Origin of the sequence: Kaistia defluvii (genome assembly GCF_040548815.1) — a bacterium.
GTDB classification, from domain to species: Bacteria; Pseudomonadota; Alphaproteobacteria; order Rhizobiales; family Kaistiaceae; genus Kaistia; species Kaistia defluvii_A.
The window spans coordinates 111434-224954 of record NZ_JBEPSM010000001.1 but is presented as its reverse complement, the minus strand read 5'-3'; the positions used below and the strand labels follow the sequence as shown (position 1 = coordinate 224954).

Sequence of the window (113521 nt, the reverse complement as noted above, 5' to 3'; positions counted from 1 at the left end):
AGCCATCTGCTGGCTGCGGCCGGCGGTGACGTCGCGCATCACGGCCACGACCGAGCGCGCGCCGGTGGCGGCATCCAGCGCCGGTCGGCAGCGCATCTCGACCCAGATGAAGCTGGCCGCCCCCGCGCCTTCCCGGCGAAGGCGGAATTCAACGTCGCGCGGCTCGCCCGTGCGGTCGGTTTCCGACAGGGCGTGCAGATAGGCAGGCCGGTCCGCGACATGAACACGGTCGAACAGGCCATGGCCGATCAGCTCGCTCGAGGCGCAGCCCAGCATGGCGCGGGTGGCGGGCGAGGCAAACTCGACCGCGCCGACGCTGCTGTGGCGGGTAACGAGATCGATCGTGTTGTCGGCGAGCATCCGGTAGCGCGCCTCGCCGTCGCGGGCGGCCCCCTCGGCAACGCGCTGGACCAGCTCGATACGCAGCGCCAGCCCCGCGCCATAGAGGATGGCGGCGGCGATCAGGATCGGCGCAAAGGAGACGGGACCGGCCATCGGCGCGGGCATCCAGCCGGCAAGCGCCACCAGCGCGAGGCCCGCCAACGCAGCCGCCGACATTCCGATGGAAGCCAGCGTGATCCGGCGCGAGCCGGACAGAGCCGCTTCAGCCGGGACGATGGCGAGCAGCACCAGAGCCGGCGAAGCGAGACCGCCGGTCAGTGCCCCGATCCAGACGACAAGCCCGGCCAGCGCTAGGGCGGAAAGAAGATGCGCCTCGCCATAGCGGCCGGTGCGCGACAGGAAGCCGGCGATCGGCAACGGTGCGGCGAGCCAGGCAAAGGCGACAGCCGAGGTGAAGCTCGGCCGGCCGGAAAGGGCCAGCCAGATCGGGAACAGCATCAGCACGCCCAGCCCGACGGCGAGATGCGCCGCGATGAAGGCGCGGTGGCGCGCGGCGAGGAGCGAATCGTCAACGACCGAGCCGTGCACCAGCCCGTCGATGATTCGCCGCAAGGGCTCGAATGAAACCGTCATACACAACACACCAATGACGCTCGTTTCGGCCTTCCGGCCTGGCTGCGGAGGCCCCGCGCAGGACCATCCGGCAATGAGCGCATCATGCCAGCCCCCGCTTAAGGGAACCCTAAAGGGGGCGGTGCCGGCGGCGGTCGACAGCCCCTCCATGGTTAACCGATCCTGACCAACCTCTTTCAAATACAGCGTTTTCTCTGCACCTCGCCTTCAGTTGCACCGCCTAGGATGACAATCAGCACCACGCGATGGCCGTGGCGAAGCGGCGCGCAAGAGAAGGCGGAAGGGCAGATCGATGTTTATCCTCCGGGCAGCATTCTGGTTTTCGGTCGTCGTCCTGCTGATTCCCGGCGATCCCAGCCACGGCGTCCAGGCGCCGCGCGTCGATGCGATCGACGCCCTCCTCGCCGCACGGGGCGCCGTCGCGGATCTCTCCGGCATGTGCGAGCGCCAGCCGGACGTCTGCAGCCATGGCGGCGCGGCGCTGGCCGCCTTCGGCGCCAAGGCGCGCTATGGCGCACAGCTGCTCTACAGCACGATCGACGGATCGCTCGCCGGCGCGACGCTGCCGGGTGCCCAGCCGGGCGGCAGCACGCTGACGCCGGCCGATGTCGAGCCGAACTGGCGCGCCCCGGCGCAGCAGGCGCGAAAGGCCTGAGCCGCCAACTTTTTGCTGCCCCGCCGTTTCACAGCGAACCGCAAAACGCTATATGCGGGGGGCCATGAACACCACCACCACGCTTTCGCCCATCGACCAGATCCTGGACGACTTCGCCTTTCTCGACGATTGGGATGATCGGTATCGCTATCTGATCGAGCTCGGCCGCGCGCTCGAGCCGCTTTCGCCCGAAGCGCACAACGAAGCCAATCGCGTGCAGGGCTGCGCCAGTCAGGTCTGGCTGCAGAAGGAAGTGCGGCAGGAAGCCGACGGGCCGCATCTCGACTTCAAGGGCGACAGCGACGCGCTGATCGTCAGCGGCCTCGTGGCCATCGTGATCGCGCTCTTCTCCGGCCGCCCGGCGGCGGAGATCGTGCAGACCGACGCCGAGGCCGTGTTCGAGAAGATCGGCCTGCGCGAGCATCTGACCGCGCAGCGCTCGAACGGCCTGCGCTCGATGGTCAATCGCATCAAGACCGAAGCAGCCGCCGAAGCCGCCGCCCGCTGATCATCCGGCCTTCGGCTTGAAGTCCTCGGCGCCCCAATGGCGTACCGGGCTCGAGGCGCGGCCCCGCGCTCCCGAGGCGAGGCCGTAGTGGCGCGCGAGCGCCGATAGCGCCAGCTGGAGCACCAGCTTTGCGGAGCGCTTGGGCCAGTCGCGTTCACGCTCGATTTCCTCGATCCCCTTCAGGAAGCAGCAGAAATCGACCAGGAGGCCGGAGAATTCCGGCCCCGCCGCCACCAGCGCCCGCTCGACCCGCAGCCGCGCTGAAAGCGCCGCGTCGGTCAGTTCCGCCATGCCGCCGGCGCCGCCCCGCCGTCCGCTCGCCACTGCGGCCGACCAGTTGGCGGTCACGCGCGGCATCAACTGGCCGCGCGTGAAATCCGAGCGCAGGCGTTCGCCGGCCTGGAACGCCGCGTCATCGATCAGCGGCCTGCCGTCGCGGCCCTTGCGGCTGCGCAGCCAAGCGAGTGGGCTCTCGCTTTGGTCGACGAGCACGGAGGCGCGACCGCCCTCCTCCTCCATCGTCCGGCGCTCGCGGGGCTGGTGCTGGGCGGCGAAATCATCGCCGCCGGCCAGCAGCCGCCGGACCATCGCCCGTCCCGCCTGCGACAGCACATAATCCGCCCCTTCGGCGTCCAGTGCGCCATCGGCCAGCAAAGCCTTGACGGCAGCCGCGTCCACCGCGCCGCGTCGTGCCGTGAGCGGCGAGACCAGGAAATATCCTTCCGGGTCACGCATGATCCGGGCTCCGGCGGTGGCGAGACGCCTTGCCAGCCGCGCGGCTTCGCGATTCGCCATCACGCCCTCCCCGATCCCAAGGAGGCCTGGCAGGCCGCCCGCTCCAGGCGATCGACGAACTGGTCCACCCGCTCGATCTCGCGCTGCTCCTCGACCCGCCGGCAGGCATGCGCCGCCGTCGTCCGGTCGCGACCGAACAGCCGCCCGGCCTCGGTGTAGGAGAGCCCCAGCGTGGTGTGGGCGATATAGAGCGCGACCTGGCGCGCATAGGCCTCCTCCGCGGTGCCGCGCCCCGAGGCGCACAGCCGCTCTCCATCGACGGCGAGCGCCGAGCCGACCAGCGAAACCAGCATGCGCTTCGTCGCATCCTCCCGGGCGTGCTGCCGCCGGCGCTCCTGGCTCGAGGCCGACAATTCTGTCCGAACCTGCATCCGAACCTCCCGTTTTACGCATCATAGGATTGTTTTCCTATGACACCATAGAACAGCGGATCACGGACGGGGATAGATTTTTTGGATGCGACTGGGAAAGGCTCGCTGCCGGGCCCTCCGGGGATAGAGGCCGGGCTTATCCCCGGCCTCTGGCGCGGCGCGAAAATGACGGCTTCGAAACCTGGAGCCAACCATGACCGAAGCTGCCGCATGCCACGATAGCCCCGCCTTGAAGGCGAGCCTCCGCCACCGCGCGCGACACGCGGTCGACACGACGATCCGCAGCGGCATCGCCCTCTACCGCCGCCAGACCTGCCTGCCACGCCTGCTGACGCTATTGCCTGCGGAACTGGCGGACGAGAGCGAGACCGCTCGGCGGCGGATCATCGCCAGGCTTGCCCGCGCGCTGCGGGCGGAGCGCATGCGCGGCCGCGCCGGACACTGGAGCTACGACCTCAACCGACACATCGCCCTGCACCAGGCCTATGAAGGCGAGCGGCAGCGGCTGAGACCCTGAGCCATGCCGGCAACAAAAAAGGCCCGGCAGATGCCGGGCCTTTTGAGATCCTGGGAAGGAACGACTAACGGACGCGCTTGCGCTGCTGACCGAGGCCCATCTTCTTGGCCAGCTCGGAACGGGCCGCAGCATAGCTGGGGGCGACCATCGGATAGTCGGCCGGCAGGCCCCACTTCTCGCGATATTCTTCCGGCGACAGGTCGTAATGCGTGCGCAGGTGGCGCTTCAGCGACTTGAACTTCTTGCCGTCTTCGAGGCAGACAATAAAGTCCGGGAACACCGACTTCTTCGGGTTCACGGCGGGCTTCAGGGGCTCGGGCTCGGGCTCGACAACACCGCCATGGGTGCGGTTCAGCGCCTGATAGACTTCGGTGATCAGCCCGGGGAGGTCGTGGGCCGAAACCGAATTGTTGCTGACGTAAGCGGAGACGATATCGGCGGTCAGATCTATAAGGTCGCTTCCTGCCGTTTTTTCAATCATGGTCTACCCTAACTTCGGTTGTGTCGTCGTAATTCTGTAGCGAGTAAATTGAGAGCTTGCGGCTTCGATGGCGCCACACCGGACTTATCCAAGCATCGGCAGTGGCCATCGGAGCTCTAAATCCGTTACTTCGTGGCACCTATATAAGTGCGCTCCCGCGAAGACAAGCACTAAGTCGGTGCATTGATAGGCGATGGCACATCTTTGTGGTCGCGGCGATTCGTCTCGGCCAATCTTCAGGTGATCACACGGTCGGGCGGGAAACCCCACTCACAATGCCGCGATCAATACGTAAATCGCCAAAAGCGCCGTCGCCCAGAAGGCAATTTGGCCCGTGGGCCAGTTTCCAGCCAAGCTGAGCCGCAAGATCGACCGCTTCGAAAAGCCCGACCATCCCTCGCCCAGCGCATCCCTTGCGACCGAGAGGGACGGGCGAAGCTTATCCAAGTTGCGGCGCCAGAGCGGCGCTACCAGGCGTGGCAGTTCGCGCCAGATCCAGTCCACGTCCAGCGTAGATCCGGCTTTCGGCTGAAGTAACGGCCATGCGCCGATAAATATGCAACTTGCCGCGATTAACATCAGGAGCTGGAACAGGATGTGATCGGGCGTGAGGATCGAAACCCCGGCTATCTCGGGCGCCAATTGCACGAGGAAGCCCGGGAGGCACCCCAGTGCCAGAATGAGGACGCAGAGCAATCCCATCGCCGCTTTCATCGATAGAGTGGGCTCGACCGCCACGGTCGCCCGCTGCGCCCCGAACAGGGCAAACCAGGGCAGCTTCAGCCCGATATACAGGAAGGAACCGGCAGAGACGGCCGTCAGCGCGAACCAATAGAAGCGCGCATGATCTTCCGCGAGAGACGCCATTATAGCCGATTTACTGACGAATCCGGCCGTCAGCGGCATGGCGGACAGCGAAAGTCCGCCAATCAGCATCGCCAAAGCGGTAAACGGCATCGAACGGGCGAGGCCGCCCAGCGCGCTCAAGCGGGTCTCGCCGGTGGCCCGCAGGATCGATCCCGCCGCCATCATCAGAAGCGACTTGTAGAGAATATGCGCCAGCGCATGCAGGGCGGCGGCGGCGAGTGCCAGTGGCGTTCCGATGCCGACCGCCACGACCATGAAGCCGACTTGGCCGACGATCGAATAGGAAAGCAGCTTGCGGATGTCGTCCTCGAGCAAGGCATAGATCAGCCCGTACACGGCCATGGCGAGACCGATCCAGAGCAGCGCCGGCTCGCCCGGAAACAGGCGGATCAGAACCAGCACGGCCGCCTTGGTGGTAAAGGCCGAGAGGAAAACCGCGCCGGACCACGACGCCTTCGGATAGGCATCCGCCACCCAGGCCGAAAGCGGCAGCGCGCCGGCATTGACGAGAATGCCGGAAAGCATCAGCCAGCGGCCGATGCTGTCGGCGCGCATCGGGTGCAGCGCGACGCTGCCGGTTCCCGAGATTTCGGCGGAGATGCCGGCGAAGAGGAGCACGCCGCCCAGCACGTGGATCAGCGCGTAGCGCAGGCCGGCACGCGCATTTCCGTTCGACCAGATCACCAGCGTCGAGCCGATCGCCAGGATCTCCCAGAACACGAACAGCGTGACGAGATCGCCGGCGAAGGCGATGCCCTGCGCGGCGCCGGCATAGACCAGCGCCGCCGCCTTTTCGGTGACGCTCGACTGGCTCACGCCATAAAGCGCTCCCGCCACTGCGGCGATGCCGAAGGCGGTACCGAAGATGCGGGCCATATTGTCCGGCGCCAGCGGCACGAGGTGCAGGCCGAGCCAATCGATGACGAGGCCCGGCCCAAGCGGCAGCGCCCAGACGAGCGCGAGGGCCGCGACCGGCGCGGCGAGGAACAGTGCGTTGCGCAGCGCTCCCTTCAGGAGGGGCAGGAGCAGGCCGGCGAGGATCAGGATGAGGGCGGGCGACAGCAGCCCGAAGGTCTCAGTCATCCGCCCGCTCCCCGGGACGCCGCATCAGTCGTCCCCAGCCATAGGCGACAACGACCGCGCCGGCGGCGCTGACGAGGCCGAACCAGGCGGCGAAGCCCGGCGTGCCGTCAATGCCGAAGCTGGCGTGATGGGTAACGAAGGTGTCTGCCACGACCAGCAAGGCCAGGAGGACGACCAGGGCGAGAAGGATCTTGCGGCGGGTAGCGGTCATGACTGCCTCCCGGCACGAATTTGGAGAAAGACCCTCACCCCAACCCTCTCCCGCGCGCGGGAGAGGGAGCGCGACGGCGTGTGTTCGATCGACGGAGTTGCCCCGGAGGCGCGCCGGCGCAAAAGCCCTCGCCCGCTTGCGGGAGAGGGCTGGGTGAGGGTCTTGCTGAAATCGTTCATCTCACCCTCCCATGATCATCGAGGCGAGGCCGAACGGCACGCCGGGGAAGAGGAAGAGCAGGACCGTGCCGGCCGCCGTCGCGGTCAGCGCGACCACCATGGGCCAAGGCGCTTCCTGGCGGGGCCCATTGGCCGGGCGCAGGAAGGCGCGGGTCAGGATCGGCAGGAAGTAGGCGGCATTGAGCACGGTCGAGACGACGATGACGCCGACGGCGAACCAGTCCCTGGCGCCGGTCGCCGCGTCGAGGATGAACCATTTGCCGAGGAAGCCGGCCGTCGGCGGCAGGCCGATCATCGACAGGGCGCCGATGGCAAAGGCGCCCATCGTCCAGGGCATGCGGCGGCCGATCCCGTCCATCTGGCTCACCTTCGTCACATGCTCGGCCGTGTAGACCGAGCCGGCGGCGAAGAAGAGCGTGATCTTCGAGACGGCGTGGGCCGCGATATGCAGGCCCGCGCCGATGACGGCGACGGGGGATGCGAGCGCTGCCGCCAGCACGATGTAGGAGAGCTGGCCGATGGTGGAATAGGCGAGCCGGCGCTTCAGATCATCGGCGCGCAGCGCGACGATCGAGGCGGCCACGATGGTGAAGCCCGCGACATAGACCAGCCATTCGCTGGCGCCGCTTGTCTGCAAGGTCTCGATGCCGAACACCGAGACGCTGACCTTGAGGATGGTGAAGACGCCCGCCTTGACCACGGCGACCGCATGCAGAAGCGCCGAGACCGGCGTCGGCGCCACCATGGCGGCGGGCAGCCAGCGATGCAGCGGCATGACGGCGGCCTTGGCCGCGCCAAACACGAACAGCGCGAAAAGCAGCGCCATGGCGCCATTCCCGAGCTTTCCGGAGAGAATGCCGCCAGTGTGGAAATCGAGCGTGCCGGCGACGAGGCCGGTCCAGACGATTGCCGGCAGCAGCAGAACCATCGACGCGCCGATCAGCGTCAGCAGATAGACCCGCCCTGCCCGCATCGCGGCCGGCGTCTGCTTGTGCGTAACCAGCGGATAGGTCGAGAGCGACAGGATCTCGTAGAAGACGAACAGCGTGAACAGGTTGCCGGAAAAGGCGAGCCCCATGGTGGCTGAGATCGCGATGGCGAAGCAGGCATAGAAGATCGTCTGGCGCGGCTCGTCATTGCCGCGCATGTAGCCGATAGAATAGAGCGAGTTGACGATCCAGAGCGTCGCGGCGACGGCGGCGAACAACATGCCGAGCGGGTCGACCTTCAGCGCCAGTGTCAGCCCGGGGGCGACCGTCGCCAGATGCAATTCGGGCCGCGCGCCGCCCAGCACATGCGCCAGCAGCGTCATGACGACGCCGAAGAGCAGCACCGCCCCCAACAGCGTCGATGCCTCGCGGAGATCGGGCCAGCGGCCGACACCCGCAATGGCCAGTGTCACCAGGGCCGGGATGCCCAGCGCCAAGGCGAGCAAGATCGGATCGCCCAGCCAGGTCATGGCGCCACCCGGAGCAGCGCGTCGGCCGCGGCGCGCGCGAGACCCGCGGGTCCCTCGGCGCTGACACCGAGCCAGATCGTGGCGCCGGCGAGGGCCCACATTGGGAGCAGCATTTCGAGCGGTGCCTCGCTGGCTTCGCGAGCGGCCAGCGCCGGCTCGCGGAACCAGACGACCTCGACGATGCGGCCGACATAGAGCACGGCGATGAAGGAACTCGCGACGATCAGGATCGCCAGCCAGCCATGGCCTGCCTCCAGCGCGCCGAGAAGGAGATAGTATTTCGAGACGAAGCCGCTGGTGCCGGGAACCCCGATCAGCGCGAGACCGGCTATCGTCAGCGCCGCGGCGGTCCAGGGCATGGCGCGGCCGATGCCCGCGAGTTCGTCCAGCTTGGCGGTGCCGGTGCGCAGCACGATCGCGCCCATGGCCATGAAGGCGGCGCCCTTCATCAGCGCGTGGTTGAAGAGATGCAGCAGGCCGCCGGTAAGCCCGGTCGGATTGGCCAGCGCCAGGCCGAGCGTGATGTAGCCGATCTGGCCGACAGACGAGAAGGCAAGCAGGCGCTTGATATCGTTCTGGACGACGGCGGCCGCCGAGGCGAGGAACATCGCGGCCAGCGACAGCCCGATCAGGATCGATCCAAGCGGGACCGAACCGACATCGACATGGCCGCCGAACACGGTGAACAGGAAGCGCGCCAGCAGATAGATCGCGACCTTGGTCGCCGTCGAGGCCAGCAGCACGGCGGCGCTGGAAGGCGCATAGGCATAGGCGTTGGGAAGCCACGCATGCAGCGGGAACAGCGCCAGCTTCAGCCCGATGCCGACGACGATGAAGGCTTCGGCGACGATCAGCGCGCGGGAGCTTTCGATATCCGCAAGGCGCTCGACGATCAGGCCGAGATTGAGCGTGCCGGTGGTCAGGTAGATCAGACCGACGCCGATCACATAGAAGGTCGCGCCGATCGTGCCGACGATCAGATATTGGTAGGCGGCAACCAGCGCCCGGCGGTCGCGGCCGAGCGCGATCAGCGTATAGGTCGAGAGCGACGATATCTCGAGGAAGACGAAGGCGTTGAAGGCGTCGCCCGTCACCGCGATGCCGAGCAGGCCGGTGATGCAGAGCAGCATCATCGTGTAGAACCACGCGACGCGCTCCGGGATGATCTCGGCCAGCACGCTGCGACGGGCGAAGATCATCGTCAGCACGGCGATGATGCCGACCAGCAGGACGATGAAGGCGTTGACCGCATCGATGCGATATTCGATGCCGAGTTCCGGCGCCCAGCCGCCGATGCGGTAGGAAATGACGCCTTCAGCCTGCACGCGCCAGAGCAGCGCGAGGGCGACGGCCGCCGCCAGCGCCGAAGCGACCAGTGCGATCAGCCAGGCGGCGAAGCCGTTGCGCGACAGCGCCGCAAGGATCGCACCGATCAGGGGCGCGAGGATCAGGAGGACCGGCAGGTTATGGGCGATCATGCCGCGTTCCTGCCCGTGCCCGGTGTCTTGCCGCGCTTGACCCGAAGTTTCGAGGCCTCTTCCGGTCCGTCGCGGAGCAGGATCTCGTCCTCCTCGATCGTGCCGTAGGCTTCCTTGATGCGCACCACCAGCGTCAGGCCGAGCGCCAGCGTGGCGATGCCGACGACGATCGCCGTCAGGATCAGCACATGCGGCAGCGGGTTGGCGTAGACGGTGTGCGCCGGATCCAGGATCGGCGCGGTGCCGCCCAGCACCTTTCCGGGCAGGATGTAGAGCAGGTAGACCGAGGTCTGGAACAGCGACAGGCCGATCAGCTTCTTGACCATGTTGCCGCGCGCGATGACCACATAGAGCCCGGCGACCATCAGGAAGACAGTGGCGATCTGGCTGAAATGTACGATCACGAACGCCTCCGGCCGGCAAAGGCGTAGTAGATCGCGATCATGGTCGAGAAGACGGTCAGGAACACGCCGACCTCGACGAGGAAGACGCCCCATTCCTGGCCATGAATGCTGTCATGGGCGAGATGGTTGTAGTCGAGGAAATTGTCGCCCAGCAGCATGCCGGCAACGCCGACCGCGACATAGATCAGCACGCCGCCCGGGATCAGCACTTCCAGCAACCCGACCGGCACGATCTTCTGCGCCGGGCCGAGCCCATTGATCAGGCCGTAGAGGATGATCGCCGCCGCCGCGATGACGCCGGCCTGGAAGCCGCCGCCCGGACCGTAGTCGCCATGGAACTGGACGTAGAGCGCGAACAGCAGCAGCGGCGCCAGCATAAACTTGGTCGCGACGCGAAGGACGACATCGAGCCGCATCAGCTTTTCCCCTCGCCGCGCCGGCGCCGCAGCAACGCTAGGATGCCGATGCCGGCCGTGAAGACGACGGTGGTTTCGCCCAGCGTATCAAAGCCGCGATAGCTGGCGAGCACCGCGCTGACCACGTTGGCGATGCCGGTTTCCGGCATGGAGCGGGCGAGATAATCCGCGCCGTCGCGATGGATTGGCTGTTCGGGCGAGCCGAATTGCGGCAGGTCACTCAGGCCCCAGAGCAAGGCGCCGGCGGTCACCACGGCCACGAAGAGCGGCATGATCTGGCGGCGCTTGCGGGGCGCCTCGACGGTATCGGTCAGCGACAGCGCGCCCAGGAAGAAGACCGTCGAAACACCCGCGCCCACCGCCGCCTCGGTCATGGCAACATCGACCGCATCGAGCACCACGAACAGCGTGGCCATCAGGAAGCTGTAGACGCCGAGCAGCACGACGGCGGCGAACAGCCCGCGCACCCGGACGATGCCGATCGTGACGGCGCCCAGCATCAACAGGAGAAGGATGGTGACAGTCGTCTCGATCATGGCTTGCGGCCCTTCGAAACCGGCTTGCCGCGCTTGGCGGACTGCTTCCTCTCGCTATCGCCGGCCAGCAGCGGCTTGACGCCGGCCTGCAGCGCGGCGGCGGCCAGGGCGTGCGAGGCGACCGGTCCCATGAACAGAAGGAAGCCCAGCAGGAATACGAGCTTCAGGGTCACCAGCGTGAAGCCGGCGAGGAACACCATGCCGATCAGCATCAGGCTGACGCCCAGCGTGTCGCCGACCGAGGCCGCATGCATGCGCGTGAACAGATCCGGCATGCGGTTCATGCCGATCGCGCCGGCGATCAGGAAGAAGGCGCCCGCGAACAGGAACAGGCCGGCCAGGATGTCGCGTGCGAGGTCGATCACGTCCGGTCCGCCTCCGCTTCGGCGCCGAGCGAGCCGTGCCGGAAGAATTTCAGCACGGCGAAGATGCCGACATAGTTGAGCAGCGCATAGGTGAGGCCGAGATCGAGGAATTCCGGCCGTCCGGTCAGGAAGCCGAATAAGGCGAGCACGAGGATCGCGCCATTGCCGATCGAGTTGGCGGCGAGCAGCCGGTCGAAGGTGCTGGGCCCGCGCAGCGCGCGCACCACGACCAGCGCCATGGCGACGAGCACGGCAAGAAGCGCCGCGGCGATCATTCCGCGCCTCCCTCGAACCGTCGCACGCGGCGGTCCATCTCGCCCGCCTCGACATCGTCCGCACCCGCCTTGGTCAGGGCGTGGACGAGGAAGCGTCCCTGTTCGCGATCGACCCCGGCCGTGATCGTGCCGGGCGTCAGCGTGATCGAATTGGCGTAGGTCGCGATCCCGACCGGCGTGCGCGTCGACACCTTGGTGTGGAAAAGCTGCGGCGAGATCGGCAATTTCGGATCGAGGATGATCCGGGTCACCGACAGCGAGGACTTGACGATCTCGCGCGCCAACCATGGCCAATACAGCAATCCGGCAAGCAACCGGCCGACTGGATGGCCCTCCTCGTCGGCAAAGCCGAGCCGCCGCCCTGCCAAGGCCAGCAGGATCGATATGACGAGCCCTGCCCCCACCAGCCAAGGCGTGTAATGCCCGGACAAAAGCAGCCAGAAGGCGAACAGAAATAGAGCAAGACTAGCGGTACGCAGCATGTAATCGGCTCCTTCTGCTCAGGACATCTCCGTCCGGTGGCGTGTGATTCGATGGATGGCCATAGACTAATCACGATGAGCCGCCCAACCCAAGGCAAGTCGGACCGTAAAGCGACAAGCGCGACAACGTGAACGGAACCGATTGTGAATTGGCGCCGATTGCCTATCTAGAGGGCTCAGCTTTGTGTTTCACCGATTGCCATCTGCCGGCCGCCCCGACCGCAGATCGAAAGGAGCGTGCATGTCCACCACCGATCGCCCCGACACCGCCATCAGGAAGATCGAAAAGACGGATGCCGAGTGGCGGGCAGAACTGACGCCCGAGCAATATGCCGTCACCCGCCAGCAGGCGACCGAGCGCCCCGGCACGGGTCCGTACCTGCATGAGAAGCGCGCCGGAACCTATACCTGCGTTGCCTGCGGCGCGCCGCTGTTCCGCTCCGAGACGAAGTATGAATCGGGCAGCGGCTGGCCGAGCTTCTTCGCCGCCGTCGACGATACGGCGGTGGGCGAGGTCACGGATCGCTCGCATGGCATGGTGCGGACCGAGATCGTCTGCGCCAGTTGCGAGTCGCATCTCGGCCATCTGTTTCCCGATGGCCCCAACCCGACCGGCCTGCGCTATTGCACCAACGGCACGGCGCTGAAGCTGAAGCCGGACGACGGCCAGGAATAGCCGCAGCCCCCGCCTCCAGGAATTCGGGGAACCCGCCCGGCGGGCGCCTCACTCTGGCGGAGCGTTTGTGCCATAATTGGCACCCATCATGCCGAGACGGCCGCCGGCCGTCTCCCGGCCGTCTCGAAGAACGCAAGACCCCAGGGCAGGCCGAGGCTTGTCTGAACCACCCCTTCCCGGAGCACCCTCCCTCGTGAACCCGCCGCTCGCCGCCAAGAAGCCTGTGACCTCCGCCGTCCACGGCGTCGCCATCTCCGATGACTATGCCTGGCTTCGCGCCGACAACTGGCAGGAGGTGATGCGCGATCCGAGCGTGCTCGCGCCCGATATCCGCGCCTATCTGGAGCAGGAGAACGCCTACACCGCCAGCCAGATGGAAGACACCGCCGGCCTGCAGGCTGAGCTGTTCGCCGAGATGCGCGCCCGCATCAAGGAAGACGATTCCTCCGTCCCCTCGCCCGATGGCGACTTCGCCTATGCGATGCGCTTTACCGAAGGCGCCGAACAGCCGCTCGTCGTGCGGACCGCGCGGGACGGCAGCGGGCCGGAAACGATCCTGCTCGACGGCAACCAGATGGCGTCCGGCCGCGCCTATTTCCGGCTCGGCAGCGCCGATCACAGCCCCAACCACAAGCGCCTCGCCTTTGCCTATGACGACAAGGGCTCGGAATATTACACGCTGCATGTGCGCGACATCGAAAGCGGCGCGGATCTCTCCGACGCCATCGAGGCGACGACCGGCGGCGGCGTGTGGGCCGCCGACAGCAACACGCTGTTCTACACCGTGCTCGACGACAACCATCGCCCCTGCCGGATCTATCGCCACATCGTCGGCACGCCGCAGTCCGAGGACGTGCTGGTGTTCGAGGAAAAGGATCCGGGCTTCTTCCTGGGCGTCGGCCAGACCCAGTCGTCGCGCTACATCCTGATCGACAGCCATGACCACGAGACGTCGGAAGTCCATCTGCTCGACGCGGAAGATCCGACCGGCGCCCACCGGCTGGTCGCCGAGCGGGTCACGGCGGAGGAATATTCCGTCGATCACAATGGCGACACGCTCTACATCCTGACCAATGCCGGCGGCGCCGAGGACTACAAGATCGTCACTGCGCCGGTCGCCTCGCCCGGCCGCGAGAACTGGGTCGATCTCGTTCCGCATAATCCCGGCACGCTGATCCTCGGCATGACGGTCTACCAAGACTACATGGTCCGGCTGGAGCGGGCTGGCGGCCTGCCGCGCATCGTCGTCCGGGCGCTCGCCAGCGGCGAAGAGCATGCGATCGCCTTCGACGAGGAAGCCTATTCGCTCGGCATGGGCGACGGCTACGAGTTCGATACCTCGATCCTGCGCTTCACCTATTCGTCGATGACGACGCCGTCGCGCGTCTATGACTACGACATGGCAACCCGCGAGCGGACGCTGCGCAAGGAGGAGGAGATCCCCTCCGGCCACAACCCGGCCGACTATGTGACGCGCCGGGTCTTCGCCAAGGCGGCCGATGGCGAGACCGTGCCGGTGTCGCTGCTCTACCATAAGAACACGCCGCTCGACGGCAGCGCGCCCTGCCTGCTCTACGGCTATGGCGCCTATGGCATCACCATTCCCGCCTCCTTCTCGATCTCGCGGCTGTCGCTGGTCGATCGCGGCTTCGTCTACGCCATCGCCCATATCCGCGGCGGCAAGGACAAGGGCTTCCGCTGGTATGCGGATGGCCGGCGCGAGAAGAAGATGAACACGTTCACCGATTTCATCACCGCCGGCGAGTATCTGGCGCAGCAGGGCTTTACCGCGCGCGGCAAGATCGTCGCGTGGGGTGGCTCGGCCGGCGGCATGCTGATGGGCGCCGTCGCCAACATGCAGCCGGACCTATTCGGCGGCATCATCGCCGAAGTCCCCTTCGTCGACGTGCTCAACACCATGCTGGACGACACGCTGCCGCTCACCCCGCCGGAATGGCCGGAATGGGGCAATCCAATCGAGAGCGCCGAGGATTTCGCCGTGATCGCCGCCTATTCGCCCTATGACAATGTCGGCGCCCACGCCTATCCGCCGATTCTGGCGATCGGCGGGCTGACCGACCCGCGCGTCACCTATTGGGAACCGGCGAAGTGGGTCGCCAGGCTGCGCGAGACCAAGGCCGGCGACGATCTGCTGCTGCTCAAGACCAACATGGATGCGGGCCATGGCGGCGCCTCCGGCCGGTTCGACCGGCTGAAGGAGACGGCCTTCTCGACCGCCTTCGCCATCAAGGTCGTCGCCAGCAAGATCATCGGCAACGGCTGATCCTTCGCAAGACTAGCGGCGGCGCTTGACTTCAGCGGGCGCTGCCGCACCTTAATCCCAAGGGATCCATCGAGGGCACGGCGATGAAACGATTGGCCGCCACGGTTCTGGCTGCATCGGCACTGGCGGGCGCGCTGACGGCGCCCCTGCCGGCCAGCGCGCAGGTGTTTTTCGGCCTCAGCTACGGGCAGAACGTCTCACAGGGCGACTGCAAGGGCCTGGCCGCTTCGCTAGGGCCGCGAAAAGTCTGGTTCTCGCGCTTCTCCGGCTCGAAGCCGGATGTCTGGGATCGGGGCCTGGAGCCGGCCTGGGGCGTCGGCTGCTTCCGCACCCAGCAGGAATGCAAGCGTTGGCTCTACAACACCCAGACGGAATGGCCGCGCCTGATGAACTTCACCCGCTGCGCCCAGGGCCTTCCGGCGCGTTTCTGAGACCGAGAGCAGCCACTCCCACAAACGAAAAACCCCGGCGCAAGGCCGGGGTTTCCGTATTCGACGTCGATCCGTGGGATCAGACGGCCTTCTCGTACTGCTCCAGGACGTAGTCCCAGTTGATCAGGCTGTCGACGAACGCCTCGAGATACTTCGGGCGGGCGTTGCGGTAGTCGATGTAATAGGAATGCTCCCAGACGTCGACGCCGAGGATCGGCTTCGCGCCGTGGATAAGCGGGTTCTCGCCGTTCGGGGTCTTGGAGATGGCGAGCTTGCCGTCCTTGACTTCAACCCAGGCCCAGCCGGAGCCGAACTGCGTCGTGCCGGCGGCGATGAAATCGGTACGGAACTTGTCGTAGCCGCCAAGGTCGGAATCGAATGCCGCCTGCAGCTTGCCCGGGAGCTTCTTGCCGCCGCCGTCCTTCTTCATCCAGTTCCAGAAATGGAGATGGTTGTAGTGCTGGCCGGCATTGTTGAAGAGGCCGGCGTTCTTGCCGTAGCTCTCCTTGACGATCTCTTCCAGGCTCTTGCCCTCGAGACCCGAGTCCTTCAGCAGGTTGTTGCCGTTGGTCACATAAGCCTGGTGATGCTTGTCGTGATGGTACTCGAGAGTTTCCTTCGACATGAAGGGACCGAGCGCCTCGTAATCATAAGGCAGCGGCGGAAGTTCGAAAGCCATGGGAGACTCCTATCGACCATGTCGGTGGGTTTGGGGCTCGTCCGAAAACGGCGCCCCGGCGGGAAAGGTTCCGAACGCAACATAGGCAGCGCCGGGTCGTCCGGCAACTCGTCTCCGTCCGGATGCACAATCAAAGGTATGCGGTTTCCGATCCGCGCTCCGGGCCGCATTGCGCGAGGCGCGGCCGGGCGGGAAAGGCGATCATATTTGCGTGACCGCGACCGCTTCCGACTTGCCCCTGTCATCGTTCATCGTGACAGTTAGAACGATTCCGAACACCACAACGGAGGATTGTCGATGCGATTCAAGATCATACTGGCCGGACTGGCCCTGACGCTGGGAGCCGCGGGCCTCGCCCATGGCGCCGACGACGTCATCGCCCAGCGCCAGGCGCTGATGAAGGACAATGCCGGCGCCGCCAAGACGATCTTCCAGATGGTGCAGGGAAAGACCCCCTACGACGCGGCGGCCGCCAAGGCGGCGTTCGAGAAGATCGCCGCCGACATCAAGACCTTCCCGACCCTGTTCCCCGAAGGTTCGGACCAGGGCAAGACGACGGCCTCGCCCGCCATCTGGCAGGACAAGGCAGGGTTTGAAGCCCTCGCCGCCAAGATGGGCGCCGCCGCCACCGCGGGCGCCGCCGCCGCATCAGGCGGTCTCGACGCCATCAAGGCCTCGGCCGGAGAAGTCGGCGCCAGCTGCCAGAGCTGCCACGAGAAGTTCCGCATCAAGAAATCCTGACCGTGCGGATCCGCACCGCCACCCTTGCCGTCGTCGCCGTCGCAGCCCTGGCTGCGGCGGTTTTCTGGTTCCTGACGGCGCCGCAGCCGCTCGACGCCGCCGTGCTGCCCGACAAGCCGGGCGACGCGGCCAAGGGCGAAAGGCTGTTCTGGGCCGGCGGTTGCGCCTCCTGCCATGCCGCCCCGGGCGCCAGCGGCGACAACCTGCTAAAGCTCACCGGCGGCGTGGCGATCGCCTCCCCCTTCGGCACCTTCCATGCGCCCAACATCTCGCCGGACAAGACGCATGGCATTGGCAACTGGAGCGCGCTTGACTTCGTCAACGCCATGAAGCGCGGCATGGCGCCGGATGGCTCGCACCTCTACCCGGCCTTCCCCTACACCTCCTATCAGCGGATGACGGTGCCGGATCTCCTGGATCTCAAGGCCTATCTCGACACGCTGCCGGCGGACGCGACGGCCAACCAGCCGCACGACCTGCCCTTCCCCTTCTCGATCCGCCGCGGCATCGGGCTGTGGAAGCTGCTTTATCTCGACGGCAAGACCTTCACGCCGGACCCGGCCAAGAGCGAGGCCGTCAATCACGGCGCCTATCTCGTCGAGGGACCGGGCCATTGCAACGAATGCCACACGCCGCGCACGGCGCTGGGCGGGCTGGACATGAGCCGCGCGCTCGCCGGGGCGCCCGACCCTTCCGGCAAGGGCAAAGTGCCCGATATCACCTCGGGCCCCGGCGGCCTTTCCGACTGGAGCGTCGATGACATCGCCAACGCGCTCGACACGGGCTTCACGCCGGACTTCGATTCCCTCGGCGGCACGATGGCCGAGGTCGTTCGCAACATGGCGAAGCTGACGGCCGAAGACCGCCAGGCGATCGGCGAATATCTGAAGCAGGTCCCGCCGGCGGCGGTTGCAGCGTCCGCCGCGCCCACGCCCTGAGGACCTTCGCCTTGACGTGGCCGCCGTCGCCCTGCGAGATCGCGGAAGTTTATTTTCCCGGCCCTGTCCGAATGGCGGGGCGCGCCGCGACATGGTCGTGAAGGCCGGGAATGGTCCCGCCTCTCGAACCGCAGCCGAGATTTCCATGCAATACGCCCTGCTCTTCTACGAAAACAGCCAGCAGTTCACGACCCGCGAACACGACCCCGAGACCATCGCCTATTGGGGCGCGTGGAAGGCCTATGTCGAGGACATCAGCGCTTCCGGCATCGTTCGCGGCGGCGAGGGCCTGCTCGGCCCGGATACGGCGACATCCCTGCGCATCCGCGACGGGCAGCACCAGGTCCAGGACGGGCCGTTTGCCGACGCCAAGGAGCAGTTGGGCGGATTCTTCATCATCGAAGTCGACGATCTGGACGCGGCCATCGCCTGGGCCGCGAAGGCGCCCTGCGCGCCATATGGCGGCGTGGAGATCCGCCCGACGCTGACCACGATGTAACGAACCACTCGCGTCGGAGGGCGTATCGATGGCGGGAGGTCGCGTCGAGCAGGCGGTTCGCGAGAGCTATGGCCGGCTCGTCGCCATCCTCTCTGCGCGGGGTCGCGATATCGGGGCGGCCGAGGACGCGCTTGCTGATGCGATCCTCGCCGCCTTGGAGCAATGGCCGGATCGGGGCATCCCGGATCGTCCCGAGGCGTGGCTGCTTGCCGTTGCACGGCGCCGGTGGATCGACCGCGCGCGACGCGCAACGACCGATGAAGCGTTGTCGCGCTCGCTCGCGCTGCTGACCGATATCGCCGGCGAGATCGATCTGGCGGCGCCGAACTTTCCCGACGAGCGGCTGAAGCTGCTTTTCGTCTGCGCCCATCCGGCGATCGATCCCTCCATCCACGCCGCGCTCATGCTGCAGAGCGTGCTCGGGCTCAACGCGGCGCGCATCGCCGCCGCCTTCGTCGTGTCGCCGGACGCGATGGGGCGCCGGCTGACGCGCGCCAAGATCAAGATCCGCGACGCCGGTATTGGCTTCGAATTGCCAGACCGGCGCGAACTCGCCGGCCGGCTGGAGCCCGTGCTCGACGCCATCTATGCCGCCTATGGCCATGGCTGGGACAGCCCGGCGGATGACAGCCAGCGGCATGACCTCGCGGCCGAGGCAGTCTGGCTGGGTCGGACCCTGGTCGAGCTAATGCCGCAGGAGCCGGAGGCGCTGGGCCTGCTCGCCCTGATGCTGCATCTGGAGGCGCGCTCGCCGGCGCGGCGGGGGACGGACGGCGCCTATGTGCCCCTTTCAGAGCAGGATCCGTCGCTCTGGTCGCACGCCAGGCTGGCCGAGGCAGAGGCAACGCTGGCGCGCGCCGGAGCGCTCGGACGGCCGGGGCGATACCAGCTGGAAGCGGCGATCCAGTCCGCCCATGCCGGCCGCAGACTGACCGGCGAGCCGGATCGCTCCACCATCGCAGGCCTCTATGACCGGCTCCATCGCACGTCGCCGCGACTGGGGGTGGCCGTTGGCCGGGCCGCGGCGATGGCGGAGGCGCATGGTGTCGAGGCCGGGCTTCGATGCCTGGCAGAACTCGACAGCGGCAGGGTTGAAGCCTACCAGCCCTTCTGGGCGGTTCGCGCCGACCTGCTGGCCCGGGCGAATGCGCGCGGCGGGGCGATCGAGGCCTATGACCGTGCCATCGCGCTCGCGACGGATGCCGCCGTTCGATCCTATCTGACCGAACGGCGCGCCCGGCTTCTGTCCTGAAGCCGGGGCCTTACCGCTCGGTTGGGCCGATCCACTTGGCGAGCGCCACGGGCTGGTAGTTCTCGTAGCGATCGAGCAGCGTGACCGGATTGTCGTCGACGATCAGCATGTCGCGGTGTTCGGCACGCACGAAACCGGCCTCGACCGTGTGGTCGAGGAAGGCGTCGAGCTTCTCGTAGAAGTTCGCGACATCCAGCAGGCCGACCGGCTTCTTGTGATAGCCGAGCTGGGCCCAGGTCCAGATCTCGAACAGCTCCTCCAGCGTGCCGAGCCCGCCCGGCAGCGCCACGAAGCCGGTCGAGAGATCGGCCATCATCTGCTTGCGCTCATGCATCGAGCCGACGACATGCAGCTTGGTGAGATGCGGGTGGGCGATTTCCTTGTCGCGCAGCGCCTCGGGAATGACGCCGATCACCTCGCCGCCCGCCGCCAGCGCGGCATCGGCGACCGCGCCCATCAGGCCGACTTTTGAGCCGCCATAAACAAGCGAGGCGCCGCGATCGGCTATGGCGCGTCCAAGCGCCACCGCCGCGTCGCGATAATCGGGCCGGAAACCGGAGCTCGAACCGCAGAAAACGCAGATCTTCACTGCGCGCCCTCCTCGGACAGCGCCGACAGGATCCGCGCCCAGGAGCGGATGCCGCCATGGAAGCTGGTGAGGTCGTATTTCTCGTTCGGCGAATGGATGCGGTCGTTCTCCTGCGCGAAGCCGACCATCAGCGCATCGAGGCCGAGCACGGTCTTGAAGTCGCCCGCGACCGGGATCGAGCCGCCCGAGCCGACCACAACGCAATCATGGCCCCATTCGTCCGTCAGGGCGGCACGGGTCTTCACCAGCGCCGGATTCTCGGACGAGAGCCGGATGCCGGGCGAGCCACCATGCCGGGTGAACTCGACCGTGCAATCGGCCGGCAGCTGCGACTCGACATAGGCGCGGAAGGCGGCACGGATCTTTTCCGGATCCTGCTTGTCGACCAGGCGGAACGACACCTTGGCGAAGGCCTGCGAGGGGATCACCGTCTTGAAGCCCTTGCCGGTATAGCCTCCGGAAATGCCGTTGACCTCGCAGGTAGGCCGCGCCCAGATCTTCTCCAGCACGCTGCGATCTTCCTCGCCGGCCGGGATCGACAGGCCGACCTCGCCCAGGAACTGATCGGGATCGAAGCCGAGCGACTGCCACTGCTGGCGGATGCTGTCGGGGATCTCGCCGACGCCGTCATAGAAGCCCGGTAGGGTGACCCGGCCGGTCTCGTCGCGCAGGCCGTCGAGGATCGAGACGAGGACGTGGATCGGGTTGCGCGCGGCGCCGCCATACATGCCCGAATGGAGGTCGCGCGAGGCGGCGGTGATGGTGATTTCCTCGCCAACGAGGCCACGCAGCATGGTCGTCACGGCCGGCGTCTGGCGGTCCCACATGTTCGTGTCGCAGATGAACGCGAAATCGGCGGCGAACTCGTCCTTGTTGGCCTGCATGAACGGCACGAGGCTGGGCCCGCCCGATTCTTCCTCGCCTTCCAGCAGGATCGAGACGGGAATCGGCAGCGAGCCGGTGACGGCTTTCCATGCGCGGAACGCCTCGATGAAGGTCATCAGCTGGCCCTTGTCGTCCGAGCTGCCGCGGGCGACGATCTGCTTGGTGCCGTCAGCGGCGGTGACGATCTTCGGTTCGAACGGGGCGGTATCCCAAAGCTCGACTGGATCGACCGGCTGCACGTCGTAATGGCCGTAGAACAGCGCGCGGGGCCCCTTGGCGCCGTCCTGATGCGCGACAACCATCGGGTGGCCGGGGGTCGCACGCGTGCTGGCGTCGAAGCCGATCGAGGCGAGATCGGCGGCGATCATCTCGGCCGCCTCGCGGCAGGCGCCCGCATAGGCCGGATCGGTCGAGATGCTCTCGACGCGGATCAGCTTGAACAGCCGCTCGAGGCTGTTTTCGATATCGGCATCGATATGGGCGAGAACGTCGGCGAGGCGATCGGACACGGGCGGGCTCCAGGGCAATGAGCGCGCGCAGGCACGCGCTGTAAGCGGCTCTGATACGCTCGCGGCCGGAAAAAGAAAAGGCAAGCGCTTGTCGCCCCTCCCACCACAATTCGCCGCATTGTAAGGCATTGGTAGAATGCCCACCTTACAAACCAACCACTGACGCCAAACCATTCCCCGGCCGTCTGTTCCGGTCTCAATCTAGGATGTGATGAATGAAGCTCTTCTACGCTCCGGGCGCCTGCTCGCTGTCGCCCCATATCGCCCTGCGCGAAGCCGGCCTGCCCTTCACGATGGAGAAGGTCGACCTGCGCGCCAAGGCGACCGAGAGCGGCGCGGACTTCAAGGCAATCAATCCCAAGGGCTATGTGCCCGCCCTGGAGCTCGACAACGGCCACGTCGTCACCGAGGGCCCGGTGATCGTGCAGATGATCGCCGACATGGCGCCCGAAAGCGGCCTCGCTCCGGCCTTCGGCTCGGCCGAGCGCTATCAGCTGATGGATTGGCTCGCCTTCATCTCGACCGAGTTGCACAAGGGCTTCAGCCCGCTGTTCAATCCGTCGCTCAAGGATGACGCCAAGCAGAGCTTCAAGGACCGCCTGTCGCTGCGCTTCGCCTTCCTGACCGACGCGCTCGGCGACAAGCCGTATCTCATGGGCGACAAGTTCAGCGTCGCCGATGGCTACCTGTTCACGGTGCTGCGCTGGGCCAAGGGCTTCAAGTTCGACGTCGGCTCCAAGCTCGACGCCTATTTCGACCGCGTCGCCGCCCGTCCGGCGGTCAAGGAAGCGCTCCAGGCCGAAGGCCTGCTCGCCGCCGCCTGATCCGGCCTATCGGTCTGGAAATGAAAAATCCCCGGCGTTTCAGCGCCGGGGATTTTTTGTGCCTACCTTCCGGGACGCGCCTCAGCGCGTGCGCAGGATGCTGCCCAGGACGCCGCGCACGATGGAGCGGCCAACCGAGCCGCCGATCGAGCCGGCAACGCTCTTGCCGATATTGGCCGCGACGTCGCCCGCCACCCGGTTGGTGACGGTGCGCGTCACTTCGCGCGCCACGCGCTGGGTCGCCGTGAAGCGCTCGCCGCGCTTCTTGTCGGTGCCGAGCAGCGACCCAAGAATGCCGCCAATGTCGAAGCCGCTGGCCGACGCCGGCGCCGCGGCCGCATCGGATTCCGCCGGTGCGTTGGCGGCGGCCTGGCGGCCCAGGATCTCATAGGCCGACTCGCGATCCACCGTCCTGTCATAGGCGATGCCGATCGGGCTGGTGGCGATGATCTGGCGGCGCTCGGCCTCCGTCACCGGGCCGATGCGCGACGACGGCGGGCGGATGAAGGTGCGCGCGACGATGCTGGGGACGCCCTTCGGCTCCAGCGTCGAGACCAGCGCCTCACCAACGCCGAGCTGGGTGATGACGTCCATCGTCTTGAAGGCGGGATTGGGCCGGAAGGTGTCGGCGGCGACCTTCACCGCCTTCTGATCGCGCGGGGTGTAGGCGCGCAGCGCATGCTGGACGCGATTGCCCAACTGCGACAGCACGCTGTCCGGCACGTCGAGCGGGTTCTGGGTCACGAAATAGACGCCGACGCCCTTCGAGCGGATCAGCTTGACCACCTGCTCGACCTTGTCGAGCAGGGCCTTGGGCGCCTCGTCGAACAGCAGATGCGCCTCGTCGAAAAAGAAGACCAGCCGCGGCTTGGCCGGGTCGCCGACCTCGGGAAGCACCTCGAACAATTCCGACAGCAGCCAGAGCAGGAAGGTCGCGTAGAGGCGCGGCGAGTTCATCAGCTTGTCGGCGGCGAGCACGTTGACCATGCCGCGGCCATCCGTGGTCGTGCGCATCAGGTCGGCGATCGCGAGCGCCGGCTCGCCGAAGAAGGCGTCGCCGCCCTGGTTCTCCAGCACCAGCAACTGGCGCTGGATCGCGCCGACCGAGGCCTTGGTGACATTGCCGTATTTGGCCTGAATGCGGTCGGCGTTTTCGGCCATGAAGCCGAGCATGGCGCGCAGGTCCTTGAGGTCGAGCAGCAGCAGCCCTTCCTCGTCGGCGACGCGGAAGGCGATGGTCAGGACGCCTTCCTGCGTATCGTTCAGGTTCATCAGCCGTGCGAGCAGCAGCGGCCCCATCTCGCTCACCGTGGTGCGGATCGGGTGGCCCTGCTGGCCGAACAGGTCCCAGAAGATCGTCGGACAGGCGCTGAACTTGTATTCCGCCGCGAAGCCGATCTCTTCGGCCCGCTTGGTGAGAAAGTCCTTCGCCTCGCCCGGCTCGGCGATGCCGGAAAGGTCGCCCTTCACGTCGGCGCAGAAAACCGGCACGCCAGCATCGGAAAAGCCCTGCGCCATCACCTGCAGCGTCACTGTCTTGCCGGTGCCGGTGGCGCCCGTGACCAGTCCATGCCGGTTGGCGAGGCCGAGCAAGAGATATTCCGGCTTGTCGCTCGTCCCGAGATAGATCTTGTCCGCTTCCAGCATCGGCATCGACACATTCCTCTGGCGCCGCCGCTTCGAGGATCGAAGGGCTATGGCGACCTTATAGAACCCAATTCGGTCCGCGCAATCTACCGTCGCGCCACCCGCGTGACGAGACGACTTGCCATCCCGCAACACACAGGCGAACATCCAAGTCTAGACTTCTAACACTTGGGATTCGCTCAGGAGAGTTCGAGAATGTCTTACCCCATCAAGGATATCGAAGGCATCGGCGCTGTCTTCGCAGAAAAGCTGATTGCCGCGGGTGTCCGCACGACCGGCGCTCTTCTTGAGCAGGCGAAGGACCCGAAGGGGCGCAAGGCGCTTGCCGCGACGTCGGGGCTCGGCGAAGACAAGATCCTGAAATGGGCCAACATGGCCGACCTGATGCGTATCAAGGGCGTGGCGGAGGAATATTCCGAGCTGCTCGAAGCGGCGGGCGTCGATACGGTCAAGGAACTGAAGACCCGGCGGGCGGACAATCTCGCGGCCAAGATGGCCGAGATCAACGCCACCAAGAAGCTGGTGCGCCAGTTGCCTTCGGAAAAGATCGTCGAGACCTGGATCGAGCAGGCGAAGAACCTGCCGCCGATGCTCACCTACTAAGGTCAATAAAGCCCGAGCCCATGTCCGGGCGACGCACTCGCCCGGATGGATCACGCCCGGAAGCAAACGCCATCGCACGAGCGTCGATGTGCGCCCGGTCCAACTCCAAAGACGGGAAAGGTCCGGCACCGTTCCAGTGGGCGGGGCGGCCTCCGGAACGGTGCCAGTGCGCAGATCGCGGAGGCGATGCGGCGCGCAGGGAGTTGGTGAACGTGCCAGGAGGCAGGGGCAGGAACACCAACTTGTCCTCCATGTACGGAGCGGGCGCCGGAAAAGTTTCAGCAGCCATCCGTTTTATCTCAAGCGGCGCGAATTCGGCCGCACCGAAGCCAAAAGGAACCCGGCCTCGCGGCCGGGTTCCGAACTCAACGTATCGGCTTCGATTACGGAAGCAGGACGGCGTTGATGACGTGGATCACGCCGTTCGACTGGTTGACGTCAGCGATGGTGACGCGAGCCTTGTTGCCCTTGGAATCGATGACCCAGACCTTCTTGCCGTCGACCTGGATCTTGAGCGTCTCGCCCTGCACGGTCTTGTATTCGGCCATGCCGTTCATCTTCTTGGCGGCCTTCATGATGTCGGCGGCGGAGATCTTGCCGGGGACGACATGATAGGTCAGCACGGAGGTCAGCTGGCCCTTGTTGGCGGGCTTCAGCAGCGTGTCGACCGTGCCGGCCGGCAGCTTGGCGAAAGCTTCATTGGTGGGCGCGAAGACCGTGAACGGGCCCGGGCCGGACAGCGTATCGACCAGGCCAGCTGCCTTGACGGCGGCGACCAGAGTGGTGTGGTCCTTCGAATTGACGGCGTTCTCGACGATGTTCTTGTTGGGATACATCGGCGCGCCGCCGACCATCACGGTCTTGGCAAAGCTGGGAGCAGCCATGGTGGCGACGCCGCCGAGAGCCAGGGTAGCGACAGCAGCGACACGAACGAAATTGGCAAAATGAGACATTGGACTTCCTCCTATAACGTCGGGTCTTTCCCGTCCGTTGATCCACGTTGAACTTCCGAAGTCACGTATCGAACCAGTCAAGAAAATCTGTATTCAGGCAAGGATATAGCGTTGACGGAAATCGCATCTTCAAAATGCGATCTTCATCCGTATCCAATTCCGCGATTTTCTTGATCGGGTCCGAAACGTCCTTCTGCTACCTTATACGGAGGTAGATCCAAACGGTTTCAGCCCACCTCATAAAAATTGCACGCGGCGATCTCCGGGATGCCCCGATGGCAAAAACCGCCTGCGACCCGGTGTATCGAAGGCATGCGATTGCTTGCACGGGCGGGGTGCGCGCCATAATCTCCCGCGCGCCGAGTGGAGCTGCTGATGAAACCGACCAATCCCGTCTATACTGGCCTTCCGACCACCATCTTCGAGGTGATGTCGCGGCTTGCCATCGAGCACGGCTCGATCAATCTCGGCCAGGGCTTTCCCGATGTCGACGGTCCGGAGGACGTGCGCCGGATGGCGGCCGAGGCCCTGATCGCCGGGCCCAACCAGTATCCGCCGATGATGGGCGTGCCGGCGCTTCGCCAGGCTGTGGCCAGCGCCAACAAGCGCTTTTACGATCTCGACATCGATTGGAAGACCGAGGTCCTTGTGACCTCCGGCGCGACCGAGGCGCTCTCCGACGTATTCACGTCGCTGATCGAGCCCGGCGACGAAGTCGTCATGGTCGAGCCGCTCTATGACTGCTACGTGCCGCTGGTGCGGCGCGCGGGCGGCATTCCGAAGATGGTGCGCGTGACGCCGCCGCTCTGGAAGCTCGACCTCGACGAACTCGCCGCCGCCTTCTCCGACAAGACCAAGGCGGTGTTGCTCAACAACCCGATGAACCCGGCCGCCAAGGTGTTCACCCGCGAAGAGCTGAGCGGGATCGCCGAACTCTGCGTGCGCTTCGATGCCTATGCGATCTGCGACGAAGTCTATGAGCACATCATCTTCGACGACCGCGCCCATATTCCGCTGATGACGCTGCCCGGCATGCGCGAGCGCACCGTGCGCATCGGTTCGGCCGGCAAGACCTTCTCCCTGACCGGCTGGAAGGTCGGCTATGTGACGGCGACGCCGCGCCTGCTCGATCCGATCGCCAAGGCGCACCAGTTCACGACATTCACGACGCCGGCGGCGCTGCAGTCGGCGGTCGCGTTCGGACTGGCCAAGGAAGACGCTTATTATGCCGGCCTGGCCGGAGACCTCGCCAAGAAGCGCGACCGGCTCGCCTCCGGGCTGGAGCGGCTCGGCTTCGAGGTCGTGCCCTGCGGCGGCACCTATTTCGTCACCGCCGATACCGCTCCGCTCGGCCTTGGCGGCAGCGATGTCGAGATCTGCCAGCGCATGACGGTGGAAGCGGGCGTCACGGCGGTGCCCGTCTCGGCCTTCTATGTCGGCGATGCGCCCAAGACCTTCGTGCGCTTCTGCTTCTCGAAGCAGGATTCGATCCTCGACGCGGCGCTCGAGCGGCTGGGGAACTGGATCGACAAAAAAGTAAAGGCGGTGGCCTAGCCACCGCCTCGGTATCTCCAGGGAGAGTTGCCCGCCTACTCTGCCGGCAGCAGGTCGCCGATATAGACCACCGGTCCGGTCGCCTGGCCGGTCGGCGAACCGCCCTTGGGCTCGACCGAGATCGCCAGCTTTTCACCCGGCTTCAGCGAGACGTTCATCGACTTCAGGTCGCTGAGATTGTCGGCGACGCCCATCGACACGGTGGGGCCTTCCGCCGGAACCTGCCAGAGCTCGAAACTCTTGTCCGGCGGCGGCGCATCGCCGACCCGGCGCAGCCTTATCGTGCCAGCGTTGGTATCGACGGACGCCACGAAAGCCGGCTTGCCGCCCTCCCCGCCCAGGACCGCGACATAGTTCGCGGCGGGCGGCGGCGGCACGAGCCGGTCGCTGGCCACGACGACCGCCAGCACGGCGGCCGCGGCGCCGAAGATGCCGGTCGCGATCCGCAGCCGGCGCACGGTGCGCTCCAGCAGAAGCACGCGCGCGCCGCCGCTGCCGACGGCGCGGATCTGGGAAAGGATGCTGGCCCAGAGGCCTTCGGGCGGCGCCTGTTCGCCGGCAAGGTCGGCCAGAGGCTGCAGCCGGCCCGCCCAGCCGCCGATCGCGGCGCGAAGAGCCGGATCGCTGGCGGCGCGCGTCTCTACCGCGTCCCGCTCGGGCCGATCGAGCGTGCCGAGCACATATTCGCCGGCCAGGCCCTCCATTTCGTCGTCATCGGCCACCGAGGCACTCCTTCAAGGCGATCAGGCTTCGCCGCAATATCGTCTTCACCGTCGCGACCGGCTTGTCGAAGCGCCGCGACAACTCCTCCCGGCTGTAGCCATAGCTATAGGCCAGGAGCACCATGCCGCGCCGGTCGGGCTCCAGCCCTTCCAGGCAGCGCCGCAATTGCGGCCCGGTCAGGCCGTCCGTCGTCGAGCCGGGGGCTGGCAGCTTTTCCGCCAGTTCCTCGTCGATGACGACCGTCGTCTTCGAAACGCGCTCCGACCCTTTGCGTACGGCGTCGATCGCCGCGTGACGGGCGATCGTCGTCATCCACGTGATCGGGGACGCCATTGCCGGATCAAACCTGTCGGCATGATTCCAGATCCGGACCCATGCCTCCTGCAGCGCCTCCTCGGCAGCTGCTTCACTAACGGCAATACGGCGGACCACGGCGAATAGTTTCGCGGAAGTACGATCATAGAGCCTTTTGAACGCGGTTTCGTCGCGCGAGGCGACGTCCCGCATCAAGGCAACCAATTCGGCGACCCCATCGGAACCTTGATAGACCAAACTCAACCTCCCCGCGCCCGACGACCGGATGGGAGCTTAGGCCAAACTCTCGCGCCCTGCCATGGGCTCGCCGCGCCAGACCGCGCCTGTTCTGCGCCCGCCTGCGCGATCCGCCTTGCTACCGCCCTCGCGCATCGCTACATCCCGTCGAATGGCTCCTCCTCTGCTTCTCCTCCAGGACATCCGCCTCACCTTTGGCGGCCGTCCGCTCATCGAAAACGCCACGCTTTCGGTCTCGGCCGGCGAAAGGCTGTGCTTTGTCGGCCGCAATGGATCCGGCAAGTCGACGCTGCTGAAGATCGCCGCCGGCACCGTCGAGGCGGATGCCGGCACGCGCTTCGTGCAGCCTGGCGCGACGCTGCGCTACCTGCCGCAGGAGCCGGATCTTTCCGCCTTCGCCACCGTGCGCGCCTATGTCGAGGCCGGCCTCGGACCGGGCGACGACCCCTACCGCGCCACCATGCTGATGGAATCGCTCGGCCTGACCGGCAACGAGGCGCCGAACACGCTCTCGGGCGGCGAGGCGCGCCGCGCGGCGCTGGCCCGCGCCATCGCGCCGGAGCCCGACGTGCTGCTGCTCGACGAGCCGACCAACCATCTCGACCTGCCGGCGATCGAATGGCTGGAAGAGACGCTGAAGTCGATGCGCTCGGCGCTCGTCCTCATCAGCCATGATCGCCGCTTCCTGGAGCGCCTTTCCAAGGCGACGCTTTGGCTCGACCGCGGCACGACGCGACGGCTCGAACAGGGCTTTACCGCCTTCGAGGAATGGCGCGACAACGTCCTGCATGAAGAGGAGAAGGAGCGCGAGCGCCTCGACCGAAAGATCAGCCAGGAAATCGACTGGGTGCGCTACGGCGTCACCGCGCGGCGCAAGCGCAATATGGGCCGCCTGCGCAAGCTCGAAGGCCTGCGTCAGGAGCGCCGCGACCAGCGCCGCGCCGTCGGCAGCGTCAACCTGCAGGCGAGCGAAGGCAATGTCTCCGGCAAGGCCGTGGTCGAGGCGATCGGCGTGTCGAAGTCGTTCGGCGACCGGGCGATCGTCCAGGATTTTTCCACCCGCATCCAGCGCGGCGACCGGATCGGCCTGGTCGGCGCCAATGGCGCGGGCAAGACTACGCTGCTCAACCTGCTGACCGGCGTGCTGGAACCCGACAGCGGCATCATCAAGCTCGGGACCAATCTGCAGATGGTGACGCTCGACCAGCGCCGCGAAAGCCTGGATCCGAGCCTGCGCCTCGCCGACGCGCTGACCGAAGGCCGCGGCGACAGCGTCATGGTCAATGGCGAATCGCGCCACGTCATCGGCTACATGAAGGACTTCCTGTTCACGCCCGAGCAGGCCCGAGCCCCGATCACCGCTCTCTCCGGCGGCGAGCGCGGTCGGCTGATGCTGGCGCGCGCCCTGGCGCGGCCGTCCAACCTGCTCGTGCTCGACGAACCGACCAACGATCTCGACCTCGAGACGCTCGACCTGCTCGAAGAGCTGCTCGACGATTATCCCGGCACCATCCTGCTCGTCAGCCATGACCGCGACTTCCTCGACCGCGTCGCGACGTCCGTGATCGTGGCGGAAGGCGATGGCCGCTGGACGGATTATGCCGGCGGCTATTCCGACATGCTGATCCAGCGCGGCGCGGCAGCCCCGGCCCGCGCGATCAACAAGGCCGAGCGCAAGGAAGAAAAGAAGGTCACCGCCGACAAGGCGCCGGCCTCGAAGAGCAAGCTCTCCTTCAAGCAGAAGCACGCGCTGGAGACGCTGCCGGCGAAGATCGAGGCGCTGACCGCCGAGATCCGCAAGCTGGAAGCAACGCTCGCCAAGCCGAACCTGTTCGCCGTCGACCGCAAGGCGTTCGACACGGCCAATGCCCGCCTCGCCGCCGCCCAGCATGAGCGCGACGCCGCCGAGGAAGAATGGCTGACGCTGGAAATGCTGCGCGAGGAACTGGCGGGCTAGGCTTGCCAACCGAGGTCAAGCAAGCCCCTCACCCAACCCTCTCCCGCAAGCGGGCGAGGGCTTTTGGCCGGTGCGCTCGCAGCCTCGCGCGTCCATGGATCGACCGGGCGCGGTGAGCCCCCTCGCCCGCTTGCGGGAGAGGGTCGGGGTGAGGGTTCTTGCCCCCTACTCCACCGCCCGCACGCTTTCGCGCACCACGAGTTCGCAGGCCAGACGTACCTTCAAGGTCGGCACCGTGCCGTCGCGCCCCGTCGCCATGCGGCGCAGCAGGTCGGTGGCGGCAAGCCGGCCCATCTCGTTGCGCGGCTGGCGCATGGTGGTCAGCGCCGGATCGTAGTGCACGGCATATTCGGTATCGTCGAAGCCGATGACCGATACGTCGGACGGAATGCCGACCCCCCGGTTCTTCAGCGCGCGCATGAAACCGAGAGCGATTTCGTCGGCCGCGGCGAAGACCGCCGTCGGCTTTTCGTCGAGCGCGAAATAATCTCGGGCCGCCCGTTCGCCGGACGCGAAATCGAAATTGCTGGCGCCACGCCAAATCAGCGCCTGGTCGATCGGCAGACCGGCCTCTCGTAGTGCATCGCAATATCCGCCGAGGCGCTCGCTCGCTTCGAGCCCACCCTCGGCGCCGGGAATATGCGCGATGCGGCGATGACCCTGCGAAATCAGGTAGCGCACCGCCTCGGCCGACGCGCCGCGATTGTCGACGTCAAAGACGGAGAATTGCGGCGTGCCGGGAATTTCGGAAAACATCAGCGAGACTGGAACCGTGTCCGGCACCGAGACGAATTCCTCGTCGCGCGGCACGTTGCCGGTGACGACCAGAACGCCGTCCACCTGCCCCGCCCGGATCACCCGGGCATAGTGCGTCTCGCGGCTACGGCTTTGACGCGTATAGCCAATCAGCACGCCGTAGCCACCTTCGGTGAACACTTCCTCCAGTGCATTCAGCACGGGCGTGAAGAACGAATTGCCGATGCCGGGCAGCAGCACCAGCACCATCTTGGTCGATTTGGCGCGCAGCGAACGGGCCGCGGCGTTGGGCGTGTAGCCGGTCTCGCGGATGGCCGAAAACACCGCGGCCCGGGTCGCCTCGGTCACGCGTTCCGGCAGGGCGATGGCCCGGCTGACGGTTGCGGTGGACACGCCCGCCCGGCGCGCGACGTCCTGGATCGTGACGGATCGGGCGGCCGCTTCCGGCTCCGGCGTTTCAGATTTTCGCACCGTTTGGTCCTTCCCCAGTCCGGCTTTTCTTTTGCACTGCAAAATAACTTTGCGTTGACAGCCGGTTTGGGGAGTATACGGTAGATGTAATCGATTACAAGAATTCGGGCGTTCAAGTCCGGTGGATCGGACGGACGTTCACGAATTGGCGCCTTTGAGGAAAGGCGCTGAACCCCGGGAGGAGGAAGCATGAAGCATTTTACCAAGGCGTTGCTCGGTGCAGCAGCAGTCGTGGCCCTGATGGCTGGTCCGTCGGTCGCTGCCGAAAAGGCCGAAGTCATCCATTGGTGGACCTCCGGCGGCGAATCCGCTGCCGTGAAGGTGTTTGCCGACCAGTTCAACGCCGCTGGCGGTGAGTGGGTCGACGCGGCCATTGCAAGCGGCGAAGCGGCACGCGCCGCCGGCATCAACCGCATCGTTGGTGGCAACCCGCCCACCGCCATGCAGTTCAACACCGGCAAGCAGTTCGAGGACCTGGTCGCACAGGGCCTGCTCAACAACCTCGATGAGGTCGCCAAGGCCGATGGCTGGGACAAGTTCCTTTCGCCGGTTCTGGTGAAGGCGGTCTCGCGTGACGGCCATTACTTCGCCGTTCCGGTCAACATCCACTCGAACAACTGGCTCTGGTACAACGCGGCCCTGCTCGAAGCGAACAAGATCGAGCCGCCGAAGACCTGGGACGAACTGTTCGCCGCCATGGACAAGCTGAAGGCAGCCGGCGTCATTCCGATGGCGCAGTCGGGCGACGCCTGGACCCAGGTCCTGCTGTTCAACGACGTCCTGCTCGGCGTCGGCGGCCGCGACCTGTATCTGAAGGTCTATGGCGACAACAACGTCGAAGCCGTGAAGTCGCCGGAATTCGCCAAGGTCGTCGAGACCTTCGGCAAGCTGCGCGAATATGGCGATGCCGGCCAGCAGGGCCGCCAGTGGAACCAGGCCACCGGCCTCGTCGTCTCGGGCAAGGCAGGCTTCAACTTCATGGGTGACTGGGCCAAGGGCGAAGTGATCGCCGCCGGCCTGACCCCCGGCAAGGAAGTTGGCTGCATTCCCGGCATCGGCAACCAGGTCTACTGGATCGGCGGCGACGTGTTCGTCTTCCCGAAGACCGACAACGCCGACGCCCAGAAGGCCCAGGCGCTGCTCGCCCACACCATGCTGACGCCCGAGACCCAGGTCGCCTTCAACGCCAAGAAGGGCTCCGTCCCGGTTCGCGGCGATGTCGACACCTCGAAGCTCGACGCCTGCGCCCAAGCCGGCCTGAAGCTGCTGGGCACCGAGAATGGTTCCGTCCCCGGCTTCGACTTCCTGCAGACGCCGGACTCGATCGGCTCGATCCAGGACATCATCGGCCAGTTCTGGACCACTCCGTCCCAGACCCCGGCCGACCTGCAGGCGAAGTTCGCCGAAATCATCGCTGCAGAATAACAGGACTCCGACCCGGCCGGTTCTCCGGCCGGGTTTTCTCCTCGATCTGGCGCCACCGCGACGGTGAGCCGGTCCGCGGCGGCTCGCATCCGCCGGGCTATCGGAGTGCGTTATCTTGAAACCTCGATTCCTACGCTTCTGGATGGCGCAGGTCGCCCTGGCTCCTGCCTGGCTGATCGTGATCTTCGCCTATATCGGCACCATCCTCTGGACCATCCAGATCTCGTTCACGAGCTCGAAGGTCTTTCCGGTCTCCAACTATGTCGGCTTCTCGCAATACACCCGACTGTTCGGATCGGAACGCTGGATCATATCGGTCCAGAACCTTGCGATCTTCGGCCTGATCTTCATCGTCGGCTGCCTGATCCTCGGCTTCCTGCTGGCGGTGTTCCTCGACCAGCGGATCCGCGCCGAGAGCGTGTTCCGCACGATTTTCCTCTATCCCTACGCCCTGTCGTTCATCGTGACCGGCCTCGTCTGGCAGTGGACACTGAACCCGACGCTCGGCGTGCAGCAGACCGTGCGTAACTGGGGCTGGGAAAGTTTTACCTTCGATTGGCTGTCGCGCGGCGACCGGGCGATCTACGTCATCGCCCTTGCCGGCATGTGGCAGGCGTCCGGCCTCGTCATGGCGATCCTGCTGGCCGGCCTTCGCGGCGTCGACGGCGAGCTGTGGAAGGCCGCCAAGGTGGACGGCATCCCAACCTGGCGCGTCTATGTGCACATCGTGATCCCGATCCTGACGCCGATGTTCGTGACGGCCACGGTGCTGCTCGCCACCGCGGTGGTGAAGGTCTACGACCTGGTGGTGGCGCTCACCAATGGCGGCCCCGGCATATCGACCGAGGTGCCGGCCAAGTTCGTCATCGAATACCTGTTCCAGCGCCAGAATCTCGGCCTCGCCACGGCGGCCTCGACCGTCATGATGATCACGGTCCTCTGCGTCCTGGCGCCCTGGCTCTACGTGCAGTATTTCCGCAAGCCGAGGAGCGCGCACTGATATGGCTTCTCTCACCGCAAACGCCCATGTCGAGCCTTCGGGCCCCCGTCCCAAGCGCATCGGCCCCGGCCGGTACGGCGTCTATGCCTTCCTGATCATCTCGGCGCTGTTCTTCCTGATCCCGCTCTACGTGATGATCGTGACCTCGCTGAAGCCGATGGACGAGATCCGGATGGGCAATCTGTTCGCCCTGCCGGGATCGCCTAGCTTCGACGCCTGGATCAAGGCGTGGTCGCAGGCCTGCACCGGACTGAACTGCGAAGGCATTCATGTCGGCATGTTGAACTCGATCAAGATCCTGATCCCGAGCGTCATCCTGTCGATCGCGGTCGGATCGGTGACGGGCTACGCCCTCTCCTTCTGGCGGCCCAAGGGCGCCAACATCCTGTTCGCGATCCTGCTGCTCGGCGCGTTCATCCCCTACCAGGTCTTCCTCTATCCCCTGGTGCGGATCCTCTCGATGGTGTCGCTCTACAATTCGATCCCGGGCGTCGTGTTCGTGCACACGATCTTCGGCCTGCCGCTGATGACGCTGCTGTTCCGCAACTTCTACGCCGGCATCCCGATCGACCTGTTCAAGGCGGCGCGCGTCGATGGCGGCGGGTTCTGGGCGATCTTCCTGAGGCTGATGCTGCCGCTCTCCACGCCGATCATCGTCGTCGCCGCGATCCTGCAGATCACCGGCATCTGGAACGACTTCCTGTTCGGCCTGATCTTCGCCGGTCGCGAGAACTTCCCGATGACCGTGCAGCTCAACAACGTCGTCAATTCGAGCTTCGGCGAGAAGGAGTACAACGTGAACATGGCTGCCACGATCCTGACGGCACTCGTTCCGCTCTTCGTTTATTTCGTGTCGGGACGCTGGTTCGTTCGCGGCATCGCTTCCGGCGCCGTGAAGGGGTGATCCATGGCCACTGTCTCCATTCGTGACCTCGAAATCGAATTCGGCAACCTCAAGGTCCTGAAGAATCTCGACCTCGAAATCGAACAGGGCGAGTTCATCGTCCTGCTCGGCCCCTCCGGTTGCGGCAAGTCCACGCTGCTCAACGCCGTCGCAGGCCTGCTCGACGTTTCGGCCGGCCAGATCTGGATCGGCGGCAAGAACGTCACCTGGGAGGAGCCGAAGAACCGCGGCATCGGCATGGTGTTCCAGTCCTACGCGCTCTATCCGCGCATGACGGTGACCGGAAACCTCTCCTTCGGCCTGAAGATGGCCAAGGTGCCGAAGGACGAGATCGACAAGCGCGTCGCCCGCGCCGCCAAGATCCTGCAGATCGAGCCGCTGCTCGACCGCCGTCCGGCGGAGCTTTCGGGCGGGCAGCGCCAGCGCGTCGCCATCGGCCGAGCCCTGGTGCGCGATGTCGACGTGTTCCTGTTCGACGAGCCGCTTTCCAACCTCGACGCCAAGCTGCGGACGGAATTGCGCGTGGAGTTGAAGCGACTGCACCAGGGCCTCGGCTCGACCATGATCTACGTCACGCACGACCAGATCGAGGCGCTGACCTTGGCCGACCGCGTCGCGGTGATGAATGGCGGCGTGATCCAGCAGCTGGCATCGCCCAAGGAAATCTACCGCCGGCCGGTCAACCGCTTCGTCGCCGGCTTTGTCGGCTCGCCCTCGATGAACTTCATCGACGGCACGATCTCGGTCGAAGGCGGCGCCGTTTCGTTCAAGCTCTCCAACGGCACGCTGATCGACCTCACCGGATACGAGTTCGAAAAGCCACCCGAGCATGGCCGCCCGGCGACCCTCGGCATCCGGCCGGAACAGGTCGACCTCGAGCATCGCGAACCGGATGCCAGGCCGATCCCGGTCAATCTGACCCTGCTGGAGCCGATGGGCGCCGACAGCCTGGTCTGGGGCGATGTCGCAGGCACGACCTTCTCGGTGCGCGTCGATGGCGACGCCCACGTCCAGACGCCCTCTTCGGCAGATGCCTTCTTTCAGCCTGCCTACGCGTCGATCTTCGATCTCGCCAGCGGCCAGCGCCTCTGATCGCCCCCTGAGCCGCCTGGCGTTTCAGGCGACTTCCCTAAGAACGGATTCAAGAAAGACATTCCCATGTCGCAGCACAAGATCTCGTTTCAGCTCTACTCCGCCCGCAATTTCCCGCCGCTCGAAACCGTTCTCGAGGGCCTGGCCAAGATCGGCTATGACGCAGTCGAGCCCTATTATCCGCTCTATGGCGAAGACGCCGCCGGCTACCGCGCCAAGGTCGATGCCGTCGGCCTGGTGACGCCCACCTTCCACGCCCCGCTCGACGGCGTCGTCGGCGAGACCAGCCGCTTCATCGACATCGCCAAGACCATTGGCGCCGAAACCATCGTCATCCCCTATCTCGTTGCCGAACAGCGCCCGACCGATATCGATGGCTGGAAGAAGCTGCATGAGAGCTTTGCCGGCGCCGCCGAAAAGGCCAAGGCAGCCGGCCTCGGCCTCGGCTATCACAATCACGACTTCGAATATGCGACGCTGGCCGACGGCTCGCGCCCGATCGACCATCTGATCGGCAATGGCGTCAGCTCCGAGCTCGACCTCGGTTGGGTCGCCCGCGCCGGCCAGGACGTGGCCGCCGAGATCGACAAGCTCGCCGACGAGACGATCGCCTTCCACATCAAGGACCTGGCCCCGGCTGGCACGACGGTCGATGATGGCTGGACCAATGTCGGCGACGGCGTCGTGGACTGGAAGGCGCTCTGGCCGCATATCGAGAAGGCCAAGAAGGCCCGCATCCTTGTCGCCGAGCACGACAATCCCTCGGATTGGAAGCTGTTCGCCGAGCGTTCCTATGCGGCCATCAAGGCCCTGGTTTCCTGAAAGGCTTCTCCGACATGACCAAGGTTCACAAGATCGGCCTGATCGGCGCCGGCAACATTTCGGCCGCCTATCTGAAGCTGGCGCCGCTCTTTCCGGGCACCCAGATCGTCGCGGTCGCGGACATCGTGGCGGAGGCAGCCAAGGCCCGCGCCGACCAGTTCGGCGTCCGCGCCCTGACGATCGACGGATTGCTCGGCGATTCCGAGATCGACACGGTCATCAACCTGACCATTCCGTCGGCGCACTATGAAGTGTCGAATGCGATCCTCTCGGCCGGCAAGCACGCCTATTCGGAAAAGCCGTTCGCGCTTTCCGTCGAGGACGGCAAGAAGCTGGTGGCGCTGGCGGACGCCAAGGGGCTGAAGCTCGGCAGCGCGCCGGACACCTTCCTCGGCGGCGCGGGCCAGACGGCGCGCAAGCTACTGGATGAAGGCAAGATCGGCCGCGTCATCGCCGGCACCATGCATGTGATGAGCCACGGCATGGAGATGTGGCACCCCAATCCCGGCTTCTTCTTCCAACCCGGCGGCGGCCCGATCCTTGATCTCGGACCCTATTACATCGCGGCGCTGATCAACCTGCTCGGTCCGATCCGCACCGTCACCGCCGTCGCGACCAAGGGGTTTGAAGACCGCCTCGTCACGGCCGAAGGTCCGCTCAAGGGCAAGACCGTGCCGGTCGGCACGCCGACAACCATCAACGCCATCCTCCACTTCGTCTCCGGCGCGCAGGTCACGCTGACGGCGAGCTGGGATGTCTGGAAGCACGGCCACGTCAATCCGATCGAGCTCTACGGCTCGGAAGGCACGATGCTGGTGCCCGATCCGAACTTCTTCGGCGGCAGCGTCCGCTACTCCGTGGAAAAGGGCGACTATATCGAGGTCGACAGCTCGGAAGCGCCGTTCGGCAAGGCCAATTGGGAAGACGGCAAGCATGCCAACTACCGCATGCTGGGCGTCGCCGACCTGCTTGACGCCGCCGATCAGGGCCGCGAGCCGCGCTGCTCGGGCCGGGTCGCGCTGCATGCGCTCGACGCGATGGTGTCGATCCTGGACTCGGCGGCGCAGGAGAAGGTGATCACGCTCTCGACCACCACCGAGCGCCCCGCCCCGCTGACCCAGGCCGACGCCGACCGCTTCACCGCGGCGCGCTGATCCTCCCTGCACGAATGAAAACGGGGCCGCTTGCGGCCCCGTTTTTCGTTTGGGTTGGCAGGATTCAAAGGCTTCGCACCCCAACCAGCTGTTGAGACGGTGCTTGCCTCAGCGAGTCTGCCGGAAGAACCAGCCGCCGCTAGTTCGCGGGTCTAGCGAGCGCCGCGCGCTGTTCCGGCGGCAGGTTGAGGAGCGCCTCGAAGGTGCGCGATTGCACCTGCTCCTGCATCGCGCCGACCTCGATGCGGATGTTGCGCAGATGCGCATCGATCGCCGCCTTGTCCGGCGTCGGCGCAGCGACGAGCGCGTTGAGTTCGCCCCGCAAGGTCTTCAGGCGGTCGAGCCGCGCCAGGATATCCGGCTTGAGGACATTCAACTGCGTCTCGATGCTGTCGATCGCGTCAGGCGACAAGCGGTCCTTGAGCCAGCGCAGTTCGGTGCGGATGATGCGCGGGCTCTTGTCCTCGGAGCCCAGCCGGAACCGCGCGAGATCCGTGACGGTCGCGCCGATGAAAAAGGCATTGACGGCCAAGGACACGACGAGCAGACCCCACAAAAGGGTGCGCCGGGTCTTGGGTTCGATCTTGAAAGCCATCAAAAGTCTGCCTCTGACGGTCCGAAGACCAGCGTATCCAGTTGCACGACATCGACCCTCGGCGCCTCGATCTGGGCCGGGACCATCTCGGCGAAGGCGCTGCCCAAGGCGGCCGACAGCATCATGACGGCGGCGAGCGCCGCGATCCGGCGACGCCAGTGAACAACCTTCGATCCCGTCGCCTCGAGCAGCTTGCGGGTGATCCGCTCGACGGAGCCGCTATCGGCGATCCGCTTGTCCAGCGATGTGGCGGCGCGGGAAAGCCGGGCAGCCTCGGCCACGGCGCGGTCGCGATGCCCACGGAAATTGCGGTCGGCCAGCAACGCCTCCCGCGCCCGGCGGACGAGCATCAGGTCGGGCCAGAGATTGAGATCGGGGCCCCAGCGATCGACAGCTTCCTGCAGGCTTGCCGGACCGCTTGCCAGTTCAAAACGTCCTTCACCGGATGTCTTGCTCATGATCGCATTCCTTCCTGCCGATCGTCCCCGTCCTTGCCGCCGAGCAGGCTTCGCAGCCGGCGCCGGGCTCTCGCGAGGAGCGATTCATAGGCGTGTTCGCCAATTCCCATGATGTCCGCGCCCTCGGCTTGGCCCAGTTCCTGGAAGTGGGCCAGCACGATGACGGTGCGCTGCCGTTCCGACAGCTGGTCGAGGGCGGCCTGGACGACCCGGCCATCATCCTTCTGCGTGAGGTGACGCTCCGGGGTCGGGGCATCGTCCTCAAGAATGTCGTCGAAGCCGTCGATATCGAGATGCGGCCGGCGCCGCCGCAGACGGTCGATCGCGATGCGATAAGCCACCTGATGCAGGAAGGTGCCGATCCGCGCGTTCGGCTCCCAGGTCGCGGCCTGCTTCCAGAGCCGGAGCAGCGCCTCCTGCACGACTTCCTCGGCTTCGGCCAGATCGGAGAGCACGGACGCGACGAAGCGGGTCAGTTTCGGCGCCTCGGCTTGGATCAGGCGCGCGAACGCCCCCTCCTCGCCGCCCGCCACCGCCTGCATCAGCGCATGGTCGGCCTGGATCGCCTTGTCGTCACCCGGATCGTCCCTGCCTGCCAATGCGTCTGCCCGACCTTTCGAATCGTCCTCGCCGACGCTTTCGCCGGCTTTCCCGCCCGGGATCAGACGATAGCGTATCGACGCCGCCGTGGCAGCCTTGAGGCGGGGAAGATCGGGGTGGGAAAATGCCACGGCAATCTTTCCCTATTCCGCCGCGATCGCGAGAGGGCGGGGCGGCGCTTCCTCCGGACCCTTGCCCTCGCGCCGGCGGGAATCCTCCGCCTCGGCCTCGGCCAGTTCGGCCACCAGCCTGTGCTCCTCGGCAATGCGCGGCTTGGAGAAGCCGGCCAGCAGCAGGAACGAGACGGGCGTCAGGAACAGAGTCGCCAGGGCCGAGACGCCGAGGCCGCCAACCATGATCCAGCCCAAGGCCGCACGGGCCTCGGAACCGGCGCCGCCGGTCAGGATCAGTGGCAGGCCGCCCAGCACGGTCGCGATCATCGTCATCAGCACCGGCCGAAGCCGGATCAGGCAGGCATTGCGGATCGCGTCGCGGACCGATTGGCCTTCATCGCGCAGCTGGTTGGCGAATTCGACGATCAGAATGCCGTTCTTCGCCATCAGGCCGACCAGCATGACGAGGCCGATCTGGGTGTAGATGTTGAGCGAGCCACCCGAGAGCAGGATGGCGTAGATGCCCGCCGCGACGCCGAACGGCACGGTGGTGAACAGGATCGCCGCCGCGACGAAGCTCTCGAACTGCGCCGCCATCACCAGCAGGATGATGACCACGGCGAACATGAAGGTCTGCAGGATGCCGCTCGACGTCTCGTTGAGCGTCGCCGCCTCGCCCGTCAGCACGATGTTCATGCCGGCCGGCAATTCCTTGGCCGCTTCCTCGTTCAGAATCTGCATGGCCGAGCCGAGGTCGACACCGGGGCTGAGCGTGGCGGTGATCGGCACGGCGCGACGCAGCGACTGGCGCGCCAGCGTCGGCGACGTCGCGCCCTCGCTGACCGAGATCACGGAGGACAGCGGCACCATGGTGCCGCCGCCCGTGCGGACCTGCACGTTCATCAGATCGCTCGGGGTCACGATCATGCCGTCCGGGGCGAGCGCGGTGATGTCGATCTTGTCGTCGCCGACATAGAAATTGCCCATGTCGGCGCCGGCCAGCAGCGTCGAAACGATGGTGCCGATATCGGCGACCGAGATGCCGAGATCGGCGGCGCGGTCGCGATTGATGTCGACCGAAAGCTGCGGCTGGTTGAGGTCGTAGTTGAGCTGGACGTTGGAGAAGGCGGGGTTGGCGCCCAACGTATTGATAAGCTGCTGCGCCGCCTTGGTGATGCCGTCATACTCGACGCCCGTGACGGCGAAGGTCAGGCCTTGGCCGCCGCCGCGAATCCCGAGGCTGTTGGGCTGACGCAGATTGATCATCGCGCCGGGGATCGAGCGGATCTTCTGGCTGAGCTCGGCGGCGATCTGCGCCTGGCTGCGGGTACGCTCGCCCCAGGGGGCCAGCGTCACCATCATGAAGCCGTTGCTCGGGCTGCCGAAATTGCCTGCGACCGAGAAGATGTTGGTCGCCTCGCCGGATTTCAGCAGCGGTTCCACGGCGCGCGTCACCAGCGACATCTGTCCCTGCGTATAGTCGACCGTCGATCCCTGCGGCGTCGTCATGGCGATCATGACCGAGCCGCGATCCTCCTGCGGCGTCAATTGCTGCGGCAGCATGTCGAAGGCCAGCACCGCGCCGCCCGCGAACAGGATGCTGATCAGGATGATGACGGCCGGCGCCTTCAGGCAGAAATCCAGCACGCGCTCATAGATGCGCTGGCCCACATTGCCGACGGCGTTCAGCCCGCGCTGCAGGAAATTGCCGCCCTCGTCGTGGCCATGATTGCCATTGCCGAGCAGCCTCGAGGCCATCATCGGCGCCAGCGTCAGCGCCACGAAGCCAGACAGGGTGACGGCGAAGGCGAGCACGAAGCCGAATTCGGAGAACAGGCGCCCGGCGGTTCCCTTGAAGAAGGAGATCGGCACGAACACCGCGACCAGCGTGGCCGTGGTCGAGATGACGGCGAAGAAGACCTGCTTGGCGCCGAGAACGGCGGCGGCGCGCGCGCCGACCCCCTGGGCGCGATAGCGGGTGATGTTCTCGAGCACCACGATGGCGTCGTCCACCACCATGCCGGTCGCCAGCACCAGCGCCAGCAGCGTCAGGATGTTGAGCGAGAAGCCCATCAGATACATCGCCGCGATCGTGCCGAGCAGCGAGACCGGCACGGTGACGGCGGGAATGAGCGTCGAGCGGAGCGAGCCGAGGAACAGGTAAATGACGCCGATGACGATGAAGATCGCCAGCACGAGGCTGCGCTCGACTTCCTCAAACGAGCCCGAGATGAAGTCGGCATCATCGGAGGTGACGCGGACCGCGACATCCTTGGGCAGCGTGGTCGCCAGTTCGGTGATGGCCTTGCGCACGCCAGCCGAAATTTCCAGCGTATTGGAGCTCGCCTGGCGAACGATGCCGAGACCGACGCCGACGCGGCCATTGACCTGAAGGCTGGAGGACTTCGCGGCCGGGCCGAAGACGACGTCGGCAACGTCGCCGACGCGGGTGTCGCCCTTGATCCGGATCGCCTTGACGTCGTCGGCGTTCTTCACGCTGGCGTCAGCGCGCACGAACATGTTGCGGTTCGTGTCCTTGAGATTGCCGGCCGGCACGTCCAGGGCCACGGTCGCCAGGGCAGTCTTCAGATCCGCGACCGTGAGGCCGAAGGATGCGAGCCGCATCGGATCGATATAGATGCTGATGTTGGGCGAGCGATCGCCGTTGATCTGCACGTCGGCGACGCCGTCGACGGCCTTCAGGCGATCGACGATGACATCGTTCACCAGCTTGGTGAGGTCCTCGATCTTCTGCGTCGGCGACGTCACAGCAAGCCGCATGATCGCGTCGCCATTGGTATCCGCCTTGGCGATGGTCGGCGGATCCGCGTCATCCGGCAGGTTGCGCTGGGCATTGCCGACCGCATCGCGCAGATCGTTGGCGGCGACGTTGATGTCGACGGAATCGGAGAACTGCACCGTTACGCGGCTGCGGCCGCTGGTCGATTGCGACTGGATGTCGGTCCAGCCGGTGACGCCGGCCGCCGCCTTCTCGATGACGCTGGTGATCTCCTTGTCCATCGTATCCGGCGTGGCGCCGGTATAGGTGGTGGTGATCGTGACGACCGGCTGGTCGATATTCGGCAGTTCACGGATCTCGACGCCGCGATAGGCGGCCAGACCGGCGATGACAATCAGCAGGTTGAGAACGATGGCCAGGACCGGCCGCCGAACCGAAAGCGCGGAAATGCCGCCCGGCACCGCCCCTTCCTTCGGCATCAGGCCCGAATTATCCATGCCGGATCCCTTGGGGTCCGACGGCTCGTGCGACGGGTCCGCTCCATCGGTGCGCATGATCAGCTGCCCTTCCCGGTGGAAGCATTCGCGCCGGTGGCGGCGGTGGCGAATTCAGCCACCTTCGAGCCCTCGCGCAGACGCTGCAGGCCCTCGACGACGACCTTGTCGCCCTCCTTCAGCTCGCCCGAGACGAGCACGCGCCCGCTCTGGCGCTCCAGTACCGTGATGGGCAGCCGCTTGGCCACATCGTCGACCACCGTCCAGATATAGGAACCGGCCCGGTCCCACTGGATCGACAGGGCGGAGATGGCCATGCGCTTCTCGCCGGCAAAGCCGAGCGAGACGACCACCGACATGCCCGGCTTGACGCCGACGGCATTGGCGGCTTCCGCGTCGAGCGAGGCCTCGACCTTGAGGGTGCGGGCGGTCGGGTCGATGCGCGTATCGACCGAGGTAACCTTGCCGGAGATGGTCGCGTCCGGCTTGCTGGCCGCCGTCGCCGTCACCGCGAGGCCTTCCACCACACGGCCGGCATAGCGCTCCGGCACCAGGAAGCTGACCAGCAGCGTCGAGACATCGTCCAGCGTGGTGACGACCGTAGACGAGGTGACGAAATCGCCGACCGCCAGGTCGCTCAAACCGACGACTCCCTCGAAGGGCGCGGTGATGGTGCGGCGGTCCAGCGCGATCTGCGCGCCGAGCACGGCGATCTGCGCCTTGCGCTCCACCGACTGCGCGTCCTCCAGCGCCGAAAGCGCGAGGTTGCGGCTGGCCGAGAGCTTCTGGGCGCGGTCGAGCGCCGCCTGGGCATCCTTGAGGGCGATATTGGCAAGGTCGAGCGCGACGCGCTGGTCGGCGTCATCCAGCCGGACCAGTGGCTGATCCTTGGTAACCTTGTCGCCCGCCTTGAACAGCACCTCGTTCACGACCGCCGAGACCTGCGGGTAGATGTTGATGGAACGCGGCACTTTCACGGTGCCGACCGAGCGCACCTGGTCGCTCTCGACCTCGCTCGTCACGGCTTCGGTCACCACCAGCGTCGGCCCGCCGCCGCCCGGACGGCCGCCACCGGGGGCCGCGGACGCACTCCTGCCTCCGGCGCCGTCGCCCAGCGAATCGCGATGCTGGAAGGCGTACCAGCCCCCTGCCGCGAGAATGACGACGACAAGGCAGAGCAGTATCTGTTTCCAAAGCGGCATGGTGCGTCCGGTGAATGTGGCCCGTTCCCACCTTCAACGCGGGAACCCGGCGCTTCCGTCGCGGCGTTGCGGAAAAAGAATCGTGGTGCCGTCGCAGTGCGGAAGGATCCATGTGCTCGATGCGGTTACGCTTCTGGTAAAGCGTCCGGTCATGCCGAATCTTCACCCGGCGGTTTAATCGGCCGGGAATGACGGCCTGAATCGGCGGCACCTGCGGCGTGGGCCAATGGCGAAGTGGGCTGGGCTGCGATAAGCTCTCTGTATGGGAGCGCTGAAATTCGAAGGTCGCACGGTGGAATACCAATGGGCGACGGATGTGAGCTTCGACGGCATACGCCTGGAGGTGCTTTCAAACGAAGGGGATGTGCTCTTCGACGTCAGCATTCCGGATGATGGTCACATCACCGTCAACACCTTCGGCAAGGAGGTTTCCGCAAGCCTGATCGCGGCCGCAGTCGAGATTGCCCGTCGCCCGCGATAGCCTCGCGCACCGCGAATTTGTCCACCTTGCTTAGGCCTAGAGACTATAACGGATCGTTGCGGGCGTTCCGCCGCCAGTCTCCCGCAAGGTGAAAATAGGTCGCCGTCGCACTATCAACAGATCAGTCTTAGATGGCGCGGCGGAAATCCGCCCGGTTTCGAGGCACGACCTCGCGGAATCGGGCAAGGGAAACCCAGCCTTGCGCGCGATTGCCGTCGTGGCGGGCACCCAGGGTTGCGCCTTCGTGGGCATAGGACCCAATCGATCACCCGCACCCGGCGCTGCGGCTGCATTTCGGGACTTTACTCAAGCCCCGCGATCGTGGACGGTAGGTATGGAGGAATGATCCTGCTTGTGGGATTGCGGCTGTCTCGACGGCCGCGCCCGTTTGCGTGTCCATCTTGGAGGTTTGATTAATGGCAAGTCTGACGTTGCGCGAAGTCCAGAAGTCGTTTGGTGAGGTTCCCATCATCCGCGGCGTCGATCTCGAAGTGAAGGACGGCGAGTTCTGCGTCTTCGTTGGCCCGTCGGGTTGTGGCAAGTCGACGCTTCTGCGTCTGATCGCCGGACTTGAAGGCACGACGGACGGCACCGTCCGCATTGGCGATCGCGACGTGACCCGCCTGGCGCCGGCCGAGCGCGGCGTTTCGATGGTGTTCCAGTCCTACGCCCTTTACCCGCACATGACCGTCGCCGAGAACATCGGCTTCGGCATGAAGATGGCCAAGATGCCGAAGTCCGAGATCCAGGCGCGCACCGAAAAGGCCGCCAAGATGCTGCACCTGACGGAGCTGCTGCAGCGCCGCCCGGCCCAGCTCTCCGGCGGTCAGCGCCAGCGCGTCGCCATTGGCCGCGCCATCGTTCGCGAGCCGGACGTGTTCCTGTTCGACGAGCCGCTGTCGAACCTCGACGCCGCGCTGCGCGTGCAGATGCGCATCGAGATCTCGAAGCTGCACAATGATCTCAAGGCGACGATGATCTACGTCACCCACGATCAGGTCGAAGCCATGACCATGGCCGACAAGATCGTCGTGCTCAGCGCCGGCAAGATCGAGCAGGTCGGTTCGCCGCTCGAGCTCTACCACCGCCCGAACAACATCTTCGTCGCCACCTTCATCGGCAGCCCGAAGATGAACCTGTTCAAGGTCAACGTCACGGAAGTGACCGGCGGTTCGGCGATCATCGCCCTGCCCGGCGGCTCTACCCTGGCGGTGCCGACGCGCGGCGCCACCATCACCCCGGGTCCGATGACCCTCGGCGTTCGTCCGGAGCATCTCACGATCGCCCCGACCGACACGGGCGGCATCCCCGGCGTCGTCTCGCTCTCCGAGCATCTCGGCGGCGAAACCATGCTCTACATCGACGTGGACGGTTCCGACCCGACCGTCGTCAAGGCCGATGGCCTTGCCGGCCAGCGTTCGGGCGACAAGATCCGCATCATCGTCGCGCCGGAGACGGTCCACCTGTTCGACCAGTCGGGCAAGGCCGTCGTGAACGGTTCGCTGATCTAGGATCCTTCGGGGGCCCTGCCCCCGGATATCCGCGAATTCGCTGCATCGCAGTGACGAAGCCCGGAAGGTTCGCCTTCCGGGCTTTTGTTTTGCCCGGCGCGAGAGAGCCGGAACTGACCAGCGGAAGGCGCGAAAATCGGCCGCAAGGCGCCGCTTCCCGAGCCGGAAGAGTCGATTTGGTTGAACTCCGGAAAACAAGACTTTAAAGAGAAGGTATTAACGACCGCTCGAGCGGCGCCCGATTCCGGCGCGCGGGCTCGGCCGGGGGTAGAAGAGGGACGCCATGCGCCTGACCCAACAGACCAGCTATTCCATCCGCATCCTGCTCTATTGCGCCGCCAACCCAGGCAGCAACAGCCGGATCAAGGATATCGCATCGACCTACAGCATCTCCGAGCTGCATCTCTTCAAGATCATGCACGTCCTCGTCGAGAGCGGCTTCGTCGAGACCATCCGCGGCCGCAATGGCGGCATCCGGCTCGCCCGCTCGGCGCATGAGATCTCGATCGGCGAGGTCGTCCGCGCCACCGAGAGCAACTTCTTCCTCACCGACTGCTTCGACACGGCCAACCGCGATTGCCCGCTGGTCGATTCCTGCGGTGTGAACAAGATTCTGGCGGAAGCGCTGCGCGCCTTCTTCGCCGTTCTCGACAGCTACACCATCGCCGACGTCGCCAAGGATCGCGGCCAGCTGCGCGGGCTCCTCGATCTCGACCACGAGGCGATGCACCCGATCACCGCCCTCGCCTTCTCCGCCCAGCCCTCCTGAGCGGCGACCGCGACGAATTTATAGTTGACTTTCACTATCATATTTTAATACCTGCACATGTGGCGGTCCTTTGCGAGGGCTCGCCGGCTTCCTTCGGATGACGGGGTGGAACATGGCAGTTTTGAGTGGCAGCAAGCGCGTCGGCATGCAGCTCGGCGCGGCGCTGGTCCTGATGACGGCGACCTCGTTCGCCGAAGCCCAGCAGGCACCCAAGGCAATCGCGATCGAGCTCAACGGTGCCGAGGCCAATGCCAAGGCCTGCCGCCTGAGCTTCGTCATCGACAACCGCCTCTCGGCCGGCATCGACGACATGGCGCTGGAACTGGTGCTGTTCGAGCAGGATGGCCGGGTCAACCGCTTCGCCGTCGTGCGCACCGCCAAGGTGCCGGCCGGCAAGAGCCGCGTCCGCCAGTTCGACATCCCCGAGACCGCCTGCCCGTCGATCGCCCGCATCCTCGTCAACGACGTGAAGGAATGCAGCGGCGCCGGCCTCACCCCCGGCGCCTGTGCCGAGAGCATCCAGGTGTCGACGCGCACCGACATGCGCTTCGACAATTGATGACGACGCGAGGGATCGAGGCTCGGTGATGAAGGTTCGGCGCGCTTCCTGGGCTTGGGCACTGGTTCTGTCGATCGCGGCGCATGGCGCGGTGGTCGCAGCCTTCACGCCCGATCCCAATGAGGTCGCGGAAGCCGGCAGCGGCGCCGGCAGCTCGGTCGAGGGTTCGATCGATGCGACGCTCGGCTCGGATGTCGAGATCCAGGAGTTCCTCAGCGAAGAGCTGAAGACGGCCCAGGATACCGAGGTCGCGCCGACCGCCGAACCGGCCACGCTGGCCGCCCTCTCCGCCTCCCCGATGGATGCCGAGCCGACACCGCAGCCGACCCAGCCGGCCGCCGCAGAGGCCGTGCAGCCGGCTGCCGTCCCCGAACTCAGCCCGGCGGCCACGCCGTCGAGCAGCATAGCACCGGTGCTGACCGCCGATCTCTCGGCCACGCCGATCGAGAGCGACCTCCCGGCCGCCCCCTCGCCCGTGATGACCGAGATCGTCCCGACGGAGACGCTCGCCTCGATCGCCCCGACGACGCCGGACCTCGCGCCGGTCGAGCCGGCCCCCGCCGTATCGGCCGCGGCGACCGAGACCCTGGAAGCCACGACGCCTGCCGTCGAGGCCAAGCCCGTCCAGCCTGTCGCCAAGCCGGTGCAGACGGCGGTGCTGACGACTCTGAAGCCAGTCGAGGAACTGACGCCGCAGGAGACACCGGAAGAGCTGGCGCCCCTGCCCGAGGCCAAGCCGGTCGAGGTGCAGCCCGTCGAGAAGCCGACCGAGACCAAGCCGGTCGAAGCCAAGCGCGTCGAGCCGAAGCCGGTTGAGAAGAAGATCGCCGAAAAGGCCGAGCCGACCCGCAAGCCGCCGCGCGAAAAGGCGGAGAAGGCCGACAGGAAGCGCAAAGCCGAAGCGCCGAGCCGCGGCAATGCCGAGACAGAGAGCCGCCGCGGGGCATCCGTCGCCAGCAACAACACGACCGCCCGCGACAGCGGCACGGGCCGCTCGCGGGAGGCGGGATCCGGCGCCGCCGCCAATTCGAACTACAAGGGCAAGGTGCGGGCCAAGATCGCGCGGTCAACCCAGATGCCCAGCAAGGCACAGCGGCTCGGCATCAGCGGCCGCGCCCAGGTCCGGTTCGTGATCACGCCATCTGGCGCCGCCCAGAACATCGTGGTGGCGAGCAGCGCCGGAAACCCGATGCTCGACGAAGCCGCCATCGCCGCGGTCCGCCGAGCATCCCCCTTTCCGCGCATGCCAGAAGGCATGACCCAGCTCGAAATCAACGTTCCGATCGCTTTCAAACTCGAAGGCCGCTAGTCCGCGCAACCCGCCCGCTTGACGGCGAAGCGAAGCTGGACCCACACTCCGGCAACAACGGAGACGGTCTTCCATGGAAGCGCGCGACGTTCTGGCCCGGACCCCGCTTTTTGCCGACGTGCTTTCGGCGCGGCAGCTCGACGAGCTCGCCGCGCGCAGCAAGGTCTACGACGTCGGCAAGGACCGCGTGCTGATGACCGAGGGCGATTTCGGCACCTCGATGTTCATCATCGTCAGCGGCAAGGTCGACGTCACCGTCGCCGGCACCCGCCATCCGCACCGGGAAGTCGCCATGCTCGGGCCCGGCGAGCTGTTCGGCGAGATGTCGCTGATGACCGGCGCCCGCCGCGCCGCCACCGTCACGACGATGGAACCGACGCGCGTCGTCGAGATCACCAAGGTGGCGCTCGAAAACGTGCTGACGCACTCGCCGGAACTGGTCGATCATTTCGGCGCGGTCCTGGCCAAGCGCCGGGCCGAGCTGGAGCAGATCGCGGACGACGAGCATGCGAGCCGCATCCTCGGCATCCGCACCGACGAGATCGTCGGCGCCATGCGGCGCCTGTTCGGACGCGGCTAGATTCTTCAGGTTTCGGAGCGGCGCTTTCCGCGCCTTCGATCCGCGCCCGTTAGGCGAGCTTTCCGCAATCGGGCGCTAGTCGCACCCGGCATGGGTGGCCGAACCGCCATTGCAGCCGCAGCTGCCGGGTTCGCAGGGCGGCGGCCCGATGTCGCGAACGCGGTTGTTGAGGTCGTTGATGACGTCGTTGCGGCCGTCCTGGGCCTGCAGCTTCTCCGGATAGGGCAGGAAGCTGTCGCCATAGAGCGGATACGGCACGACGCCGGTGACGCGGATCAGCGAGCCGTCCCAGGTCAGCGGCCCCTCGATGCGGCCGCCCTTGTGGATGCGCAGCGCCTTGCCGGGCCGGTCGAGCGTGACCTCGCGCCCGCCGGGGAGCGTGATCACCAGCTTGCCCTCGACGAGGATGATGACGGATTCGCTGGGCCCGACGATCGTGTCGTAGATCGTGCCGCGCACGCCGATCGTCGCGACCGGCGTCTTCAGGTGATAGCTTCGCGGATCGGACGAGCCGGAGACGAAGCGGAAGATGCCCTTGGTGGCGCGCAGTGCGATGTCGTTCTGCGAGCGGCCGGGATCGTAGACGAAGCGGTCGAGCGTCACGTCGGAACCAGGCCCGACATTCAGGCTGGTCTCATCCAGGAACAGGAGCTGCGCGGTCGAATTCGCGCCAGTGCGCACCTGCTGGTTCTGGACGATGGGGTCGCGCACGGCGAGCGGCCGCGCGGCGCCGCGAACCACGCCTTCCACCTTGTTGTGAACGGCGCCGGCCCGGCCGATCGTCGTATCGGCGGCGGAAGCCGGGGCCGCAGCGACCGTGGCGAGGGCCAGGACGGCCGCGGCGGTCCTGATGAGTCGGCCGATACGCATGATGGGCTCCCGGTTGCTGGGATCGCTGGATCTGCCGAGGATTTTGCCACTCCGCGTGCGACAAACCAAGCCCGGCGGCAAGAACAGCCGATGGAGACGCTGCGGAAGCTCCGCTTTTGCGTTCGTCGTGGCCAATCTGCACCGCTCGCCGGCAAAGTCGCCCCGCGCGGCCTGTGCAGGTTGCTCAAAGACGCGGCCGAATTTATCCTTGGTTAATTCAGGCTTGATCGGGGAGCTTCCGAGCGTGAAGCGCAGTCTTCTGGCGTTTGCACTCACCGCCTATGCCGTCGCTCTTGGCGCGTACATCACGCCGGCTCTGGCGGTGGATCGTTCGGAGGCGATCGCCCTGGGCGAGGCTTACCAGCGCGTGCTCGCCAACCCGACCGATACCGCCGCCAACATGGAATATGCCCGCCTGGCCGAGGCGGTCGGGCAGCCGCGCAAGGCGCTCGCGACCTATGAACGCGTGCTGCTCTACGATCCCGAAAACGCCGAGGCGCTGGCAGCGCTGGTGCGCATCCGCCGCCAGTTGCAGCCGGACACGACGCTGGTCACGCTGACGGGCGGGCTTGGCTATGAGAGCAACCCGCTGCAGCGCCATAGCGACCTCGAAAGCTCGCTGAAAGCCTATGTGGCCGGGCGGGTCCAGGACGAGCGCCGCCTGGGCGACACGCGCTGGCGCACGCTGCTGCTCGGCAATGCCGAGTATTTCAGCGATGTCAGCCAGCTCGACTATGGTTATCTCGGCGGCGTCACCGGACCGATCCTGCCGGTCGGGGCGCAGCTCAGTGTCAATCCGTTTGCCGGCGGCGGCGTGTCCTTCCTCGACAACGCCTATTACTATTCCGAGGCGATCGCCGGCATGCAGTTCGAGGGCTACCTGCAGGGCGCCTACCAGCTGCTGCGGGTGCGCGGCGGCTATCGCAGCTTCGGCGACCAGTCCATCTCGACGGACGGCTTCTATGCCGACGTCGTCGGCCGCTGGGCGTTGCCGCAGGTGGTTCAGGACAGCGACGTCTTCGTCTTCACGCCGCATGCGCGCTGGAGCGGCATTGGCGGCATCGACGTGACCAATACCAGTCTCGGCCCGGACGACATCAAGCCGGGCGATTATGTCTCCTGGGGCGCGCGCTTCGAATATTTCAACCAGGTTGCCGACTGGCTGACTTTGGGCGGCGGCGTCGACGTCACCCAGACGCTCTACAGCAACCTCTACGCGCCCGACGGCGACAAGCGCGACGACGTGATGATCGAGCCGCTGCTCAGCGCCGTGTTCAACCGCGCCCTCGGCATGCAGACGGACATCGCGCTCGACTACCGCTACCAGTGGAACCAGTCGAACGACGAGCAGGCCGAATTCGGCAACCATATCGCCATGGCCCGGGTGGTCACGCGGTTCTGAGCCGTCCGGTCCTTATGACCCGGAGACGGTTCGCAAGCGTGGGCAAGTCAAGCTTCTGGTGCTCCAAGCGGGTGTAAACACCCTCCGCCATCATCCTGAGGTGCTTCGCGCCAGAGAAGCCTCGAAGGAGGTTCCAGCGGACGCCTCGGCACGCGAAGCCAGCCCAGCGCAAATAAAAGAGCGTTCCCTGGACCCTCCTTCGAGGCCCGGCTTCGCCGGGCACCTCAGGATGATGGTCGAGGTCTTCGATATTGGACGCCAGGCGCCGGCGCCTCTTGAAGGGATCTCAGCCGGATGCGAGCGGGACGCACAAGGTAGGGCGTCTTAACGACGACGCCGGCAGGCCTCGAGACCCTCGTGAACAACCGAACCCGCCCGGGGGCTATCGATTGACCAGAACCAGCGCGATCGTCATCGCGATATAGGTCGCCTGGTGCGCCAACTGGTCGAGACCCATTGCCCACCAGTACTGCTTGTCCTTCGGCTCCCAGCCAAAGCGGGCGCTGAGGTCGTTCTTCAGCCAGTCGATGTGATAATGCGCCACGAATTCCAGCGCCAGGATCAGCAGCGCGATCGGCCAGCGCGTCGGATAGATCAGGAAGACCGGGATCGATCCGAGAACATGGGTCCCGGCGTGGAGGAGCCCGGCCGGGTGGCCATAGCGTCCCTTGTTGAGGATCTGGTTGGTCGTCTGCAGGAAATAGTCACAGACGACATGCTTGACCTGGAATATTGCCAATGCGGCAATCGGTGCGAGCGTAGGATCGATCAACACGGTCCCCCGGAATGCCGCCGGCTTCCTTGTGCAAGCCGGACACGGTTCGAATCTGGCAGAACGCGCGCGAGCGGAATGTGATCCACGTCACAGGTCGATTGTGATCTGTGGCGACGGCTCCCCCCCGAGTCCGCCACGCGCCGAAAGCCGCTCCAGCATAAGTTGATAGTAGCCGGCAAAGCGAGCCGGGGCGGAGGACTTTGCGCGATAAAATGCCTCGCGCCAGATCGCCGGATCCTGTTGCGGCAGGACGGCGGCGAAGGCCTGCTGCGCCTCGACGAAATCAGGCTCAGCATCATCCGGCACCATGGTGAAGATGCGGCTGACGCCGTGGCGGCCGCGCACCTGGATGCGGTCGATCTCCACCAGCCCGTCCGTCCCCGCCGCCCGCACCGTCGGCTCGCCGACAATGACGCCAAGGCCGTATTCCTTGGTCAGCTGCTCGAGGCGGCTGGCGATGTTGACCTCGTCGCCGATCGCCGAATAGTCGAAGCGCCGCGCCGTGCCGAGATTGCCAACGCAGCAGGCGCCGGTATTGATGCCGATGCCGATCCGCACCTCCGGCATGGCGCGCCCGCGCTCCGCCGCCGCAGCCTGCCAGCGCGCGTTGAGCCCGACCATCGCGTCCATCATCGCCTCGGCGGCGTCCAGCGCGTGGCGCGCATGGTCGGGATCGTCGAGCGGCGCGTTCCAGAACGCCATGACGGCGTCGCCCATATATTTGTCGATCGTGCCGCGATGCTCGAGGAGGATGTCCGAGAGCGGCGTCATCAGCTCGTTGATGAAGCTGGTCAGCTCGGTTGCGCTCAGGCCTTCGGCAAGGGTGGTGAAATTGCGCACGTCGCAGAACAGCAGCGTCAGTTCGCGCATCTCGCCGCCAAGTTCCAGCCGCGTCGGATCGGCGATGATCTCGTCGACCACCGCCGGCGCGACGTAATACTGGAAGGCGCGGCGGATGCCGGCGCGGGCACGCTCAGCCTGGCGGAAGGTGTAAAGCACCGAGCCGATCACCAGCAGCGCGATCACCAGCGCCGGATAGAACGGGTCGAACAGCAGTCCCGCCCAGTCATAGGCGAGGAAGCCGCCGACCAGGATGCCGCCGATCGCCAGTACGCCGAGGATCGCGGCGATGCCCGCCGAGACCAACGGCAGCACCAGCGCCAGCAGCAGGCCGAGCGCGACAATGCCGGCGATCTCCAATCCGCTGGCATAATCGGGCCGGGTCAGCGAGCGGCCGGTCAGGATGTGTTCGATCACCTGGGCGTGGATCTCGACGCCCGGAACGGCGGAATCGAGCGGCGTGGCCCGCAGGTCGAGCAGGCCGGCCGCGGACGTGCCGACGAGCACGATCCGGCCCTCCATCGAGCGGGCGGGAAGGCTGCCGGCGAGCACATCCCTGGCGGAGACGAAGTTCTCGGGGTCGCTCGGCCGGAAGCGCAGCCAGATTGCGCCATCGGCATCGGTCGGAACCACCAGCGCACCAATCCGGACGTGGTTGAGGCCGGTCGAGCGGCCGAAAGCCTCCTCGCCGCTGGCGTTCGATCCCTTGAGGATATAGGAGCCCGCGTCCTGCGCGACGCGCAAAGCCTCCGCTGCCAGCGACGGCACCAGCGTATCGCCGACTCGGAGCACCAGCGGCACGCGGCGCACGATCTGGTCGCGATCCTGCAGCCAGTTGATCGAGCCGAGCCCCTTCGCCGCCGCGTCGAGCGCCGGCACGTTGGCGACGGCGCCGGCAAAATTCGGGATGAAGGGGCGCGGGTCGTCGCCGGCCGTGGCGAAGCCGGCGTTCAGATGCGGCAGCGGCGCGCCCCCGCCCGACAGCGACAGGCCAAGCACCGAAGGGCTCCGGGCGAGCGCCTCGGCAAAGGCCCTGTCATGCGTCGGCGCGGAGCCGATCGAGGCGGTGACCAGCGCCGCCTGCTCCGGCGGCAGGCGCTTGACCACCTCTTCCGGCGAGCTCTGGTCGGGCTCTGAAAACAACACGTCGAAGGCGATCGAGGCGGCCCCCGCCTCCGACAGCTTGCGGGTCAGTTCCGCCAGAACCGTGCGCGGCCATGGCCATTGGCCGATGGCCTTCAGCGAGGTCTCGTCGATGTCGACGACCACGACGGGCGGCTCGGCCAGCGGCGCGGCCGGCGCCATGCGCTGATAGAGATCGAAGGCGAGCAGGCGGATCGCCTGGACCGGGAACGGATCGGCGACGCGCAACAGCACAGCGCCCCCGAGAAACGCTGCGACTGCCAGGAAATAGACGGGCCTGCCGAAGAATCGCATGAAAATCCGTTCGCTCTCGCGGTCGGAACGATAGCCGAAGGCGGGCGCGAACGGAAAGTGCCCGCCTCAGGCGGCTTCGTCGATCGGCGGGGCCATGGCGCCGGTCATGATCGCCACGGCGTCGGACATGGTGTGGTTCTTCGGATTGATCACGGCGATGCGTTTGCCGAGACGATGGATGTGGATGCGGTCGGCCACCTCGAAGACATGCGGCATGTTGTGGCTGATCAGCACGATCGGCAGGCCCCGCTCCTTGAGGCGCAGGATCGTCTCCAGCACTTTTCGCGATTCCTTGACGCCGAGCGCCGCAGTCGGCTCGTCCATGATCACCACCCGGCTGCCGAAGGCGGCGGCGCGCGCCACCGCCACGCCCTGGCGCTGTCCGCCGGAAAGCGTCTCGACCGGCTGGTTGATGTTCTGGATCGTCAGCAGCCCCAGTTCCGTCAGCTTCTGGCGCGCCACCTTCTGCATGTAGGGCTTGTCGAGGGTCCTAAACATCCGGCCGATGAAGTCCTCGCGCCGCTTCTCGCGGCCGAGGAACATGTTGTCGGCGATCGATAGCGCCGGCGACAAGGCGAGGTTCTGGTAGACCGTCTCGATGCCCAGGTTGCGGGCCTCGATCGGGCTCTTGAAGGCGACCGGCTGGCCGTTCAGCCAGATCTCGCCGTGGTCGGGGCTGACCGCGCCGGTGAGCGCCTTGATCAGGGTCGATTTGCCTGCGCCGTTGTCGCCGATGACGGCGAGGATCTCGTTCGGCATCAGGTCGAAATCGGCATTGTCCAGGGCGACGACGCGGCCATAGCGCTTGTTGAGTGCGCGGGCCTTGAGCGCGGGGACCAGGGCGGCGGGTTCGGTGGGGCTTGCGGCGCTCATGACGAAATCTTCCGGATCCACTGGTCGATGGTGACGGCGACGATGATCAGCACGCCGACGGCGAAATCCTGCCAGAGCAGTTCGAGGCCGGAGAGCGCGAGGCCGTTGCGGAACACGCCCACGATCAGCGCGCCGACCAGCGTGCCGACGATCGAGCCGCGGCCGCCGAACAGGCTGGTGCCGCCGATCACCACGGCGGTGATCGAATCGAGGTTGGCGGTCTGGCCGGCCTGCGGGCTGACGCCGCCGATGCGGCCGATCAGGACCCAGGCGGCGATGGCGCAGATGAAGCCGGCCAGCGCATAGACGCCGATCAGGGTGCGATCGGTGTTGATGCCGGCGAGCCGCGCCGCATCGGGATCATCGCCCGAGGCATAGACGTGACGGCCAAAGGCAGTCTTGTTGAGGACGTACCAGATGACGGCGGCGACGATCAGCATCACCACCGAGCCGTAATTGAGCACCCAGCCCTTCAGGAAGGTCAGGTCGAGTCCGAGCGTCTTCGAGAAGAAGTCATAGGGTTTGATGATCGTGCCGGTCCATTGCAGGAAGGGCGCGGTTTCCTGGACATCGGCCTGGCGGATCGTCTCGCTGCGCGAATACCAGACATTAAGCGCGCCAAAGATGCTCCAGGTTCCGAGCGTCACGATGAAGGGCGGCAGGCGCAGCTTGGTGACGATGACGCCGTTGACGAAGCCGCATGCCAGGCCCGCCAGCAGGCCGAGCGGAAAGGCGATCTCGACGGGAACGCCGTAGACGACGGCGGTGCGGCCCATCACCACCGAGGCCAGGATCATGATGACGCCGACCGAAAGGTCGATGCCGGCGGTCAGGATCACCAGCGTCTGGGCGACGCCGAGGATCGCGATGATCGTCACCTGCTGCAGGATCAGCGAAAAATTGAACGGGGCGAGGAATTTGCCGGGCGCGGCGAACGAGAAGATGACGACGCCGATCAGCAGCACGATGAACGGGATGCTGGTCGGAAAGCGATGCAGGAATTCCTGCATCCGCCGGATCGGGCCGCGATCGGCTTCATCGAAGCTCGCGACGCCGCCCGGTTCGGCCGGTGGCAGGCCTCGCTCGGCCGCTGCCGAACCTGTTGCATTGTCACTCATAAAGCCATCCTCCCCGACGCCTGTTCGTGGGAGCGCCGAAGCGCTCCCACCTGTTCATGCTCAGAACCGCCACGGGGCGGCGCGGAAAACTCAGCCCCAGCAGAGCTTGAGGCCCTCTTCCACAGAGATCGACGGCACGCCATCGACCGGCTTGGAGGTGATCAGCTGCGCGCCGGTATCGAGGAAGCCGACGGCCGGATCGATGTCCGGAATCTTGCCGGCATGGATCGCCTCGAGCGCCATCGCCGCCATCTTCAGCGGGTATTGCTGCGAGGTGGCGCCGAGCGTGCCGGCCTGGACGTTCTTGACGCCCGGGCAGCCGCCGTCGATCGAGACCAGCAGCACGCTGCCATCGTCCTTGCCGACCGCCTTGAGCGCTTCCCACGCACCGGCAGCCGCCGGCTCGTTGATCGTGTAGACGACGTTCACGTCCGGGCACTTCTGCAGCGCGTTCTCCATCGCGGTACGACCCTTCTCCTGGTCGCCCTGGCTGATTTCATGCGTGCAGATGCGCGGATCGTTCTCGTCGCCGATCTTGTTCGGGTCCTTCACGTCGATGCCGAAGCCCTGCATGAAGCCCTGGTCGCGCAGGAAGTCGACGGTCGGCTGGTTGGTGGCGAGGTCGAGGAAGACGATCCTCGCGTCGGCCGCCTTGTCGCCCAGCGTGCCCTTGGCCCACTGGCCGATCAGCATGCCGGCCTTGCGGTTGTCGGTCGCGAAGGTGGCGTCGGCGGCGTTCATCGGATCGAGCGGCGTGTCGAGCACGATGACCTTCAGGCCCGCGTCGCGCGCCTTCTGGATCGTCGGCACGATGGCCTTGGAATCCGAGGGGACGATCGCAAAGCCCTTGGCGCCGGCCGCGATCAGGTTCTCGATGGCGGCCACCTGGCCGTCATTGTCACCGTCATACTTGCCGGCGGCGGTGATCAGCGTGACGCCAAGCTCCTTGGCCTTGGCCTGCGCACCCTCGCGCATCTTGACGAAGAAGGGGTTGGTCTCCGTCTTGGTGATCAGGCCGATCGTCTCATCGGCGAGCACCGGAGCGGCCGACAGCGCCAACAGGCTGGCGGCGAGCATAAGCTTCTTCAACATGTCCGTTCCTCCCTGGCCGTTTCTTGTTCTGCGCCAGCGAAGCGACCAGCTTCTCCGCGACGCTCTCGGTCCCTCCCGAGGATTTCAGGTGAGGCCGGCAAACCGCATCGGGCCGGTCTCGAATTCGCTGTCGTCATCGTCCCGCGTCAGGATCGAGGCGCGGGGCGAGAAATTGAAGAACATCGGCAGCGTCGCCGCGCCGATGGCGCCGGCATCGCGGCCGAGCGTGCCATGCAGGATGCGGGGCGGCCGGCGCGCTTCGGGCGCGTGCTGGTCGAGCGCGACGGCAAGCCGCGCGATCAGCGCGTCGACCAGACCGCCATCGATGTCGGCATCGACCACGATCAGCGGCACGTCGAGCAGCGCGATCGCCGACCAGATCGCCGGCGCCAGCGCCTCGACCGCGTCATCGATCCACTCAAGCACCGCTGGATGGCCGGCCGCGAAGGCCGCCTGCATGTCCGCCGGCGAGTTGACCGGGACGCCGCGCGCCTGCAGATGTCGGCCGAGCGCATTGAGCGAGGCGCGGGTGATCAGAAGTTCGCGCCCATCCTCCGACTTCGGCGAGGAACCGAGGCGGCTGGGCGCCACCGCGATCACCGCGACGTCGCCGGCATTGCCGGTGCTGCCACGCAGGCAATCGCCCTTGACGACGATGCCGCCCCCGATTGCCGGTCCGATGAACAGATAGAGAAAATCGTCGACGCGCCGGCCGAGGCCATAGAACAGCTCGGCGATGGCGGCGGCGTTGCCGTCATTCTCGCTGAACACGGGAAGGCCGGTCGCCTCCTCCAGCTGCGCAGCAAAGTCGAAATCGTCCCAGCGATGGAAGATCTCGACCGGCAGGTCGAGCCGCCGCAGCCAGGCGCCGAGATTGTAGGGCAGCGCCAGGCCGATGCCGGCGAAACGCTCGCGCGCCTGCGGGTCCAGCCGCTCCAGCAGCGCCTGCACGTCGCCCGCCACCATGGCCAGCGCCTCGGCCGGCTCCGGCAGCACCATGTCATAAGCGCGCCGGGCGAGCGGCGTGCCGTCGAAATCGATCAGGATCGTTTCGATCGAGCGGCGATCGAGGCGCACGCCGATGCCATAGGCGCCATCGGGATTGAGGCGAAGCATGGTGGCCGGCTGGCCGCGCCCGCCATCATGGCGCTTGCCGACGGCCTCGATCAGGCCGAGGTCGTCGAGCTTGCGGATGATGCCGCCAATGGCGGTATTGGTGAGGTCGGCGGCGCGGGCGAGTTCAGCCTTGGAGGCTTCTCCGGCACGGCGCAGCCGCTGCAGGACGAGCCTTTCATTGTAGCGGCGAAGCTGGGCGGAATTGCTCCCGCGACCGATACCGGCCTTTTCCAAGGCACGCCTCCCAGGCAGAGCGTTGACCACTCATTAATTTAACCTGATGCAGTTAATCGGCGGATGCGAAGGCAAGTCAAGCCGCATTCGATCTTGCGCCGCGGCAATAAAAAATGTTTCGATATCGCAATGCAATATCGAGACAGTTGCGGAGCCTGTCTAATCCTTGTGGGCTAGTCAGCTATTGGGCATCCCCTGCTTAACGGGATCCGCCATGGTCCGGAACACACTTCAATTCAACGCCGGCCCCCGTTACGAATGCTTCGGAAGCCATCCTGATATCCTTGGAAGTCGGCCCGTTGCTTTCGATACGCCGGCGCAAGCGCTCTCGCCCGGGCGGCACAAGAGCCGCTCGGTCCTGCGCGGTCGGCCGGATGACGATCTCTCCCACACCGACTTCCAGCGGCCGCTCGATCGCGAAGGTAATCGCCCGCGCGATCGACCGCGCGCCGCTAAACGATCGGTCGGCGACCGAAACGCCGGCTCAGCGCGGCGCGAATTCCGGCTTCAGCACCTTGTAGAGGCGGCGGAAGCGCTCGATCTTTTCGGCGTAGCGCGCCGTGGCGGCGGGATCGGGATCGATCGTCGCATTGATCGGTGGCGCGGTGCAGACGGAAGCCGTGCTCTGGCCCGTCGCCGCCAGGATGGCGAGCCTCGCCGCGCCGAAGGCCGGGCCCTTGGCGCCACCTTCATGCAGCACGATCTGCACGCCCAGCACATCGGCGAACATCTTCATCCAGAGCGGGCTCTTGGCGCCGCCGCCGATGGCGCCCATCTGCTTCGGCCGCGTTCCGGCGGTCGCCAGCGCCGATTGCGCGTCGGCAAAGGAGAAGGCAACGCCTTCCAGCACGGCGCGGATGAGATCGGTCGTCTCCGTCGCCGGATCGAGCCCGAAGAACACGCCACGTGCGTAGGGGTCGTTGTGCGGCGTGCGCTCGCCGGCGAGATAGGGCAGGAACAGCAGTTCGCTGTTCTTGGCCGGCGTCGCCTCGACCCGGGCAAGCAGCTTGCCGATATCCGCCTCGCCGACCAGTTGCGCGGCCCAGGCCAGCGCGCTAGCGCCGTTCAGCATCGCCGCCATCTGGAACCAGCGCCCGGGCAGCGCATGGGCGAAGGTGTGGACATAGGCCGCCGGATAGGGCCGGTAGGTCTCGTTGACGACGAAATACTGGCCCGACGTGCCGAGCGAGATGAAGGCGTCGCCCTCGTCGACCGCGCCGATGCCGATGCCACCCGCCGCCGCGTCGCCGGCACCGCCCGCGACGATCACCTTGGGATCCAGCCCGAGCGCCGCGGCCGCCTTTGCCGAAAGCGTGCCGGCCGCATCCGAGCCCTCGACCAGGCGCGGCATCACGGCCGGATCGAGCCCGGTGGCGGCGACGATCTCCGGCGACCAGCGCCGCTCCGCTTCGTCGAGCCAGAGCGTGCCCGCGGCATCCGACATTTCGGAGACATAGGCGCCGGTCAGGCGGAAGCGGACATAGTCCTTGGGCAGCAGCACATGCGCGATCTCGGCAAAGGTCTCGGGCTCGTGCCGCGCCACCCAAAGCAGCTTCGGCGCGGTGAAGCCGGGCATGGCCGGCACGCCGGCGATCTGGCCGAGGTCGGGCACACGGTGTTCGAGCGCCGTGCATTCGGCATGGCTGCGGCCATCGTTCCAGAGGATGGCCGGCCGCAGCACGCGATCTGCCTTGTCCATGAGCACGGCGCCGTGCATCTGCCCGGAAAGGCCGATGGCCACCGTGGCCGCATAGGCGGCGGGTGCGGCGTCCTTGAGAGTGCGGAGCGCCTTCTCCGTCGCCTGCCACCAATCCTCGGGATCCTGCTCGGACCAGAGCGGATGCGGCCGCGAGATCGGCAGCGCCACATCCGTCTCCGCCAGCACGAACTGGTTTTCGTCGATCAGCAGCGCCTTGACCGCCGACGTGCCGATATCGATGCCGATGTAGCAGGCCATGTGTTCTCCCCCGACCAAAGCGTTGCGCCCAAGAACTGGAAAGACGCCGATCTTGTCAATCGCGGCGTTGCAAAACCGCGCGCCGCCCGATCCTGAAATGGCCCCTTGGGAGCGCGGAAAGGCGAAGATTTCCGCCGGATTCCATGCGGGACGACCCGACCGGAATGGCATCCTCGCCAACTGTCAAAAAAAGGAAATGCGTGGCTGGTAGAAGGGCATGTGTCGGCCCCATATGGGCATCGCATCCAACGCGATGCCGCGGTGATTTGAACAGCAGCTTGCGCCGCGACACCAAACGCTAAAGCGTCACGAACGGGTTCGTGGCTCTGGATTTCGATGAGGAGATTTCCGATGCCGAAAACGATGGCAACCCTGCGTCATCCCTTCCGTCCGTTCGAAATGTGCCGCTGTCGCCGGAACTCCCACTGACTTCCCACATTGGTGCGCACCGGGGACGAAATCCCGGCGCGACGCTTACGCTGAGCTACATGAATGATCGCGGCCCGAAGCTTGCATGGCAGGTTTCAGGCGGCGAAAGGAGAACTTCGGTGTTCGACAATTACATCATCGAGATCGATGACGAGGCGGCCGGCATCCTGATCCGGTCAGGCAGGTCCTTCGCGTTCCACGCGCTGGAAGGGACATTTTCCGCCCTGGAAGGCCAGGTGTTCATGGACGCCGTGGCGGCCGAGCGCGCCGTGCGCAAGATCCGCCGCAATCCCCCGGCCCCGCTCGCCAGGGCTTCGTAAGACGACTTTCGCCCGCGTCGCCTGACCACGGCGCTCCGAATTGCATGCACCGCGCGCTGCCTAGGCGCGCGGGCCCGTCGCCAAATCACTCCCCGCGACCCGCCCGCCCGGCAACAGCCCCACCCTCCCCGCTCCCCGTAAACGCAGTCGTCCCTGCAGCGACGATAAGCTTACCTTACGGCAGGCTCTGCCGTGAAATGTCGCATTATGAGGATTGCTGGAGAACAGGAATTCGCCACAATTGCGGCGGCGGATGACTTCATTTAATCGGTTATAAAGATAGGTCACGGTAGCTTTCGCCAGGTGCTGACCCAGGAAGGCCTCCGGTTTGACGAGCTATGTAGACGTCCGCATAGACGATATAGAGCAGACCACCGATTTCAGTGACGTCCGTGATCTCTGCGCCATGTGGTATGCGGCCAATGGCGGCGACATCCCTGATATCCGGCACTTCGCACTCGCGCTCGCCAGCCCCATGGCCGAGCGGATGATGGTGATGCGCGCCATCGGCGAGTCCCTGGTCTATGAACGGGTCGGCCGGAACGTCGTGGCGGTGTTCGGCCATGATCCGACCGGCCGGGTGCTGGAGCAGATGACCAATCGGGGCGCCCGCTCGTTTCGCGCCACCTATTTCCAGATCCTGCAATCGGGCCGGCCCGGCCTGGCGCTGCACAGTAAGGTCGGCGCGACCGCCGTCGGCATCACAGAGCGCCTGATCCTTCCCGTGCGGTCGGGCGAAGCCCTGCTCCTCGTCTGCTATATCCGGCCGCGCGAAGACGCGACCAATGTGCTGCGCTCGGTCTTCAACGTCAGCGCCGATGCCATCACCGTGCTGAGCGCGATCCGCGACAGCAAGGGCGCCATCCTCGACTTCAGCATCGTGGCCGCCAATGCCGAATCCGCCCGGCGCGTGCACAGGCATCCCGATGCGCTGATCGGCAGCCAGATGCTGGAAGCCTGGCCGTTCGCGGAATCGAGCGGCATGATGGAGCGGTTCGTGCGCGCCGTGAACAGCCAGCTGCCGGACGTCTTCGATGCCCGTTATACCCAGGATGGCAAGATCGTCGAACGCCAGCTGCGCCTCGCGCCGCATGGCGAGGGCCTGACCGTCACCGATATCGACATCGGGCCGACGCTTGCCGCGACCCGCGCCATCGAGAAGCAGCATAACGAGCTGCTGCACGCCAACGAATTGCTGGAGGCGCGCGCCGTCGACCTGATGGCCAGCTATGCCTCGCTCGAACGGACAACGAACGAACTACGCGAGGAGATCACCCGCAACCGCGCCCTGGAGGCCGAGCTGGTCCACCTCGCCCATCATGACGGGCTGACCGGGCTCCCCAATCGCAGCTTCTTCGAGCAGCGCTTCGAGGAGAAGCTGAAGCAGATGAAGCGGGCCAAGCGGCGCGCCGCGCTCTGCATCATCGATCTCGACCACTTCAAGGACATCAATGACAGCCTCGGCCATGACGCCGGCGACATGGTGCTGCGCGAGGTGTCGAGCCGGCTTCGCGGCACGATCCGCAAATCCGACGTCATCGGCCGCCTCGGCGGCGACGAATTCGCCGTCGTGCTGACCAACGCGCAGGACACGCAGGACGCGGCCGCCGCGGTCAAGCGGATGATGGAATCGGTCGCCCGCCCCTTCTCCGTCAAGCAGCAGGACGTGCCGATCAGCCTGAGCGCCGGCGTCGCCATCTTCCCCGCCGACGGCCGCACCTCGGGCGAGCTGATGGCCGATGCCGACATCGCCGTCTATCGCTCCAAGCGGGCCGGGCGCGGGCGCACGGTGTTCTTCGCGCCGTCGATGCGCGATGACGCAGAGCGCCGCTACTCGCTGCTCAAGGCGCTGCGGCTGGCGCTCGACGCCAGCCAGATCGTGCCCTTCTACCAGCCGATGCTCGATATCCGCACGGGCAAGCTGATCGGCTACGAGGCGCTGGCGCGCTGGCTGCATCCCGAGCGCGGCACGCTGATGCCCGGCACCTTCGCCGAAACCTTCGACGAGCCGGATATCGCCCAGGCCCTGACGAAGACAATGATCCAGAGCGTGATCAGCGACCTCGCCGCCTGGGACAAGGTCGGCCTGTCGACCCGGGTCAGCATGAACGTCACCGCCTTCGACCTGCGCCAGCCGAGCTTCGCCGAGGACCTGCACAGCCGCTTGCGCCTGCATGGCCTGACCAGCGCCCAGCTCACCATAGAGGTGACGGAAACCACGATCCTGTCACGCGACGCCGAGCGCATCGCCTCGACGCTGAACGATCTGCGCCGGCTCGGCTTCTCGCTCGCGCTCGACGATTTCGGAACCGGCTACGCCTCGCTCAGCCATCTGCGCAGCCTGCCCGTCGACAGCCTCAAGATCGACCGCTCCTTCATCACCGATCTCGAGCACGATCCGAAGACGCGCGCCATCGTCCGCTCGATCATCGAGCTGGCCGATGCCCTCGATCTGGAGATCGTCGCCGAAGGTGTGGAGACTAAGTCGCAGCTCGATGCGGTCGTCGCGCTCGATTGCCCGATCATCCAGGGCTATCTGATCGCCGAACCGATGCCCGCCGACGCCGTTCCCGCCTTCTGTCAGGCCTTCAACCAGAAGCAATTGCTGGCGCAAGGCGCGATCGGCTGAGGCCTGGCGTCCTGAGGGCGAGCGGCAGGCATTGCCCGCCGCCGCTTTTCCTTCCAGACTGGCTGCCGTTCCGATGCGGGGGCATCCATGCGGCAGGCTGCGGAATCAAGCTCGCCCTTCGACAAGCTGCGGCAGGATTTTCACGCCTGGGCCAAGGCGACGGGCCGACCGGCGGACTTTCGGTTGCTGCTGCGCCTCGTCCTGCTTGAGCCCGGCTTTCAGCTGGCGCTGTCGATCCGCCTGCAGGAGGCGGCGATCCGCGTGCCGCTCGCCGGCCGATTGCTGCGCCGCCTGCTCTGGTATGGCGCCACGATCTCGACCAGCTGCCACATCGCGCCGGACTCCAGCATCGCCGGCGGACTCTACCTGCCGCATCCAACCGGCATCGTCATCGGCGCGGGCACGGTGGTCGGCGCGCATGCGACCCTCTTCCAGCAGGTGACGCTCGGACGGCGCGATCCCGACAGGCCCGAGGTCCCCATGCTCGGCGACTACTGCCGCATATCGGCCGGGGCGAAGATCCTTGGCGGCGTCACGCTGGGCGATCGAGTCACGGTCGGCGCCAACGCCGTGGTGCTGAGCGACATACCGGCCGGTCACACCGCCGTGGGGATTCCGGCCCGCATCCTCCCGGCGACGGACGAGCGAGCCACCGGCATCGACATCTGAATCAGTCCTCGCGTGCTTCCGTCGCTGCGGCGGAAGATCCGGCGATGGTGGCCATGAAGGCCAGCATCCGTTCGCCCAGCCGGTCCTGGTCGAAGCGCCCGCGCATTGCCTCGGCGTTCCGCTGCCAGCGCGCCAGCTCCATCGGGTTTTCAAGCACGCGCCGGAGCGCGGCGATCCATGCGGCGCGGTCTCCCGCCGGCACAAGGTCGCCGGTTTGGCCGGGATCGATCAGCTCCGGCAGGCCGCCGATCCGGCTGCCAAGCACCGGCAGCCCCAACTCCAGCGCCCGCACCGCCACGCCGGGCCAGTTCTCCTGCCAGAGCGAGGGGACGCAGAGAAGGTCGGCATCGCGCATGTATCCCGACACCGCCGCCTCCGGCACATGGCCGGCAAAACGTAGCCAGGTCGAAGGGGGATAGCGGTCCTTGAGCCGCGCCGCTTCCGCTCCCCCGCCGACGATCGTCAGCTGGAAGCGATGCGTGGCCGCCAGACCTTCCGCTGCCTCCAGCAACAGCTCAACACCCTTACTGCGATGCAGCCGTCCGACATAGAGCAGCCGGACAAGGTCAGAGGCCGGGCGCGGCAGGTCCGGCCGATCATAGAGATTGGGATTGGGGATGCTGGTGTGGGGATAGCGGTCGATCGGGAAGAGCGCCGAGAGCGTCGCCAGATTGGCGCGCGAAGGCGAACAGAAGCCGATCCGCTTGAAACGGGCGATCAACGCCGCCTTGTAGCGGCTGGACAGCCGGCAGCCCAGGCATTGCCGGGCGCAGTTGGCGCCATCGCGGAACATCGACATCCGCATGCAGGCAAGGCCGAGATCGTGCAGCAGGAACAGCGCCGGCACGCCGGCGCTGGCAATTTCCGCGAGGGCGTTGTAGCCGATCCCTTGCACGAAATGGACGTTGACGAAATCCGGCCGGAACGCCTCGATCACCTTGGCCACCAGGCCGGGATTGCGGGGATCCATATGGTCCTGCAGATGCCAGATCGGCTTCTTCCAGCGCGGCGCGACCGGGGCGTTGCGGGCGGGATAGAGATGCGCGGTGCGGAGCCGCCAGATCCGGATGCCGTCGATCTCGACGCCGTGCAACTCTTCGGCGCGCGAGCCCGCGGTGGTCAGCACCGCCATCTCGTGCCCTTGCCGCGCCAGCCAGCGGGTCAAATTGGCAGCGGAATTCTCCGCGCCGCCGCGGCTGTCGGGGGGATAGAGCGCGGCGACGACCAGGATCCGCATCGCTAGATCCGCACCGGGTCGAGGCGCAACTGCCGCCCGGACCGGATGGCCGGCTGACCCTCGAAGGCCGCGGCGCGTGGATCCGGCGCCTTGCCGGCCAGCATGCCCAGCAGGAAGCCCGGAATGACGGATTCCACGATATTGGCCATCGCACCGAGGACGAGCACGAGGATGGCCACCAGGAACAGCTCGCGATGGGCAGCGGGCGCGGCCTGGAACAGCCGGCGATTGCCCAGCCAGAACGGGGCCGCGAACAGCAGCGAGCCGAAGCCGAACGTCACGAACAGGAACACGAACAGATTGTCGCCGGGGCTGAATCGCGCAGCATCGAAATAGGCCTGCCCTGCCCCGATGCCGCCAAAGCCGACACCCAGCGCGAGGCGCGGCCAATAGGGCTCGAGCAGCGCATAGGCGCGCGGCCACATCTCGTCCATCCGCACGCCGACCGAGCCGAGTGACAGGAAGGCCAGGTTTCCGCTTTCGCCGAACCGAAACCCCACCAGCGCCGCCAGGGGCAGGCCGATCGCGACAGCGAGCAGGCCGCCAATGATCCACTGGCTGAAGCGGAAGCGACGGGCGGCGGCGAGCCGGTCATACAAGGCGAGGCAAAGCGGCGCGACGAGGATGGCGGCGAGCGGCGCCTTCGACGTCGTCAGCGCGATGCCCAAAACCGACAGCAGCCATATGGCAAGTTTCGCGGCGCGCCGGATCTCGCCGGCAATCAGCAGGGCCCCGCCGATCGCGATCTGGTTGGCGGCCGTAAAGCTTGCGCGGGAGAAGCCCGGCAACCTCTCGACACCAAAGGCCTGCCATGCGCGCGCAAACTCCGCCTGCACGCCGAGGATTTCATAGCTCTCGCCGACCCAGGGAAACGGCATCATCGCGTTGGCGAGCACGCCGATCACGGCCACCGCCCAGACCCCGGCGATCAGCCGAAGCGCCCCCGCCCTCGCCCCGGTCGCGACCGCGAGCATGCCGAGGAAGAACGGCACCCAGGTATAGAGGCCGAAGGCGGCCTGCGCCCTGGGCAACCCCAGCAACAGCGCATAGGACAGCCAAAGCAAGGCCGGCAGGAAGATGGCGATCGCGATCGCATCCGCTCGCAGCGTCGCCAGCGCCGCGAGCCCATAGGCCAGGATCAGGCTGGCTGCGATGAGGAACGGCGCATAGGAGAGGCCGACCAGGCCGATCGGCGCGAGGGCATAGCGGACCGGCCCGCCCAGCGCATCGTTCGCCAGCATCAGGCTGAGCGCTGCCAGCACGGCCCAGCGGAACCCGTTTGACGGATTGCCGTTCATGCGCCCCTGCCCCCTGCCGCACGATCCAGGCGAAGCCGGCCTGCGAAGGGTCCGCGGCGGGCTTCGGGATCATGCTGGCAAGCGCATGACGAAACGTCAATGCCGCGTCGGTCGCGCCGGCTATTTGGCGGCGATCAGGCGCGTCAATCCGGTGGCGAGGCCGTCATGGCTGAAGCCATAGGTCTGGGTGGCGCCGCCCTTCAGGGTCACGGTGGTGCCGGTCCGGCGGGCGGCCCGCATCAGCTCGACGAAATCGGGACCGAGCTTGGCCCGTACCTCACAGGAGGATTGCGCGCAGGAATCATAGGGCACCACGCTCGGCTTGCCGTCGTCGAGCGCCAGCTGCATGCCCCGCCCTACCATGATCCCCGTCGGCATCGTCCAGACGCCCACGAGCTCGCCGGCGGCGTTCCGCTCGATCCGCCAGGAGACCGCCGGCATGCCCGGTTGGCGGACCGTCTGCGTGAGGGAACAGCCCTTCGCCGGCGCATCGCAGGCGACGAACCAATCGCCGACCCGTTCGCCGACATCGAGGCTGGGCGCGCCGACATCGGCGGCGTGGATGACGGGCGCCGACTCGCTCGCGCTTCGGTCGATGCCGATCACCGCGAGCAGGCGATCGAGGCCGGCGCCGCGCCAGGTCAGCCCAAGCGCGACGACCAGCGCCACGAACAGTACCGCGAAAATCCCCCAGAGGACCGGTCGCCCGCCCGATTCCTCCTCGTCATATGCGTCGCGCATCGCTCGGCGCCCCCACTCGCCATCGATCCCTACCCGACGGAAAGCCGCGGGGGCAGAGCCCCCCGTTTCCGTCGCGCCGCCTTACTTGATCTTGCCGTATGTGGCCGAGAAGCCCGCCAGCGACATCGGCAGCTTGATCGGTTCCTTGTTGAGGTTCTGGAACGTCACATTGAGCTTCTGGCCCTTGAACATCGCGGCCAGCAGCTCGTCCGAGACCGGCGCGCCGGCATAGCAGCCGCCGGCGTCACAGGTCTGCAGCGGCAGCGCCAGCGGCGAAGCATCATCGACATCGACGGTGACGCCGCCGGCCAGCGACAGGCCGAGCGGTCCGCGGATCATCAGCACGGGCTTGCGCGTCTGCGAGGGGACGCGGATCGTGATCGAGCCGATCAGTTGGCCCGAGCCGGAGATGACCGCGCGCTGCTCCATCTGGCATTCGAGCTCTGCGGCGCGGCCGGGGCCCTGGCAGGTGCTGAGCCAGCTCGGGGCGGCAACCGCCTTGTTGGCGCCGAGGACCGGCACGTCGCCGCCCTTGTCCTGCGCCGAGGCGAGGCCGGGCGCGGCGAGCAGCAGCGCGGCGGTGAAAAGCGAAGGCCGCAGGCGGCGCGCGAAGTGGAACATCTGAATCCCCCGAACTGAAACGATACGCCCAACCTCGCCCCGGACTTCCGCGACGGCAAGAGAGCGCCGTAGATGTCTCTCTATAGACGAGCGCTGCCGACATGCCAGCGGAAGATGAAGGCCCCGTTCGATCCGGGCCCGAGGCTGGGAAAAGTGCCACAGACGCTGCGTCCGCCGGCGCCCCGGTTGGAACGCCGAGGCGGGTATCCGGGCGATGCGTCGCGCGGTCCGTCCCCGGCCCTTTTGCAGCAGGCCCGGAGGCGGTTCGCGCGCGGGCGGCGGGTTCTATGGCGCGACCGCGACGACGACACCCCGAAGGCGACGCAAGCCAGCCTGCAAATGCAAACCGCCGGCCCTGGGGCCGGCGGCATGTCGTTTCGGCAGGCGTGCCTACCAGGCCCAGCGGGCGCCGATCTTGCCGGTGCCGCCGAAATAGTCGTCGCCGAAGCGAAGGTCTGCCTTGGCGAAGCCGGTCCATCCGCTCTTGCTGGAGAAGATGTTGATGCCCGCGCCGACCTCGCCGAAGACGTCCGGCGCGTCGTCCTCGACGACGAGACCCGGGCCGCTATCGAGGAAGACCGAGTTGTTGCTCAGCAGTTCCCCGGCAATGCCGAGGCTGACATAGGGGTCATACTTGACGCCGTCCTTGAGCGTGGAGCCGCCGAAGCGCGCACCCAGCTTGCCTTCCAGACCGTCACCATTGTCGAAGTTCACCGCCGTGCCGGAGACGTTGATGTCGTCGAATTTGGTGTGGGCGTAGGCGAGGCTCGCATTCGGCTCGATGAACATGCGGGTCGAGGTCAGGAAGCGATAGCCCGACTCGACGCGGACACCGATCGTGGTGGAGTCGGTGCTGTCATCCGCGCCGCCGACATTGTAGTCGGCCTTGAGGAAGTCGCCCTTGACCAGGCCGTCGACATAGAGCCCGCCCTTGACCCAGGTCGCATAGACGCCGACCTGCGGGCCGGAGAGCTTGACGCTTTCGCCATTGTCGAAATCGACATTGCTGGTGACGTAGCCGGCGAGCACGCCGGCAACCAGCACGCCATCGGCGACCGTGCCTTCGAACTCATGGTCGATACCGGCCTGGAAGCCCCAGAGCGTCTGGTCGTAGCCGGTGTCGATCTTGACCGACTGGTTCTGGAACGGGGTGATAGTGGCATCGGTGCTGCGGTTGGCGCCGTTGCCGATCATCCGGCCCCAGATGCCGGACCGCTTCGAGGGATCGGTGCCCTCGGCGCTGACGCGCAGGTCGCCGGCCCGGTCAATCCAGCTATCCGACGTGGTGTTCCACACACCCTGGGCAAGCCCGGTGAACGCGGACAGGTTGTAGGCGCTGGCATCGGCATAGCTGGCGAGAACCCAGGACGCGCCGCCCTCGGTCTCGGCCATCGGGCTCATGCCACCGCCCTCGGCTTCGGACTTGAGGAACAGATCGTAGGTGTAGAGCCCGCGATCGATCGGACCGTTGGCAAGCTTGAAGTCGCCTTCCGAAGTGTTGCCCGACCAGACGCGAGCCACGGTGATCCCGTCGGGATTGTAGCCGCCGATCGCCGAGGTGTCGTAGTTCACATAGACCTTTGTCGTGCCGACGACGTCGCCGGTGATCGACAGAAGGTCCGAGGCGGAGTCGCCCTTGACGCTGAGCCGAGCATCGACCGCCAGGCTGCTGTCCGGACTCGCAACAAAATTGCCGTCGATCAGCGTCCAGTCACCGACGTGCGTTTCCGTCCCCGGCATGGTCATCAGGCCGTAGTCATACTGGCCGTTCACCATGGTCAGCATGCCATTGTTGTTGAAGTGGTCGAGGCCGAGGAAGGACGTCACCCCGTTCGTCGCGAAGGAGTCGTTGTTGTTGAACGTGCTGGTGCCGCCGGCAGCAAAATTGAACGTTGTCAGTCCGTAGGTCTCGAACCCGCCTTCATTGGTGACGGTGTTGTTGCCATTCACCGATCCGAAGTTGAAGGCCGTGATGCCGGCCACGCCGATATAGCCCTCATTTGTCAGGTTGTTGTTGCCCTCGACCGTGCCGAAATCGAAAGCATTGAGGCCTGTGAATTCCATTTCGCCGGTGTTGGTGAAGTCGTTGTTGCCGGAGACGGAGCCGAGATTGAACATGACGGCGCCCTGGCTGGTGAAGCCGCCGCTGTTCTGCACGAAGTTGTCGCCGGAGACGCTGCCGAGATTGAACATCGCCGCGCCGATGACGTCGAAGCTGCCGTTGTTGGCGAGCGTATTGTCGCCGCCGATGGCGCCGAGGGTGATCATGCCGTTGGACAGGTCGACCTCAGCACCCAAGGCATTGGTCAGCGTGTTGCTGCCCGAACCGGTGGTGATGAAGGTGCTGGCGCCCGACGTCGTCCAGGTGCTGCCCTCGTCATTGGTGAACGCGTTGCTGCCGCCATTGGTGGTGAGCGCGATCACCCGGCCGATGACGTCGCCATTGTTGTTGAGGGTCATCTGGCCGCCAGCGGTCAGGACGGCGAGATCGCCCGGCGCCTCACTCGCGTTCTGGATCAGGCCGCGATGAACGTTGGTGCCGTCGTCGTAGTTGTTGTTGTCGATGACGGCCCCACTGTCGGAGTAGACGCCGATCACCGGCGCCGAACCGTCGCCGCCTACGATCTTGCCGCCATTGTTGGCGATCGAGACGGTCGAGCCCGAGCCCGCCGCAATGGCGAGGATGGCGCTGGTCTGGCCGTTGACGACGGAGTCCGTGCCGATCGTGATCTGCGTCGGGACGCTGCCGGACGTGTCGAGCGTGAGGATGCCGAACGTCGGTACCGTGGCATCGCCGATGGTGCTGTCGTCGCCGACATCAACAGTGATGCCGCCACTGCCGAAATTGAGCCCCACCGCGCCGGCCAGGGTGGCATCGACGCTGCTGTTGTTGCCGATGTTGACGGTCGAATTGCCGTTGACGGAGATCGCTGCCATGCCGATCACCGGCGGATCGATGTCGACGCCGTCGTCGAGCGTCACGATCGCATGGCCAGTGCCGAGCGCGATCGCGGCGCCGCCGAACATGCCGCCGTCCACCGAGACATTGCCGTGCAGGCGGACATCGACCGCACCGTCGCCGAGCGCCACGCCGACAACGCCACCGCCAACACCGATGCCCAGCCCGGGGATCGTGAAGGCATTGTCAGCGCCGGCATTGACTGTGCCGGCATCGATCGAGACGTCGCCGTTGCCCAGTGCCGCTCCAAAGATGCCGGAGCCGTTGGTCGACGTCACGGAGGACGCTGCGTCGCCCAGAATCGTCACGTCGCCGTTGAGCAGGGCCACAGCGGAAATGCCGGTGCCGTCGGTCGTCGTTACGGCGCCGCCGGTATTGTCGAAGGAGGCATTGCCAAGCGTGAGGATATTGGCGCCGCCGGTCGCGCCATGAATGCCGCCCAAGCCGGTATTCACCACCTTGGCATCATCGCCCGAGTCGATATTGACCGCGACACCGGCGCTGGAATAGATGCCGCCGGCACCCGTATTCTCGACAGTCCCCTTGCCGCCGACGAGAATGTTGACACCGCCATCGGCGCCGCTGATTGCCTTGGTGGACGTATTGTAGACCGAACCGTCGCCGGCAGCAGAGACGATACTGGTCGCGATGCCGTCCGTGACCGTGATCGCGGCATTGTCCTCGTTTCGCACGACACCATCACCGGTCCCGAGGACCAGGCGAACGCCGCCTTCGCCGGCATAGATCGAGCCATTCCCGTAATTTCTCACGGTGACGTCGGCGACGCCAGTTGTGACGCTGACTGCGGTGCCGCCGATCGCATGGTTGCTGTGACCGACACGACCGTCATTGTTGACCTGGACCGCCCCGCTGCCCAAGGCATTGGCAATCGTGATGCCGTTGTTTCCGGCGTTGGCACCGCCGAAGACATCGCCATGGTTGGTCAACGTCATCGCCTCATTGCCAAGGATCTTGGTAATGGTGATGGCATCGTCGGCAGCCGTCACCTGACCCGTCGTGCCGATGGTCATGTTGAATGTGCCGCCACCCAGCGTGCTGACGATCGCATCGCTAGTCGTGCTCTGGATATTGCCGTCGATTGTCCAATTCTGAGCACCACCAGAGGTCGCCGTCACCATCGTACCGGCGCCGACGATCGCACTGTTCTGGCTGTTCATGTTGAACGTGAAGCTGCCGCCTGCCGAGGCGGAGATAGGCGAGTTCACCGCCGCGCCGGCGTCGATATTCGTGGTTATGTTCGCCAACGTCCCCGTCGTGAGTCCTGCCTGCGTACCAGTCCCGCAGGTGATCGTCCGATTGGAGAAACCGTTTCCATTAACCGTACAAGCCGCCAGCGCCTGTTCCGGCGTCATGACGGCCATGCCGGCGAGGAGCACTGCGCCGGAGGCAGAACTCAGCAGCCAGGCCTTGCGGCCCGTGTTTCGATAAATCTCAGACATCCAGTCCCCCGGGTCAAAGCTCGGATTGACATTCCGCGCCGGCGACAAGCCCCTCGTGCCGCCAAGCGCATCCGCATGCCTGAGATATGAGCAGGACCGTGGTCGCAGCGTCCAGATATCTCCCTTTCAAGTTGCAATTTGCAACTCCCGGGACTCCCTTCCGTTTCGTAAGGATGGTAATGCAACTTTTGATAAAGGCCGCGCCTAATTTAGTTCGAATTTTTAAATATATATGGTGAAATCAGTTTGGCAGACGAACTAACGTTAACGTCACCTTCGCCATGCAACCGAACTTTGAAAGCGGCCGGCTGGCGTGATGTTAATTTTCCCAATGTTGCCGAAACGGCACACGCTGGCAGCCCATGACACCCCCTGACAGGCGCCGAAGCGGAAGGCGAATCACGTTACGCGGCGGCAGAAGACCCACCCACTCGCCCGTCGGATCGTCCGCAGCCCCTGCCACCCTCCGCCGCGTTGCGCCGGATTCGACAGTCCCGCCAATTCATGGGATCAAGCCGCGCCTATTGAAGGAGAACGGCGGAATGGACACCAATACCAAGGCTTTGATCGACGAGATCAACCACGCCATGCGCAACATCGATGCCGGCATGACGGCGATCATGGCCTTCGTCGCCTCGATCCCCGGCGCCAAGGATGTCGACATCGAAGCCGTCAAGGCGCGGCTGAACGTGCCGAGCAACCTCAAGGCCGGCACCCGCCAGCCGCCGCCGAACATCGTCGTCGCCGAAGTGCTCGACCGCCTGAAGCGCATGGCCGACAAGTAAGCCCAGCACCCGCCCGGCGATTTCCGGCACGCGATGCGTGTCATCGACCTCGACACGACTTCGACGCGCGAACCCGATTTTGCGCGTCGTCTTGCTTCCGCACCCGCCGGATCCTTCGCGAGCGGCGCCAGATCGCCCGCGCCGCCCGAAAATCGGCGATTCAAGGGTGCATTCGGGCAAAAGCTCGGCTATAGCCACTGCCATCATCTTGACGCAAAGCAACGGCGCCCGTCGCCCCGCCCGCGACCTGCCAGCATCATCGCCAGCCTGATCCGGACGAGGACACTGCCTGTCGCCGCTGCCGCGTCCCCTTGGAGCATGGTACCCATGGCATCGACCCTCGCCGCGACAGCAAGGAACGCCGCGCCGGCCAATTCGCGCGCTCGCGTCCTCCTGGCCAGTCTCGTCGGCACCACCATCGAGTTCTACGATTTCTACGTCTACGCCACGGCGGCGGTGCTGGTGTTCCCGCACCTCTTCTTCCCGACCGGCAATGACACCACGGCGCTGCTCGCCTCCTTCGCCGTGTTCGGCGCGGCCATGGTCGCCCGTCCGCTCGGCGCCATCTTCTTCGGCCATATGGGCGACAAGCGCGGCCGCAAGATCACGCTGGTCGGCGCCCTGCTCACCATGGGCATCGCCACCTTCCTGATCGGCGTGCTGCCGACCTATGGCACGGTGGGCTGGCTCGCCCCCGCCATGCTGGTGATCCTGCGTCTCGCCCAGGGCTTCGCGCTCGGCGGCGAGTGGAGCGGCGCGGCGCTGGTCGCGACCGAGAACGCACCGCCCGGAAAGCGCGCCATCTTCGGCACCTTCCCGCAGCTCGGCGCACCGCTCGGCTTCATCATCGCCAACGGCCTGTTCCTGATCATCGCGGCGCTGCTGCCCTCCGACGATCCGTCGCGCCCGTCGACCGCCTTCCTCGAATGGGGCTGGCGCATTCCGTTCCTGTTCTCGGCCGTCATGGTGATCGTCGGCCTCTGGGTCCGGCTCAACCTCGTCGAGAGCAACGCTTTCGAGAAGACGGTCGAGACCGGCAAGGTCCAGAAGGTTCCGCTCGCCGCCGCCTTCAAGCTGCATTGGAGGGAGCTGATCCTCGGCACCTTCTACATGCTGGCGACCTATGTGCTGTTCTACCTGATGACGACGTTCTCGCTCAGCTATGGCCGCGCCGGCGTCAACGCGCCGCTGCCGGGCCTCGGCTTCGATTATCGCACCTTCGTGCTGATGATGATCGCCGGCGTCGTGTTCTTCGGCATCTTCACGCTCGCCTCCGGCCCCTGGGCCGATCGCTGGGGCCGCCGCAAGACGCTGATCTGGGTCACGCTCGGCATCATCCTGTTCGGCCTGCTCTGGGTGCCGATCCTGTCGCTCGGCACGTTTGGCGTCATGGCCTGGCTGATCCTCGGCTTCACGCTGATGGGCATGACCTTCGGTCCGATGGGCGCGCTGTTGCCGGAACTGTTCCCGGCCAATGTGCGCTATACCGGCTCGGGCATTTCCTACAACGTCTCGTCGATCCTGGGCGCCGCCGTGGCGCCGTTCATCGCCGTGGCGCTCTGGAGCTATGGCGCCGGCAGCCCGTTCTGGGTCGGCGTCTATCTCTCGGCCATGGGCGTGCTGACGCTGATCGCGCTGGTGCTCGGCAAGGAAACCAAGGACGTCGACATCAACGCCTGAGGCATGCCCCGGACGCTGGACGTCACAAAACAAAGCCCGCGCGGATCGCTCCGCGCGGGCTTTTTTTGTTGGGCGTAGGGCGTCACACGCGACGCGCGTATCCTTCTTCAGGCTATCAACTGGCCGATGGCCACCCAAGCACCCACAGTGCCAAGAACGAAACGAACCATGCCGTCAACAACCAGTCTAGTGCCAAACCTTGGTTCAGCGCTTGTTGCCCCATCGGCATCGACGAACGGAGCCCTTTCCGGTAGGTCCTGCTCTTCCGCATACCAGGCGGACAGATGGTCGCGCAGCGCTACAACCACTGTCTCCGGTGATTGTTGGGACATGCATGGTGCCTGCTCATGCCCCTTCGCACAGCGATTCATCCAGTCCTCGTTGACCCACCAGCATCCGCCGCATACGGGAGGCGGCAAATTGATGTTCTGCGGATACGCATAATATTCCAGCGAAGTCGGCCCAAAGACGACGCAGGACCGGACGTCGAAGCAACTGGCCAAATGGACGACGCCGGACTCATTGTCGAGATTCAGCCAAGAATTCTTGATGATCGCCGCCAGTTCGCGAAGGTTGGTCGCGCCGATTAAATTCATGTCCGCCGAAGGAATCGGCCTGCTGGTGCTCGTGCCGACCTGGATGACGAGGAGGTCGGGGAAAAGGCGCTTCGTCTGTGAGATGACATTGCTAAATTCGGAATAGACCTTCGTGGAGGTCAGGCTGGCTTTATCGAACTCTGCATCAAAGCCGTTGTGAACAGTGATGTAGCGCTTACCGGCAAGTCCGAACTTTACTAAAGCATCCGGATCCGTGTCGAGGGCCAACATGTCGCCGCCGTACGGGATGCCGGCCATTCCCTGCAGAAAATTTCGCCGGGCGAAACCCATAAAGGTGGCAATCCGGCCCAGATGACCGTCCAGCAGCGGATGGTTTTGAACGCACGTCTCGATACGCGGGCGAAATTCCTCGAGCTTGACGCAAATTTCAAAAAGCCGTGGCGCGTGCTCGGATAGATACTGCCAGTCGGCCGTATCGGCGTACACGACGGCAAACTGGGTAACATAGAGTGAGAGGACATAGTCGGGTCGAAGGCGGTCCCAGAGAATCCTCTCGTTGAAACACCGCACGGGAGCATCCAGCGCTTGGAAGATCCATGCCGCGACCTCTCGCTTGGGCGAATAGACGTCGAAGGCGAGTGGGCCTGCTGCCGCCAGCAGATCCCTTAAGAACCGCGCGGCCACGATATGATCGCCAATGCCTCCGGTCACCCGGATAGCAACTTTGGGTAGCAATCCCGCCTTCGCATCTTGTCGACGCTCTCGAATATCCTTGGCTATCTGTCGAGCCTGCTTGATCGCAGCGACGCGCCGCGAGAATCGTCTAAATTCGGCCAATACTTTTTTCAATTTACTATATCCTCTCCCCCATCGCTCAGCGTAAGCAATGGCGGGCCGACGCAGATAAAATGAACTTATGCATCTATATATAATTCGCCGCTAGACATATTATCTGCGAGCCGTAAAATTGCCCCCCCGTTTGATCAAGAACGACGCTCCGGACATAAGATTCATTTATGGCACGACTAAAAACCATACTGCAGCGGTTCCGAGAAGGGCTGCGCGCGGCGGACAGTGTCCCAGGGATCGTCGCTGCTAAGAAAATTGAAGGCGACGACCGCGGTCGATTTACTGTACTTGTTGTTAAAATCGATCACCTAGGTGACCTCGTAACGGCGATACCCGCCCTTAATCTACTTAGGTCAGCATGGATAAATGCAGACATAACGCTGCTATGTGCGGCGAGTCTAGTCGATTTCGCCCAGTCACTTCAGGTTGTAGATCGCGTCGTTGGAGCCAGTGCTTTGCTGGTCGAGGGTAGAACAACTCTCGTCAATGAGCCTGCTGTCCTAGCTTTGCGTCAGGCGACTTACGACGTAGCTATCGATCTCCGCCACGACGGCGATACCCGAGAGATCCTTCACGGTTTTAGCGCTCGCTTCATGGTCGGCTACGCGTCTGGTCGTTCCACATCGCGCCTGGACATCGAGCTCCCCGAACTGGAAAAGAGCGCGAGACGCCGGAGTGCCCAAGGACTAACCAATCGCGCTCGCCTCTCGATCCTCATCGAGGCTGCCATCGCCAGTATCCGGGTCCCTGGTGACAAACCGGAGGCTCTCGCAATGGCCGGAGATCACGCAAAGAGCGGGAGGAGGATCGCCATAGCTCCAAGCGCGAGATCGCCAATCAAAATGTGGCGAACGGAGCGTTGGATCGCCCTTTGCAGACGTCTGATAGAGCGTGGATTCGAGGTCGTACTCGTCGGTGATGCCAAGGACAGGGAGACTTGTTCCGCCATAGCCGCGGCTGTGCCTGGAGCATCGCTCGTCAATCGCGCCGGGGAGATGACACTGCTGGAAGCAGTCAATGCGATCACGGACAGCACGCTCTTTGTGGGTCTTGATACGGGTCTGGCCCACGTGGCAGCGTCTGGCGGGTCGCCTGCAGTGGTGCTGTTTTCAGGCCACGCCGACCATGACGTTTGGGCACCGGATGGACCCAATGTCAGTGTCCTGCGAAACGACGTCCCCTGCGCGCCCTGCCATGCTACGAGAATGGCGCAATGCCTGTTCGACCACCGCTGCATGGATCTGCCGCTCGAATTCGTCTGGCAGGTCACTTCTGAGAAGCTGAACAGCGCCGAAGTGCATCGATAGGGGCTATGGAACTGCGTTGAAACGGTGAGAGATACCTTGTCGCTAATTAGCAGCATGTGCGCGGCGCTATCCGAAATCATTCGGCCCTCGTCTGCCGCCGTTCCGTCAACAGAGAAGGCCGCCGACCTTGGAGTGAACACGCGTTGTCGACAACGCTTTCAAGGTCCAGGCAAACCGCTGCTCGTCGTGTTTGGTCCTGGCGAGCTGGACGTTAATCGTCCCGTTTATCGCAGTTTGCTAGCGCCGATCGACTGCAACTATGTGATCTTCCAGTCGCGATCGACGGACTTTTTCATCACGGACTGGAGTGCGATTGTCGCCCATATCCGCGAGCTCGGCGTCCAATGGAATCCACGACGCACGGTCTCTTGGGGCTTTTCAATGGGCGGCTACGCCTCCCTGCGCCTGGGGCTGAATGAGAATCCGGAGATTGCCTGCTCGGTTGCTGTCACCCCCCACTTTCGACTGGGTGCCTCGGTCTCCCGTGCCCAGCGTCTCAAGCAGTTGCCAAAGAACGCCCAGTGTCCGGATCTCGTCGACAGCCTCAATCAAAGCACGCTCCAAACAAAATTCCGGATTTATCTGCCGACTCATTCCATCGGAGACACAATTCACGTTCTTGATGCCCAACAAGTGAGAAGCTCCCGCGCCGAAATCCACTACCTCAATGTCGACCATGGCATTGAGCTAAAATGGAAAGAGGATGGATTGCTGCGGCCCGCATTCGAATCCCTGACTGCCGATGGCACATGGCGTCATTCAGAAGTCTGCACCGCCTCGACAGCCGACATAGCGACCGCAATTTCCGCGGTCGATTATCTTTACCAGAGCCATGGTGAGACCCGGACACTCAGGAAGCTACACGACGAGGGCGTAATGGAGGCAGAGTGGCATTTACGGAAGGCCATAGCCTACCTTGCACGACGAGACTGGGACGGCTTCCGAGAATCCGCATCCAGATCGCTAAAGCTCGGGGCCGCAAAGAGGGGATTCCCCAAGATATTTCAAGACGCCTTCCTAGACGCGGGGACACCTCTGGCACTATCGGCAACTCTTCTGTCGTGGACGCTTCGCTATGACCTGGGGGCGACTCGAAAATTCCTCGACACGCATCGCGGGATGGAGATCATTCGAGGTCATATGGAGTTTAGCGACCTCTGCTACCTCCTCCCCTTCGCATCGGACGAGACCGCTGCCTGCGCGGCCCAACAAATCGTGCTCCGGTGCAGCGATGCACAATCGGCCGATCTCGGAGTCTTCGCGATTGCCGCCATGAGCCCGAATATGGATAGCGCGGTGGAGCGGATCGCCCATCGGGCCGCCGCAAACAACGTTCATGCTGCGGCCGACGCATTCTTCGAAAAGCTTGCCTCGATGCGTCGTCCTACCACGTCGGATTTCGAGGCATGGAAGCGAACGCGGGCCGCGATTGGATTGTCTCCTCCCGTCTCCAACTAGTCAGACGCAATCCTTCAATCTCAAACCCAACAAAGGGGCCCGCGCGGATCGCTCCGCGCGGGCTTTTTGTTGGGCGCAGGGCGCCGTTCCGTTAGGTGAGTTGCGGCAGGACGGCTTCGAGTTCGGCGCGGCGCGGCTCCAGGAAGGCCGGCAGCTTCAGCGATTGGCCGAGGCTCGCCTGCGGCTCGTCGACCGCGAAACCGGGAACGTCGGTGGCGATCTCGAACAGCACGCCGCCCGGCTCGCGGAAATAGACCGAGCGGAAATAGTCCCGGTTCTTCTGAGCGGTCGTGCGCTGGCCGTGGTTCTCGGCCAGCTTGCGCACCATCGCCTCCTGCGACGCGTCATCCGCCGCCCGGAAGGCAACATGGTGCACCGTGCCGGCGCCGAGATTGCCGCGCGGAAAACCGCCGACGACACGGAGATCGACGATGCCGCCCAGCGTCGTGCCCTCGACCTGGTAGCGCTGCGTCGCCTCCTCGCTTCCGCCCTTCTGGAAGCCGAAGACGTCGCTCAGGATCGCGCCGGTCGCGGCGGCGTCGTCGAGCAGCAGCGTTACGGAATGAAAACCGCGAAGCGCATGCTCGGCCGGGATGTCGCCCGCGCTGAAGCCAGGCTCCGCCTCAGCTCCGGCAACGCCGACCAGCGCCAGCCGCATGCCATCCGGGTCGCGGAAGGCGAGCACCGGTTCGCCGAAGCGGCGCGACGGCGTCTCGTGCGAGACACCCTTTTCCAGGAAGCGCTGCGTCCAGTAGCCGATCGACGATGCGGGCACGCGGAAGGCGGTCTCGAAGGTCTCGCCACGGCCGACTTGCCCGGCTGCTGCATGCTCCCAGGGGAAGAAGGTCAGGATGGTGCCGGGATGGCCGATCTCGTCGCCGTAATAGAAGTGATAGGTGCGCGGGTCGTCGAAATTGACGGTCTTCTTGACGAGGCGAAGGCCGAGCACGCCGGCATAGAATTCGAGATTACGCCGCGCCGGACCGGAGATCGCGGTGACGTGGTGGATGCCGTTCGACATGGGAATCTCCCGTTTCGGGAGCGCGTGAAGGCCGCGCTCGTTCGAGAGGGAATGTAGGCGAGCCGCCCCGCCCCCGCCACGCAGGGTTCGGTGAACGATCTGTCGCCCGGTGTGACCGAGAGGGCGAGCAGGAAGCAAGACCCTCACCCAACCCTCTCCCGCCCGCGGGAGAGGGCTTTCCCGCGGGCGGGGTCGAAAGGTCGAGATCAAACTCGATCGGCCCCCTCTCCCGCGTGCGGGAGAGGGCTGGGGTGAGGGTTTTCCGGACGCCTCTCAGCGCGCAAACCGCCGGGCGCCGGCGACGCAGGCGATGACGGCCAGCGTCACCACCACCATCATCCAGCTGACGGGTTCGCGCAGCAGCCAGGCGGCGAGCGCCAGGCCGAAGAAGGGCTGCAGCAATTGCAGCTGGCCGACGGCGGCGATGCCGCCCTTTGACAGGCCGCGATACCAGAACACGAAGCCGATCAGCATGCTGAACAGCGAGACATAGCCGAGGCTGAGCCAGGCCGGCGCGCCGATGCCGGCGAAGCTGGGTGGCCAGTAGAGCGCCGATACGGCCAGCATCACCGGCAACGACAGCACCAGCGCCCAGGAGATCACCTGCCAGCCGCCGATCGTGCGCGAAAGCCGGCCGCCCTCCGCATAGCCGAGGCCGCAGACGAGGATCGCCGCCAGCATCAGCAGGTCGCCCGCGGGCGAAGCCGTCAGCCCCTGCGCCAGCGCGAAGCCGGCGACGGCCGCGCTGCCCAGCCCGGAAAAGAACCAGAAGGCCGGTCGCGGCCGCTCGCCGCCGCGGATGACGCCGAAGAGCGCGGTCGAAAGCGGCAGCAGGCCGATGAAGACGATCGAATGGGCCGAGGTGACATGCTGGAGCGCCAGCGCGGTCAGCAGCGGAAAGCCCAGCACCACGCCCCCCGCGACGACGGCGAGCGGCACGAGGTCTTCGCGCGCCGGCCGCTTCTGGCGAAGCAGCAGCAAAAGCGCGAGCGCCAACAGGCCGGCGATCGCGGCGCGCGCCACGGTCAGGAACACCGGATCGAACTGCAGCACGGCCGTCCGGGTCGCCGGCAGCGAGCCGCTGAAGATGAGCACGCCGATGAATCCGCTGATCCAGCCGCTCGTCGCCTTGTCCATGTCGCACCTTTTCAAGATCCCGACGTTTCATCGCGCGCGGGGGCTTTTTCGACCAGACACAGAGCGGTACAGTTGGTTGAAACTGTTATGGCGACGGAAACAATACGGATGGACAGGATTGCCGGCGACGGCACGCTCACCGCGCAGGTCATGGCCGTGATCCGGCAGCGCGTCGCCAATCGCAGCCTGACGGCGGGCGCGAAGCTGCCATCGATCCGCGCGCTGGCGGCGAGCCTGCGGGTCTCGACCTCGACCGTGGTGGAAGCCTATGAGCGCCTCGTCGGCGAAGGGCTGATCCAGTCGCGGCCGGGCTCGGGCTTCTATGTCGCCAGCCAGACGGCGCCGCTGGCGCTTTCGGAAATCGGGCCGAAGCTCGACCGCGAGATCGATCCCTTCTGGGTGTCGCGGCAATCGCTCGATGCCGGCGATGGCGACCTGAAGCCCGGCTGCGGCTGGCTGCCGCCGGCCTGGTTTCCGGAGGATGGGCTGCGCCGGGCGCTGCGCAGCCTGTCGCGCGCCGACAGCGCGGCGCTCAGCGATTACGGCACGCCGCTCGGCCTGGCGCCGCTGCGCCAGCTGATCGGCCGCCGGCTCGCCGAGAAGGGCGTCGAGGCGCCGCCGGACCAGATCCTGCTGACGGATTCCGGCACGCAGAGCATCGACCTGCTCTGCCGCTTCCTGGTCGAGCCGGGGGACGTGGTGCTCGTCGACGACCCCTGCTATTTCAATTTCCAGGCGCTGTTGAAGGCGCATCGCGTCGTCATCGTCAGCGTGCCTTACACGCCCAACGGCCCCGATATCGAAGCGTTCGCGCAGGTCTGCGCCGAGCGGCGGCCGCGCCTCTACATCACGAATTCGGCGATCCACAATCCGACCGGCGCCACGCTCTCGCCCGTCATCGCGCATCGCGTGCTGAAGCTCGCCGAGCAGTTCGCGCTCACCATCATCGAGGATGACATCTTCGCCGATTTCGAGGCCCTGCCCGCGCCGCGGCTCGCGGCCTTCGACGGACTGGAGCGGGTGATCCAGATCGGCAGCTTCTCCAAGACGCTTTCCGCCTCGGCGCGCTGCGGCTTCATCGCCACGCGTCCAGACTGGATCGAAGGGCTGATCGATCTGAAGATCGCCACCACCTTTGGCGGCGGGCGGCTCAATGCCGAGCTGACGCTGGCCGTGCTGCGCGACGGCGGCTATCGCAAGCATCTGGAAGCTCTGCGGCTGCGCCTGTCGCGCGCGCGGCTGGAAGTCGGCGCGAAGTTGAGGACCCTGGGGCTCGTGCCGTGGATCGAGCCGCAGGCCGGCATGTTCCTCTGGTGCCGGCTGCCCGAAGGCATCGACGCCGCCGATGTCGCCCGGGCGGCGCTCGGGCACGGCATCGTGCTGGCCCCGGGCAACGCCTTCAGCGTCGCGCAATCCGCCGGCAATTACCTGCGCTTCAACGTCTCGCAATGCCAGGACGAACGCGTCTTCACGGTGCTGGAGGCGGCGATCGGCATGGCCGCACGGCCGGACAAGGCGCGGAGCGCCTCACCCTCGTGATACCGTCTCCAGCCGGATGGGGGAGGCCCCGCCCCTTGCGACGAAGCCCCCGCCGATCTTAGCGGCGCAGGAAGTCCCGCAGGCGGGCGACGCCGGCGACGATCTTTTCCTCGGTGGTGGCGTGGCACCAGCGCAGCCAGCCCTCGCCTTCCGGGCCGAAAGCGCGGCCGGGCGCGAGGCCCAGACCTGTCTCGCGCACCAGACGCTGCGCCAGGGCGAGCGAGTCGCCATGCCCTTCGATCTTCAGAAAGGCATACATCGCCCCGCCGGCATCCGGGACGCTGACGCGGTCGAGCGCCTTGAGCTCGTCGACCAGCAGCGCCCGCGTGCGGACGAGATGGGCGCGCATCCGCGCGACCTCCGCCTCGCCCTCGACAACAGCGACCGTGGCGGCGCGCTGCGTCGGCTCAAAAATGCAGGAGAAATTGTATTCGACGAGCTTGGTCGCGTCCTGGGCCAGCGGCTCCGGCAGCACCATCCAGCCGATGCGCCAGCCGGTCATCGACCAGGACTTCGAGAAGCTGTTGACCGAAATGATCCTGTCACCCGGCTGATAATGGCGCAGGAAGGAAGGGGCCGAACGCGGCGCGGGATCATAGACCAGCCGTTCATAGACGTCGTCGGCGAGGATCCAGATGCCGTGCTTGCGGCAATGGGCGAGGATCGCCTGGAGGCTCTCGTCGTCGATCATCCAGCCGGTCGGGTTGTTGGGCGAGTTGATGATCACCATGCGCGTGTCCGGCGTCAGCGCCGCGATCAGCTTGTCGACGTCGAGCGTCCAGCGCCCGTGCTCGACCGACAGCGACACGCGCTCGACCTTTGCGCCGAGGATCAGGGGCGCCTCGCTGATGTTGGGCCAGAGCGGCGTCACCACCACGACCCGGTCGCCGGGCGACAGGATCAGCTGGTTGGCGACCTGAAGGCCGGTCATGCCGGATCCCGTTGCCACCACCCGCTCGACCGGGATGTCGCGGCCATGCAGGTCGCTCAGATAGGCGGCGATCGCCTCGCGGAGATAGGGACGGCCGAGGTTCTGGGAATAGAAGGTCTCGCCCCCGGCCAGTGACGCGGCGGCGGCCTCGCGGATGAAGGGCGCGGTCGGCTGGTCGGATTCGCCGAACCAGAACGGCAGCACGTCGGCCTTGCCCATCGCGGCATTGGCGACTTCGCGGATCAGCGAGCTGGACAGCGCGCGCACGGCGGGCCGTGCTTCAACGGGGGTATCAATCATCGTGCAGGCTTTCGTGGTGAGGACGTTCAGGCGGCGCCGTGCATGATGGCGCTGAGGAAGGCACGCGCTCGGTCCGTTTTCGGATTGTCGAAGAGGTCGTCGGGGCTGCCCTGCTCGATGATCTGCCCCGCCTCCATGAAGACGACGCGATCGGCGACGCGGCGGGCGAAGCCCATTTCGTGCGTCACCACAAGCATGGTGACCCCGGTGGCCGCAAGGCTCTGGATCACGTCGAGCACCTCGCCCACCATCTCCGGGTCGAGCGCGGACGTCGGCTCGTCGAACAGCAGCACCAGCGGCTCCATGGCGAGCGCGCGGGCGATCGCGACGCGCTGCTGCTGGCCGCCGGAAAGCTGCTCGGGATACTTGTCCACCTGCGGCGAAAGTCCGACGCGCTCCAGAAGCTGCCGTGCACGCTTCTCGGCTTCAGCCTTCGGCATGCCGCGCACGCGCATCGGCGCGATGGCCACGTTGCGCAGCACGCTCATATGTGGGAAGAGGTTGAACTGCTGGAACACCATGCCGACCTCGGCACGCACCCGCGCCAGGCTCTTGCCGTCTTCCACCTTGGTGCCGTCGACGACGATCTCTCCGGACGAGATCGTCTCCAGCCGGTTTATGCAACGGATCAGCGTCGATTTGCCGGAGCCGGAGGGTCCGATGATCGCGATCACCTCCCCGCGGCGCACGTCGAGGTCAATGTCGCGCAGCGCGTGGAACTTGGCGTAGTGCTTTTCCACCTTGCGCATCGTGATGATGGGATCGGTGCCGGATACCGAAGCGGCCTTGTCGCTCATGACGGTGGCTCCTGGATTGCGGACTGCCATCAGCGCGAGCGCTTCTGGCGGGCTTCAAGGATGCTGACCAGACGCACGAGCGGCAGCAGCAGGATCAGGTAAAGCAAAGCGGCGCCGACCAGCGGCGATGGGTTGGCGTAGAAGGCCTGCGTCTGCGTCGCCTGCTTGAGCAGGTCAGGCAGCGCCACGACCGACGCGAGCGCCGTATCCTTGATCAGCCCGATCGAGACGCCGGTCGTCGGCGGCACGACAAGCCGCATCGCCTGCGGCAGGATGATGTCGGACATCATGCGTGGCCAGCTGAAGCCGAGCGTGCGCGCGGCCTCGAACTGCCCCCTCGGCACCGCCTCGATGCCGGCGCGGAACGTCTCGGCCATGTAGGCGGAGGCGACCAGCGACAAGGCGGCGGCCGCGGCCCAGAACGATGTGAGCCGGATCCCGACGAAAGGCAGGGCGTAATAGACGAGGATCAGTAGCACCAGCAGCGGCAGCGCCCGGAAGACGTCGATATAGGCGATCGCCAGGAAGCGCAGCGGCCTGGGTGCATAAAGCCGGATCAGGACCAGCAGCAGGCCCAGCGACAGCGAAATCACCAGGCTGGTCGCGCCCAGCAGGATGGTCAGCCAGAAGCCCTGCAGCAGCAAGGGCGCCGCCTGCTTCAGAACGTCGAGATTGAAGAAGGTCGTGATCAGGTCCATGCGGCCCCCGCGGATACGGGTCCGGCCCGCTTTGAGGCAGGCCGGACTTCATTGGGATGGGGAAGGATCAGAGAGCCGGAACCGGCAGCACCTTCGCCGTGCTCGATCCCTCGGCCGGGGCCATGCCGAACCACTTCTCGTGCAATTCGGCCATCTTGCCGCTTTCCTTGAGCTCGGTGATGACCTTGTTCACGTCGTCCAGGAGCGGGCTGTTCTTGGGAAGCATCAGACCGAACTGTTCGTTCGTCGGGATGGTGGCGACGATTTTGAACTGCGGCTTGTCCTTGATGTAGTAGGCATCGATCGGACAGTCGTGCACGAAGCCGTCAATGCGACCGGTTGCGATGTCCATCATCGGATCCTGGTTGCTGTCATAGCGGCTGATCGAACCGAACTTCAGCTTGCCTTCGCTGTCGGTCGCCCAGATCTCGCCGGTGGTGCCCGTGATCACGGCGAGAGCCTTGCCCGACATGCCCTCGACGCCTTCGATGCCGCTCTTCGAGCCGACGGTCAGGCACTGGTCCGCGTCGAAGAAGGGCTGGGTGAACGCCACCGATTCCAGGCGCTTCGGCGTGATGGTGATCGAGCCGATCGCCAGATCCGAACGGCCCGACTGAACCGCCGCGAACAGGCTCTGGAAGGGCATTTCCTGGAAATTGACCGGCCTGCCGAGCTTTTCGCCAACCAGGCGGAGAATGTCGACTTCGAATCCCATCAGAACGCCATTGCCATCCTGGAACTCGAACGGGACGTTGGCGATGTTGGTCGCGACGCCGATCGGATCGGCGGCCTGCGCAAGGCTGGCGCCGGTGAAGAAAAAGGCCGTGGCGAGCAGGGTCTTGGCGTTCATGTAGTCCTCCCGATGAACTTGAAGAACGCTGTCCATAGCAGACGGCCCCGGGGGCAAATATCCTCCGGCGGGGGGACAGGCGCGCGCCCCCGCGCGGCGCGTGTGCAAGCAGTGACTCGTCCGGCAGGACATGACCGAGCGGCATGAAGGCGGATTCCGGCCTGGGGGCCCGGTTCGCACATAGGCTGGCCCCCGAAAGCGGGGTTTGCCATTGACGGCGCCCGCACAATCGGCTGAATCCTGCGGCCGACATCGAAGACAAGGGGGAAGCGTTGTCCTCGTCCGACTTCAAACCTGTTTGCCAGTTGGCGGCTCCCCGGTCGGTGCGGCCCCTTGCGACGCGCCGGTCCGACGACGCGCTGGCGCGCCTCATCCTGGCGTCGGAACAGCGGGACTTCGACGGTCACCTGACCGCCACGCTGCAGGAGCTGATCTCTTTCGACCTGGCGATGATCGCGCTCTATCACGACGAGGAACTTGTCGAGGTGACGTCTACCTCCTCGCCCGAGCGGATCGGCAGCGAGGTGCTGGAATCCTACGCAAAGCACACCTTCCAGCACAGTCCGTTCTACCAGATGCACCGCCGCAAGATCCAAAGCGGCTTCTACCTGATGGAAACCCTGGCCCGCAGCCCCGTCCTCGACAAGCCGCCGAGCGCCACCGAAACCATCGAGATCGATACGCGCGAAGAGATCGGCTATCTGACCGCCGGCTGGCCCAAGCGGTTGAAGGAGCTGGACTTTGCCCTGCGGGTCTCGGAGCGCGATACCGTCCAGGTCGCGCTCTATCGGACCGGCAGTCGCGGCTTCAGCGAGCGTGACCTGTCGTCGATCGAGCCGATCCAGGCCTCGTTGATGGCGATCTGCCAGCGCCACTGGGAAGACCGCACCCTGCATCTGCAGACCCGCGAAGACCCGATCCAGGCGGCGCTGAGGCGGCTCGGCAGCGACAACCTCTCCTCGCGCGAGATGGAGGTGATGCGGCTTCTGATCTCGGGCGTCGGCGAGAAGGAGATCGCCCAGATGCTCCAGGTCAGCGCCGAGACGGTCAAGACGCATCGCAAGCGCGCCTACCAGAAGCTGGAAGTCTCGTCGCGGGTGGAGCTTCTGGTGCGGCTGCTGGATGAGCGCGGCGCAATCGGTTCGGGGCGTTGTCAGTGACGGGCGAAGAGCGCGGCATGGCGCGCGTCTTCGCCCTATCGGTCAGACGTCGAAATCGAGGCTGACCGTGCAGCCGGGCGGCAGCGAATAGTCGATCGTGGCTCCAAGACTTGCCGCCATGGCGCTGACGATCCGGCCGCCGACGCCCGTCCCGCGCGGATCCGCGCTTTGTCGGCCGACGCCGTCATCCTGGACGAGGAGGCGAAGCCGGGTTGCCGGATCCGCCTTGAGGATGACGCGGATCTGGCCGCTCAGCGCGCCGGGATAGGCGTATTTGAACGCGTTGATCACGAGTTCGGTGACGAGGATGCCGATCGTCACCGCCTTGTCGGTCGGGACCTCGACCGGGTCGATCTGGCAATGCGTCGTCGAGGTATGGCCCGAAGCGCGCATCGTCGTCTCGAGTTCGCTGACCAGGCCGCCCAGATAAGCGGAGAGGTCGACGACGCGCACGTCGTGCGAGGAATACAGCCGGCGATGCACGCCGGCGATCGCCGCGATCCGGCTCTGCACCTCGCCAAGCGCCTGCTTGACCTGCGGCTCGGTGACGGCGTTGGCCTGCATGCGGATCATCGAGCCGACAATGGCGAGGCTGTTGGCGACGCGGTGGTTGACCTCGTGCAGCAGGACCTCGGCGCGCTCCTTGGCGATGCGCGTCTCCTGCTCGGCCAGCTCGCGCGCCCGCTGCAGGCGACCCTTCTCGACCGCCTGGTCGATGGCGCTGCCCAGGATCTCCAGGAACTCGTCGCCCACCGCCTTGGGCACATAATCGGCGGCGCCGGCCTTGAGGGCCGCGACGATCACCGCCGTGTCGCCCGATGCCGTGACATAGACCACCGGCGGCCGATCGGGGATGGCGGCGAGTTCGCGCAGGAAGTCGAGGCCGGTGCCGGTCGGTAGATAGTGGTCGAGCGCGATGACGTCGATGCCGCCGGCCGCCAGCCGCTCCAGGCCGCTTTCCCCCGTCGGCGACGCCTCGACCGCATAGCCCCGCCGCCCGAGCGCCTTCTGCACCAGGCGCGTCAGGCCAGGATCGTCGTCGATATAGAGGATGGAAATCGGCCGGCTTGGCATAACTTATTCGGTTTCCGGCACTTGCATGACCGCGAAGAACAGCCCGAGCTGTCGGATCGCGTTGGCGAAGCCTTCGTAATTGACCGGCTTGGTGATGTAGACATTGGCGCCGAGATCGTAGCAGCGCTGGATCTCGCGGCTGTCATCCGTCGTCGTCAGCACCACGACCGGCGAGCGGCGGGTGTGCTGGTTCGACTTGATCTTCTCGAGAATGTCGATGCCGGTCATGTCGGGCAGGTTGAGATCGAGCAGAACGAGGATCTGCCGGCCGGCGCTGACCAGGCCCGAGCCATCCGGCCCCATCAGGTAGTTCAGCGCTTCCGTGCCGTTGGTGAACGGGACGATCTCGTTACTGACGCCGGCGCGGCGAATGTTCTTCTCGATCAGACGGGCATGGCCTTCATCGTCTTCGATCATGACGATGAGAACGGGTTTGGCTTGCTGGTTCACGTCAAATGGCTCCGATTACGCTGCGCAGATCCCGCGCGAAGGTGATTTCAAAGGTCGATCCGGTGCCCAGTTCCGACTGGACGCCGACATCGCCGCCTATGTTCCGAGCCATCGAGCGGACATGGGCGAGGCCGATCCCCTCGCCGGCCTGATCCTGCGATCCCGACCGGCGGAACAGCTCGAAAATGCGCTCGTGGTCCTGGGGCGCAATGCCCCGGCCATTGTCCTCGACCCTAACGACCACGGTGTTGCCCGGGCCGACCCCGGCCTCGATACGCACCCGCAAGGGCCGGTCCTTGGAACGATACTTGACGGCATTGTCGAGCAGATTGCCGAAGATCTGTTCCAGCGTCAGGCGATCGGAAAGCAGCGCCGGCGGGCGGCCGTCGATGACCACCTCGCCGCCGGCATCGACGACCTGGTGGCGCACCGCATTGGCGGCATTTTCGAGCAGTCCCTGCAGGTCGATCGTCTCGGGCTTCAGCGTGCGCCGGCCCTCGCGCGAAAGCTTCAGGATGGCGTTGATCAGGCCGTCCATCTTGCGCGTCGAGGAGCGGATGAAGCCGATCGCCTCGGGCAGCTCCTCGAAGGCGGCGAGGCGCGCGGCCTCGGCCTTGTCCGTCTCGGCGGCGGCGGCGGCGCCACCGGTCGGGGCGGTTGCCTCGCCGACATAATCCTGCAACGCGCCGAGGCTCGCCTCCAGCTCGCTGGTGAAGCCCATGATGTTGACCAGCGGCGCGCGCAGATCATGCGTGACGATATAGGCGAAGCGCTGGATTTCTTCGTTGGCCCGGCCGAGATCGGCGGTCCGCTCGTTGACCCGCCGCTCCAGGTCGGCATTCAGCACGGCGACCTCGCGCTGCGCCTCGACCAGCTGCCGCGTATATTGCCAGACGGTCCAGATCGAGCCGCCGACGACGCCGATGATGACCAGCGCGCCCAGGAACGTCACCCAGCGCAGCATGTCGATGCCGCGCTGCTGCCGCGCGATGCTGTCGAGCACGGTCTGGTCGGCTTTTTCGATCGCGCGGTCGAAGAAGGCGCGCGCCTCGTCCATCAGCTCGCGGCCGCGATCGGCATTGACGATCGCCAGCGCCTCGTCGCGCTGGCCGTTTTTCGCCAGTTCGATCGTGGTCTCGAGTTCCGCGAATTTCGCGGTCATCGTCTCGCGCAACCGGGCCGCCAGGGTCGCCTGCGCCGGCTCGTCGTCAAAGGCCGCCTGCACCTTGTCCATCTGGGCAGGGAACTTCGACTTCGCGTCGTTGTAGGGCGCAAGGTAGTCGGGATTGTTGGTGAGCAGGTAGCCGCGCTGGCCGGTTTCCGCGTCCTGGCCGAGGCCGCGCAGCGTGATCAGCGCGGCGCGCTCGCTGCGCGCCTTGATCAGATTGTTCGAGTTGACCGCCGTCTCGTTGACGAGCCAGACCATCGCCCCGACGATCGCCAGCAGGGCGGCGAGACCGAGCAGCAGGAACAGGACGGTCGAGCGGACCAGGGCATTTTTGGAGATCGGCATGGGACCACGTCTCAGGCCCAGGCGACGGCTGGACATCTTGGGCGCCACGCTATCGTCGTGCCCGCCAGTCAGCAAGATATGATGACGCCGGGAAACGGATGCAAGTCCTTCATGGTGAAGGGAAAGCTTGCCTTTCCACCGTCCAGGGTCCCCTGCCCGGCATTTTGCCGCTGCGCCCAGCCACACGCTCCGGATCGCGTCCGGCACTGGATCGTTAAAGGGCTTCAACCGGCCGCGAATCGATGTCGGCGGAATCGTCGCCGGCGGGACACAACGAACCCGCCAGCTCCCAGGAAGCCGGCGGGTTCCAGCATGCCATGGCCCGGTGAGGGATGGACCACACCCTCGACGTCACCGCTCGGCTCGATCGGGAAACGACCTGCCGATGCCGGCGCAGTGCCGGGCGCCTGACGGCTTTAGCAGTCTTCGAAGCTGATATTGCAGGCTGCGGCGATGGTCTGCAGCGTGGCAGCCTTGTCGAGCGACGGCTTCTGGTAGGTCTTCTTCATCATGTGCCCCCTGGCATTGTTGACGCTACGCAATCTGGCAGAACCGTAAGGCACCCGTCCAGTGCGAAGTGGGGTATTCGCGGTTGCGGCCGACGAATGTCACAACGAAATTTTCCAAGCCGGACGTCGCGTCGCCCAGCGCCAATATTGGCCGGGCCTGAGACCTACCCGCCCTTGGCGTCGCGCAGCAGGTCCAGCCCGATGACGTCACTCGGGGGATAGCCGAAGTGCTGCTTGAAGGCGCGCGAGAAGGTCGAATGATCCGTGAAGCCAAGGCTGAGGGCGACCTCGCCCACCGCCGGAGCCTTGCGCGCCGCCGCCAGCCGCCGATGCGCCTCGATCAGCCTCTCCTGCTTGATCACGGCAAGAACGCCGCCATGAGGCTGGAAGGCCCGATAAAGCGCCGAGCGCGACATGCCGAGCTCACGGACCAGGGTCCCGGGCCCGAAGGAAGGGACACCCAGATTTTGCTGGATCAACCGGCGGGCCCGCGCGACCGTCGCCTGGTTGAGCGTGTCCGCGGCCGGCGCCCAATGCTCGGCTGAGGGGAGAATGCAGGCCTTGACCATCGCCAGCGTCGCCTCGGCAACCCGGCCCAGCTCCGGTCCCGACAGCAAGGGGGCTCGATGCTCCAGCGAAACGAGATAGTCCACCATCAGCGCCGTCAATCCCGTGCAGGGGACGGCGGGCCGCAGGCTGTCAAAGATCGCGGCCTGGCCGACGAACAGATGCCGGGGAAGGAACAGCGACAGCACTTCGCCGTCCTTGCCGCGGCTCTCGAAGGGCCGCGCAAGCGACCGGAAGGTCAAGGGCGGGACGTCGAGCTCGTCCGTTCTCCTGGCGGCGTGGGGGGCGACGACCAGCATCCAGTCGTCGACGCGCGGCCTGGTCCAGTGGCGCCACTGCCGGACAATGCCGGGCGGCATCGACGCCCTTGTCAGCGTGAGCCCGCCCAACGCCCAGGCGGAATGTTCGGCCCGATACGACCCGGCGCGCCCGTCGGCAAGATCCAGGTCGAAGACGTCGCGATAATGATCCCGCCAGGCCGCGAACTGCGCCGAGGGAGCGAGATCGAAGGTGTCAAAACGAGAGGACAGCATCGCAGACGTAAGGGCCGGTTGTGGGTGGATCGGCATTTCACCCCAAAGTGTACCGCCGATCGCCCCTCGTCCATACGCGTCTTTGCGTAGGCGCGGCTTCAACGAGGCCATACGCGACACGGATAGCCCGAGGTCGGGCGCTCGAGACCGGGTGGGTTGATACGGAAACGAGAAAGAAGAAAGCGCCGATGGCGGCGTCTGCCCTGAAAGGGCCTGGCCCGTTTCCCCGAAGGGAAATCAAATCATTCAATGACTTCCGGGAGATCGATGGTCGGAGTGGCAGGATTTGAACCTGCGACCCCCTCGTCCCGAACGAGGTGCGCTACCAGGCTGCGCTACACTCCGTGACCGCCGATGAGCGGGGTTATAGACAGTGGATTCGCCAGCCGCAAGGGGCCTTGTGAAGCTTCTAAACCGTCCTGTGGATGACCGATGACGAAGGCTGTTGATGACGGGGGTGCTGCACCGTTGCGGGCGCGCGTCCAACCGTCTATAGGACGGTCGCTGCGGTGTCTTCGGGCCCGTCTGCTGGGGCGTCGCCAAGCGGTAAGGCAGCGGTTTTTGGTACCGCCATTCGGAGGTTCGAATCCTCCCGCCCCAGCCAGTCAGCCCCTTAGTCTTTAGATCTCAATAGTTTGCCTGCTTCGGCGGGGTGATGGCACCCAAGAGCGAAGGGATTGCGCCACTCTGATTGCGGCGGACAAGAGCGGCATCGGCCAAACACTTGGGCAACGGCTCATGCCCGTAGCTGACCACTCGACCTTCCATGCCTTTGCAGGAAGGTCGCTCATACCTTCGAGCGGCACCGGATCTCTGACGCAAAAGCGGCTCCGATCCTCGACAACAAGAAGGCGGGATGACTTACGGGATCTACTCGTCGTATGGGTTACGGATCGATTGCAAACGGGATTTGATTACGTATTGGCGCTGCCAAGGTGCGGGCGGGGCCGCCCAACACAACCGCGACGAAGACAGAAACATCAATTTGCTCGGGTGCGTCCCGCTCCGTGAGCCTCATCTCCGAGCGTTGCGCTCTCCCAAACTGGACGCTCGGTCGGACTTCCTGGCAGCCCAATCCGAGCGAACCGTCAACCGGCCCCTAGGCGCTATGGAACTGTTTGGACGTTGAGACTTCGCCATCTAAACCAAACATGCTTTTCAGTCGCCACATCCACACCGATCGTTTGGCTGCGGCCCTGTATTCTGCCAATCCCGCATGGATTTCTTTGGCCGTCATCTCCATGCCAAGACTCCGCAGCCGGAGGCGAGCCATTTCCTCAGCGCCCCGGTTGTCAAGCTCTGTACTGGTTTTCTGGTGAAGGTGAATCCGGAAAGCGCCCATGAAGCGCGGAAGATGGACGATCTTGGCGCCAGCTTCCTGAAACCTCAGGAGCAGATCCCAATCCATTGCGAAGCGGAAGCTCTCGTCCAAGCCACCAACTTGGTCCCAAATTCTGCGACGCCAGAATAGCGTCTCCTGCGGAACGTAATCCGCCAACCGCAACGCACGAGCGTCATGTGCGGGGAGGACCCAGCGGCCGATCTCGTCGTCGTTTTCGTCGATCAGAATTCGATCTCCGTAAACCACATCAACGTCGGGGTTGTTTGTAAAATACGCTGCTACGTGAGCGAGACTTCCGGGGAGCAGGAGATCGTCGGAATTGAGATAGGCCATAACCTCACCGGAAGTTCCACGAAACCCAAGATTAATCGCGTGCGTTTGGCCATTGTCCTTCGCGCTTTCGTAGCGACTGAGGCGCTCAACGTAGCGAAGAGCGACATCGGCGGTCATGTCTGTCGAGCCGCCATCTTGAAGGACGTATTCGAGTTGTGGATAGCCTTGACCTAGCACGCTCTCAAGTGTTCGCTCAACGAACTGACCCTGATTGTAGCTCGGGGTCACGATGGAGATTCGCAGCCCTCCGTGGCCATTTTTTGCAGGCCGAGGCACGCGAAGAGGGTGCGCATCATATTGATGCAGCACACCAATCTGACCGGAGGTCTTGCCGAGAATCGCGCGACGCCTAGCAAGCGAGCGCGACGGAGAAAGGGGGTTTTGTGTGCCAGGGAGACTTCGCAAGCTTGGCCTCTAGGAATGGGGATCGGTCTCTGCAGTCCAGCCGGAAGCGATAGGGGCGATTGGCGGATCTAGCAAGAGGTGCAGGAGGATGCGAGTCAATCCGAGTGCCAAACTTCGATTGGGAAGGCAGACAGGGGGATAAGCCTTTCGTAGGTCAGCTAGTCACCTATAATCATTCTGCGTTAGCAGCGGCGATTTGGAATTGATCCAACGCTCGTTCTAGTCTCATGCCTTGCACGACGGGCATCAACGCGTCTCCTAGGCGTAGTCCTTTTGGACGCAAGAGTGAACCGATGACCTTTTCCGATCAACCGATCCGCATTATTCACCACCTGTCGGCAACAGGCGGGACACTGATCAGTCGATGCCTTGCCGCGATGCCGGACGTAGTTCTCCTGAGTGAGTTGCATCCCCTGACACCATCCATGGCGCCGTTCTATCCGCTAGACCCGTTGGGGCAAATTGCTTGGAACTATCCCTATCTAGTACCCTCGGACGAGAGGATGGCCGAGCTATTTCGCGAAAGACTGGATCCCGTTGTAGATCTCTGTCGGGTTCACGAAAAGCGACTCGTGCTCAGAGATCATTCTCATTCCGACTACCTCACGCAACGCGCTCCCCGAACACGTTTGGCAGATGCCCTGCGGGGCAGATATCCACTGCGCCAAGTCGTGACGATCCGAAATCCGATCGATGCCTGGCTCAGCATGGTCGAAAACGGGTTTACCGAGCAACTGACAGGTTTCGAGCAATATTGCGAGCGCTGCATCCGCTTCTTGGATGACTACTCCCACCTGTCAGTCTGGCGGTATGAGGATTTTGTCGTTAAGCCGGATCAAATAATGATGGCGATATGTGAGGAACTCGACATTGTATTTTTGCCGGGCTTTGCCGCGCGCGCCAACAGTGTCGTACTTACCGGCGACAGCGGCCGTCGTCCTGTAGATATTGGTCCACTACCCAGACGCGAGGTGTCACAAGGTTTCCTTGAGCGCGCTGTCAATTTGGAAGGCTATCAAAGCATTGCAAAACGCTTCGGCTATGATTCCGCCGTTTGAATGCTGGACGCGGAAACCAGCACGCCAACACCCAGAGATTGCCCAATTATAGAAATACAACCAAATTATGATAATCTTAATTTTTAAATAGAATATTTATATATAATTTCACTCTATTTCCAATCATAAACAAAACACCCAATTACACGCAAAACAACTTTATATTCATTATAGTTCTTTTGAGGATATTTCTTTTTTTTAATTCGCGTGCAGAGACGATTTGGGACTAAGCCCCTTTGATCGCATGGGTATTTGAATATCTCCAAGCTTGCGCTGGCGTTATTTCTTCGTTTATATTCATTCTATGAATGAAAATCAAAGCGCGCTTCTTGTGACCTCAATACCCCCCAGTGCTTGCAAGGCAGGTGTCGCGAAGCTGACTACAACGACAGCCATTGCCTCATTCGAGCGCAGCGGGTTTCGCGTCTTATCGCTCGGGCGCCCGGGAGAAAAGGCCGGCCTTGGGCACTTTCCCACCGTCGGGTTCCGTGAAGCTTCCAGCCCAGGAATGTTCTCCCTGCGCTATGGTCCCGCATTCGGCGATCTACTCAGCGCTATTGGCGGCGAAGATATTGGCGCAGTGGTAAATGCCGACATCTACATGGTGCAGAGCAATATCCTAGATGTCCTCGACACTGCTTCCAATACAATTCTGGTCGCGCGCCGCGTGGACGTCGAGCATCTCGGCGGCGAGGTGATCGGCGTCTACCGGCGTGGCATTGACGGCATTTTCTTTTCTCGAAATACCGTAAGCGAAATTCGCGAAGATGCCGATCTAGCGTGCTTCCAATTGGGAGCGCCCTATTGGGATGTCGTCTTGCCCGTCGCCGCGTCTTTCCATCATCGGCTACGATTCATTCCAGCGCCGTTCCTGTGTCACCCCATTCATGAAGCAAAGTGGAACGAAGCCGACTATCGGCTGCTGAGAACACAAGCCGTTAAGGCGATTATCAGCCATGCCGAGAAATATCGGCATCGAAGTCAAAATGCAGATGCTTTTCTGACGGGACTGGAGCGCCGTTTGAGGGTCACGAAACCTCGTTCGGCTTTGCGTCGCGAAAAGCAGATCGCCGAATATATGGGCCACTGGTTAAGCCAGTTCGAGACGCCCGCCGTTCCCGAGCTCGAAGTTGATCTTTCCGACCCCGTGATCCGATCCTCCGCGCAGCACCTTTTCGCCCATTCGGTTGAAGGACTCTCGCTGGCCCGGCTTCTCGACTCACCAGAGCTTTCATGGCCCGCCGCGGTGCGGGTGGCGTTCCGGGCATTTCGCAGATCATTCAGGTCTCACAGACGGGCGCAACGGATAGAGCGCCAGATTCGACTTGAGAGTTCGGCCAATTCATCGCGATCCTAGCACCGTAGTCAAGTACAGGCAGATATGACAAATCGAGTTGCGCTTATCACCGGGGCTACGGGCCAGGACGGTACCTACCTCGCTGAACTCTTGCTTGCCAAAGGGTACATTGTGCATGGCGTCAAACGGCGTTCCTCGTCCTTCAATACGTCCCGCGTCGACCATCTATTCACGGACGAACACCAGAAGGGCGTTCGTTTCTTTCTGCACTATGGCGACATGACGGATGCAACCAATCTGATCCGTATCATTCAGCAGGTTCAGCCGACCGAGATTTACAATCTTGCCGCGCAAAGCCATGTTCAAGTGAGCTTCGAAACACCGGAATATACCGGCAATGCCGACGGCCTTGGTCCGCTTCGCATTCTCGAAGCGATACGCATTTTGGGAATGGAGAAATCTGTCCGCTTCTATCAAGCCTCGACGTCCGAACTGTACGGAAAAGTCCAGGCCGTCCCACAGAGCGAGACGACTCCATTCTATCCACGCTCCCCCTATGCAGCTGCAAAGCTCTACGCTTATTGGATCACGGTCAACTATCGCGAAGCGTATGGGATTCACGCGACGAACGGCATCCTCTTTAATCACGAAAGTCCACTGCGGGGGGAGACCTTCGTAACTCGCAAGATCACTCGAGCCGTCGCGGCAATCGAACTCGGTTTGCAGCAACGCCTTTATCTCGGCAATCTCGACGCCCAGCGGGATTGGGGCCACGCTCGCGACTATGCCGAAGGTATGTGGATGATCGTCCAGCATCCGCAGGCAGACGATTTCGTGCTCGCGACGGGCGAGGCACATAGCGTGCGCGAATTTGTGGAGCTTGCGTTTTCCCATATCGGCCGCCGCATCGAATGGAGCGGCTCGGGCCGAGACGAACGGGGATTCGATGCGCGTACCGGAGAGGTCCTAATCGAGGTCGACCCGCGCTATTTTCGTCCTACGGAAGTTGATCTGCTGTTGGGCGACGCCAGAAAAGCCCGCCAGAGGCTCGGATGGCGGCACAAGACCAGCTTCCCATCCCTGGTTCGCGAAATGGTAGAGGCAGATTTGGTGTCGGTTCGACAGGGAGCCGGTCGGAGGGTGCACGAACATGCAAGCTGAAATTCAATCCAGCCTAGATGAGAACCCTGCGCCGCTGTTCGACTTGGCGGGCACTCGTGTTTTCGTGGCCGGCCATCGGGGAATGGCGGGCCGTGCACTTGTGCGTCGGCTGGCCACCGAAGGATGCGAAGTGCTGTCGGTTGCTCGCGACGAAGTTGATCTTCGCAACCAGGCCCAGACCGCCACCTGGCTGACGAGTAGGCGCCCTGACGTCGTGTTTCTCGCGGCCGCAAAGGTAGGCGGCATCGTGGCGAACAACAGCTATCCGGCCGATTTCCTGCTGGAGAACTTGCAGATCGAAACAAACGTGATCGACGCCGCCTATCATGCTGGCGTCAAAAAGCTGCTGTTTCTGGGATCCTCCTGCATTTATCCTCGGCTCGCTGCGCAGCCGATCGTCGAGGAGGCACTGCTCTCGGGTGCCTTGGAACCGACCAACGAATGGTATGCGATCGCAAAGATCGCCGGCGTCAAACTCTGTCAGGCCTTCCGGCGTCAGCACGGCGCCGATTTCGTATCCATCATGCCGACCAATCTCTATGGTCCGGGCGACAATTATCATCCCGAGCACAGTCACGCACCCGCAGGGCTGATCCGGCGCATCCATGAAGCCAAGGCTTCGGGCCAATCGGTCGTTGAGGTTTGGGGTACGGGGACCCCGCGCCGTGAATTCCTTTCGGTCGATGACCTGGCCGATGCTTCTGTCCATGTGATGAAGCACTATTCCGACGAGGTGCCGCTCAATGTCGGGACCGGATCCGATATCTCGATGCGCGAGTTTGCCGAGTTGATTGCCGAAGTTGTCGGCTACCGTGGCCGACTGGCTTTCGACACGTCGCGGCCCGACGGCACACCGAGAAAGCTCCTCGACGTTTCCCGCATGACGGACCTTGGCTGGCGCGCCCGAATTGATCTTCGAGCAGGCTTAACCGTCGCCTACGCAGATTTCCTGACGCGCTTCGGATAAGGGTGCGCCGTCGCTGGGCCGGAGCTCAACTAGAGATAGCCGATTTCTGGGACTGAGGAACGTAATTGATAGTGTGGGTGGCTTCGTATCCCCGCTCGGGAAATCATCTCTTTCGAACTGTGCTGAAGCGTAGCTTCGATCTTGGTAGCTATACAGCATACCAGCCTGCCAATGGAAAGGCTGGGAAGCTGACCGAGGTAGTCGGCGAGCTCCGATTTGACGAAGAGACGTTCGACGATTTTCTCGAGAAGGCACGGGCATCGCCAGATCTATTCCTCATCAAGACGCACGACTTCGTACCAGAAACCGACTCGTGCATCTACATTGTGAGGGATGCGCGAGCTTCCCTTTTTTCATACAGAAGATTTCTGGCGGACTTCGAGGAGCAACAGCTATCTTTCGATGACCTCATTGTCGGCAAAGCATGGCCCGGCGCCTGGCAGGATCATGTGAAGGCGTTCGTGGGACGAGATCCCATGAATACCCTTGTCTTGCGTTACGAAGAACTCGCTTCTAACGCTCCTCCACTTGAGAGAATAGGCGCATTTTTGAGGGTAGCCCCAGTCAGGCCATTCGACGTTTCGTTCTCGGACCTGCGCGCACTGAACGAGAGGCTATTTCGCACTGGCGACAATGGCGCCGGCATAGCAAGCATTGAGCGCCACCATCACGAGACGTTCTGGGCGCATTGCGGAGAGATGATGCGCGCCCTCGGCTACCGCGATAAGGATGGCGGTATGACCTTGCAACAGCCGATCACTTTACCGTTGCCGACAGCCCAACGAGACAATGGGCCTTATCTTAGAGGGCTTGCTCGCCGGTTTACAGGCCTCTAGGCCAAACTAGGCCTCTCCAGCCCCAGCCAGTCAGCCAAACATCAGAAGAATCCGCCATCTCACGAATTCGAATCGGGACCAGGCGTCCCGTTTGCGACATAGGATCCATGGATAGTCGATGCGATGATTCCATACGGTAGGCTTGGCGCCGCGCGGATGGACGGGTCGTGCAGGCTGCGCTATTTCCCGACGACGCAAGCTACAGCCCGACATACGCTGCCGCTTCGCGGGCAGCGATCTCGATTCGCTTCCCACGGGGGCGAGGCTGTCGAGCCGGGCACCGAACTGTCCGAGCCCCCTGCCCGATCCATCGAGGGCCAATAGGCAATCCCAAAACGAAAAAGGCGGCCCGATGGGCCGCCTTCTCGTAAGCGATCGGTTGAAGCCGATTAGAACTTGTAGTTCAGGCCCGCCTTGATGACGTTCGAGGTCAGGTCCGAAGAGACCGCACCGTTGAAGTAATCCTGCGAGCCGAGGTCGACATAGTTGTACTCGACCAGACCGGTGATGTTCTGGGTGAAGGCGTATTCAGCGCCGACGCCAGCAGTCCAGCCGGTGTGCCACTTGGAATCGTCAGCCGACAGGCCAATAGCCGAGAGTTCGAGCTTCGACTGACCGTAAGCGACACCGCCCTTGCCGTAGACGAGCAGGTTGTCGAAGGCATAACCGATACGAGCGGTCGTGCTGCCCAGCCACTCAAGCTTCTGCTCAAGGCCTTCGCCGTCAAAGCCGTTGAGCGAAACCTTGGCAGAGGTGTAGGCGAAGTCCGTCTGGAGACCGACAACGATGTTGTCGAACTGCCAGTTGTAGCCGGCCTGGACGCCACCGAGGAAGCCGGTGTTGTCATCGCTGAAGCCCGGGAAGTCGTTGTCCGGCGAGCTGTAGTCGAAATCGGTGATGGCAGCACCGGCATGAACGCCGAGGTAGAAGCCGGTCCAGTTGAAGGCAGCGGGAGCTGCCGCGGCGACCGGGGCGGGCTCGTAGGTCAGGTCAGCAGCCTGGGCGCCGACGACACCGAGAGCCAGGACCGAAGCGGAAGCGAGAGCGAAAAAGCGAATGTTCACGGGGGAGCTCCATCTGAATTGCTATGGCACTCATAGCAGACGCCCCTACGGAATACCGTTGCGCGGACGCCACAGTTTAGCGGGAATGAAAATGTCGAGACCCTTATCCGCAGACGTATGGCGGGGCCGAGCCCAAAACGAAGAAGGCGGCCCGATGGGCCGCCTTCTCGTAACCGTATGTCGAAGCCGACTAGAACTTGTAGTTCAGGCCGGCCTTGATGACGTTGGTCGTCAGGTCGGCGCTGGCGCCCACGCCGCCAGCGAAGGTGTAATCCTTGGAGCCGAGGTCGACGTAGTTGTACTCGAGCAGGCCGGTGATATTCTGGGTGAAGGCGTATTCCGCGCCGACGCCAGCGGTCCAGCCGGTGTGCCACTTCGAATCGTCGCCGTAAGCGACCGATTCGATCTTCGACTGGCCGTAGGCGACACCACCCTTGCCGTAGACGAGCAGGTTGTCGAAGGCATAACCGATACGAGCGGTCGTGCTGCCGAGCCATTCAAGCTTGTTCTGGGCGTCGACGACGTCGTCCGAGATCTTGGCCGAGGTGTAGGCGAAGTCGGTCTGGGCGCCGATGACGATGTTGTCGAACTGCCAGTTGTAGCCGGCCTGGACGCCACCGAGGAAGCCGGTGTTGTCATCGCTCGGCGCATAGTTGCCGTAGGCGTAATCGCCATCGAAGATAGCCGCGCCAGCGTGGACGCCGAGGTAGAAGCCGGTCCAGTTGAAGGCAGCCGGAGCTGCCGCGACGACCGGAGCGGGTTCGTAGGTCAGGTCAGCTGCCTGGGCGCCGACAACGCCGAGGGCCAGGACTGAAGCCGAGGCGAGAGCGAAAAAGCGAAGGTTCACGGGGGAACTCCATATAAATTGTTATGACAATCATAGCAGAGCCCCTGGCCGAATGCCGTTGCGCGCACGCCACAGTTTAGCGGGAATGAAAAGTCCAACCCTTCCGCCGCGGCTTGGCGGACCACCACACCCCAGAAACGAAAAAGGCGGCCCGAGGGCCGCCTTCTCCAGATGGTATGTCGAAGCCGATTAGAACTTGTAGTTCAGGCCGGCCTTGATGACGTTCGACGTGATGTCAGCCGAAACGGCGTTGTCGAAGTAATCCTGCGAGCCGAGGTCGACATAGTTGTATTCGACCAGGCCGGTGATGTTCTGGGTGAAGGCGTATTCAGCGCCGACGCCAGCGGTCCAGCCGGTGTGCCACTTGGAGTCGTCGCCGACCGGGGTGGTGATCTTCGACGAACCGTAGGCGACACCGCCCTTGCCGTAGACGAGCAGGTTGTCGAAGGCATAACCGACGCGAGCGGTCGTGCTGCCGAGCCATTCAAGCTTGTTCTCGAAGCCGCCGTCCGAGATCTTCGCCGAGGTATAGGCGAAGTCGGTCTGCGCGCCGATGACGATGTTGTCGAACTGCCAGTTGTAGCCGGCCTGGACGCCACCGAGGAAGCCGGTGTTGTCATCGCTGGCCGTGCCGGCGACGAAAGGCGAGCTATAGTCGAAATCGGTGATGGCAGCACCAGCGTGCACGCCGAGGTAGAAGCCGGTCCAGTTGAAGGCGGCCGGAGCTGCCTCGACGACCGGAGCCGGAGCGGGCTCATAGGTCAGGTCAGCAGCCTGGGCGCCGACGACGCCGAGAGCCAGAAGCGAGGCCGAAGCCAGGGCAGAAAGGCGGAGAATGTTCACGGGGGGAACTCCAAGTTCGAAGATATTAAGCTACGTATATCACAGCCCAGCCAAATTACTGTTGTGCGCAGGACACAGCCACAGCATGAATTGAAAGGACTTCCGGAAACTCCGAGCGACAACGCAAACGGCACGATTTCGTTGCAGCCCCAAGAGGGACCGTTACGAATTCATGTCCGTTGGGTTAAGAAACGTCAGGAAATCCGGCGATTATGAGGCGGAATTAAGGTCTCTGCCAGGTCGTGCACAGGGCGTGCGCCAGAAGCGCCGACGCCAGTGCTCCAGAGAAACAAACGCATCCGGAGATCGGAATATATTGGAAGGTAACCATACTTACGCTGAGGAAGCACAGGCCAATCCTCTCGCAAGACTCGCCCGGAGCTTGCGGCCGCACGCATCAAGCCAGCAACGCGCGTTGCGGCATCGGGCCGATGGCCGGCGTCCGGCATGACCGATCTCGCTCTTTATGCCGGCCTCTTTCTCGCCGCCCTCGCCGCCGCCACCATCCTGCCGATGCAGTCCGAGGCGGTCCTGGTCGGGCTTCTGCTGGCCGATTATTCGCCGATCTGGCTGCTGACGTTGGCCAGCATCGGCAATGTGCTGGGCTCGGTGATCAACTGGTATCTTGGTCGAGGCATCGCGCGTTTCCAGGATCGCCGCTGGTTTCCCGTCGGGCCCGAGGCGCTGTCCCGCGCTGAGGCCTGGTATCGGCGCTATGGCCGGTGGTCCCTGCTGTTGAGCTGGGCGCCGGTTGTCGGCGACCCGCTGACGGTCGTCGCCGGAATCCTGCGCGAACCGATGCCGGTTTTCCTGCTGCTTGTCACCATCGCCAAGGTGGGACGCTATCTGGTCCTGGCGGCGATCACGCTGAACTGGCTCGTCTGAGCCGATTCGGGCCCAGACGGGGCCCCGCCACGCCGGCCTCGCTTCGGATTTCGACGCAGCGGAAAGTTGGCGGCGGGCGACGGATCCAAACGCCATGCGGTGCATTGGAAATGTCAGGAGGTACCCGACATGCCCATTCAATCGATCCATCAGGCGACCGCCGCGGCGAGCCCGGTCTCCGGCTCATCCTATGGCTATGTGCCGGAAGGCGTCACGCCGATCGGCTCCAGCCTCGCCGCGCTGAGAAAGTCGCGCGGCCTCACCTGCGCCCAGCTGTCCGAGCGCTCCGGCGTCGATCTCATCATCATCATGCTGGCCGAACGTGGCAGCGACCTGATGGCGGATGAGCGGGCTGCGATCGCGACCGTCCTGGAAGTCGAGGACAATGTCAGCTGGAGCTGAGCGGGTTGGTACGCCGCCGCTTGGGGCGGCGGACCGGTCTCGGCCAAGCGACCTCCTAGCGTAGCCAGCGGCTGCTCGCGGCGACGCCGACCAGCAGGAGCGCGATCATTAAGAATGCCGCCGACAGGCTGGTGAGCTGGGCGACGAAACCGATCGCCGCCGGCCCCGCCAGAATGCCGGCGTAGCCCAGCGTCGTGACGGCGGGGATGGCGATGTGCTCCGGCATCACCTTCTGCCGACCGATGGCGCTGTAAAGCACCGGAACGACGTTGGAGCAGCCGGCTCCGACTAGCGCGTAGCCGACCAGAGCGGCTTCCCAGAACGGCACGAGCGTGGCAATCGCCAGGCCGGCCGCCGCGCACAATCCCCCGAACACGATGATGCGATTCTGTCCGACGAGGCGCACGATCCGATCGCCCGTCAGGCGGCCGATCGTCATGGTGATGGCAAACGCCGTATAGGCGAGCCCGGCATGGCTTGGGTCGACGCCGCGCACGGAGCTCAGGAACACGGCGCTCCAGTCGAGCACGGCGCCTTCCGTCAGGAAGACGATGAAGCAGAGCGCGCCGATGAACAGCACGACGCCATGGGGAATCGCGAAGGCCGGTCCGCTGCCGCTGCTGCCATAGGGCAGCAGATTGGCGGCGGCGAAGGCGAGCGCCGCGGCCACCAGCGCCACCACGACCAGGGCCGCCACGAAGGGCGATGCTCCCAGCGCCAGCATGGCGCTGACCCCGCCAGCCCCCGCTATGCCGCCCACGCTGAACAGGCCGTGAAAGCCGGACATCATCGTGCGCCCGCTGGCTCGTTCCACGATCACCGCCTGAATGTTGACGACGCAGTCGACGAGGCCGACGCCGGCGCCGAACAGCAGCAGCGCCAGCACCAGCAAGCCGAAGCTGGAGACGCTGGCCAGCATCGGCAGCGCCAGGCAGAGCATGGCGGAGCCGGCGATGATGATCCGGCGGCAGCCGAACCGCGCCGCAAGCGCACCCGACAGCGGCATGGAAACGATCGAGCCGGCGCCGAGGCAGAGCAGCAGCAGGCCCAGCATGCCGTCATCGAGGCCCGCACGCGCCTTGGCGAAGGGCACCAGCGGTGCCCAGGCGGCCATGCCGAAGCCTGCGATGAAGAATGCGATCCGGGTTGAAAGCTGTTCGGGCGCGCCGGGAACGCTGGTCGCGATCGTTTCAGTGGAAGCCATGCAAGAAGACCTGTCGTAGCTCGATGGTTGCCTTTGCGGAGCGCTCGGCAGGCTGCCCGGCCAAGAATCCGGCGCAGCGCGACCGTGACGATGGAGAAACCGGCGCTGTAATCAAGCCCGAAGGCGCTTTCCGGGCTGAATTCGCAGCAAAATCGGCGATTTCCGGCGATCGCAAAGAAACTTCGAAAAAAGTGCGAGCCCGCGTGAACCTTTTCCCGAGCCGCCGCGACCAATGGTCATCGGGGCCGCAACGGGCGGACCCAAGAGTTCCAGAGGGAGATCCAAAATGACCATTCTCAAGTCGATCCGCACCACCGCCACCGTCGCAGCGCTGGCCATCGCCACCATCGGCGCCACTTCGCTCCTCACCGCGAGCAGCGCCAATGCCGGCCCCGGCTTCGGTGGCCCCGGCGGCTTCAGCGGCGGCCATGGTGGCGGTCACGGCGGTGGCCATGGTGGCGGTCATGGTGGCCATGGCGGTCACGGTGGTTGGGGCGGCCATGGTGGTGGCTGGGGCGGCCCGCGCTGGGGCGGCGGCATCTATATCGGCATCCCCGCTTATGTCGGCGTCCAGGAGGAATGCTACAAAGTCCGCAAGCGCGTCTTCGTCCCCGGCGTCGGCCGGGTCTGGAAGCGGGTCGTGGTCTGCGATTGAGCGCAACATGGCCGGTACAAGCCAGGCGGCGATGGGAAATTGTCCCAAAACCGCCTGGCAACCACCGCCAGAGTTGACCGGGGAACGGCAAGTCGCCACCCTCCCCGGTCAGATGGCGGGATGGATGGGGCCTCCAATGCTCGGCAGCCAGGACGAACAGTGGATCGCCTGGATCGCCAGGGGCGACCAGGCGGCGATGCGGGCCCTGTTCGGCGCCCACAACATTCGCGTCCACCGTTTCGTCCTGCGGCTGGTCCGGCGCGAGGACATCGCCGAGGATATCGTCACCGAGGTATTCCTTGATGTCTGGCGCCAGGCCGCCAGGTTCGAAGGACGCGCCAGCGTCACGACCTGGCTGCTGTCGATCGCCCGCTTCAAGGCCTATTCGGCGCTGCGCCGTCGCACCGAGGCGCCGCTCGGCGACGAGTTCGCCGAGACGATCGAGGACCTGGACGACACGCCGGAAGTCTCGCTGCAGAAGTCGGACAAGGCCGGCGTCCTGCGCGCCTGCATCGACCGGCTGTCGCGCGAGCACCGCGAGGTGATCGACCTCGTCTACTACCAGGAACAATCGATCGAAGATGTCAGCCGCATCGTCGGCATACCGGAAAATACGGTGAAGACCCGCGTGTTCCATGCCCGCAAGCGGCTTTCGGAGCTCTGCCGGGACGCCGGACTGGACAGGGGTTGGCCATGACGGATCCACAAGACGAGCCCGGCCGGATCGAGGCGCTGCTGCCCTGGTACGCCAATGGCACGCTCTCGGCCGAGGAAGCCGCCGAGGTGGAGGCGGCGCTGGCAACCGATACGCTGCTGCGCGCCCATTTGGCGCGGATCGAGGGCGAGCGTATCGCCGCGATCGAAAGCGCCGAGGCCTTGCCCCTGCCCGCAGCGCGCATGGCCGATCGCCTGTTCGCCGAGATCGGAAAAACCGCCCCATCGGCCCGACCATCGCGGCTTTCCCGGCTGTTCGGCGCATTCGGTGAACAGATCGCTGCGCTCTCCCCGTCTCATCTCGGACTGTCGGCGGCCGCCGCGGCGCTGGTGCTGCTCGTGCTGGGCGGCGCGCTCGGCGGGCTGGTCGCCCAGCGGGAGTTAACGGAGGGCTACCAAACCGCCTCTGGAGACACGACTGTTAACCCCTCCGGCGCCTACCTGCTCGTCGCCTTCCAGCCGGCGGCGACCGCCGCGGAGATCGAGCAGATCGTCGGCTCGGTTGGCGGCAGCATCGTCGACGGCCCCCGCGCCGGCGGCCTGTTCAAGCTGCGGATCGGTGAGGCGACGATGACCGCCGCCGACCGCAAGGCGGTGACCGACAGGCTGGCGGCTGAGAAGGCCATCGTGAAGCTGGTCATAGCGGCGCCCTGAGCGCCGGTTCACAACCGTCCGAGTTAGTCTGCGACCGCCCCTTGGGAGGCTGCCATGAACACGCACCGGATCACCATGCTCGCGCTCGCTTTGGCGATGCTGGCGACAACAACGCCCTACCCGCAAGCCCTTGCAGCGGAACGGTTTTCGGTGGCGCAAGCGAGCACCGACAACGGTTGGGGCGATGAGGACTGGCGGCGGCCAAAGCGCCCCAGGCCGGAACGGCCCGACCGGCCGCGCCGCCCGCATCCGGGCCCGGTGATCCTGTTCGTCCCGGCGATCGCCTATCCGATGACCGAGCGCGAAGTCGCGCCGCCGCGCGATTATGAACGACCCGCGCCCCGCCGCGCTCAGCCAAAAGCTCAGTCCCGCAAGCCGATTCGCGCCGCCAAGGCGCCCGTCCCGAAGAAGGCGACCCCGAAACCGACCCGGCCGGCGACCGCCGTCCAGGCACAGGCCGGCAGCTATGCCGAAGGCGAGGTTCTCTTCAGCGCCCCCTCGCCGGAAATCAGCGAGACCATCCTGAAGCGTCATCGGCTGACGCGGCTGGAGACCGTCCAACTGTCCCTGACCGGCGCGACGGTGGTGCGCGCCCGGGTCGCCAAGGGTGGCAGTTCGGTCGCGGCGCTTCGAGCGCTTCGGGCCGATAAAGCCTTGCTTTCCAGCGAGTTGAACCATCTCTACGCCCTGCAGGAAGATGGCGCGGCGGCGCCGGTGGGCGACCTGGCGGCGGTTCAATATGCGCCGACGAAGATGCGACTGCCCGAGGCGCATGCGGTGGCCGATGGCAAGGCCATCCTCGTCGCCGTCATCGATTCCGGCATCGATGGCAGCCATCCCGAGCTTGCCGGCACGCTCGCCCCCGCCAGCCAAAGCGCGACCATCGATCCGCATGGCACGGCGATCGCCGGCGTCATCGCCGCGCACCAGCGCCTGGTCAGCGCCTCGCCGAAAGTAAGGATCCTGGCCTTCGACAGCTTCCTCGGACGGCAGGACGGCACGGCGCGGGGCTCGACGCTCGACATATTGAAAAGCCTCGATAAGGCGGCAGCAGCGGGAGCGCGGATCGTCAATCTGAGCTTTGCCGGTCCCGCAAACCTTATGCTCGCCAAGGGCTTGGACGCCGCTGGCCAGCGCGGCATGATCCTGATCGCGGCGGCCGGCAATGGCGGTCCCAAGGCGGCGCCCGTCTATCCCGGCGCGCATCCGGCGGTGATTGCCGTGACAGCGACTGACAGCAATGATGCCGTCTACGCCTCGGCCAATCGCGGCGCCTATGTCGCGCTCGCAGCCCCCGGCGTCGACATCCTCACCGCCGCGCCGGGCGCAACCTATTCCCAGCTTTCCGGCACTTCCTTCGCGGCGGCGCAGGTGACGGGCGTGGCGGCCCTACTGCTTGAACGGGCGCCGGACCTGTCGCCCGCGGCCCTGCGCGCCATTCTCACCCGGACGGCCCGCGACCTCGGCAAGCCCGGCCGCGACGACATTTTTGGCGCGGGGCTGGTCGATGCGGCAGCGGCGCTGTCGGCGCTTCCCGAGGCGACGGCGAGCGCCGCCTTGCGGTGAGGCGGCCGCCGTCGTCATCCCCACCTCTCCCGTCATCTCGTCGCCCCACCTCTCCGTCATCCCTGCGCAAGCAGGGATCCATGTCGGGGTAGGTCATCCTGCGCCACCGGGCCTGGCGGAACCATGGATCCCTGCTTGCGCAGGGATGACGGCAGCGTGTTGGCCAAAGCCGAGGCCATACAATGGCAGCCAAATGGACCTGAAGCTCGTCCCGGCCCTACCCCTTCTTCACCACCAGCAGCGACAGCGCGTTGATCGTCACCAGCACCGTCGCGCCGGTGTCGGCGAGGATGGCGGGCCAGAGGCCAGTGATGCCGAGAATGGTCGTGACCAGGAACACCGCCTTCAGGCCCAGCGCGATAACGATGTTCTGGTGGATGTTCGCCATAGTCCGCCGCGCCAGCCGGATCAGACGCGCGACGTCGCCGACATTGTTGTTGAGGATCGCCGCATCGGCCGTCTCCAGCGCCACATCGGTGCCGCCACCCATGGCGATGCCGACATTGGCCGCTGCCAGCGCGGGCGCATCGTTGATGCCGTCGCCGACCTTGGCCACCTTCGCGCCGCCGGCCTGCAGTTCGCGGATGATGCGCTGCTTGTCCTGCGGCAGCAGTTCGGCGCGCACCTCGATGCCGAGATCGCCGCCGACCGCCTGGGCCGCGCGCGCATTGTCGCCGGTCAGCATGATCGGCGACACGTTCAGCGCCGCCAGCGCCGCCAGTCCCGCCTTGGCGTCGGCGCGCGGGCCATCGCGCATGGCGATGATGCCGACGACGAGGTCGTCGACCAGCAGCACCGAAACGCTCTTGCCCTCGCCGCTGAAGGCGCTGATCGCGGCGTCCTGATCGGACGTCAGCGGCACGATCTCCGCCACGGCGGCGGCGGAGCCGAGCAGCAGGGAACGGCCATCCACCTTGCCGGTCATGCCCTTGCCGGCGATCGCGGCGATCGCCTCGGCGATAGCAGTGGCCGCCGACAAATCGGCCGCCTTGGCAAGAATGGCGCGGGCGAGCGGATGGTTCGAGCCCGTCTCCAGCGACGCGGCGAGCGCGATCACGTCGTCCTCCGGGCGGCCATAGCCGACGACATCGCTGACGACTGGCCGGCCCAGCGTCAGCGTGCCGGTCTTGTCGAAGGCGACGCGATTGATCCCGGCCAGCGTCTCCAGCACGGCGCCGCCCTTCATCAGCAGGCCCTGGCGGGCGCCGGCAGCGAGGCCGGCCGCGATCGCCGCCGGCGTCGAGATCACCAGCGCGCAGGGGCAGCCGATCAGCAGAATGGCCAGGCCCTTGTAGATCCACTCGTCCCAGTTCCCGCCAAAGAACAGCGGCGGCAGGACCGCGACCAGCGCGCCGACGATCAGCACGGCCGGCGTGTACCAGCGCGAGAAGCGGTCGATGAAGCGCTCGGTCGGCGCCTTCGATTCCTGCGCTTCCTCCACCAGTCGAACGATGCGGGCTATCGTGTTGTCGGAAGCAACCGCCGTCACTTCGACGCGGATGACACCATCGGCGTTGATCGTGCCGGCGAAGACCGTATCGCCGACGCCCTTGCGCTTCGGCACGCTTTCGCCGGTTACCGGGGCCTCGTCGATCGCGCTTTCGCCCTCGAGGATCCGGCCATCGGCGGCGATGCGGTCGCCGGGGCGGATCTGGATGATCGCGCCGAGCGTCAGTTCGGCCGCCGGGATTTCGCGTGTGCCGTCAAGGCCTTCGAGGCGGGCTGTTTCGGGCAGCAGGGTGGCCAGGCCGCGAATGCTGGAACGGGCCCGGCGGGCAGCGACGCCCTCCAGCAGCTCGCCGATCAGGAACAGGAAGACGACCATCGCCGCCTCCTCGCCCGCGCCGATGATCACGGCGCCAACAGCGGCGATCGTCATCAGCGTCTCGATCGAGAATGGCGTGCCATAGCGCGCCGCCATCAGCGCGCGGCGGGCGATCGGCACGAGGCCGACCAGCATGGCGACGGCGAAGATGATCGACTTCGCCTCGGGGAAGAGATGCGAAGCCACGAAGGCGACGACGATCGCAGCACCCGCCGCGAGGGTCAGTCGGGCCTTCTTCGATTGCCACCAGGCGCCCTCGTCCTCGCCGGCATCGTGGCCGTGCAGGTCGAGCGGCGGCGCCGCTTTCGCGGCAGCAACCGGCGTCGCAGGCGCATGGCCGTGCACATGGTCATGGTCGTGGCCGGCGTGGTCATGGTCGTGGCCGCTGCAGGAGGCACCATGGTCGTGGTCATGCTCGGCGTCAGCATGCGAATGCGCCGGCGCGGCGGGCGCCGTGCGGTTCGCGAGCGGCGCGATGCCATAGCCAAGCTTCGTCACGATCGCCCGGATCGGCTCGGCCGGATCCGCTATCTCGCCGCGCCGCACAGTCATCGTGCCGGCGGAGACCGACACGGAGACATCCTCGACGCCGTCGATTCGGCGGACGGCCGTATCGATCTTCTGCGCGCAGGAGGCGCAATCCATGCCAGTGATGCGGTAGCGGTCCTGAATTCCCATGATCTACTCTCGAATTCGGCCTGGTGGTGCGAGGCTCTTGTGTGTTTCGAAAGGGAGCCTACATGCTCTAGCGACTAGAGGATCAAGAGGTGATTTGCATGGATCGCGCAGTTCCGATCGGCACGGTGTCGCGCCAGACGGGCATCAAGGTTCCGACCATCCGCTATTACGAGGAAGTCGGGCTGCTGCCCTCCCCGGCCCGCACCGACAGCAACCGGCGCAGCTATGACGCCTCCGCGATCCAGCGGCTGCGCTTCATCCGCCATGCGCGGGAGCTGGGTTTCGAGGTCGAGGCGATCCGGCAGTTGCTGACGCTTTCCGACCAGCCGGACCGCTCCTGCGCCGATGTCGATGTCATCGCGCGCAGCCATCTGGCTGAAATCGACGAGAAGATCGCCAAGCTGACGGCGCTGCGTTCCGAGGTTCAGCGCATGGTCGACGAAGGCGAGCACGGCCGCGTCGCCGAATGCCGGGTGATCGAAGTCCTCGGCGACCACGGCGCCTGCCTGCACGAACGGCATTGAGGGGTGGTGAGGGCTAGCCGGAGGACGAAGTCTTGGACGACGGAACCCCTCACCCGCCGGCCTTCGGCCGTCGACCTCTCCCCATGGGAGAGGTGAAGGCTAGGCCGAGTCGTCAGGTTGGGCTCGGAGGGTTGTCAGGATGCGCAGCAACACCGCCTCCGTCTGGCGCAACACCTCGTCGTTCCAGAACCGTAGAATGAAATAGCCCGCTGTTTCCAGAATTGCGGTGCGTTCGGCATCCACCGCTGGATGGTGCTGGCCGCCGTCGACCTCAACAATCAGCCTTCGTTCGACGCAGAGAAAGTCGACGATGAAGCGATCGATGGGTTGCTGTCTGCGGAACTTGAACCCGTCGAGGCGACGGTCACGCAAGTGATACCAGAGCCGGCGCTCGGCTTCCGTCATGTCCGCACGAAGCCGCTGAATGAAGCGCCGATTATCCATCATCACCTCACAGCCAACGCAAGGCGACCGCTCGATCACCTCTCCCATGGGGAGAGGTCGGCCCGTCAGGGCCGGGTGAGGGGTTGAGGCCTTGCAGACCTGCCCCCTCACCCGCCTTCTCGAATCCCTACTTCGCTGCCGGACGCTTTGCCGCGCGCGTGTTGAGGTAGACCGAATAGAGGCTGGTCGTGCCGCAGATGTAGAGGCGATTGCGCTTGCGGGCGCCGAACTCGACGTTGGCCACGACTTCCGGGATCTTGATCTTGCCGATCAGCGTGCCGTCCGGCGCGTAGCAGTTCACGCCGTCGCCGCACGAACTCCAGATGTTGCCGTGGATGTCGACTCGGAAGCCGTCGAACAGGCCGATGTCGCTGGTGGCGAAGGTGCGGCCGGCGCCGACCGACTTGCCGTCGGCCGCGACGGGATAGGCGCGGATGTCGGGCGAGCAGTCCGCCTTGTGGGTCAGGCCGGTGTCGGCGACATACAGGATCGATTCGTCCGGCGAGAAGGCCAGGCCGTTCGGGCGCACCATGTCGGTCACAACCGCCGTCACCGCCCCGGAGGCCGGATCGATGCGGTAGACGTTGCAGGCGCCAATCTCGCTCTCGGCCTTGTCGCCCTCATAGTCGCCGTCGAT

The 113521-nt window shown here is 65.2% G+C and carries 107 protein-coding genes, 2 tRNA genes and 1 pseudogene (2 of these 110 cut by a window edge); 49 read left to right on the top strand and 61 right to left on the bottom strand.

All coding sequences use genetic code 11. The features are described from left to right. Positions 1-975 carry the 5' portion of a PAS domain-containing sensor histidine kinase gene (locus ABIE08_RS01120; protein WP_354548096.1) on the bottom strand. Its footprint begins 783 nt before the window's first position, so the window shows 975 of its 1758 coding nt (coding positions 1-975); the start codon lies at positions 973-975; the stop codon falls past the left edge of the window. Positions 976-1267: 292 nt separating this feature from the next. Between ABIE08_RS01120 and ABIE08_RS01115 the strand changes: the two genes are divergently transcribed. Next, a complete protein-coding gene (locus tag ABIE08_RS01115; RefSeq protein WP_354548095.1) occupies positions 1268-1630 on the top strand; it encodes a DUF5330 domain-containing protein in 363 nt (120 codons plus the stop codon). A 64-nt stretch (positions 1631-1694) separates the two neighbouring features. After that, on the top strand, positions 1695-2138 hold the full coding sequence (locus ABIE08_RS01110) for a SufE family protein (RefSeq protein WP_354548094.1): 444 nt from the start codon (positions 1695-1697) through the stop codon (positions 2136-2138). Here ABIE08_RS01110 and ABIE08_RS01105 read toward each other — a convergent pair whose 3' ends face one another. Together ABIE08_RS01105 and ABIE08_RS01100 are read right to left on the bottom strand one after the other, a co-directional pair. Continuing rightward, a complete protein-coding gene (locus ABIE08_RS01105; RefSeq protein WP_354548092.1) occupies positions 2139-2933 on the bottom strand; it encodes a DUF6456 domain-containing protein in 795 nt (264 codons plus the stop codon). After that, positions 2933-3304, bottom strand: a complete 372-nt coding sequence (locus tag ABIE08_RS01100) for a helix-turn-helix domain-containing protein (RefSeq protein WP_354548091.1) — start codon at positions 3302-3304, stop codon at positions 2933-2935. The genes ABIE08_RS01105 and ABIE08_RS01100 overlap by 1 nt, the downstream gene beginning before the upstream one ends. 193 nt (positions 3305-3497) lie before the next feature. Here ABIE08_RS01100 and ABIE08_RS01095 point away from each other — a divergent pair, with 193 nt between their 5' ends. Then, positions 3498-3821, top strand: coding sequence for a hypothetical protein (locus ABIE08_RS01095; protein WP_354548090.1), 324 nt, complete (start codon positions 3498-3500; stop codon positions 3819-3821). Positions 3822-3885: 64 nt separating this feature from the next. On the opposite strand, the gene ABIE08_RS01090 is transcribed toward ABIE08_RS01095, so the two are convergent. The 11 genes from ABIE08_RS01090 to ABIE08_RS01040 all read right to left on the bottom strand — a co-directional run bounded on the left by ABIE08_RS01090 (position 3886) and on the right by ABIE08_RS01040 (position 12057). Continuing rightward, positions 3886-4302 (bottom strand): MucR family transcriptional regulator, encoded by a 417-nt coding sequence (locus tag ABIE08_RS01090; protein WP_266333103.1) that lies wholly within the window; start codon positions 4300-4302, stop codon positions 3886-3888. Between the two features lie 270 nt (positions 4303-4572). Beyond that, positions 4573-6252 carry a proton-conducting transporter transmembrane domain-containing protein gene (locus ABIE08_RS01085; RefSeq protein WP_354548088.1) on the bottom strand — a complete coding sequence of 560 codons (1680 nt, stop codon included), beginning with the start codon at positions 6250-6252 and terminating at the stop codon, positions 4573-4575. Next, complete coding sequence (locus ABIE08_RS01080) at positions 6245-6463, bottom strand: hypothetical protein (protein ID WP_354548087.1); 219 nt, start codon at positions 6461-6463, stop codon at positions 6245-6247. The genes ABIE08_RS01085 and ABIE08_RS01080 overlap by 8 nt, the downstream gene beginning before the upstream one ends. Before the next feature lie 180 nt (positions 6464-6643). Beyond that, the gene (locus ABIE08_RS01075) at positions 6644-8101 is read right to left on the bottom strand and encodes a monovalent cation/H+ antiporter subunit D family protein (RefSeq protein WP_354548085.1); all 1458 of its coding nucleotides are present in this window, start codon (positions 8099-8101) and stop codon (positions 6644-6646) included. Continuing rightward, entirely contained in the window at positions 8098-9579 is a 1482-nt protein-coding gene (locus tag ABIE08_RS01070; protein WP_354548084.1) for a monovalent cation/H+ antiporter subunit D family protein, read from the bottom strand. The genes ABIE08_RS01075 and ABIE08_RS01070 overlap by 4 nt, the downstream gene beginning before the upstream one ends. Further along, positions 9576-9983 carry a cation:proton antiporter subunit C gene (locus ABIE08_RS01065; RefSeq protein WP_354548083.1) on the bottom strand — a complete coding sequence of 136 codons (408 nt, stop codon included), beginning with the start codon at positions 9981-9983 and terminating at the stop codon, positions 9576-9578. The genes ABIE08_RS01070 and ABIE08_RS01065 overlap by 4 nt, the downstream gene beginning before the upstream one ends. Continuing rightward, positions 9980-10399, bottom strand: a complete 420-nt coding sequence (locus tag ABIE08_RS01060) for a Na(+)/H(+) antiporter subunit B (RefSeq protein ID WP_354548081.1) — start codon at positions 10397-10399, stop codon at positions 9980-9982. The genes ABIE08_RS01065 and ABIE08_RS01060 overlap by 4 nt, the downstream gene beginning before the upstream one ends. Next, complete coding sequence (locus tag ABIE08_RS01055) at positions 10399-10935, bottom strand: DUF4040 domain-containing protein (protein WP_354548080.1); 537 nt, start codon at positions 10933-10935, stop codon at positions 10399-10401. The genes ABIE08_RS01060 and ABIE08_RS01055 overlap by 1 nt, the downstream gene beginning before the upstream one ends. After that, positions 10932-11300, bottom strand: coding sequence for a monovalent cation/H(+) antiporter subunit G (gene mnhG / locus ABIE08_RS01050; RefSeq protein WP_354548079.1), 369 nt, complete (start codon positions 11298-11300; stop codon positions 10932-10934). Before mnhG ends, ABIE08_RS01055 begins: the two co-directional genes overlap by 4 nt. Then, on the bottom strand, positions 11297-11575 hold the full coding sequence (locus ABIE08_RS01045; protein ID WP_354548077.1) for a monovalent cation/H+ antiporter complex subunit F: 279 nt from the start codon (positions 11573-11575) through the stop codon (positions 11297-11299). Before ABIE08_RS01045 ends, mnhG begins: the two co-directional genes overlap by 4 nt. Further along, positions 11572-12057, bottom strand: a complete 486-nt coding sequence (locus ABIE08_RS01040; protein WP_354548076.1) for a Na+/H+ antiporter subunit E — start codon at positions 12055-12057, stop codon at positions 11572-11574. Before ABIE08_RS01040 ends, ABIE08_RS01045 begins: the two co-directional genes overlap by 4 nt. A gap of 241 nt (positions 12058-12298) precedes the next feature. Between ABIE08_RS01040 and msrB the strand changes: the two genes are divergently transcribed. The 3 genes from msrB to ABIE08_RS01025 all read left to right on the top strand — a co-directional run bounded on the left by msrB (position 12299) and on the right by ABIE08_RS01025 (position 15448). Then, positions 12299-12733 carry a peptide-methionine (R)-S-oxide reductase MsrB gene (gene msrB, locus ABIE08_RS01035; protein WP_354548075.1) on the top strand — a complete coding sequence of 145 codons (435 nt, stop codon included), beginning with the start codon at positions 12299-12301 and terminating at the stop codon, positions 12731-12733. 193 nt (positions 12734-12926) lie between these two features. Beyond that, the gene (locus ABIE08_RS01030) at positions 12927-15017 is read left to right on the top strand and encodes a S9 family peptidase (RefSeq protein ID WP_354548074.1); all 2091 of its coding nucleotides are present in this window, start codon (positions 12927-12929) and stop codon (positions 15015-15017) included. An 83-nt stretch (positions 15018-15100) separates the two neighbouring features. After that, positions 15101-15448: a hypothetical protein gene (locus ABIE08_RS01025; protein WP_354548072.1), complete on the top strand. Its 348-nt coding sequence runs from the start codon at positions 15101-15103 to the stop codon at positions 15446-15448. A 79-nt stretch (positions 15449-15527) separates the two neighbouring features. On the opposite strand, the gene ABIE08_RS01020 is transcribed toward ABIE08_RS01025, so the two are convergent. After that, complete coding sequence (locus ABIE08_RS01020; RefSeq protein ID WP_354548071.1) at positions 15528-16127, bottom strand: superoxide dismutase; 600 nt, start codon at positions 16125-16127, stop codon at positions 15528-15530. Positions 16128-16424: 297 nt separating this feature from the next. On the opposite strand from ABIE08_RS01020, the gene ABIE08_RS01015 reads away from it, so the two are divergent. The 4 genes from ABIE08_RS01015 to ABIE08_RS01000 all read left to right on the top strand — a co-directional run bounded on the left by ABIE08_RS01015 (position 16425) and on the right by ABIE08_RS01000 (position 19557). Next, positions 16425-16868 (top strand): c-type cytochrome, encoded by a 444-nt coding sequence (locus ABIE08_RS01015; protein ID WP_354548070.1) that lies wholly within the window; start codon positions 16425-16427, stop codon positions 16866-16868. A 2-nt stretch (positions 16869-16870) separates the two neighbouring features. Next, entirely contained in the window at positions 16871-17806 is a 936-nt protein-coding gene (locus ABIE08_RS01010; RefSeq protein WP_354548068.1) for a cytochrome c, read from the top strand. A gap of 145 nt (positions 17807-17951) precedes the next feature. After that, entirely contained in the window at positions 17952-18305 is a 354-nt protein-coding gene (locus ABIE08_RS01005; protein WP_354548067.1) for a YciI family protein, read from the top strand. A gap of 28 nt (positions 18306-18333) precedes the next feature. After that, positions 18334-19557, top strand: a complete 1224-nt coding sequence (locus ABIE08_RS01000) for an RNA polymerase sigma factor (protein WP_354548066.1) — start codon at positions 18334-18336, stop codon at positions 19555-19557. Positions 19558-19567: 10 nt separating this feature from the next. On the opposite strand, the gene ABIE08_RS00995 is transcribed toward ABIE08_RS01000, so the two are convergent. Together ABIE08_RS00995 and ABIE08_RS00990 are read right to left on the bottom strand one after the other, a co-directional pair. Continuing rightward, positions 19568-20146, bottom strand: a complete 579-nt coding sequence (locus ABIE08_RS00995) for a TIGR00730 family Rossman fold protein (protein ID WP_354548065.1) — start codon at positions 20144-20146, stop codon at positions 19568-19570. Continuing rightward, entirely contained in the window at positions 20143-21540 is a 1398-nt protein-coding gene (locus ABIE08_RS00990; RefSeq protein WP_354548063.1) for a M20/M25/M40 family metallo-hydrolase, read from the bottom strand. The genes ABIE08_RS00995 and ABIE08_RS00990 overlap by 4 nt, the downstream gene beginning before the upstream one ends. A gap of 215 nt (positions 21541-21755) precedes the next feature. On the opposite strand from ABIE08_RS00990, the gene gstA reads away from it, so the two are divergent. Beyond that, positions 21756-22364, top strand: a complete 609-nt coding sequence (gstA, locus tag ABIE08_RS00985; protein WP_354548062.1) for a glutathione transferase GstA — start codon at positions 21756-21758, stop codon at positions 22362-22364. Positions 22365-22445: 81 nt separating this feature from the next. Here the strand turns inward: gstA and ABIE08_RS00980 are convergent, their stop codons facing one another. Beyond that, positions 22446-24011 (bottom strand): helicase HerA-like C-terminal domain-containing protein, encoded by a 1566-nt coding sequence (locus tag ABIE08_RS00980; protein ID WP_354551523.1) that lies wholly within the window; start codon positions 24009-24011, stop codon positions 22446-22448. A gap of 195 nt (positions 24012-24206) precedes the next feature. Between ABIE08_RS00980 and ABIE08_RS00975 the strand changes: the two genes are divergently transcribed. Then, on the top strand, positions 24207-24614 hold the full coding sequence (locus tag ABIE08_RS00975) for a DUF4332 domain-containing protein (RefSeq protein ID WP_354548061.1): 408 nt from the start codon (positions 24207-24209) through the stop codon (positions 24612-24614). A 383-nt stretch (positions 24615-24997) separates the two neighbouring features. On the opposite strand, the gene ABIE08_RS00970 is transcribed toward ABIE08_RS00975, so the two are convergent. Continuing rightward, on the bottom strand, positions 24998-25498 hold the full coding sequence (locus ABIE08_RS00970) for a fasciclin domain-containing protein (protein ID WP_354551521.1): 501 nt from the start codon (positions 25496-25498) through the stop codon (positions 24998-25000). A 444-nt stretch (positions 25499-25942) separates the two neighbouring features. Between ABIE08_RS00970 and ABIE08_RS00965 the strand changes: the two genes are divergently transcribed. Further along, a complete protein-coding gene (locus tag ABIE08_RS00965; RefSeq protein WP_354548059.1) occupies positions 25943-27121 on the top strand; it encodes an aminotransferase in 1179 nt (392 codons plus the stop codon). A gap of 35 nt (positions 27122-27156) precedes the next feature. Here ABIE08_RS00965 and ABIE08_RS00960 read toward each other — a convergent pair whose 3' ends face one another. Both ABIE08_RS00960 and ABIE08_RS00955 read right to left on the bottom strand, forming a co-directional pair. Beyond that, positions 27157-27843 carry an anti-sigma factor gene (locus ABIE08_RS00960; RefSeq protein ID WP_354548058.1) on the bottom strand — a complete coding sequence of 229 codons (687 nt, stop codon included), beginning with the start codon at positions 27841-27843 and terminating at the stop codon, positions 27157-27159. Further along, a complete protein-coding gene (locus ABIE08_RS00955; RefSeq protein ID WP_354551519.1) occupies positions 27833-28351 on the bottom strand; it encodes a sigma-70 family RNA polymerase sigma factor in 519 nt (172 codons plus the stop codon). The genes ABIE08_RS00960 and ABIE08_RS00955 overlap by 11 nt, the downstream gene beginning before the upstream one ends. A 196-nt stretch (positions 28352-28547) precedes the next feature. Here ABIE08_RS00955 and ABIE08_RS00950 point away from each other — a divergent pair, with 196 nt between their 5' ends. After that, on the top strand, positions 28548-30353 hold the full coding sequence (locus ABIE08_RS00950) for an ABC-F family ATP-binding cassette domain-containing protein (RefSeq protein ID WP_354548057.1): 1806 nt from the start codon (positions 28548-28550) through the stop codon (positions 30351-30353). 165 nt (positions 30354-30518) lie between these two features. Here ABIE08_RS00950 and ABIE08_RS00945 read toward each other — a convergent pair whose 3' ends face one another. Then, positions 30519-31580, bottom strand: coding sequence for a LacI family DNA-binding transcriptional regulator (locus ABIE08_RS00945; RefSeq protein WP_354548056.1), 1062 nt, complete (start codon positions 31578-31580; stop codon positions 30519-30521). Between the two features lie 189 nt (positions 31581-31769). Between ABIE08_RS00945 and ABIE08_RS00940 the strand changes: the two genes are divergently transcribed. The 6 genes from ABIE08_RS00940 to ABIE08_RS00915 all read left to right on the top strand — a co-directional run bounded on the left by ABIE08_RS00940 (position 31770) and on the right by ABIE08_RS00915 (position 37977). After that, positions 31770-33005 (top strand): ABC transporter substrate-binding protein, encoded by a 1236-nt coding sequence (locus tag ABIE08_RS00940; protein WP_354548054.1) that lies wholly within the window; start codon positions 31770-31772, stop codon positions 33003-33005. Between the two features lie 115 nt (positions 33006-33120). Further along, complete coding sequence (locus ABIE08_RS00935; RefSeq protein ID WP_354548053.1) at positions 33121-34005, top strand: carbohydrate ABC transporter permease; 885 nt, start codon at positions 33121-33123, stop codon at positions 34003-34005. Position 34006: 1 nt separating this feature from the next. After that, positions 34007-34909, top strand: coding sequence for a carbohydrate ABC transporter permease (locus ABIE08_RS00930; protein ID WP_354548052.1), 903 nt, complete (start codon positions 34007-34009; stop codon positions 34907-34909). 3 nt (positions 34910-34912) lie between these two features. Next, positions 34913-36001, top strand: coding sequence for an ABC transporter ATP-binding protein (locus ABIE08_RS00925; RefSeq protein WP_354548050.1), 1089 nt, complete (start codon positions 34913-34915; stop codon positions 35999-36001). Between the two features lie 66 nt (positions 36002-36067). Next, positions 36068-36823, top strand: coding sequence for a sugar phosphate isomerase/epimerase family protein (locus ABIE08_RS00920; RefSeq protein WP_354548049.1), 756 nt, complete (start codon positions 36068-36070; stop codon positions 36821-36823). A gap of 14 nt (positions 36824-36837) precedes the next feature. Then, positions 36838-37977, top strand: coding sequence for a Gfo/Idh/MocA family protein (locus tag ABIE08_RS00915; protein ID WP_354548048.1), 1140 nt, complete (start codon positions 36838-36840; stop codon positions 37975-37977). Between the two features lie 139 nt (positions 37978-38116). Here the strand turns inward: ABIE08_RS00915 and ABIE08_RS00910 are convergent, their stop codons facing one another. The 5 genes from ABIE08_RS00910 to ABIE08_RS00890 form a co-directional block, all read right to left on the bottom strand. Next, complete coding sequence (locus ABIE08_RS00910) at positions 38117-38572, bottom strand: periplasmic heavy metal sensor (RefSeq protein ID WP_354548047.1); 456 nt, start codon at positions 38570-38572, stop codon at positions 38117-38119. Then, entirely contained in the window at positions 38572-39030 is a 459-nt protein-coding gene (locus ABIE08_RS00905) for a hypothetical protein (RefSeq protein WP_354548045.1), read from the bottom strand. The genes ABIE08_RS00910 and ABIE08_RS00905 overlap by 1 nt, the downstream gene beginning before the upstream one ends. Further along, positions 39027-39761 (bottom strand): RNA polymerase sigma factor, encoded by a 735-nt coding sequence (locus tag ABIE08_RS00900; protein ID WP_354548044.1) that lies wholly within the window; start codon positions 39759-39761, stop codon positions 39027-39029. Before ABIE08_RS00900 ends, ABIE08_RS00905 begins: the two co-directional genes overlap by 4 nt. 12 nt (positions 39762-39773) lie before the next feature. Further along, positions 39774-42962 (bottom strand): efflux RND transporter permease subunit, encoded by a 3189-nt coding sequence (locus ABIE08_RS00895; RefSeq protein ID WP_436409532.1) that lies wholly within the window; start codon positions 42960-42962, stop codon positions 39774-39776. 77 nt (positions 42963-43039) lie between these two features. Next, the gene (locus ABIE08_RS00890) at positions 43040-44179 is read right to left on the bottom strand and encodes an efflux RND transporter periplasmic adaptor subunit (protein WP_354548042.1); all 1140 of its coding nucleotides are present in this window, start codon (positions 44177-44179) and stop codon (positions 43040-43042) included. 262 nt (positions 44180-44441) lie between these two features. Here ABIE08_RS00890 and ABIE08_RS00885 point away from each other — a divergent pair, with 262 nt between their 5' ends. The 6 genes from ABIE08_RS00885 (at position 44442) to ABIE08_RS00860 (ending at position 49388) form a co-directional block, all read left to right on the top strand. After that, positions 44442-44660 carry a hypothetical protein gene (locus tag ABIE08_RS00885; protein WP_354548040.1) on the top strand — a complete coding sequence of 73 codons (219 nt, stop codon included), beginning with the start codon at positions 44442-44444 and terminating at the stop codon, positions 44658-44660. Positions 44661-45076: 416 nt separating this feature from the next. Next, the gene (locus ABIE08_RS00880; protein ID WP_354548039.1) at positions 45077-46171 is read left to right on the top strand and encodes an ABC transporter ATP-binding protein; all 1095 of its coding nucleotides are present in this window, start codon (positions 45077-45079) and stop codon (positions 46169-46171) included. A 283-nt stretch (positions 46172-46454) separates the two neighbouring features. Beyond that, positions 46455-46940, top strand: a complete 486-nt coding sequence (gene rirA, locus ABIE08_RS00875; protein ID WP_354548038.1) for an iron-responsive transcriptional regulator RirA — start codon at positions 46455-46457, stop codon at positions 46938-46940. A 112-nt stretch (positions 46941-47052) separates the two neighbouring features. Beyond that, entirely contained in the window at positions 47053-47499 is a 447-nt protein-coding gene (locus ABIE08_RS00870; RefSeq protein WP_354548036.1) for a hypothetical protein, read from the top strand. Between the two features lie 28 nt (positions 47500-47527). After that, complete coding sequence (locus ABIE08_RS00865; RefSeq protein ID WP_354548035.1) at positions 47528-48808, top strand: energy transducer TonB; 1281 nt, start codon at positions 47528-47530, stop codon at positions 48806-48808. A 73-nt stretch (positions 48809-48881) separates the two neighbouring features. After that, positions 48882-49388 (top strand): Crp/Fnr family transcriptional regulator, encoded by a 507-nt coding sequence (locus ABIE08_RS00860; protein ID WP_354548034.1) that lies wholly within the window; start codon positions 48882-48884, stop codon positions 49386-49388. 75 nt (positions 49389-49463) lie between these two features. On the opposite strand, the gene ABIE08_RS00855 is transcribed toward ABIE08_RS00860, so the two are convergent. Then, entirely contained in the window at positions 49464-50258 is a 795-nt protein-coding gene (locus tag ABIE08_RS00855; RefSeq protein ID WP_354548033.1) for a FecR family protein, read from the bottom strand. A gap of 244 nt (positions 50259-50502) precedes the next feature. Between ABIE08_RS00855 and ABIE08_RS00850 the strand changes: the two genes are divergently transcribed. Continuing rightward, the gene (locus tag ABIE08_RS00850; protein WP_354548031.1) at positions 50503-51660 is read left to right on the top strand and encodes a porin family protein; all 1158 of its coding nucleotides are present in this window, start codon (positions 50503-50505) and stop codon (positions 51658-51660) included. A gap of 382 nt (positions 51661-52042) precedes the next feature. On the opposite strand, the gene ABIE08_RS00845 is transcribed toward ABIE08_RS00850, so the two are convergent. The 8 genes and pseudogenes from ABIE08_RS00845 to xylB form a co-directional block, all read right to left on the bottom strand. Beyond that, on the bottom strand, positions 52043-52399 hold the full coding sequence (locus ABIE08_RS00845; protein ID WP_354548030.1) for a DUF3307 domain-containing protein: 357 nt from the start codon (positions 52397-52399) through the stop codon (positions 52043-52045). A 123-nt stretch (positions 52400-52522) separates the two neighbouring features. Next, positions 52523-54712: a CHASE2 domain-containing protein gene (locus tag ABIE08_RS00840; protein WP_354548029.1), complete on the bottom strand. Its 2190-nt coding sequence runs from the start codon at positions 54710-54712 to the stop codon at positions 52523-52525. A 66-nt stretch (positions 54713-54778) separates the two neighbouring features. Continuing rightward, positions 54779-55585, bottom strand: coding sequence for an ATP-binding cassette domain-containing protein (locus ABIE08_RS00835; protein ID WP_354548028.1), 807 nt, complete (start codon positions 55583-55585; stop codon positions 54779-54781). Continuing rightward, positions 55582-56703: an ABC transporter permease gene (locus ABIE08_RS00830; RefSeq protein ID WP_354548026.1), complete on the bottom strand. Its 1122-nt coding sequence runs from the start codon at positions 56701-56703 to the stop codon at positions 55582-55584. Before ABIE08_RS00830 ends, ABIE08_RS00835 begins: the two co-directional genes overlap by 4 nt. Positions 56704-56793: 90 nt before the next feature. Further along, positions 56794-57792, bottom strand: coding sequence for a sugar ABC transporter substrate-binding protein (locus tag ABIE08_RS00825; RefSeq protein ID WP_354551518.1), 999 nt, complete (start codon positions 57790-57792; stop codon positions 56794-56796). An 87-nt stretch (positions 57793-57879) separates the two neighbouring features. Next, positions 57880-59145 carry an ROK family transcriptional regulator gene (locus ABIE08_RS00820; protein ID WP_354548025.1) on the bottom strand — a complete coding sequence of 422 codons (1266 nt, stop codon included), beginning with the start codon at positions 59143-59145 and terminating at the stop codon, positions 57880-57882. A gap of 358 nt (positions 59146-59503) precedes the next feature. Then, positions 59504-59593: pseudogene (locus ABIE08_RS23595) on the bottom strand (oxidoreductase); the annotation flags it as partial. A gap of 36 nt (positions 59594-59629) precedes the next feature. Continuing rightward, on the bottom strand, positions 59630-61102 hold the full coding sequence (gene xylB, locus ABIE08_RS00815) for a xylulokinase (protein ID WP_354548024.1): 1473 nt from the start codon (positions 61100-61102) through the stop codon (positions 59630-59632). 320 nt (positions 61103-61422) lie between these two features. Between xylB and ABIE08_RS00810 the strand changes: the two genes are divergently transcribed. The 3 genes from ABIE08_RS00810 to ABIE08_RS00800 all read left to right on the top strand — a co-directional run bounded on the left by ABIE08_RS00810 (position 61423) and on the right by ABIE08_RS00800 (position 65149). Next, entirely contained in the window at positions 61423-61851 is a 429-nt protein-coding gene (locus ABIE08_RS00810; RefSeq protein WP_354548022.1) for a hypothetical protein, read from the top strand. Positions 61852-62179: 328 nt separating this feature from the next. Then, on the top strand, positions 62180-64480 hold the full coding sequence (locus ABIE08_RS00805) for a putative bifunctional diguanylate cyclase/phosphodiesterase (protein ID WP_354548021.1): 2301 nt from the start codon (positions 62180-62182) through the stop codon (positions 64478-64480). 87 nt (positions 64481-64567) lie between these two features. Then, positions 64568-65149, top strand: coding sequence for a serine acetyltransferase (locus tag ABIE08_RS00800; RefSeq protein WP_354548020.1), 582 nt, complete (start codon positions 64568-64570; stop codon positions 65147-65149). A gap of 1 nt (position 65150) precedes the next feature. Here the strand turns inward: ABIE08_RS00800 and ABIE08_RS00795 are convergent, their stop codons facing one another. The 5 genes from ABIE08_RS00795 to ABIE08_RS00775 form a co-directional block, all read right to left on the bottom strand. Then, positions 65151-66386: a glycosyltransferase family 4 protein gene (locus ABIE08_RS00795; RefSeq protein WP_354548018.1), complete on the bottom strand. Its 1236-nt coding sequence runs from the start codon at positions 66384-66386 to the stop codon at positions 65151-65153. Positions 66387-66388: 2 nt separating this feature from the next. Then, on the bottom strand, positions 66389-67684 hold the full coding sequence (locus ABIE08_RS00790) for a hypothetical protein (protein ID WP_354548017.1): 1296 nt from the start codon (positions 67682-67684) through the stop codon (positions 66389-66391). Between the two features lie 120 nt (positions 67685-67804). Next, positions 67805-68425, bottom strand: a complete 621-nt coding sequence (locus ABIE08_RS00785; RefSeq protein WP_354548016.1) for an invasion associated locus B family protein — start codon at positions 68423-68425, stop codon at positions 67805-67807. Positions 68426-68506: 81 nt separating this feature from the next. After that, on the bottom strand, positions 68507-69046 hold the full coding sequence (locus ABIE08_RS00780; protein WP_354548015.1) for an invasion associated locus B family protein: 540 nt from the start codon (positions 69044-69046) through the stop codon (positions 68507-68509). Between the two features lie 390 nt (positions 69047-69436). Further along, on the bottom strand, positions 69437-73270 hold the full coding sequence (locus ABIE08_RS00775) for an autotransporter domain-containing protein (RefSeq protein ID WP_354548013.1): 3834 nt from the start codon (positions 73268-73270) through the stop codon (positions 69437-69439). Between the two features lie 737 nt (positions 73271-74007). Between ABIE08_RS00775 and ABIE08_RS00770 the strand changes: the two genes are divergently transcribed. Beyond that, the gene (locus ABIE08_RS00770) at positions 74008-74250 is read left to right on the top strand and encodes a hypothetical protein (protein WP_354548012.1); all 243 of its coding nucleotides are present in this window, start codon (positions 74008-74010) and stop codon (positions 74248-74250) included. Between the two features lie 327 nt (positions 74251-74577). Beyond that, positions 74578-75930 carry an MFS transporter gene (locus tag ABIE08_RS00765; RefSeq protein ID WP_354548011.1) on the top strand — a complete coding sequence of 451 codons (1353 nt, stop codon included), beginning with the start codon at positions 74578-74580 and terminating at the stop codon, positions 75928-75930. A 107-nt stretch (positions 75931-76037) separates the two neighbouring features. Here the strand turns inward: ABIE08_RS00765 and ABIE08_RS00760 are convergent, their stop codons facing one another. Then, positions 76038-77336, bottom strand: a complete 1299-nt coding sequence (locus ABIE08_RS00760; RefSeq protein WP_354548009.1) for a glycosyltransferase family 9 protein — start codon at positions 77334-77336, stop codon at positions 76038-76040. Between the two features lie 167 nt (positions 77337-77503). On the opposite strand from ABIE08_RS00760, the gene ABIE08_RS00755 reads away from it, so the two are divergent. Together ABIE08_RS00755 and ABIE08_RS00750 are read left to right on the top strand one after the other, a co-directional pair. Continuing rightward, positions 77504-78643: a glycosyltransferase family 9 protein gene (locus ABIE08_RS00755; protein ID WP_354548008.1), complete on the top strand. Its 1140-nt coding sequence runs from the start codon at positions 77504-77506 to the stop codon at positions 78641-78643. A gap of 36 nt (positions 78644-78679) precedes the next feature. After that, positions 78680-80101 carry a hypothetical protein gene (locus ABIE08_RS00750; protein WP_354548007.1) on the top strand — a complete coding sequence of 474 codons (1422 nt, stop codon included), beginning with the start codon at positions 78680-78682 and terminating at the stop codon, positions 80099-80101. Positions 80102-80192: 91 nt separating this feature from the next. Here the strand turns inward: ABIE08_RS00750 and ABIE08_RS00745 are convergent, their stop codons facing one another. Together ABIE08_RS00745 and ABIE08_RS00740 are read right to left on the bottom strand one after the other, a co-directional pair. After that, on the bottom strand, positions 80193-81122 hold the full coding sequence (locus ABIE08_RS00745) for a ring-cleaving dioxygenase (protein WP_354548006.1): 930 nt from the start codon (positions 81120-81122) through the stop codon (positions 80193-80195). Between the two features lie 273 nt (positions 81123-81395). Beyond that, complete coding sequence (locus ABIE08_RS00740) at positions 81396-82259, bottom strand: DMT family transporter (protein ID WP_354548004.1); 864 nt, start codon at positions 82257-82259, stop codon at positions 81396-81398. 87 nt (positions 82260-82346) lie between these two features. On the opposite strand from ABIE08_RS00740, the gene ABIE08_RS00735 reads away from it, so the two are divergent. Continuing rightward, entirely contained in the window at positions 82347-83798 is a 1452-nt protein-coding gene (locus ABIE08_RS00735; protein WP_436409487.1) for a PLP-dependent aminotransferase family protein, read from the top strand. Between the two features lie 58 nt (positions 83799-83856). On the opposite strand, the gene ABIE08_RS00730 is transcribed toward ABIE08_RS00735, so the two are convergent. The 4 genes from ABIE08_RS00730 to ABIE08_RS00715 form a co-directional block, all read right to left on the bottom strand. Further along, complete coding sequence (locus ABIE08_RS00730; RefSeq protein ID WP_354548002.1) at positions 83857-85029, bottom strand: pyridoxal phosphate-dependent aminotransferase; 1173 nt, start codon at positions 85027-85029, stop codon at positions 83857-83859. A gap of 26 nt (positions 85030-85055) precedes the next feature. Next, positions 85056-85826 carry an amino acid ABC transporter ATP-binding protein gene (locus tag ABIE08_RS00725; RefSeq protein ID WP_354548001.1) on the bottom strand — a complete coding sequence of 257 codons (771 nt, stop codon included), beginning with the start codon at positions 85824-85826 and terminating at the stop codon, positions 85056-85058. A gap of 29 nt (positions 85827-85855) precedes the next feature. Beyond that, positions 85856-86524 carry an amino acid ABC transporter permease gene (locus tag ABIE08_RS00720; RefSeq protein WP_354547999.1) on the bottom strand — a complete coding sequence of 223 codons (669 nt, stop codon included), beginning with the start codon at positions 86522-86524 and terminating at the stop codon, positions 85856-85858. A 67-nt stretch (positions 86525-86591) separates the two neighbouring features. Next, positions 86592-87374: a transporter substrate-binding domain-containing protein gene (locus ABIE08_RS00715; protein ID WP_354547998.1), complete on the bottom strand. Its 783-nt coding sequence runs from the start codon at positions 87372-87374 to the stop codon at positions 86592-86594. 323 nt (positions 87375-87697) lie between these two features. Between ABIE08_RS00715 and ABIE08_RS00710 the strand changes: the two genes are divergently transcribed. Next, positions 87698-88534 carry a response regulator transcription factor gene (locus ABIE08_RS00710; RefSeq protein WP_354547997.1) on the top strand — a complete coding sequence of 279 codons (837 nt, stop codon included), beginning with the start codon at positions 87698-87700 and terminating at the stop codon, positions 88532-88534. Between the two features lie 42 nt (positions 88535-88576). On the opposite strand, the gene ABIE08_RS00705 is transcribed toward ABIE08_RS00710, so the two are convergent. The 5 genes from ABIE08_RS00705 to ABIE08_RS00685 form a co-directional block, all read right to left on the bottom strand. Next, a complete protein-coding gene (locus ABIE08_RS00705) occupies positions 88577-89608 on the bottom strand; it encodes a histidine kinase dimerization/phosphoacceptor domain -containing protein (RefSeq protein WP_354547996.1) in 1032 nt (343 codons plus the stop codon). Between the two features lie 3 nt (positions 89609-89611). Continuing rightward, a complete protein-coding gene (locus ABIE08_RS00700; protein WP_354551516.1) occupies positions 89612-90025 on the bottom strand; it encodes a response regulator in 414 nt (137 codons plus the stop codon). A gap of 34 nt (positions 90026-90059) precedes the next feature. Beyond that, a complete protein-coding gene (locus tag ABIE08_RS00695) occupies positions 90060-91571 on the bottom strand; it encodes a sensor histidine kinase (RefSeq protein ID WP_354547994.1) in 1512 nt (503 codons plus the stop codon). 673 nt (positions 91572-92244) lie between these two features. Further along, a complete protein-coding gene (locus ABIE08_RS00690; protein WP_354547993.1) occupies positions 92245-93291 on the bottom strand; it encodes a helix-turn-helix domain-containing protein in 1047 nt (348 codons plus the stop codon). Positions 93292-93448: 157 nt separating this feature from the next. Then, positions 93449-93525: transfer RNA gene (locus ABIE08_RS00685), tRNA-Pro, on the bottom strand. 184 nt (positions 93526-93709) lie between these two features. Here ABIE08_RS00685 and ABIE08_RS00680 point away from each other — a divergent pair. Further along, positions 93710-93784: transfer RNA gene (locus tag ABIE08_RS00680), tRNA-Gln, on the top strand. Between the two features lie 495 nt (positions 93785-94279). On the opposite strand, the gene ABIE08_RS00675 is transcribed toward ABIE08_RS00680, so the two are convergent. Next, positions 94280-95083 (bottom strand): glycosyltransferase family 2 protein, encoded by an 804-nt coding sequence (locus ABIE08_RS00675; protein WP_354547992.1) that lies wholly within the window; start codon positions 95081-95083, stop codon positions 94280-94282. Positions 95084-95553: 470 nt separating this feature from the next. Between ABIE08_RS00675 and ABIE08_RS00670 the strand changes: the two genes are divergently transcribed. From ABIE08_RS00670 to ABIE08_RS00650, 5 genes are all read left to right on the top strand, one after another. Next, a complete protein-coding gene (locus ABIE08_RS00670; RefSeq protein ID WP_354547990.1) occupies positions 95554-96318 on the top strand; it encodes a hypothetical protein in 765 nt (254 codons plus the stop codon). A gap of 268 nt (positions 96319-96586) precedes the next feature. Next, positions 96587-97675 (top strand): hypothetical protein, encoded by a 1089-nt coding sequence (locus ABIE08_RS00665; RefSeq protein WP_354547989.1) that lies wholly within the window; start codon positions 96587-96589, stop codon positions 97673-97675. 24 nt (positions 97676-97699) lie between these two features. Further along, entirely contained in the window at positions 97700-98776 is a 1077-nt protein-coding gene (gene gmd / locus ABIE08_RS00660) for a GDP-mannose 4,6-dehydratase (protein WP_354547988.1), read from the top strand. Beyond that, positions 98766-99743 (top strand): GDP-L-fucose synthase, encoded by a 978-nt coding sequence (gene fcl, locus ABIE08_RS00655; protein WP_354547987.1) that lies wholly within the window; start codon positions 98766-98768, stop codon positions 99741-99743. The genes gmd and fcl overlap by 11 nt, the downstream gene beginning before the upstream one ends. 77 nt (positions 99744-99820) lie before the next feature. After that, positions 99821-100579: a sulfotransferase domain-containing protein gene (locus ABIE08_RS00650; RefSeq protein WP_354547985.1), complete on the top strand. Its 759-nt coding sequence runs from the start codon at positions 99821-99823 to the stop codon at positions 100577-100579. Positions 100580-100968: 389 nt separating this feature from the next. On the opposite strand, the gene ABIE08_RS00645 is transcribed toward ABIE08_RS00650, so the two are convergent. From ABIE08_RS00645 to ABIE08_RS00635, 3 genes are all read right to left on the bottom strand, one after another. Further along, positions 100969-101643, bottom strand: a complete 675-nt coding sequence (locus ABIE08_RS00645; protein WP_354547984.1) for an outer membrane protein — start codon at positions 101641-101643, stop codon at positions 100969-100971. A gap of 190 nt (positions 101644-101833) precedes the next feature. Beyond that, positions 101834-102490: an outer membrane protein gene (locus ABIE08_RS00640; protein WP_354547983.1), complete on the bottom strand. Its 657-nt coding sequence runs from the start codon at positions 102488-102490 to the stop codon at positions 101834-101836. Between the two features lie 189 nt (positions 102491-102679). Beyond that, positions 102680-103333, bottom strand: coding sequence for an outer membrane protein (locus ABIE08_RS00635; protein ID WP_354547982.1), 654 nt, complete (start codon positions 103331-103333; stop codon positions 102680-102682). A gap of 447 nt (positions 103334-103780) precedes the next feature. On the opposite strand from ABIE08_RS00635, the gene ABIE08_RS00630 reads away from it, so the two are divergent. Next, positions 103781-104218: a YqaA family protein gene (locus tag ABIE08_RS00630; protein WP_354547980.1), complete on the top strand. Its 438-nt coding sequence runs from the start codon at positions 103781-103783 to the stop codon at positions 104216-104218. A 129-nt stretch (positions 104219-104347) separates the two neighbouring features. Continuing rightward, the gene (locus tag ABIE08_RS00625; RefSeq protein ID WP_354547979.1) at positions 104348-104620 is read left to right on the top strand and encodes a helix-turn-helix domain-containing protein; all 273 of its coding nucleotides are present in this window, start codon (positions 104348-104350) and stop codon (positions 104618-104620) included. A 55-nt stretch (positions 104621-104675) separates the two neighbouring features. Here ABIE08_RS00625 and ABIE08_RS00620 read toward each other — a convergent pair whose 3' ends face one another. Further along, a complete protein-coding gene (locus tag ABIE08_RS00620; RefSeq protein WP_354547978.1) occupies positions 104676-105824 on the bottom strand; it encodes an MFS transporter in 1149 nt (382 codons plus the stop codon). A gap of 286 nt (positions 105825-106110) precedes the next feature. Between ABIE08_RS00620 and ABIE08_RS00615 the strand changes: the two genes are divergently transcribed. From ABIE08_RS00615 to ABIE08_RS00600, 4 genes are all read left to right on the top strand, one after another. Then, positions 106111-106479 (top strand): hypothetical protein, encoded by a 369-nt coding sequence (locus tag ABIE08_RS00615; protein ID WP_354547977.1) that lies wholly within the window; start codon positions 106111-106113, stop codon positions 106477-106479. Positions 106480-106615: 136 nt separating this feature from the next. Then, positions 106616-107176, top strand: a complete 561-nt coding sequence (locus tag ABIE08_RS00610) for a sigma-70 family RNA polymerase sigma factor (RefSeq protein WP_354547975.1) — start codon at positions 106616-106618, stop codon at positions 107174-107176. Next, complete coding sequence (locus ABIE08_RS00605; RefSeq protein WP_354551515.1) at positions 107173-107847, top strand: zf-HC2 domain-containing protein; 675 nt, start codon at positions 107173-107175, stop codon at positions 107845-107847. The genes ABIE08_RS00610 and ABIE08_RS00605 overlap by 4 nt, the downstream gene beginning before the upstream one ends. A gap of 54 nt (positions 107848-107901) precedes the next feature. Then, positions 107902-109413, top strand: a complete 1512-nt coding sequence (locus ABIE08_RS00600) for a S8 family serine peptidase (RefSeq protein ID WP_354547974.1) — start codon at positions 107902-107904, stop codon at positions 109411-109413. A gap of 217 nt (positions 109414-109630) precedes the next feature. On the opposite strand, the gene ABIE08_RS00595 is transcribed toward ABIE08_RS00600, so the two are convergent. Next, positions 109631-111916, bottom strand: coding sequence for a heavy metal translocating P-type ATPase (locus ABIE08_RS00595; protein ID WP_354547973.1), 2286 nt, complete (start codon positions 111914-111916; stop codon positions 109631-109633). Between the two features lie 98 nt (positions 111917-112014). Here ABIE08_RS00595 and ABIE08_RS00590 point away from each other — a divergent pair, with 98 nt between their 5' ends. After that, positions 112015-112440 (top strand): MerR family transcriptional regulator, encoded by a 426-nt coding sequence (locus tag ABIE08_RS00590; protein ID WP_354547971.1) that lies wholly within the window; start codon positions 112015-112017, stop codon positions 112438-112440. Between the two features lie 99 nt (positions 112441-112539). Here the strand turns inward: ABIE08_RS00590 and ABIE08_RS00585 are convergent, their stop codons facing one another. Then, positions 112540-112932, bottom strand: a complete 393-nt coding sequence (locus ABIE08_RS00585) for an endonuclease domain-containing protein (protein ID WP_354547970.1) — start codon at positions 112930-112932, stop codon at positions 112540-112542. Positions 112933-113011: 79 nt separating this feature from the next. Continuing rightward, positions 113012-113521 carry the 3' portion of an SMP-30/gluconolactonase/LRE family protein gene (locus ABIE08_RS00580; RefSeq protein WP_354547969.1) on the bottom strand. Its footprint extends 417 nt past the window's final position, so 510 of the gene's 927 nt are visible here — the last part of the coding sequence; the start codon falls outside the window, past its right edge; the stop codon is at positions 113012-113014.

Bases quoted from the DNA above. Each gene is read 5' to 3' on its own strand.
- ABIE08_RS01090 (WP_266333103.1), bottom strand. From the start codon at position 4,302: ATGATTGAAAAAACGGCAGGAAGCGACCTTATAGATCTGACCGCCGAT.
- ABIE08_RS00835 (WP_354548028.1), bottom strand. From the start codon at position 55,585: ATGAGCGCCGCAAGCCCCACCGAACCCGCCGCCCTGGTCCCCGCGCTC.
- ABIE08_RS00735 (WP_436409487.1), top strand. From the start codon at position 82,347: ATGGCGACGGAAACAATACGGATGGACAGGATTGCCGGCGACGGCACG.
- ABIE08_RS00830 (WP_354548026.1), bottom strand. From the start codon at position 56,703: ATGAGTGACAATGCAACAGGTTCGGCAGCGGCCGAGCGAGGCCTGCCA.
- ABIE08_RS00980 (WP_354551523.1), bottom strand. From the start codon at position 24,011: ATGCTGGAAGCGGACAAGATCTATCTCGGGACGAGCGACAAGCCGGAA.
- ABIE08_RS01070 (WP_354548084.1), bottom strand. From the start codon at position 9,579: ATGATCGCCCATAACCTGCCGGTCCTCCTGATCCTCGCGCCCCTGATC.
- ABIE08_RS01100 (WP_354548091.1), bottom strand. From the start codon at position 3,304: ATGCAGGTTCGGACAGAATTGTCGGCCTCGAGCCAGGAGCGCCGGCGG.
- ABIE08_RS00585 (WP_354547970.1), bottom strand. From the start codon at position 112,932: ATGGGAGAGGTGATCGAGCGGTCGCCTTGCGTTGGCTGTGAGGTGATG.
- ABIE08_RS01095 (WP_354548090.1), top strand. From the start codon at position 3,498: ATGACCGAAGCTGCCGCATGCCACGATAGCCCCGCCTTGAAGGCGAGC.
- ABIE08_RS00630 (WP_354547980.1), top strand. From the start codon at position 103,781: ATGACCGATCTCGCTCTTTATGCCGGCCTCTTTCTCGCCGCCCTCGCC.
- gmd (WP_354547988.1), top strand. From the start codon at position 97,700: ATGACAAATCGAGTTGCGCTTATCACCGGGGCTACGGGCCAGGACGGT.
- ABIE08_RS00780 (WP_354548015.1), bottom strand. From the start codon at position 69,046: ATGTTCCACTTCGCGCGCCGCCTGCGGCCTTCGCTTTTCACCGCCGCG.
- ABIE08_RS01040 (WP_354548076.1), bottom strand. From the start codon at position 12,057: ATGCTGCGTACCGCTAGTCTTGCTCTATTTCTGTTCGCCTTCTGGCTG.
- ABIE08_RS00695 (WP_354547994.1), bottom strand. From the start codon at position 91,571: ATGCCGATCTCCAAAAATGCCCTGGTCCGCTCGACCGTCCTGTTCCTG.
- ABIE08_RS00975 (WP_354548061.1), top strand. From the start codon at position 24,207: ATGTCTTACCCCATCAAGGATATCGAAGGCATCGGCGCTGTCTTCGCA.
- ABIE08_RS00605 (WP_354551515.1), top strand. From the start codon at position 107,173: ATGACGGATCCACAAGACGAGCCCGGCCGGATCGAGGCGCTGCTGCCC.
- ABIE08_RS01085 (WP_354548088.1), bottom strand. From the start codon at position 6,252: ATGACTGAGACCTTCGGGCTGCTGTCGCCCGCCCTCATCCTGATCCTC.
- ABIE08_RS00885 (WP_354548040.1), top strand. From the start codon at position 44,442: ATGGGAGCGCTGAAATTCGAAGGTCGCACGGTGGAATACCAATGGGCG.
- ABIE08_RS00870 (WP_354548036.1), top strand. From the start codon at position 47,053: ATGGCAGTTTTGAGTGGCAGCAAGCGCGTCGGCATGCAGCTCGGCGCG.
- ABIE08_RS00755 (WP_354548008.1), top strand. From the start codon at position 77,504: ATGGCACGACTAAAAACCATACTGCAGCGGTTCCGAGAAGGGCTGCGC.
- ABIE08_RS00705 (WP_354547996.1), bottom strand. From the start codon at position 89,608: ATGCCAAGCCGGCCGATTTCCATCCTCTATATCGACGACGATCCTGGC.
- ABIE08_RS00950 (WP_354548057.1), top strand. From the start codon at position 28,548: ATGGCTCCTCCTCTGCTTCTCCTCCAGGACATCCGCCTCACCTTTGGC.
- ABIE08_RS00620 (WP_354547978.1), bottom strand. From the start codon at position 105,824: ATGGCTTCCACTGAAACGATCGCGACCAGCGTTCCCGGCGCGCCCGAA.
- ABIE08_RS00800 (WP_354548020.1), top strand. From the start codon at position 64,568: ATGCGGCAGGCTGCGGAATCAAGCTCGCCCTTCGACAAGCTGCGGCAG.
- ABIE08_RS00625 (WP_354547979.1), top strand. From the start codon at position 104,348: ATGCCCATTCAATCGATCCATCAGGCGACCGCCGCGGCGAGCCCGGTC.
- ABIE08_RS00910 (WP_354548047.1), bottom strand. From the start codon at position 38,572: ATGGCTTTCAAGATCGAACCCAAGACCCGGCGCACCCTTTTGTGGGGT.
- ABIE08_RS00905 (WP_354548045.1), bottom strand. From the start codon at position 39,030: ATGAGCAAGACATCCGGTGAAGGACGTTTTGAACTGGCAAGCGGTCCG.
- ABIE08_RS00970 (WP_354551521.1), bottom strand. From the start codon at position 25,498: ATGGCTGCTCCCAGCTTTGCCAAGACCGTGATGGTCGGCGGCGCGCCG.
- ABIE08_RS01110 (WP_354548094.1), top strand. From the start codon at position 1,695: ATGAACACCACCACCACGCTTTCGCCCATCGACCAGATCCTGGACGAC.
- ABIE08_RS00855 (WP_354548033.1), bottom strand. From the start codon at position 50,258: ATGCGTATCGGCCGACTCATCAGGACCGCCGCGGCCGTCCTGGCCCTC.
- ABIE08_RS00740 (WP_354548004.1), bottom strand. From the start codon at position 82,259: ATGGACAAGGCGACGAGCGGCTGGATCAGCGGATTCATCGGCGTGCTC.
- ABIE08_RS00690 (WP_354547993.1), bottom strand. From the start codon at position 93,291: ATGGCCTCGTTGAAGCCGCGCCTACGCAAAGACGCGTATGGACGAGGG.
- ABIE08_RS01060 (WP_354548081.1), bottom strand. From the start codon at position 10,399: ATGCGGCTCGATGTCGTCCTTCGCGTCGCGACCAAGTTTATGCTGGCG.
- ABIE08_RS01075 (WP_354548085.1), bottom strand. From the start codon at position 8,101: ATGACCTGGCTGGGCGATCCGATCTTGCTCGCCTTGGCGCTGGGCATC.
- ABIE08_RS00595 (WP_354547973.1), bottom strand. From the start codon at position 111,916: ATGGGAATTCAGGACCGCTACCGCATCACTGGCATGGATTGCGCCTCC.
- ABIE08_RS00770 (WP_354548012.1), top strand. From the start codon at position 74,008: ATGGACACCAATACCAAGGCTTTGATCGACGAGATCAACCACGCCATG.
- msrB (WP_354548075.1), top strand. From the start codon at position 12,299: ATGTCCACCACCGATCGCCCCGACACCGCCATCAGGAAGATCGAAAAG.
- ABIE08_RS00930 (WP_354548052.1), top strand. From the start codon at position 34,007: ATGGCTTCTCTCACCGCAAACGCCCATGTCGAGCCTTCGGGCCCCCGT.
- ABIE08_RS00890 (WP_354548042.1), bottom strand. From the start codon at position 44,179: ATGCCGCTTTGGAAACAGATACTGCTCTGCCTTGTCGTCGTCATTCTC.
- ABIE08_RS01025 (WP_354548072.1), top strand. From the start codon at position 15,101: ATGAAACGATTGGCCGCCACGGTTCTGGCTGCATCGGCACTGGCGGGC.
- ABIE08_RS00720 (WP_354547999.1), bottom strand. From the start codon at position 86,524: ATGGACCTGATCACGACCTTCTTCAATCTCGACGTTCTGAAGCAGGCG.
- ABIE08_RS00785 (WP_354548016.1), bottom strand. From the start codon at position 68,425: ATGCGCGACGCATATGACGAGGAGGAATCGGGCGGGCGACCGGTCCTC.
- ABIE08_RS00600 (WP_354547974.1), top strand. From the start codon at position 107,902: ATGAACACGCACCGGATCACCATGCTCGCGCTCGCTTTGGCGATGCTG.
- ABIE08_RS00915 (WP_354548048.1), top strand. From the start codon at position 36,838: ATGACCAAGGTTCACAAGATCGGCCTGATCGGCGCCGGCAACATTTCG.
- ABIE08_RS00965 (WP_354548059.1), top strand. From the start codon at position 25,943: ATGAAACCGACCAATCCCGTCTATACTGGCCTTCCGACCACCATCTTC.
- ABIE08_RS00895 (WP_436409532.1), bottom strand. From the start codon at position 42,962: ATGCCGAAGGAAGGGGCGGTGCCGGGCGGCATTTCCGCGCTTTCGGTT.
- ABIE08_RS00590 (WP_354547971.1), top strand. From the start codon at position 112,015: ATGGATCGCGCAGTTCCGATCGGCACGGTGTCGCGCCAGACGGGCATC.
- ABIE08_RS00765 (WP_354548011.1), top strand. From the start codon at position 74,578: ATGGCATCGACCCTCGCCGCGACAGCAAGGAACGCCGCGCCGGCCAAT.
- gstA (WP_354548062.1), top strand. From the start codon at position 21,756: ATGAAGCTCTTCTACGCTCCGGGCGCCTGCTCGCTGTCGCCCCATATC.
- ABIE08_RS00865 (WP_354548035.1), top strand. From the start codon at position 47,528: ATGAAGGTTCGGCGCGCTTCCTGGGCTTGGGCACTGGTTCTGTCGATC.
- ABIE08_RS01000 (WP_354548066.1), top strand. From the start codon at position 18,334: ATGGCGGGAGGTCGCGTCGAGCAGGCGGTTCGCGAGAGCTATGGCCGG.
- ABIE08_RS00880 (WP_354548039.1), top strand. From the start codon at position 45,077: ATGGCAAGTCTGACGTTGCGCGAAGTCCAGAAGTCGTTTGGTGAGGTT.
- ABIE08_RS00745 (WP_354548006.1), bottom strand. From the start codon at position 81,122: ATGTCGAACGGCATCCACCACGTCACCGCGATCTCCGGTCCGGCGCGG.
- ABIE08_RS01020 (WP_354548071.1), bottom strand. From the start codon at position 16,127: ATGGCTTTCGAACTTCCGCCGCTGCCTTATGATTACGAGGCGCTCGGT.
- ABIE08_RS01055 (WP_354548080.1), bottom strand. From the start codon at position 10,935: ATGATCGAGACGACTGTCACCATCCTTCTCCTGTTGATGCTGGGCGCC.
- ABIE08_RS00955 (WP_354551519.1), bottom strand. From the start codon at position 28,351: ATGCGGGACGTCGCCTCGCGCGACGAAACCGCGTTCAAAAGGCTCTAT.
- ABIE08_RS00790 (WP_354548017.1), bottom strand. From the start codon at position 67,684: ATGAACGGCAATCCGTCAAACGGGTTCCGCTGGGCCGTGCTGGCAGCG.
- ABIE08_RS00715 (WP_354547998.1), bottom strand. From the start codon at position 87,374: ATGAACGCCAAGACCCTGCTCGCCACGGCCTTTTTCTTCACCGGCGCC.
- ABIE08_RS01115 (WP_354548095.1), top strand. From the start codon at position 1,268: ATGTTTATCCTCCGGGCAGCATTCTGGTTTTCGGTCGTCGTCCTGCTG.
- ABIE08_RS01080 (WP_354548087.1), bottom strand. From the start codon at position 6,463: ATGACCGCTACCCGCCGCAAGATCCTTCTCGCCCTGGTCGTCCTCCTG.
- xylB (WP_354548024.1), bottom strand. From the start codon at position 61,102: ATGGCCTGCTACATCGGCATCGATATCGGCACGTCGGCGGTCAAGGCG.
- ABIE08_RS00795 (WP_354548018.1), bottom strand. From the start codon at position 66,386: ATGCGGATCCTGGTCGTCGCCGCGCTCTATCCCCCCGACAGCCGCGGC.
- ABIE08_RS01045 (WP_354548077.1), bottom strand. From the start codon at position 11,575: ATGATCGCCGCGGCGCTTCTTGCCGTGCTCGTCGCCATGGCGCTGGTC.
- ABIE08_RS01105 (WP_354548092.1), bottom strand. From the start codon at position 2,933: ATGGCGAATCGCGAAGCCGCGCGGCTGGCAAGGCGTCTCGCCACCGCC.
- ABIE08_RS00940 (WP_354548054.1), top strand. From the start codon at position 31,770: ATGAAGCATTTTACCAAGGCGTTGCTCGGTGCAGCAGCAGTCGTGGCC.
- ABIE08_RS00840 (WP_354548029.1), bottom strand. From the start codon at position 54,712: ATGCGATTCTTCGGCAGGCCCGTCTATTTCCTGGCAGTCGCAGCGTTT.
- ABIE08_RS01005 (WP_354548067.1), top strand. From the start codon at position 17,952: ATGCAATACGCCCTGCTCTTCTACGAAAACAGCCAGCAGTTCACGACC.
- ABIE08_RS00925 (WP_354548050.1), top strand. From the start codon at position 34,913: ATGGCCACTGTCTCCATTCGTGACCTCGAAATCGAATTCGGCAACCTC.
- ABIE08_RS00670 (WP_354547990.1), top strand. From the start codon at position 95,554: ATGACCTTTTCCGATCAACCGATCCGCATTATTCACCACCTGTCGGCA.
- ABIE08_RS00725 (WP_354548001.1), bottom strand. From the start codon at position 85,826: ATGAGCGACAAGGCCGCTTCGGTATCCGGCACCGATCCCATCATCACG.
- fcl (WP_354547987.1), top strand. From the start codon at position 98,766: ATGCAAGCTGAAATTCAATCCAGCCTAGATGAGAACCCTGCGCCGCTG.
- ABIE08_RS01015 (WP_354548070.1), top strand. From the start codon at position 16,425: ATGCGATTCAAGATCATACTGGCCGGACTGGCCCTGACGCTGGGAGCC.
- ABIE08_RS00730 (WP_354548002.1), bottom strand. From the start codon at position 85,029: ATGATTGATACCCCCGTTGAAGCACGGCCCGCCGTGCGCGCGCTGTCC.
- ABIE08_RS00920 (WP_354548049.1), top strand. From the start codon at position 36,068: ATGTCGCAGCACAAGATCTCGTTTCAGCTCTACTCCGCCCGCAATTTC.
- ABIE08_RS00615 (WP_354547977.1), top strand. From the start codon at position 106,111: ATGACCATTCTCAAGTCGATCCGCACCACCGCCACCGTCGCAGCGCTG.
- ABIE08_RS00610 (WP_354547975.1), top strand. From the start codon at position 106,616: ATGCTCGGCAGCCAGGACGAACAGTGGATCGCCTGGATCGCCAGGGGC.
- ABIE08_RS00860 (WP_354548034.1), top strand. From the start codon at position 48,882: ATGGAAGCGCGCGACGTTCTGGCCCGGACCCCGCTTTTTGCCGACGTG.
- rirA (WP_354548038.1), top strand. From the start codon at position 46,455: ATGCGCCTGACCCAACAGACCAGCTATTCCATCCGCATCCTGCTCTAT.
- ABIE08_RS00700 (WP_354551516.1), bottom strand. From the start codon at position 90,025: ATGATCGAAGACGATGAAGGCCATGCCCGTCTGATCGAGAAGAACATT.